The 106,064-nt window shown below is 42.9% G+C and carries 112 protein-coding genes and 5 tRNA genes; 86 read left to right on the top strand and 31 right to left on the bottom strand.

Features of this window, described 5'->3' with window-relative positions; genetic code table 11:
• Positions 1-166: 166 nt before the first annotated feature.
• Both ACK1U4_RS08530 and ACK1U4_RS08525 read right to left on the bottom strand, forming a co-directional pair.
• The gene (locus ACK1U4_RS08530; protein WP_419401008.1) at positions 167-394 is read right to left on the bottom strand and encodes a hypothetical protein; all 228 of its coding nucleotides are present in this window, start codon (positions 392-394) and stop codon (positions 167-169) included.
• Positions 395-485: 91 nt separating this feature from the next.
• Positions 486-2,492 carry a PhoX family protein gene (locus ACK1U4_RS08525; protein ID WP_419401009.1) on the bottom strand — a complete coding sequence of 669 codons (2,007 nt, stop codon included), beginning with the start codon at positions 2,490-2,492 and terminating at the stop codon, positions 486-488.
• A 304-nt stretch (positions 2,493-2,796) separates the two neighbouring features.
• Between ACK1U4_RS08525 and murG the strand changes: the two genes are divergently transcribed.
• The 9 genes from murG (at position 2,797) to lpxC (ending at position 12,211) form a co-directional block, all read left to right on the top strand.
• Complete coding sequence (murG, locus tag ACK1U4_RS08520; RefSeq protein ID WP_419401010.1) at positions 2,797-3,903, top strand: undecaprenyldiphospho-muramoylpentapeptide beta-N-acetylglucosaminyltransferase; 1,107 nt, start codon at positions 2,797-2,799, stop codon at positions 3,901-3,903.
• 149 nt (positions 3,904-4,052) lie between these two features.
• A complete protein-coding gene (gene murC / locus ACK1U4_RS08515) occupies positions 4,053-5,459 on the top strand; it encodes a UDP-N-acetylmuramate--L-alanine ligase (RefSeq protein WP_419401101.1) in 1,407 nt (468 codons plus the stop codon).
• 29 nt (positions 5,460-5,488) lie between these two features.
• Positions 5,489-5,734, top strand: coding sequence for a hypothetical protein (locus tag ACK1U4_RS08510; RefSeq protein WP_419401011.1), 246 nt, complete (start codon positions 5,489-5,491; stop codon positions 5,732-5,734).
• On the top strand, positions 5,731-6,132 hold the full coding sequence (locus tag ACK1U4_RS08505) for a type II toxin-antitoxin system VapC family toxin (RefSeq protein WP_419401012.1): 402 nt from the start codon (positions 5,731-5,733) through the stop codon (positions 6,130-6,132). Before ACK1U4_RS08510 ends, ACK1U4_RS08505 begins: the two co-directional genes overlap by 4 nt.
• A gap of 41 nt (positions 6,133-6,173) precedes the next feature.
• Positions 6,174-7,094, top strand: coding sequence for a D-alanine--D-alanine ligase (locus ACK1U4_RS08500; RefSeq protein WP_419401013.1), 921 nt, complete (start codon positions 6,174-6,176; stop codon positions 7,092-7,094).
• Positions 7,095-7,462: 368 nt separating this feature from the next.
• Positions 7,463-8,317, top strand: coding sequence for a cell division protein FtsQ/DivIB (locus ACK1U4_RS08495; RefSeq protein ID WP_419401014.1), 855 nt, complete (start codon positions 7,463-7,465; stop codon positions 8,315-8,317).
• Positions 8,318-8,444: 127 nt separating this feature from the next.
• Positions 8,445-9,725 carry a cell division protein FtsA gene (gene ftsA, locus ACK1U4_RS08490; protein ID WP_419401015.1) on the top strand — a complete coding sequence of 427 codons (1,281 nt, stop codon included), beginning with the start codon at positions 8,445-8,447 and terminating at the stop codon, positions 9,723-9,725.
• Between the two features lie 189 nt (positions 9,726-9,914).
• Entirely contained in the window at positions 9,915-11,132 is a 1,218-nt protein-coding gene (ftsZ, locus tag ACK1U4_RS08485; RefSeq protein WP_419401016.1) for a cell division protein FtsZ, read from the top strand.
• A 167-nt stretch (positions 11,133-11,299) separates the two neighbouring features.
• Positions 11,300-12,211: a UDP-3-O-acyl-N-acetylglucosamine deacetylase gene (lpxC, locus tag ACK1U4_RS08480; protein ID WP_419401017.1), complete on the top strand. Its 912-nt coding sequence runs from the start codon at positions 11,300-11,302 to the stop codon at positions 12,209-12,211.
• 354 nt (positions 12,212-12,565) lie between these two features.
• Here the strand turns inward: lpxC and ACK1U4_RS08475 are convergent, their stop codons facing one another.
• Positions 12,566-13,045, bottom strand: coding sequence for a DciA family protein (locus ACK1U4_RS08475; RefSeq protein ID WP_419401018.1), 480 nt, complete (start codon positions 13,043-13,045; stop codon positions 12,566-12,568).
• A gap of 282 nt (positions 13,046-13,327) precedes the next feature.
• On the opposite strand from ACK1U4_RS08475, the gene ACK1U4_RS08470 reads away from it, so the two are divergent.
• The 5 genes from ACK1U4_RS08470 to ACK1U4_RS08450 all read left to right on the top strand — a co-directional run bounded on the left by ACK1U4_RS08470 (position 13,328) and on the right by ACK1U4_RS08450 (position 18,715).
• Entirely contained in the window at positions 13,328-14,050 is a 723-nt protein-coding gene (locus ACK1U4_RS08470; RefSeq protein WP_419401019.1) for a M23 family metallopeptidase, read from the top strand.
• A gap of 202 nt (positions 14,051-14,252) precedes the next feature.
• Positions 14,253-15,836 carry a peptide chain release factor 3 gene (locus ACK1U4_RS08465; protein ID WP_419401020.1) on the top strand — a complete coding sequence of 528 codons (1,584 nt, stop codon included), beginning with the start codon at positions 14,253-14,255 and terminating at the stop codon, positions 15,834-15,836.
• Between the two features lie 20 nt (positions 15,837-15,856).
• Positions 15,857-16,816, top strand: coding sequence for an EF-P lysine aminoacylase EpmA (epmA, locus tag ACK1U4_RS08460; RefSeq protein ID WP_419401021.1), 960 nt, complete (start codon positions 15,857-15,859; stop codon positions 16,814-16,816).
• A gap of 55 nt (positions 16,817-16,871) precedes the next feature.
• Positions 16,872-17,729, top strand: a complete 858-nt coding sequence (locus tag ACK1U4_RS08455; RefSeq protein ID WP_419401022.1) for an NgoPII family restriction endonuclease — start codon at positions 16,872-16,874, stop codon at positions 17,727-17,729.
• The gene (locus ACK1U4_RS08450; RefSeq protein ID WP_419401023.1) at positions 17,726-18,715 is read left to right on the top strand and encodes a DNA cytosine methyltransferase; all 990 of its coding nucleotides are present in this window, start codon (positions 17,726-17,728) and stop codon (positions 18,713-18,715) included. The genes ACK1U4_RS08455 and ACK1U4_RS08450 overlap by 4 nt, the downstream gene beginning before the upstream one ends.
• A 3-nt stretch (positions 18,716-18,718) precedes the next feature.
• On the opposite strand, the gene ACK1U4_RS08445 is transcribed toward ACK1U4_RS08450, so the two are convergent.
• The 5 genes from ACK1U4_RS08445 to ACK1U4_RS08425 all read right to left on the bottom strand — a co-directional run bounded on the left by ACK1U4_RS08445 (position 18,719) and on the right by ACK1U4_RS08425 (position 22,738).
• On the bottom strand, positions 18,719-19,399 hold the full coding sequence (locus ACK1U4_RS08445; RefSeq protein WP_419401024.1) for a hypothetical protein: 681 nt from the start codon (positions 19,397-19,399) through the stop codon (positions 18,719-18,721).
• Positions 19,400-19,419: 20 nt separating this feature from the next.
• A complete protein-coding gene (locus ACK1U4_RS08440) occupies positions 19,420-19,869 on the bottom strand; it encodes a YaiI/YqxD family protein (RefSeq protein WP_419401102.1) in 450 nt (149 codons plus the stop codon).
• A gap of 11 nt (positions 19,870-19,880) precedes the next feature.
• Complete coding sequence (locus ACK1U4_RS08435) at positions 19,881-20,210, bottom strand: TIGR01244 family sulfur transferase (RefSeq protein ID WP_419401025.1); 330 nt, start codon at positions 20,208-20,210, stop codon at positions 19,881-19,883.
• A 166-nt stretch (positions 20,211-20,376) separates the two neighbouring features.
• Positions 20,377-22,191 carry a SulP family inorganic anion transporter gene (locus ACK1U4_RS08430; RefSeq protein WP_419401026.1) on the bottom strand — a complete coding sequence of 605 codons (1,815 nt, stop codon included), beginning with the start codon at positions 22,189-22,191 and terminating at the stop codon, positions 20,377-20,379.
• 172 nt (positions 22,192-22,363) lie between these two features.
• The gene (locus tag ACK1U4_RS08425) at positions 22,364-22,738 is read right to left on the bottom strand and encodes a metalloregulator ArsR/SmtB family transcription factor (RefSeq protein ID WP_419401027.1); all 375 of its coding nucleotides are present in this window, start codon (positions 22,736-22,738) and stop codon (positions 22,364-22,366) included.
• A 133-nt stretch (positions 22,739-22,871) separates the two neighbouring features.
• On the opposite strand from ACK1U4_RS08425, the gene ACK1U4_RS08420 reads away from it, so the two are divergent.
• The 19 genes from ACK1U4_RS08420 to rplA all read left to right on the top strand — a co-directional run bounded on the left by ACK1U4_RS08420 (position 22,872) and on the right by rplA (position 38,772).
• Positions 22,872-23,780: an MBL fold metallo-hydrolase gene (locus ACK1U4_RS08420; RefSeq protein ID WP_419401028.1), complete on the top strand. Its 909-nt coding sequence runs from the start codon at positions 22,872-22,874 to the stop codon at positions 23,778-23,780.
• 101 nt (positions 23,781-23,881) lie between these two features.
• A complete protein-coding gene (locus ACK1U4_RS08415; protein WP_419401029.1) occupies positions 23,882-24,175 on the top strand; it encodes a YgaP family membrane protein in 294 nt (97 codons plus the stop codon).
• Between the two features lie 214 nt (positions 24,176-24,389).
• Positions 24,390-25,079, top strand: a complete 690-nt coding sequence (locus tag ACK1U4_RS08410) for a phosphoribosylanthranilate isomerase (RefSeq protein ID WP_419401030.1) — start codon at positions 24,390-24,392, stop codon at positions 25,077-25,079.
• Positions 25,080-25,085: 6 nt separating this feature from the next.
• Positions 25,086-25,616 (top strand): HAD family hydrolase, encoded by a 531-nt coding sequence (locus tag ACK1U4_RS08405; protein WP_419401031.1) that lies wholly within the window; start codon positions 25,086-25,088, stop codon positions 25,614-25,616.
• Between the two features lie 38 nt (positions 25,617-25,654).
• Positions 25,655-25,969: a hypothetical protein gene (locus ACK1U4_RS08400; protein WP_419401032.1), complete on the top strand. Its 315-nt coding sequence runs from the start codon at positions 25,655-25,657 to the stop codon at positions 25,967-25,969.
• A 112-nt stretch (positions 25,970-26,081) separates the two neighbouring features.
• On the top strand, positions 26,082-26,831 hold the full coding sequence (locus ACK1U4_RS08395) for an SDR family NAD(P)-dependent oxidoreductase (protein ID WP_419401033.1): 750 nt from the start codon (positions 26,082-26,084) through the stop codon (positions 26,829-26,831).
• A 21-nt stretch (positions 26,832-26,852) separates the two neighbouring features.
• A complete protein-coding gene (locus tag ACK1U4_RS08390) occupies positions 26,853-27,410 on the top strand; it encodes an NADAR family protein (RefSeq protein WP_419401034.1) in 558 nt (185 codons plus the stop codon).
• 82 nt (positions 27,411-27,492) lie between these two features.
• Positions 27,493-28,719, top strand: a complete 1,227-nt coding sequence (trpB, locus tag ACK1U4_RS08385; protein ID WP_419401035.1) for a tryptophan synthase subunit beta — start codon at positions 27,493-27,495, stop codon at positions 28,717-28,719.
• Positions 28,720-28,721: 2 nt separating this feature from the next.
• On the top strand, positions 28,722-30,149 hold the full coding sequence (locus ACK1U4_RS08380) for a PIN-like domain-containing protein (protein WP_419401036.1): 1,428 nt from the start codon (positions 28,722-28,724) through the stop codon (positions 30,147-30,149).
• Between the two features lie 10 nt (positions 30,150-30,159).
• Entirely contained in the window at positions 30,160-30,975 is an 816-nt protein-coding gene (gene trpA, locus ACK1U4_RS08375) for a tryptophan synthase subunit alpha (RefSeq protein WP_419401037.1), read from the top strand.
• A gap of 166 nt (positions 30,976-31,141) precedes the next feature.
• Complete coding sequence (locus ACK1U4_RS08370; RefSeq protein WP_419401038.1) at positions 31,142-31,789, top strand: LysE family translocator; 648 nt, start codon at positions 31,142-31,144, stop codon at positions 31,787-31,789.
• A 160-nt stretch (positions 31,790-31,949) separates the two neighbouring features.
• Positions 31,950-32,864: an acetyl-CoA carboxylase, carboxyltransferase subunit beta gene (gene accD / locus ACK1U4_RS08365; RefSeq protein WP_419401039.1), complete on the top strand. Its 915-nt coding sequence runs from the start codon at positions 31,950-31,952 to the stop codon at positions 32,862-32,864.
• Positions 32,865-33,021: 157 nt separating this feature from the next.
• A complete protein-coding gene (gene folC / locus ACK1U4_RS08360; protein WP_419401040.1) occupies positions 33,022-34,344 on the top strand; it encodes a bifunctional tetrahydrofolate synthase/dihydrofolate synthase in 1,323 nt (440 codons plus the stop codon).
• 222 nt (positions 34,345-34,566) lie between these two features.
• Positions 34,567-35,895 (top strand): LysM peptidoglycan-binding domain-containing protein, encoded by a 1,329-nt coding sequence (locus ACK1U4_RS08355; protein WP_419401041.1) that lies wholly within the window; start codon positions 34,567-34,569, stop codon positions 35,893-35,895.
• 229 nt (positions 35,896-36,124) lie between these two features.
• Positions 36,125-36,200, top strand: a tRNA-Trp gene (locus ACK1U4_RS08350).
• 70 nt (positions 36,201-36,270) lie between these two features.
• Positions 36,271-36,738 (top strand): preprotein translocase subunit SecE, encoded by a 468-nt coding sequence (gene secE / locus ACK1U4_RS08345; protein ID WP_419401042.1) that lies wholly within the window; start codon positions 36,271-36,273, stop codon positions 36,736-36,738.
• Positions 36,739-36,926: 188 nt separating this feature from the next.
• Complete coding sequence (gene nusG / locus ACK1U4_RS08340) at positions 36,927-37,457, top strand: transcription termination/antitermination protein NusG (protein ID WP_419401043.1); 531 nt, start codon at positions 36,927-36,929, stop codon at positions 37,455-37,457.
• 184 nt (positions 37,458-37,641) lie between these two features.
• Positions 37,642-38,073 (top strand): 50S ribosomal protein L11, encoded by a 432-nt coding sequence (gene rplK, locus ACK1U4_RS08335; RefSeq protein ID WP_419401044.1) that lies wholly within the window; start codon positions 37,642-37,644, stop codon positions 38,071-38,073.
• The gene (rplA, locus tag ACK1U4_RS08330) at positions 38,074-38,772 is read left to right on the top strand and encodes a 50S ribosomal protein L1 (protein WP_419401045.1); all 699 of its coding nucleotides are present in this window, start codon (positions 38,074-38,076) and stop codon (positions 38,770-38,772) included.
• Between the two features lie 128 nt (positions 38,773-38,900).
• Here the strand turns inward: rplA and ACK1U4_RS08325 are convergent, their stop codons facing one another.
• Positions 38,901-39,029 (bottom strand): hypothetical protein, encoded by a 129-nt coding sequence (locus ACK1U4_RS08325; RefSeq protein ID WP_419401046.1) that lies wholly within the window; start codon positions 39,027-39,029, stop codon positions 38,901-38,903.
• A gap of 104 nt (positions 39,030-39,133) precedes the next feature.
• Here ACK1U4_RS08325 and rplJ point away from each other — a divergent pair, with 104 nt between their 5' ends.
• The 5 genes from rplJ to ACK1U4_RS08300 all read left to right on the top strand — a co-directional run bounded on the left by rplJ (position 39,134) and on the right by ACK1U4_RS08300 (position 49,621).
• Positions 39,134-39,634, top strand: a complete 501-nt coding sequence (gene rplJ, locus ACK1U4_RS08320) for a 50S ribosomal protein L10 (protein ID WP_419401047.1) — start codon at positions 39,134-39,136, stop codon at positions 39,632-39,634.
• Between the two features lie 63 nt (positions 39,635-39,697).
• On the top strand, positions 39,698-40,069 hold the full coding sequence (gene rplL / locus ACK1U4_RS08315; protein ID WP_419401048.1) for a 50S ribosomal protein L7/L12: 372 nt from the start codon (positions 39,698-39,700) through the stop codon (positions 40,067-40,069).
• Between the two features lie 403 nt (positions 40,070-40,472).
• Positions 40,473-44,591, top strand: a complete 4,119-nt coding sequence (gene rpoB, locus ACK1U4_RS08310; RefSeq protein ID WP_419401049.1) for a DNA-directed RNA polymerase subunit beta — start codon at positions 40,473-40,475, stop codon at positions 44,589-44,591.
• A gap of 200 nt (positions 44,592-44,791) precedes the next feature.
• Positions 44,792-49,015, top strand: coding sequence for a DNA-directed RNA polymerase subunit beta' (gene rpoC / locus ACK1U4_RS08305; RefSeq protein ID WP_419401050.1), 4,224 nt, complete (start codon positions 44,792-44,794; stop codon positions 49,013-49,015).
• A 72-nt stretch (positions 49,016-49,087) separates the two neighbouring features.
• Positions 49,088-49,621, top strand: a complete 534-nt coding sequence (locus ACK1U4_RS08300) for a DUF6586 family protein (RefSeq protein ID WP_419401051.1) — start codon at positions 49,088-49,090, stop codon at positions 49,619-49,621.
• 137 nt (positions 49,622-49,758) lie between these two features.
• Here ACK1U4_RS08300 and ACK1U4_RS08295 read toward each other — a convergent pair whose 3' ends face one another.
• Positions 49,759-52,518 carry a penicillin-binding protein 1A gene (locus ACK1U4_RS08295; RefSeq protein WP_419401052.1) on the bottom strand — a complete coding sequence of 920 codons (2,760 nt, stop codon included), beginning with the start codon at positions 52,516-52,518 and terminating at the stop codon, positions 49,759-49,761.
• Positions 52,519-52,718: 200 nt separating this feature from the next.
• Here ACK1U4_RS08295 and ACK1U4_RS08290 point away from each other — a divergent pair, with 200 nt between their 5' ends.
• From ACK1U4_RS08290 to ACK1U4_RS08245, 10 genes are all read left to right on the top strand, one after another.
• Positions 52,719-53,774, top strand: coding sequence for a pilus assembly protein PilM (locus ACK1U4_RS08290; RefSeq protein WP_419401053.1), 1,056 nt, complete (start codon positions 52,719-52,721; stop codon positions 53,772-53,774).
• Positions 53,774-54,460: a PilN domain-containing protein gene (locus ACK1U4_RS08285; protein WP_419401054.1), complete on the top strand. Its 687-nt coding sequence runs from the start codon at positions 53,774-53,776 to the stop codon at positions 54,458-54,460. The genes ACK1U4_RS08290 and ACK1U4_RS08285 overlap by 1 nt, the downstream gene beginning before the upstream one ends.
• A gap of 3 nt (positions 54,461-54,463) precedes the next feature.
• Positions 54,464-55,207 (top strand): type 4a pilus biogenesis protein PilO, encoded by a 744-nt coding sequence (locus tag ACK1U4_RS08280; RefSeq protein WP_419401055.1) that lies wholly within the window; start codon positions 54,464-54,466, stop codon positions 55,205-55,207.
• On the top strand, positions 55,194-55,724 hold the full coding sequence (locus ACK1U4_RS08275) for a pilus assembly protein PilP (RefSeq protein ID WP_419401056.1): 531 nt from the start codon (positions 55,194-55,196) through the stop codon (positions 55,722-55,724). Before ACK1U4_RS08280 ends, ACK1U4_RS08275 begins: the two co-directional genes overlap by 14 nt.
• 23 nt (positions 55,725-55,747) lie before the next feature.
• Positions 55,748-58,081 carry a type IV pilus secretin PilQ gene (pilQ, locus tag ACK1U4_RS08270; RefSeq protein WP_419401057.1) on the top strand — a complete coding sequence of 778 codons (2,334 nt, stop codon included), beginning with the start codon at positions 55,748-55,750 and terminating at the stop codon, positions 58,079-58,081.
• An 88-nt stretch (positions 58,082-58,169) separates the two neighbouring features.
• Positions 58,170-58,775 carry a shikimate kinase gene (locus ACK1U4_RS08265; protein ID WP_419401058.1) on the top strand — a complete coding sequence of 202 codons (606 nt, stop codon included), beginning with the start codon at positions 58,170-58,172 and terminating at the stop codon, positions 58,773-58,775.
• On the top strand, positions 58,763-59,842 hold the full coding sequence (gene aroB, locus ACK1U4_RS08260; protein ID WP_419401059.1) for a 3-dehydroquinate synthase: 1,080 nt from the start codon (positions 58,763-58,765) through the stop codon (positions 59,840-59,842). The genes ACK1U4_RS08265 and aroB overlap by 13 nt, the downstream gene beginning before the upstream one ends.
• 51 nt (positions 59,843-59,893) lie before the next feature.
• Positions 59,894-60,952: a hypothetical protein gene (locus ACK1U4_RS08255; RefSeq protein WP_419401060.1), complete on the top strand. Its 1,059-nt coding sequence runs from the start codon at positions 59,894-59,896 to the stop codon at positions 60,950-60,952.
• Positions 60,953-61,142: 190 nt separating this feature from the next.
• Positions 61,143-65,609 carry a glutamate synthase large subunit gene (gene gltB / locus ACK1U4_RS08250; protein ID WP_419401061.1) on the top strand — a complete coding sequence of 1,489 codons (4,467 nt, stop codon included), beginning with the start codon at positions 61,143-61,145 and terminating at the stop codon, positions 65,607-65,609.
• A gap of 92 nt (positions 65,610-65,701) precedes the next feature.
• Entirely contained in the window at positions 65,702-67,123 is a 1,422-nt protein-coding gene (locus tag ACK1U4_RS08245) for an FAD-dependent oxidoreductase (RefSeq protein ID WP_419401062.1), read from the top strand.
• 140 nt (positions 67,124-67,263) lie between these two features.
• Here ACK1U4_RS08245 and ACK1U4_RS08240 read toward each other — a convergent pair whose 3' ends face one another.
• Positions 67,264-68,403, bottom strand: a complete 1,140-nt coding sequence (locus ACK1U4_RS08240; protein WP_419401063.1) for a dienelactone hydrolase family protein — start codon at positions 68,401-68,403, stop codon at positions 67,264-67,266.
• A gap of 210 nt (positions 68,404-68,613) precedes the next feature.
• Here ACK1U4_RS08240 and ACK1U4_RS08235 point away from each other — a divergent pair, with 210 nt between their 5' ends.
• The gene (locus tag ACK1U4_RS08235; protein ID WP_419401064.1) at positions 68,614-70,050 is read left to right on the top strand and encodes a lipopolysaccharide biosynthesis protein; all 1,437 of its coding nucleotides are present in this window, start codon (positions 68,614-68,616) and stop codon (positions 70,048-70,050) included.
• 7 nt (positions 70,051-70,057) lie between these two features.
• Here ACK1U4_RS08235 and ACK1U4_RS08230 read toward each other — a convergent pair whose 3' ends face one another.
• Together ACK1U4_RS08230 and ACK1U4_RS08225 are read right to left on the bottom strand one after the other, a co-directional pair.
• On the bottom strand, positions 70,058-70,249 hold the full coding sequence (locus ACK1U4_RS08230) for a hypothetical protein (RefSeq protein WP_419401065.1): 192 nt from the start codon (positions 70,247-70,249) through the stop codon (positions 70,058-70,060).
• Positions 70,250-70,430: 181 nt separating this feature from the next.
• Positions 70,431-71,780, bottom strand: coding sequence for an MgtC/SapB family protein (locus tag ACK1U4_RS08225; protein WP_419401066.1), 1,350 nt, complete (start codon positions 71,778-71,780; stop codon positions 70,431-70,433).
• A 228-nt stretch (positions 71,781-72,008) separates the two neighbouring features.
• On the opposite strand from ACK1U4_RS08225, the gene nadA reads away from it, so the two are divergent.
• From nadA to ACK1U4_RS08205, 4 genes are all read left to right on the top strand, one after another.
• Complete coding sequence (gene nadA, locus ACK1U4_RS08220; RefSeq protein WP_419401103.1) at positions 72,009-73,097, top strand: quinolinate synthase NadA; 1,089 nt, start codon at positions 72,009-72,011, stop codon at positions 73,095-73,097.
• A 215-nt stretch (positions 73,098-73,312) separates the two neighbouring features.
• Positions 73,313-73,389, top strand: a tRNA-Pro gene (locus tag ACK1U4_RS08215).
• Positions 73,390-73,453: 64 nt separating this feature from the next.
• A tRNA-Arg gene (locus ACK1U4_RS08210) sits at positions 73,454-73,530 on the top strand.
• Between the two features lie 35 nt (positions 73,531-73,565).
• Positions 73,566-73,641 (top strand) — tRNA-His (locus tag ACK1U4_RS08205).
• A 535-nt stretch (positions 73,642-74,176) separates the two neighbouring features.
• Here the strand turns inward: ACK1U4_RS08205 and ACK1U4_RS08200 are convergent.
• The 18 genes from ACK1U4_RS08200 to gatC form a co-directional block, all read right to left on the bottom strand.
• Positions 74,177-74,680 carry a hypothetical protein gene (locus ACK1U4_RS08200; RefSeq protein WP_419401952.1) on the bottom strand — a complete coding sequence of 168 codons (504 nt, stop codon included), beginning with the start codon at positions 74,678-74,680 and terminating at the stop codon, positions 74,177-74,179.
• A gap of 491 nt (positions 74,681-75,171) precedes the next feature.
• On the bottom strand, positions 75,172-77,436 hold the full coding sequence (locus ACK1U4_RS08195) for a DUF3631 domain-containing protein (protein WP_419401953.1): 2,265 nt from the start codon (positions 77,434-77,436) through the stop codon (positions 75,172-75,174).
• A complete protein-coding gene (locus ACK1U4_RS08190; RefSeq protein WP_419401954.1) occupies positions 77,426-77,764 on the bottom strand; it encodes a hypothetical protein in 339 nt (112 codons plus the stop codon). Before ACK1U4_RS08190 ends, ACK1U4_RS08195 begins: the two co-directional genes overlap by 11 nt.
• Positions 77,761-77,898: a hypothetical protein gene (locus ACK1U4_RS08185; protein WP_419401955.1), complete on the bottom strand. Its 138-nt coding sequence runs from the start codon at positions 77,896-77,898 to the stop codon at positions 77,761-77,763. Before ACK1U4_RS08185 ends, ACK1U4_RS08190 begins: the two co-directional genes overlap by 4 nt.
• Positions 77,891-78,163, bottom strand: a complete 273-nt coding sequence (locus ACK1U4_RS08180; RefSeq protein ID WP_419401956.1) for a hypothetical protein — start codon at positions 78,161-78,163, stop codon at positions 77,891-77,893. Before ACK1U4_RS08180 ends, ACK1U4_RS08185 begins: the two co-directional genes overlap by 8 nt.
• Entirely contained in the window at positions 78,156-78,740 is a 585-nt protein-coding gene (locus ACK1U4_RS08175) for a hypothetical protein (RefSeq protein WP_419401957.1), read from the bottom strand. The genes ACK1U4_RS08180 and ACK1U4_RS08175 overlap by 8 nt, the downstream gene beginning before the upstream one ends.
• A complete protein-coding gene (locus tag ACK1U4_RS08170) occupies positions 78,740-78,994 on the bottom strand; it encodes a helix-turn-helix domain-containing protein (protein WP_419401958.1) in 255 nt (84 codons plus the stop codon). Before ACK1U4_RS08170 ends, ACK1U4_RS08175 begins: the two co-directional genes overlap by 1 nt.
• A 10-nt stretch (positions 78,995-79,004) precedes the next feature.
• Positions 79,005-79,217, bottom strand: a complete 213-nt coding sequence (locus tag ACK1U4_RS08165) for a helix-turn-helix transcriptional regulator (RefSeq protein WP_419401959.1) — start codon at positions 79,215-79,217, stop codon at positions 79,005-79,007.
• Between the two features lie 134 nt (positions 79,218-79,351).
• The gene (locus ACK1U4_RS08160) at positions 79,352-80,113 is read right to left on the bottom strand and encodes a hypothetical protein (protein ID WP_419401960.1); all 762 of its coding nucleotides are present in this window, start codon (positions 80,111-80,113) and stop codon (positions 79,352-79,354) included.
• A gap of 103 nt (positions 80,114-80,216) precedes the next feature.
• Positions 80,217-80,471, bottom strand: a complete 255-nt coding sequence (locus ACK1U4_RS08155; protein WP_419401961.1) for a hypothetical protein — start codon at positions 80,469-80,471, stop codon at positions 80,217-80,219.
• Entirely contained in the window at positions 80,464-80,826 is a 363-nt protein-coding gene (locus tag ACK1U4_RS08150) for a type II toxin-antitoxin system RelE/ParE family toxin (protein ID WP_419401962.1), read from the bottom strand. Before ACK1U4_RS08150 ends, ACK1U4_RS08155 begins: the two co-directional genes overlap by 8 nt.
• 226 nt (positions 80,827-81,052) lie before the next feature.
• A complete protein-coding gene (locus tag ACK1U4_RS08145) occupies positions 81,053-82,294 on the bottom strand; it encodes a tyrosine-type recombinase/integrase (RefSeq protein WP_419401963.1) in 1,242 nt (413 codons plus the stop codon).
• 160 nt (positions 82,295-82,454) lie between these two features.
• A tRNA-Pro gene (locus ACK1U4_RS08140) sits at positions 82,455-82,531 on the bottom strand.
• A gap of 74 nt (positions 82,532-82,605) precedes the next feature.
• The gene (gene gatB, locus ACK1U4_RS08135) at positions 82,606-84,108 is read right to left on the bottom strand and encodes an Asp-tRNA(Asn)/Glu-tRNA(Gln) amidotransferase subunit GatB (RefSeq protein WP_419401067.1); all 1,503 of its coding nucleotides are present in this window, start codon (positions 84,106-84,108) and stop codon (positions 82,606-82,608) included.
• A 37-nt stretch (positions 84,109-84,145) separates the two neighbouring features.
• Complete coding sequence (locus ACK1U4_RS08130; RefSeq protein WP_419401068.1) at positions 84,146-84,475, bottom strand: hypothetical protein; 330 nt, start codon at positions 84,473-84,475, stop codon at positions 84,146-84,148.
• Between the two features lie 76 nt (positions 84,476-84,551).
• On the bottom strand, positions 84,552-86,060 hold the full coding sequence (gatA, locus tag ACK1U4_RS08125; protein ID WP_419401069.1) for an Asp-tRNA(Asn)/Glu-tRNA(Gln) amidotransferase subunit GatA: 1,509 nt from the start codon (positions 86,058-86,060) through the stop codon (positions 84,552-84,554).
• A 93-nt stretch (positions 86,061-86,153) separates the two neighbouring features.
• Positions 86,154-86,507, bottom strand: a complete 354-nt coding sequence (locus ACK1U4_RS08120) for a hypothetical protein (RefSeq protein WP_419401070.1) — start codon at positions 86,505-86,507, stop codon at positions 86,154-86,156.
• A 53-nt stretch (positions 86,508-86,560) separates the two neighbouring features.
• Positions 86,561-86,863, bottom strand: a complete 303-nt coding sequence (gene gatC, locus ACK1U4_RS08115) for an Asp-tRNA(Asn)/Glu-tRNA(Gln) amidotransferase subunit GatC (protein WP_419401071.1) — start codon at positions 86,861-86,863, stop codon at positions 86,561-86,563.
• A 389-nt stretch (positions 86,864-87,252) separates the two neighbouring features.
• Here gatC and ACK1U4_RS08110 point away from each other — a divergent pair, with 389 nt between their 5' ends.
• From ACK1U4_RS08110 to rplQ, 33 genes are all read left to right on the top strand, one after another.
• Complete coding sequence (locus ACK1U4_RS08110; RefSeq protein WP_419401072.1) at positions 87,253-88,281, top strand: rod shape-determining protein; 1,029 nt, start codon at positions 87,253-87,255, stop codon at positions 88,279-88,281.
• Between the two features lie 70 nt (positions 88,282-88,351).
• Complete coding sequence (gene mreC / locus ACK1U4_RS08105) at positions 88,352-89,179, top strand: rod shape-determining protein MreC (RefSeq protein WP_419401073.1); 828 nt, start codon at positions 88,352-88,354, stop codon at positions 89,177-89,179.
• A 9-nt stretch (positions 89,180-89,188) separates the two neighbouring features.
• Entirely contained in the window at positions 89,189-89,668 is a 480-nt protein-coding gene (gene mreD / locus ACK1U4_RS08100; protein WP_419401074.1) for a rod shape-determining protein MreD, read from the top strand.
• Positions 89,669-89,898: 230 nt separating this feature from the next.
• Positions 89,899-90,519, top strand: coding sequence for a Maf family protein (locus ACK1U4_RS08095; RefSeq protein ID WP_419401075.1), 621 nt, complete (start codon positions 89,899-89,901; stop codon positions 90,517-90,519).
• A gap of 144 nt (positions 90,520-90,663) precedes the next feature.
• Positions 90,664-91,809 carry an acyltransferase family protein gene (locus tag ACK1U4_RS08090; protein ID WP_419401076.1) on the top strand — a complete coding sequence of 382 codons (1,146 nt, stop codon included), beginning with the start codon at positions 90,664-90,666 and terminating at the stop codon, positions 91,807-91,809.
• 310 nt (positions 91,810-92,119) lie between these two features.
• Positions 92,120-92,431 carry a 30S ribosomal protein S10 gene (gene rpsJ / locus ACK1U4_RS08085; protein WP_419401077.1) on the top strand — a complete coding sequence of 104 codons (312 nt, stop codon included), beginning with the start codon at positions 92,120-92,122 and terminating at the stop codon, positions 92,429-92,431.
• A 68-nt stretch (positions 92,432-92,499) separates the two neighbouring features.
• Positions 92,500-93,138: a 50S ribosomal protein L3 gene (gene rplC, locus ACK1U4_RS08080; protein WP_419401078.1), complete on the top strand. Its 639-nt coding sequence runs from the start codon at positions 92,500-92,502 to the stop codon at positions 93,136-93,138.
• Positions 93,139-93,152: 14 nt separating this feature from the next.
• On the top strand, positions 93,153-93,755 hold the full coding sequence (rplD, locus tag ACK1U4_RS08075; RefSeq protein WP_419401079.1) for a 50S ribosomal protein L4: 603 nt from the start codon (positions 93,153-93,155) through the stop codon (positions 93,753-93,755).
• The gene (gene rplW, locus ACK1U4_RS08070) at positions 93,752-94,090 is read left to right on the top strand and encodes a 50S ribosomal protein L23 (protein WP_419401080.1); all 339 of its coding nucleotides are present in this window, start codon (positions 93,752-93,754) and stop codon (positions 94,088-94,090) included. Before rplD ends, rplW begins: the two co-directional genes overlap by 4 nt.
• Positions 94,091-94,102: 12 nt before the next feature.
• The gene (rplB, locus tag ACK1U4_RS08065; RefSeq protein ID WP_419401081.1) at positions 94,103-94,933 is read left to right on the top strand and encodes a 50S ribosomal protein L2; all 831 of its coding nucleotides are present in this window, start codon (positions 94,103-94,105) and stop codon (positions 94,931-94,933) included.
• A gap of 11 nt (positions 94,934-94,944) precedes the next feature.
• Positions 94,945-95,220 (top strand): 30S ribosomal protein S19, encoded by a 276-nt coding sequence (gene rpsS / locus ACK1U4_RS08060; protein WP_419401082.1) that lies wholly within the window; start codon positions 94,945-94,947, stop codon positions 95,218-95,220.
• Between the two features lie 10 nt (positions 95,221-95,230).
• Positions 95,231-95,560 carry a 50S ribosomal protein L22 gene (gene rplV / locus ACK1U4_RS08055; protein WP_419401083.1) on the top strand — a complete coding sequence of 110 codons (330 nt, stop codon included), beginning with the start codon at positions 95,231-95,233 and terminating at the stop codon, positions 95,558-95,560.
• Positions 95,561-95,562: 2 nt separating this feature from the next.
• Positions 95,563-96,339, top strand: coding sequence for a 30S ribosomal protein S3 (gene rpsC / locus ACK1U4_RS08050; protein WP_419401084.1), 777 nt, complete (start codon positions 95,563-95,565; stop codon positions 96,337-96,339).
• Between the two features lie 3 nt (positions 96,340-96,342).
• Positions 96,343-96,756: a 50S ribosomal protein L16 gene (gene rplP, locus ACK1U4_RS08045; protein ID WP_419401085.1), complete on the top strand. Its 414-nt coding sequence runs from the start codon at positions 96,343-96,345 to the stop codon at positions 96,754-96,756.
• Positions 96,756-96,947, top strand: a complete 192-nt coding sequence (gene rpmC, locus ACK1U4_RS08040; protein ID WP_419401086.1) for a 50S ribosomal protein L29 — start codon at positions 96,756-96,758, stop codon at positions 96,945-96,947. Before rplP ends, rpmC begins: the two co-directional genes overlap by 1 nt.
• Before the next feature lie 2 nt (positions 96,948-96,949).
• Complete coding sequence (gene rpsQ / locus ACK1U4_RS08035; protein ID WP_419401087.1) at positions 96,950-97,222, top strand: 30S ribosomal protein S17; 273 nt, start codon at positions 96,950-96,952, stop codon at positions 97,220-97,222.
• 120 nt (positions 97,223-97,342) lie between these two features.
• Positions 97,343-97,711 carry a 50S ribosomal protein L14 gene (gene rplN, locus ACK1U4_RS08030; protein WP_019519207.1) on the top strand — a complete coding sequence of 123 codons (369 nt, stop codon included), beginning with the start codon at positions 97,343-97,345 and terminating at the stop codon, positions 97,709-97,711.
• Positions 97,712-97,718: 7 nt separating this feature from the next.
• Positions 97,719-98,036: a 50S ribosomal protein L24 gene (gene rplX / locus ACK1U4_RS08025; protein ID WP_419401088.1), complete on the top strand. Its 318-nt coding sequence runs from the start codon at positions 97,719-97,721 to the stop codon at positions 98,034-98,036.
• Positions 98,037-98,055: 19 nt separating this feature from the next.
• Positions 98,056-98,595: a 50S ribosomal protein L5 gene (rplE, locus tag ACK1U4_RS08020; RefSeq protein ID WP_419401089.1), complete on the top strand. Its 540-nt coding sequence runs from the start codon at positions 98,056-98,058 to the stop codon at positions 98,593-98,595.
• A 20-nt stretch (positions 98,596-98,615) separates the two neighbouring features.
• On the top strand, positions 98,616-98,921 hold the full coding sequence (gene rpsN / locus ACK1U4_RS08015; protein ID WP_419401090.1) for a 30S ribosomal protein S14: 306 nt from the start codon (positions 98,616-98,618) through the stop codon (positions 98,919-98,921).
• A gap of 11 nt (positions 98,922-98,932) precedes the next feature.
• On the top strand, positions 98,933-99,331 hold the full coding sequence (gene rpsH, locus ACK1U4_RS08010) for a 30S ribosomal protein S8 (RefSeq protein WP_419401091.1): 399 nt from the start codon (positions 98,933-98,935) through the stop codon (positions 99,329-99,331).
• A gap of 75 nt (positions 99,332-99,406) precedes the next feature.
• On the top strand, positions 99,407-99,940 hold the full coding sequence (gene rplF, locus ACK1U4_RS08005) for a 50S ribosomal protein L6 (protein WP_419401092.1): 534 nt from the start codon (positions 99,407-99,409) through the stop codon (positions 99,938-99,940).
• 15 nt (positions 99,941-99,955) lie between these two features.
• Positions 99,956-100,303: a 50S ribosomal protein L18 gene (gene rplR / locus ACK1U4_RS08000; protein ID WP_419401104.1), complete on the top strand. Its 348-nt coding sequence runs from the start codon at positions 99,956-99,958 to the stop codon at positions 100,301-100,303.
• A gap of 2 nt (positions 100,304-100,305) precedes the next feature.
• The gene (gene rpsE, locus ACK1U4_RS07995; protein WP_419401093.1) at positions 100,306-100,803 is read left to right on the top strand and encodes a 30S ribosomal protein S5; all 498 of its coding nucleotides are present in this window, start codon (positions 100,306-100,308) and stop codon (positions 100,801-100,803) included.
• Positions 100,804-100,821: 18 nt separating this feature from the next.
• On the top strand, positions 100,822-101,001 hold the full coding sequence (rpmD, locus tag ACK1U4_RS07990; RefSeq protein ID WP_419401094.1) for a 50S ribosomal protein L30: 180 nt from the start codon (positions 100,822-100,824) through the stop codon (positions 100,999-101,001).
• Positions 101,001-101,441, top strand: coding sequence for a 50S ribosomal protein L15 (gene rplO / locus ACK1U4_RS07985; protein ID WP_419401095.1), 441 nt, complete (start codon positions 101,001-101,003; stop codon positions 101,439-101,441). The genes rpmD and rplO overlap by 1 nt, the downstream gene beginning before the upstream one ends.
• 6 nt (positions 101,442-101,447) lie before the next feature.
• Entirely contained in the window at positions 101,448-102,785 is a 1,338-nt protein-coding gene (gene secY, locus ACK1U4_RS07980; RefSeq protein ID WP_419401096.1) for a preprotein translocase subunit SecY, read from the top strand.
• Between the two features lie 17 nt (positions 102,786-102,802).
• Positions 102,803-102,919, top strand: a complete 117-nt coding sequence (gene rpmJ, locus ACK1U4_RS07975) for a 50S ribosomal protein L36 (RefSeq protein ID WP_040403280.1) — start codon at positions 102,803-102,805, stop codon at positions 102,917-102,919.
• Positions 102,920-103,062: 143 nt separating this feature from the next.
• On the top strand, positions 103,063-103,419 hold the full coding sequence (gene rpsM, locus ACK1U4_RS07970) for a 30S ribosomal protein S13 (protein WP_419401097.1): 357 nt from the start codon (positions 103,063-103,065) through the stop codon (positions 103,417-103,419).
• Between the two features lie 20 nt (positions 103,420-103,439).
• A complete protein-coding gene (gene rpsK, locus ACK1U4_RS07965) occupies positions 103,440-103,829 on the top strand; it encodes a 30S ribosomal protein S11 (protein ID WP_019519194.1) in 390 nt (129 codons plus the stop codon).
• Between the two features lie 29 nt (positions 103,830-103,858).
• Entirely contained in the window at positions 103,859-104,500 is a 642-nt protein-coding gene (gene rpsD, locus ACK1U4_RS07960; RefSeq protein WP_419401098.1) for a 30S ribosomal protein S4, read from the top strand.
• Between the two features lie 28 nt (positions 104,501-104,528).
• Positions 104,529-105,536, top strand: coding sequence for a DNA-directed RNA polymerase subunit alpha (locus ACK1U4_RS07955; protein WP_419401099.1), 1,008 nt, complete (start codon positions 104,529-104,531; stop codon positions 105,534-105,536).
• Positions 105,537-105,556: 20 nt separating this feature from the next.
• On the top strand, positions 105,557-105,916 hold the full coding sequence (gene rplQ / locus ACK1U4_RS07950; RefSeq protein ID WP_419401100.1) for a 50S ribosomal protein L17: 360 nt from the start codon (positions 105,557-105,559) through the stop codon (positions 105,914-105,916).
• The last annotated feature ends 148 nt before the right edge of the window (positions 105,917-106,064 follow it).

The following is a 106,064-nucleotide window of genomic DNA, read 5'->3' as shown; positions in this document are numbered from 1 at the left end:
GATTTTCCGTGGGTTACGCTTCGCTAACCCACGCTACGAGAATTGAATCTTATACGATAATTCTGTTTCGGTACTTAAGATTAAGTTTTAAAAATTGATGATGTTTAGAACAGTCAAACCGTAGTACCTTTAGCAATACACATTTTAAAGAATGAGGCAGTTAATATCAATTACGGCTCTTTTTATGGTAAAAATACAATAAAATCAGCGTAATGATTAAAAACAACATGGCAAATATTGACCAAAACATTCCCCCTTCGGTAAGCACTTGTTCACCATCAAAATAACGCCCATTTTCATTAAACAAATCCCGATATTGCCAATATCTCACATAAAATACCCACCAAAAAAACAGTGAAATCACCCCATTTAACCCAATCCAAAATTTTAACATTTACATTTTCCATCATTGTTTTGATGATGATAACAAAAAAGCCCTCGTCATTCACGAGGGCTTTTTATTACATTTTATAATGGCTTAAAGATTAGGCTTTAAACGTCAAATAACCAACCGCAGCACTGAAGTTATTGTTGAAGTTTTGTTTGATAAGTGGAGCAACAGCTGTTTTCACCGCATCCACAAACTTCATATCACCGGGGTGTTGGAAGTTTGACATGATATAAGTAAAGCCATTGATTTCATCGACAGCGTGTAACCCTGTTGATTCCGCCCCTGCTGGGGTAGAGAGGATACGAGTCAAGGCTTTGGTATCGACATTGTACGCCCATAGGTAGTTATTGACATGATAGCCAGAGTCTTCGCCAATAAATAACGTGCGGAATTTTTCTGAGAATTTCAAATTATCTGGGCAAGAGATTTTTTCGATATTCGAGTAATTGCCAACCGCATCAACGGTTTTCATGTCGGCACTTAAATCTTCACCTGCCAAACCTTGTGGTACATACATACGAGTTGAAACCCACTCAGAATTGATGGCTTTACCATTGTGGTCGACTTGACCACCTTTTAGCTCGTGAGCATATACCGCACCTGATTTTAGCTGGGCAACTTGCACATCATACTCACCTTTGGTCATGGATTTTTCGATGCGTGACATGGCAGAGTAGGCGATTTTGTCTTTGATATTGACAGTTGTGCCTTCCATTTTGGTGAACGCCATCGAAGCCCCTTGTAAGGCGGCGTAACGGTGGGTTTCCAAGAAAGCAGCCGCTTGTTCCAATTTGTCTTTTGGCAATTTGCTATTGGTTGCCATTTTGACCCAGTTGGTTGTGCCATCTAAGCCGATTTTTTTGTAGCTTGGGTCTTTTGGGTCTTCGTATTTGACATCCATCAAGTCGGTTGGTTGAACCATGTTGGCAAGGGCTTCGATTTCGCCACTGCTAGCATGACCCAAGTGAATCCATTTAACACTAAATTGGCTGTCTTTGGCTGGCCCATCTTTTGGCGAAGTTTGGGTAACTTTGGCAACATACAAATTACCTGCCGATAGGTCAGCTTCTTTATCCGCCACAAACATAAATAATCCGCCATTGGTAAAATCATCACCCATCAAAGCGGTGCGTTTATCAGGCATGACTTGAATCAACTCATGTGAGATGCGACCCAAGCAGTAATGTTTTTTGGCAATCCCTGTACCGTCTGCATTAACGATAATTTCTGGTAAATGTCCATAATGGTAAGGATTGGCTTTGTTTTCGTCACCAAATAGGTTTTTGCTAAAGGCTTTAAAACCCGCATCTGACTTGGCTTTAAACGCATCTGGCTCGTATTCTTCTGATGATAAATGGGTGTTCCAAGGTGACAATGACGCCCCACAAGTAATCCACAAGCCATTGGCTTTTGAGGTATCAACATTATGGTATTTAACGACTTTTAATTCACCTGTTTGTGGGTTTTGGTCAAGGGTGACAACCGCAATCGGTGAAGGCAGTTTGCCGTACATATCGTTGCCACCTTGGTCTAGCGTGGTGTATTCAAACTGTACCACGGCAAACACGGTATTACCTTGAACGCCAGCAACTTTTGCCCCTTTCACTGTCAGCAATGATGAGCCGTCTGGACAATCTGAGAAAAATTGACGAGTTGAAGCCAATACCGAGCTATCCATAATTGGCTTATTATTGATATCAAAATAGCCCCCAGCGATAATCGTACCGCCTTTACCATCGCTGATTTTATCGCCTGTTTTGAAGAATGGCTGATAGGCTAATTTATACTCTTGATTTGTACCATCGGTGAAAGAGGCTTTCAATTTTGATGCAACGTGAACGGTCGCCATTTCAGCAGGATTGGCAAGCGTTGGGGCAGGCATACCCACGAATTCTACTGATTTGATGGTTTTGGCAGTATTATTTAAACCATTGCCATGATTGGTTGATGAGTCACCAATGGTCGAGCTATTGTTATCACTGCCACAACCAGTCAATAAGGTCGCCACTGAGCCTGTTGCAAGCGGTAGGGCAGGCACACCTGCCAAAAAACGAATAACATTACGGCGGTTCATAGATTTATTGAGGGTATTCTCTGACATAGCATTTCCTTAACATTGGGTAAGCATACTGTTGGTATGATAAAAATTTTGCTAAGGATAAAAGAAAAGTATGACAAGGCTTTGACGTTATTATGACATTTTTATGACAATCACTAGGATGGATACGGTAAAAAAGGGTGGTTTTCGACTCAATAAAGGGTATCAAAAATTTAGATAAAATAGTCGTAAGACTTTTATATTGTATGAAAAAATGCTATGATTTCGGCATTTTATAATTATTTTTATTTTACTAAAAATTGCAAAGCTGGCGGTTTTTAGACGCTAAAATAGCAAAGGTACTTGAATGAAGCAATCCCCCAACGTTTTAATCATGGCGGCAGGTACAGGTGGACACGTTTTTCCTGCCATGGCAGTAGCCCACGAACTAGAGCGACAAGGGGCAGTGGTACACTGGCTTGGTACATTGACAGGCATGGAAAACGACCTATTGGCGGACACCGACTTTATGTATCATGCCATCAATATGCAAGGTCTGCGAGGCAATGGCATCAAGCGTCTATTACAAATGCCCAGTACCTTACTTAAAGCCACCTTAGCTTGTATCAAAATTATCCAAACCAACCAAATCGACATTATCGTAGGATTTGGTGGCTATGTCACCGCACCGGGCGGATTGGCTGCTAAATTTTGCAAAAAACCCATCGTACTCCACGAACAAAACGCCATTGCAGGCATGAGCAATCGCTACCTTGCTAAACTGGCAAGCAAAGTCATGCAAGCATTTCCCGACACCTTTACCGATTTACCCAAAGACAAAGTCATCACCGTGGGCAACCCAGTGCGTGAGGCGATTGTCAATGTCGCACCGCCCAATCAACGTTTTAATCCCAACGATGACAGTCCCCTTAAATTATTGATTATTGGTGGTTCACTTGGGGCTCAAGCCTTGAATAACAACATTGCCCCAACCCTTAAAGTATTAGAGCAAAAGCCCAATGCCAAGCCGTGGCAGGTGCGTCATCAATGTGGCAAAAATAACCTTGCTGATACCCAAGCCGTGTACGACCAAGCGGACTTGCAACGCACACCCTATGAAATTTTGCCATTTGTCAGCGACATGGCACAAGCCTACGCATGGGCAGATGTTATTGTGTGTCGTGCAGGGGCGTTGACCGTCACTGAAGTCGCCAATGTTGGCTTACCTGCGATATTTGTACCCTTGCCGAGTGCCGTTGATGACCACCAAACCGCCAATGCACGCTGGCTGTCGGATAAAGGGGCAGGGTTTTTATTACCCCAATCCGAGCTAACCGCTGACCGCTTGGCAACGCTATTGGCAGGGCTAGACCGCCAGCAAATTTTGGCAATGGCAAACAAAGGGCGAGAACTTGCCAATCCCACTGCCACTGAACAAGCCTCACAGATTATTTTGGCACAATTATCTGCCTAATCTGTCAATATCTTATTGTTAATTCATTGATAAAATTGAGAAAAATCATGCCAACCCAAGCTACCAATTCAGCGACTGACACCACAAAAACTACCAAAGCCACCAAACCAAGCAAAAGATTATCAAAACGCTTGATTGAAATCCCCGAAATGAGACGGATTAACCATGTGCATTTTGTCGGTATTGGTGGGGCAGGGATGTGTGGGATTGCGGAGGTGATTCACAATCAAGGCTATAGCGTCAGCGGTTCGGATATCAAAGCCAGCCCAGTCACCGAGCGATTGGTTGAGATGGGCGTGCAGGTGTTTATTGGGCATGATTCCAAAAATATCAGCGAAGCGGATGTGATTGTGGTGTCATCAGCGATTGATAAAACCAACCCAGAAATTCAAGCTGCCTTGTCAGGACGTATTCCTGTGGTACGCCGTGCCGATATGTTGGGCGAATTGATGCGTTATCGTCACGGCATTGCGGTGGCAGGGGCTCATGGTAAAACCACCACCACCAGTCTGTTGACCACCATTTTGACCGAAGCCAAGCTTGACCCGACCTATGTGATTGGCGGTAAACTCAATGCCTCGGGTAAAAATGCCTCATTGGGTGAGAGCCGTTATTTGATTGCCGAAGCCGATGAATCGGATGCGTCTTTCTTATCGTTGCGTCCGATGGCGTGTATCGTTACCAACATCGACCAAGACCACATGGAAACTTATGAAAACAGCTTTGATAAGCTAAAACAGGCGTATATTCAGTTTTTACAAAATATGCCCTTCTATGGTCTAGCAGTGGTATGCGGTGATGATAAAGAATTGTACAGCATGATTGATAATATCGGTCGCCCTGTGTTGACTTACGGTCTAGAAAAGCACAACGATGTGCAAGCCGTGGATGTGGTTGCCGATGGTACACGCACGCATTTTACCGTGCTAAGAAAAGACAAAGACCCGCTGAAAATTACCCTCAATATTCCGGGGATTCACAATGTATATAATGCGTTGGGTGCAATCACCATGGCTACTGATGAGGGCGTGAGTGATGAGGCGATTTGCCGTGCGGTCGAGAAATTCGCAGGCGTGGGCAGACGTTTTGAAAACAATGGCAATTACCCAGTGGCTGACGGCAGTGGTGATGTGTTGTTGATTGATGATTATGGACATCACCCCACCGAAGTGGCGATGACCATCAAAGCCGCTCGCCAAAGCTACCCAGACCGCCGTTTAGCGATGATTTTCCAACCGCACCGTTTTAGCCGTACTCGTGATTGCTTTGATGACTTTGTTAATGTCTTATCGCAAGTGGATGTGTTGATGTTACTCGATGTGTATAGTGCAGGTGAAGCCCCAGTTCAAGGGGCAGATAGCCGAGCTTTGGCACGCAGTATTCGCAATCGTGGGCAGATTGACCCAATTATGCTAGACTTGAGCGATATGCCCCAGTTGACCCAAACATTGTCGCAAGTATTAAAAGGCAATGATTTGCTGATTACCCAAGGGGCAGGCAATGTTGGTCAGTTATGTTTGGATTTGGCAAAAAATAAATTGTTTTTTAATCAATGAGTTAGAAAAAATCTTTCAAGGAACAGTGTATGCAAGTAACGTCATTACAGCCAACGCATACCGTCAATGAGGCGGTAGCTTATATACAAGCAATGCCAACAACTTTACGCCAAGAAGTTTTTGATTTTATTGATTTTATGCGACTAAAACAGGTGCGACATATTGAAGCTGAACCCCCTTTGCCCAAACGTGAATTTGGGCAATATCAAGGCAAAGGTAGCTTTGAGATGGCGGATGATTCTGAAATGACGGAAGAAGAATTGATTAATCTATGAATCGCTATGTTATTGATACGCATATCTTTTTATGGTTGATTTTTGACCCAAAAAAGGTCAGTCGAAATAATTTAACAATTTTAGAAAATCCTAAAAATGACGTTTTTTTGTGTAGTTCATCATTATGGGAAATTTCGATTAAGTTTGGTTTGAATAAACTTAAACTAAATGGGTTGTTACCAAGTGAATTACCTAATTTGATGAAAAATATGGCAATTCAACCATTAGATGTTTCGCATTTAGTTATGGCAACCTTATTCCAGTTGCCGAGCGTTGATAAACATAAAGACCCATTTGACCGTTTGATGATTTGGCAATGTATTCAAGCGGATTATGTGTTATTGTCACAAGATGGTAAGTTTGATGCCTATCAAGCATTTGGTCTGAAGTTGATTTAGTCAAATAAACATTGAATAAAGTTAAACAAGTGTGGTAAAAAATGAATGACATTGATGTAAAGCAATTTGGTAAAGTCGCCGTTGTGTGTGGCGGTTGGAGTACCGAGCGAGAAGTATCCCTAAATAGCGGTAAAGCCGTGCTTAACGCTCTATTATCGAAAGGCGTTGACGCACACCACTTTGACCCAAAGCAACAAGACATTGACGAACTTCGCCAATACGATCGTATTTTTAATGTGCTACACGGCACGTTTGGCGAAGATGGCAGTTTGCAAGGCGTATTGGACGGTTTTGACATCCCTTACACAGGCTGTGGCGTACTAGCCTCTGCGATTGCGATGGATAAATTCCGTAACCGTTTGATTTGGCAAGCCTTAGGATTGCCAAATGTACCATATGTGGTATTGCATGATGATAGCGATTTTACCCAAGTCGAGCAGGATTTTGGTTTACCATTGTTTGTCAAACCTGCTGCCGAAGGTAGTAGCGTGGGCGTGGTGATGATTGAAAGTGAGGGTGAGCTTGCAAAAGTGTACCCAACGCTCAAGCAATATCATGGTGAGATTTTGGCAGAAAAAGCCATCACAGGCGGTGAATACGCCTGTTCAATTTTGGGTAATGAGGCGTTGCCAAGTATTCGCATTATTCCGAATGCCAAATTTTATGATTACGAAGCCAAATACAACCGCAATGATACCGTTTATCAATGCCCATCGGATTTGACACCTGAGCAAGAAGCCCAAATGCAAGAGCTTGCCAAAAAAGCCTTTAGTGCGATTGGGGGTAAAGGCTGGTCACGGGTGGATTTCTTAAAATCGGAAGACGGCACACTATATTTGCTAGAGCTTAACACCGTTCCGGGCATGACTGACCATAGCCTTGTACCGATGGCAGCAAAAGCAAAAGGCATTGACTTTGCGACCTTGTGTGTGCGGATTTTGCAACAAACACTCAAAGATTAAGGGTGTTTATCGTTATTTGACATAGCAAGTAGAATAGAAAGTAAATTTGTAGGGGCGTATTGCATACGCCCTTTTATAAAAGTCTTTCCCCACATCAAATTGACGATAAATCCAATCAAACACATAACTTTTTACAATAATCAGACGAATTACGACTGGATGGATAGTAATTAGTTACTTATTAATCAGTGTTATTTGTTATCATATACCCCCTTTGTCATGGATTATCTGTTACTACCTCATTAGTAGTAGAAAGTCGCTAGTTTTCCCATCTTTATATATAGTGCGTACAGAGATTGGACGAATGATGAGTAAATAAGGGTGGGAATGGATATTGAGGCGGTGATACAATCCCTATGGAGCTACCAGTGACAGATACCCTCGTGTTAAGCAGTGAAGCATCTGCTGACAACCACAACCCTAAATCGCCATATCGACTATTGGTGTGTGTGGCGAGTTTATTGTTGTTGGGGTTGGTTGTGGGTATTGGTCAAATGGTGGCACATTTACCCAATGCCAATATCCAAATTAACCATCAAGGGCTAAATAGCCACGAATATCAGCAGTTACATCAAGTATTGGGGCAAAAAGCCGATCGAAATTGGTTGCAGGCAGATTTACAACCGTATTTACAGCGTTTACAACGCATCGGCTGGGTCAGTCAAGTGGATATTCGCCGTGACTGGCAACAAGGTCTATTGGTAAATGTTATCCCTAGACAGCCTGTGGCAAAATTTGGTAGTGAAAAGTTGGTCGATGCCAATGGGGTGGTATTTGAGCCTGCCAATACTGATGAGTTACAAGCCCATTATTGGATGCAGTTGCAAGGTGAGAGCCACAATGCGGTGGTGATGATGCAACAAGTCAAGCAAGTGGGTAACTGGTTTGAACCATTGGGGCTAAAGATTGATGAAGTTATCGTGACACCCCGTATGGCATGGTTTTTTCGCTTTAACAATGGTCTTCGGGTATTGGTCGATAATGACAATACATCCGAAAAGCTTTATCGTTTGAGCGTGATGCTACAAAATCAACTCAAACCCCAATTACCCAAAATTCAAACCGTAGATTTACGTTATAAAAACGGTATGGCAATCACATGGCGGACAGCGATTAGTGATGGTATCAACTCCCCATCTACGAATATGATTGGTACATCAAGGGTAACCACTAACATTGATAAAACCAAGCCAGTGAACCAAGCAACTGCCCAAGCTCAGTGACGGTGGTATAAGTTAGACCGATCTCCTAATTCATGTTAGGGGAATGGTTTTTTTGTATGTTTAATAATATCTTTATACTATCGAGTTAGTGTCTAGATGAGATGAGTTTTGTAAATAATAATTTAACATGAAGAAACCTGAACACATTGTCGTAATCCACTTAACTGCCACTGCCGTGCATACGGTCATTGGACAGGTGCATGATGCCCAAGATATTCGTATCGTGGGCATTGCATCTGCCAAAAACTATGATTTTGCTCAAGGTGTGATTCGTCATCGTGACCGTCTAAAAGGGGCGATTCGACAATCCATGCAGGAAGCTGAAGACATGGCGAATTGCCGTATTAACAGCGTATGGTTAAGCTTTTCTACCCCAGAATTGCAAAGTGTCAATAGTGGTGGTGAGGTCAATATCACCAATGAGTCCGTACAAGCCAAAGATATCGTTTCTGCCTTGACCGATGCCAAAGCCAAGCATATTCCAGATGATATGTATCTAATGCACTATGCCCAGCAAGGGATTGGTTTGGATGATAGCAAGGACATGATTGATGATGCCATTGGTATGAAAGCCAATCAACTGATTGTGTTATATCATTTGATGATGATGCCTGTGCGTAGTCGTCAAAACTTACAACAGTTGTTGCAAGAATGTGATGTCAGCATTGACCAAATGTTGTTTGATGCAGTATCGTCTGCTGAATATGGTCTATTACCCGAAGAACGCTATCATGGCGTGTGTTTGATTGATATTGGCTCATCAACCACCAGCGTCTGTGTATACCGAGAAGATAAACTCATTTATACTCGTTGCTTCCCAGAAGGCGGTCATCACGCCACACTGGATATTTCCATGCTTATGGATGTGACGGTGGCTGAAGCTGAAAGCATGAAAAAATCCCAAGCCAGCATTGATAGACATGGGATTGATGCCAGCCAATTTTTTAGCATTCGCCGTTCTCAATATAACGATGAAAAAACCATCAATATGCAAGAGCTACTCGAAGTGATAGAGGCTCGTTACCTCAGTATTTTACAAAATGTTAAAAATGATTTGGACAAACTGGAATTAAGTCAATTTTTACAACAAGGCTATGTACTAACAGGTGGTGGGGCAGAAATGCGTGGCTTAGTACCACTTGCCAAAAAATTCCTTGCTAATAAAGTGCACAAAGCCACGTTGCATCCAGCAATCACTGCCTATAGCCAGTATGGGGATGATGAAAAACTCAAAGATATCGCAAGCCTAATCGGACAACGTAAATACCAAACTGCATTTGGCACATTATTATATAGTCAAAGTGATGCCTTTCATCATAGTGAGAAAAGCTCACCAGATGCGTTGGAACAAACCCCTATGAAAGAACGTCTACAACAGATGAATAAGTTCTTCAAAAAATTTTTCTAAACACCAAAAATTTTTGGTAGAGATAGTCATTTTTGTTGAGTAAGCATGTTATTATAGCGATAAATTGGCAGTATCAACGTCAGCTAACCACGTTTTACGCCATCATAGAAATCAAAATGATACCTGTTATATCGTTTATTATAAATAACTTACTTTAAATTAGGTTTAACCAATCGGAGAATGTTGGAGATGGAAGCAAAGTTTAGTATCGTCCATGAGCAAAGTGATACGTTTGCAGATTCAGCGCGTCTAAGTGTCATTGGCGTAGGCGGTGGTGGTGGTAATGCCGTTGAAACCATGGTACAAAATGGTGTTAAAGGTATAAATTTTGTCTGTGCTAATACCGATAAACAAGCACTTGAGCGTTTATCAGCGGCTAACAAAATCCAATTAGGCGTTAAAAACAATAACCGTGGACTTGGAGCAGGGGCGAACCCAGAAGTCGGGCGTGAAGCGGCGGAAAGTGATGAAGAACAAATTCGCCAATTATTAGAAAACTCGGATATGGTGTTTATTACCGCAGGAATGGGTGGTGGTACAGGTACTGGGGCTGCCCCAGTTATCGCTCGTCTAGCCAAAGAAATGGGCGTATTGACCGTGGCGGTCGTGACCATGCCATTTACCTTTGAAGGTGGTAAACGCAATAAAGTGGCCAAAGAAGGTATCGAGCAATTATCAAATTTTGTGGATTCAATCATCACCATTCCCAATGATAAGCTGATGACTGTGTATGGCAAAATCTCGATGAAAGATGCGTTTAAAAAAGCCGATGAAGTGTTATTACAAGCAGTGCAAGGCATCTCAAATATGATTCGTGAAGATGGTTTTATCAATATCGACTTTAACGATATCCGTACTGCCATGATGTCACGTGGTCATGCGATGATGGGTATCGGTAAAGCCAGTGGTGAAGACCGTGCTGAAATCGCCGCAGAAAAAGCCATTAAAAGTCCGTTGCTTGATAATCTATTACTTAAAAATGCCAAAGGTCTATTGGTAAATGTGGTTGCCAGCTCAGACTTTAATTTTGATGAGCAGGAACGCATTACCCAACGAGTGCAAAGCTTGGTTGATATTGACGAAGCCAATATTTTCTATGGTATCGTCTTCGATGAAGACATGGGCGATGAAATCCAAGTGACCGTGGTGGCGACTGGTCTGACCCTTGATAACAGTGCTAAGACACAGCAACGCAACTTTCCTGATGCGACCAGTAACAGCCGTGTCGAAACAGGCACGCACGAGCCAGCTTTAGCACGCCTTGAAGTACCTGTTGCACCCATGCTAAGTTCACCAACGCCTGTGAGCCAACCCACTCAAGTCCCAAATCCTGTGAATAAGCCAAACCAACCGCAACGCACAGGCAATAGCATTCAAGATTATTTATTGCGTCAACAAAAGAAATAATCCAATCATACATTTGACAAACCTGTTATCAAGCACTTTGGTAACAGGTTTTTTATTTTTTAAAAGTCAGCGTTCCAAAAACAACGCTATATCATCCTTAGGGATAATGCTAAAATACCCAAACTTGTAACAAGTTATGTCAAACATTGAGCAATCAAGGATTTATTATGTCGCTTGCGGAGAATTTACCCATGCCCATCCAACAACAAACCATCAGTCAACCCATTGAATTACAGGGCATTGGTCTGCATAGTGGTCAAATGGTAACGTTGCAGTTTTTGCCTGCCGAAGTGGATACAGGGGTGGTGTTTTTGCGTCAAGATTTGGCAGATGCTGAGCCGATTCCTGCCTATTTTACCAATGTCACAGATACGGTAATGTCGTCTAATTTGACCAACGCATTGGGGCAACGTATTGGTACGGTAGAGCATTTATTGAGTGCGGTGAGTGCGTTGGGTATTGATAATCTCATCATCCAAGTGTCAGCGTCAGAAATCCCCATCATGGACGGCAGTGCCTCGGTGTTTATCAAAACCTTACAGCAAGCTGGGATTACCACACAAGGTGTTGCCAAAAAATTTATCAAAATCTTACGCCCTGTCGAAGTGCGACATGAAGATAAAATTGCTCGTTTTACCCCTTATGAAGGTTTTAGTTTGGATTTTGAAATCGCCTTCGAGCATCCAGCATTTCAGCCACCGTATGATAAATATCATGTGGATTTGACCCCTGCTAATTTTATTGAGCAGATTGCCCAAGCTCGTACTTTTGGGTTTTTGAAGGACATTGATTACCTAAAAAGCCAAAATTTGGCATTAGGTGGCAGTATGGATAACGCCATTGTTTTGGATGATACCCAAGTGCTAAATCCAACAGGGTTGCGTTTTGCTGATGAATTTGTCCGTCATAAGATACTCGATGCGGTGGGGGATTTGTATTTGGCAGGGCATCAAATTTTGGGTGCATTTTATGGCTACAAATCAGGACATGCTTTGAATAATCAATTACTAAGGGCGGTATTTGCTAGTCCAGATAATTATAAAGTTGTAACAAATTATGAAAATGTAATTCAAAAATAACGCCTTTTTAATTAGAAATACTAAATTTATTATTGTTTTTATTTAAAATATAGGGCTTTTAGGGGATACAGTGAGCAACATTAGCTGATGATAAAAAATTGTTTCCCTAACGTATTTGAGTATAACTTACGCTTAAAACGATTGATTTTTCAATAAAAGATATCTTTTTACTATGTTGGGAGTGAGGTATATACCTTACATCCACATAAAAAGATATCTTTTTTGTTTTGGTAACTAAAGTGTTTGTTTTTTGAGCGTTTTTAACTTGGCTTTGCATATCTTGACAGCGATAGGGCTTAATGAATAAACAAAGCAACATTTTTTACATAAAATTACAATGTAAATATGACACTTTTAAGTTTTTATTAATTTTTGTAAGGTGGATTTTAGAGGCTCATTGTCCGTGACAAGCTCAATAAGGTGTGCTATATTTTGCTTCGTAACGTCACTGAGTTCACGAGATGTTACATTATTAACGTTTTGATTACATTGTAAATTTGGGCTTTTTGCCTTTTCTAACACCACCACCTTAAAACGCAATTGTGTGAGATAGGCAAAGGTATTATCAAATTGTTGAAGCTGTTGTAATAGCTCTTGACGCTGATAATTCAGATGGTTGGCGATGGTATGACTATCGGTGCTAAGGGTGAGGTTGGTGTTGTCGTGGTTGATGACCATTAAAGTCGTCAGCACCGATTCAGGTAAACTGGATTGCCATGCTTGCTGAACCAGCGTGGTCAAATGTTGCAATGTATTCAAGGTTTGTTGATAAGGTAATCGGTAGTTCGCCATTTTTTCGCTATAACTAGCAAGATGATTGTTGGGTTTTTGCATGGTGATAGAGCCGTTTTGTGAATGGTGATAAGAATTTTTAATCGCAGATTGCGTGTTCTAGTGTAAGTGATTTGTCGCTTAAAATACAATCGTTTAGACCAGTGACTGATGTGAGTGCCTAATATAGTCATTTAAATTAGCAATAAGACAGATTTTGTAGGGGCGTATTGCATACGCCCAACATCTCACAATATTATTTCTGATTTAATTCACTATATAAGAGGCATTAACAAAGACGGTGCGGATATCGCATTTGACTTGGTCTGACCAAAGGATAACTGAATGAAACTAGCCTTAACCCTATTACCCCTAGTCACTTTGATGAGTGTTGTATCGGTTCAAACTCAAGCAGCTAACCCAGTTAATAGCAATAAAATCATTACTTTGTCAAATGCCGACATGGATGATGAAGATGATACTTATGTATCTTCTCAAGGCGATATCAATGAAGCCATCCAAAAATTAAGCCAGCAAGCTCAACAAAAAGAAGACCGTTTAGCGTCTTTGGCTCAAAAACTTTCAACGCAATCTAGCGTGACAATTATCAATAATGCCTCTTTAAATGGTTATTCAAATTATAGCAATAATCCCGGTAATGGCATGTTGTCAGTACGCCCAATCACCTCATCAGCACGTATGAGTTCTGGTTTTGGCTATCGTGTCCACCCAGTGACAGGCAAAACCCAATTCCATAAAGGGATGGACTTTGCTGCCCCAGTTGGTACGCCGATTTATGCCACAGGTAATGGCGTGGTGACTTTCTCTGGTTGGGGTAATGGCTATGGTCGTTATATTGAAATTGATCATGGTAATGGTGTAGTAACTCGTTATGCCCATAATTCAGCTAACTATGTGAATGTGGGGGATACTGTCAGTGCAAATCAACGTATTGGAGCAGTAGGTAGCACAGGTCGTTCAACTGGGCCTCATTTACATTATGAAGTCCGTCAACGTGGTCAAGCGGTGAATCCACAAACCTATTTGGCATTAGCACCAGCACGTTAATATTGTGAATATAGTGATGTAATCTAAAAACAGACAAGTTTTGTAAGGGCGTAGTTGATACGCCCTTTTTTTATTGGTCATGGTTTTTATTGGGTCACGGATTGATGGCTTTGTCAAACCGTTTGACAATGGCTCTATAGCCTTTTACCCCTTAAAGCCTTATAATAATCGCCATTTTTATGATTGAATATAAAGACCGATTATGACCCAACTTCAGACCGAAATCAACAAACGCCGTACCTTTGCTATCATCTCGCATCCCGATGCAGGTAAGACCACCATGACTGAAAAACTGCTACTGTGGGGACAAGCCATTCAGCGAGCAGGGGAAGTCAAATCTCGCAAAACTGACAAACACGCCACCTCCGACTGGATGAGCATGGAGCAAGAGCGTGGTATTTCGATTACCACCTCGGTCATGCAGTTTCCGTATGCCGACAACATGGTGAATCTACTCGACACCCCTGGTCATGCCGACTTTTCGGAAGATACTTATCGTACCTTGACCGCTGTCGATAGTGCCTTGATGGTGATTGATGGGGCAAAAGGGGTGGAAGAACGTACCATCAAGCTAATGGAAGTGTGCCGTATGCGTGACACGCCCATTATTTCGTTTGTCAATAAACTTGACCGTGAAATCCGTGACCCATTATCGCTGTTAGACGAAATCGAAAACGTGTTAAAAATCAGATGTGTACCGATGGCATGGCCGATTGGCATGGGGCAGGATTTTGTTGGTGTGTATAATTTGGTCGATAAAAAAACCTATTTTTATCAAAAAGGTCATGGCACAGAGTTGATTGAAATCGAAAGCCGTGATGGCTATGACTATCCAGATGTGCGAGCGAAAATCGGTGAAATTGCCTTCCGTGAGTTTCAAGAATCCTTGGAACTTGCCGAAATGGCTCACGAGGATTGGGACACGGACGAGTTTTTGGCAGGGCGACAAACGCCTGTGCTATTCGGTACGGCTCTTGGTAACTTTGGCGTAAATATGGTGCTAGACGTACTGACCCAATACGCCCCACCGCCCAAAGACCACCATGCGGTTGAGCGTGATGTCAAAGCCGATGAAGAAAAGTTTAGCGGTTTTGTGTTCAAAATCCAAGCCAATATGGACCCGAAACACCGTGACCGCATTGCCTTTATGCGAGTTTGCTCAGGCAAATACGAAAAAGGCATGAAAATGAACCATGTGCGGATTGGCAAAGAAGTGCGAATTTCGGACGCTTTGACCTTTTTGGCGGGCGACCGTGAGGCATTGGAAGAGGCGTATGCAGGCGATATCATCGGCTTACACAATCATGGTACGATCCAAATTGGCGATAGCTTTACCGAGGGTGAAAAACTCAACTTCACAGGCATTCCGCACTTTGCCCCAGAGTTATTCCGCCGTGTGGTGCTAAAAGACCCACTCAAATCCAAGCAACTGCAAAAAGGCTTGCAACAGCTTTCCGAAGAAGGTGCGACACAGGTGTTTATGCCCCAAATCAACAATGATTTGATTCTAGGAGCGGTGGGTGTACTACAGTTTGAAGTGGTGGCTCATCGTCTGCTTGAGGAATATAAGGTGCAGTGTACCTTTGAGCCTGTGAGCATTGCCACGGTGCGTTGGGTGCATTGTGATGATAAGCTGACGTTTGAGAAGTTTAAGAAAAAAGCCCATGACCAGTTGTCGGTGGATGGTGGTGGGTATTTGACGTACCTTGCCCCAAGCCGTGTCAATCTAAAGTTGATGGAAGAACGTTATCCAGAAATTACCTTTAGTGCGACTAGAGAACATTAAAAGGGATATTGATTGATTTTATGACATACCAACCCACCGCCACATTAGAAACCGCCCAACACCGAGCCAAGATGTACGCCACGATTCGCCAATTTTTTGCCAAACGTGACGTACTCGAAGTCCAAACCCCCATCATGTCGCAAGCAGGCAATACCGACATATTTTTACAGTCGGTATCCGCCAACGTCACCATCAATGACCGCCCAAAAACCTACTACCTACACACCTCGCCAGAGTTCGCCATGAAACGCCTATTGGCGGATTGGCAAGTGCCGATGTATCAGATTTGCTCCGTGTTCCGTGACAACGAAATCGGCAGTCGCCATAATGTCGAATTTACCATGCTCGAATGGTATCGCCCCAACTTTACCCTTGACGACTTGGCAAAAGAAACCAACGAACTGATATCAGCCGTGCTGGGTTATCCTGTGATTTTTGACCATTATCGCTATGTCGATGCCTTTATGGATTATGTCAAAATCCATCCGTTTGATGCTACTTGCGACACCCTGCAAGCAGTGGCAAAAGACAATGGTATTCACATGGATTTGGGCGATGACCACCAAGGCTGGCTGGATGTGCTATTTAGCCATTTGGTTGAGCCGAATTTGGGGCAGAATTTGCCGACCTTGATTTATGATTATCCTGTGGCGACTGCCTCGCTTGCCAAGACGGTGACGGATAAAGACGGTAACTTGGTGGCAAGACGTTTTGAGTTATATATCAATGGGTTAGAGATTGCCAATGCTTATGATGAATTGGCGGACGGACAGGCATTGCGAGTGCGGTTTGACCAAGATAATCTTGAGCGGAAAAAACGGGGTTTGCCTGTGATGCCGATTGATGAGCATTTGCTTGAGGCGTGTGATGTGTTACCCAGTTGTAGTGGGATTGCGGTAGGGCTTGATAGGCTGTTGATGATAGCGACAGGGACGAAAGCTATCGAAGAGGTGATAAATTTTCCGATTCAAAAAGCCTAATGTTTCGCTAAAGAATTTGCTAAAATAGCGGTTTTTTACTGCATTTAGGTTTTTTATGTCAAACAATCTTATCAATGCTTTGATAAATTTATTGCAAAATCCCATCACCGATTTGCAAGCCAATTATGTCAATCGCAATCGTGCCAATAGCATGGGTGATGCGTTAGAGCGGTATGTGCAGGATTTGTTTATCAATGGTTTTGACATGACCGAAAGCCAACGTTTACAAGCCGTTAGTGAGCATTTTTCCTACCTTGGTAATGCCAGTAATCCGCCTGACATGATGCTAAAAGGCGGTGATGCGATTGAAGTCAAAAAAATCGAAAGTCGCAATGCTGATTTAGCCCTTAATTCAAGCTATCCCAAGGCGGTTTTGACCGTCAGCCATCCCATGCTAACCACCCATTGTCGTACTGCCGAAGACTGGCAACAAAAAGATATGCTATATGTTGTGGGCGTGGTCAATAAAAATAAACTTGAATCGTTAGCCTTGGTGTATGGTGTGGACTATGCGGCCGATGATGAGGTTTATCAAGCCATCAAAAATCGTATCAAAATGGGTGTTGAAACCATTGAGGGTGTCGAGTTTACCGAAACCAAAGAGTTGGGTAAAATCAAAAAAGTCGACCCTTTAGGTATCACGGATTTGCGTGTGCGTGGTATGTGGCATATTCAAAGCCCCTTCAAAGTATTTGATTATGTCTATCAACGTGACTTTAGCCATGCGTTGAATATTATGGTCATTATCAATGATGAAAAATGGCAAACCTTTACCAATCGCCAACAACTCATTGATGTTATTGCAACCACAGCGAATGCGACTTTAACCGATATTGATATCAAAAATCCCAATAATCCTGCACAATTAAAACCTGCGAAACTGATTAGCTTTTTTTTGCGAGGTGAGGTATGACTCAGCCACGCATAATTAGCCTATTTGCAGGAGCAGGGGGGATGGATTTAGGCTTTCGTCAAGCTGGATTTGATATCGCCATTGCCAATGAATATGATAAAAAAATTTGGGCGACCTACGAATATAATCATGCCAATCCTTTGCTAAAAGGGGATATCCGCCAATTTTCTGCGGATGATTTTCCTGCGTGTGATGGGATTATCGGCGGGCCGCCGTGCCAAAGTTGGAGCGAAGCAGGGGCATTACGAGGGATTGAAGATGAGCGAGGGCAATTATTTTTTGATTATATTCGGATTTTAAAAGCCAAACAGCCCAAGTTTTTTGTAGCAGAAAATGTATCAGGTATGCTTGCCAAACGCCATAGTAGTGCGGTGCAGAATATTGTGCAACTATTTGAAGAGGCAGGCTATCATGTGTTTATCAAATTGCTTGATGCTTATGATTATGGAGTTGCCCAAAATCGTAAACGGGTGTTTTATGTGGGCTTTCGCCATGATTTAAATATTACGGAATTTGAATTTCCTGCACCGATAGCGGATGAGCAGAAAATTCATTTACAAGATGTGATTGCGGATTTACAAGATTCTGCCATACCTGCCCAAGATAGTAATAAAACCAATGCCAAAGATTGCATAATTCCTAACCATGAGTATTTTGTTGGGGGGTATTCGCCCATCTACATGAGCCGTAATCGTTTGCGGTCGTGGGATGAGCCATCTTTTACCATTCAAGCCAGTGGGCGACAAGCCCCACAACATCCCCAAGCCCCAAAAATGCAAAATATTGGCGTTAATCAGTTTGCATTTGTGGGGGATGCAAGCCAGTATCGCAGGCTGTCAGTGCGTGAATGTGCAAGGATTCAAGGATTTCCAGATGACTTCAAATTCATTTATGACAATGTCAATGATGGGTATAAAATGATAGGCAATGCTGTACCTGTTGGATTGGCGAAGGTGATTGCAGAGCAAATTTTAAATTATTTGTAAAACTTAATCCAATAACTGCTGAATCCACTGCTCAAACAACCCTTGATGTTGACTCCCCATCAGAAAGGCGGTGGGTCTGTCTTCATCCACACTCACCACCATCGCCACGCCAAAATCTTCTCCATCAAGCGTTGGGGCATGAAAATAACGCTCATGCGGTCGGTGTAATTCATCAATTTCTGTGGTTAGATTTACTAATTTATCCGCCAAATCATGCGGAATGGTATCCCCTGCAAAATCATACACTTGGGCATGGTGAGCCAAACCACCATTCACCCCATTGATAATCGCTTGAGCCAATAAAAATGCACTTAACGGCAACTCTTTAAACCAATGCACTTCACTTGGCTCAATCGCATCAAAGTTTCGGCTCATCATCACCATTGGGTCATGTTGTGACAAATCTTTCAACGCAATGCCCCAAACCCCGTCATCATCGCACGTTTTGCCAATCACCACATAATCATCCAGCTTTTCAAACGGCAATTCCACAAAATGATGGTAATGGGTATTAAAATCCCCATTGCCGAGTTCATGCAAATAATGATACAACATGGGCGGTAACTGAATACCAAGCTCGCTTTCGTGTTGCTCAATCACCTCACGGCTTATCCCCAATGTGGTCGATGCGTTGGCGATGTCAAGCGTGTATAACTGTTTGATGGCGTGAATCGGATTAAGCATAGTATTTCCAAAAAATAAAATTAACGAATCCAAGCATTTAAAATATTGGCAAATTGTTGTTTGTCTTTGTCGCTATAGGGGGCTTGTCCGCCCATCTGCTGTGGCTCTAGCACGCCTGTACTTCGCATGGTGTCCATAAAGTCACGCATATTGAGTTTTTGCTTGATATTGTCTTTGTCATAGACAAAGCCACGAGCGGTGACGACTTTTGCCCCTTTTTCGATACAGTCATTGGCAAGCGGAATATCGGAAGTCACCACCACATCACCACTAACACAGTTTTCGGCAATGTAGTCATCGGCTTTGTCAAAACCACCTTCAACGACAATCATTTGTAATATTGGCAGGCGTGGTAGGGCAATCGCACGATTGGCGACAAATATCGTAGGCGTTTGGGTGCGTTCGGCGGTTTTGACGATAAGCTGTTTTGCGACATTAGGAATTGCGTCTGCGTCTATCCACAGGGTGATTTTTGGCATGATTAATCCAATAAGTCTAATTGTTCTGCGTGATGAAATAAAATATTACAGCGATTACCTGTACGGCAGAACATAAACACAGGTTTTTCCGCATTGTTAAATATATCAGCAAAGTCTTGGCAGTCCTTTTTGCTAATGCTACTGGCAACTACAGGTTGAAAGTGATAAGGCATTCCCAATTCTTTGGCGACTTTTTCGATATCAGCGTTTAATGGTTGATTGGGTTCTTCGTGGTCTGGGCGGTTATTTATGATGGTTTTAAAGCCTTGTTGTTTGATAAGGGCGATATGTTCTGGCGAAATTTGGGCTGAAAATACGGTGTTGTTGGGCATTTTATTATCCTTAATTAATAAGATTTAAAAAGTCAGCATTGGACTATTTTAGCATAGACTGACTTTTTTTGATTTTCAAAATTCGCCCAAATTCATTCCGGTGTGGAATTATCTTGATAATTCATTTTTTTGATGTTGGTATTTTTAACAGGTGTCCAGTGAACGACTAGCATTTTTCTAAAGCCCTCACGGCTTGTTGCGTACTTAAAAACACTTTCCCACGCAAACTTTTAATCACATCCGTTTGCTCAATCATATCCATCACAGGACCTTTCACCTCAGAATAATGAAGCGTGATACCTTGTTGATTTAGCTCATCATTTAACATCACCAACATCTCTTGGGCGGTCAAATCAATATGATTCACCGCCGACAACATCAACACCAAATCACGACAACTCGGATGCGTCAGCAAACTTTGCGTGATAAAGCCATGCACCGATTCGGCATTGCCATAAAACAAACTTTCATCAATCCGAATAATCAACACCGTATCTTGCTCGATGACCGAATGGCGATTGATATTGCGAAAATGCCCCGTATCACCCACTTGCCCCACAATCGCAATATGCGGATGGCTCGATTGCCAAATCAACCCTGCAAACGACACCATAATCCCAAGAACCAAGCCGATATTTAGCCCAAACACCAACACCCCAACCAACGCCACCAAAAACGCAATCCCATCCAAACGGTCACTGGCAAAGGCTTGCTTGAGCGTATCAAGGTCAATCATACCCAAAATCGCCACCATGATATTCGCCCCTAACATCGCATAGGGCAGGGGAGCGAGCAGTGGACTAAACAACATCAACGCCACCACCATCACCACCACCGCCACGATACTGGCAAGCGGAGTTTTTGCCCCTGCATCGACATTCACCGCCGTGCGAGAAAATCCCCCCACCACCGCAAAACTTTGGAAAAACGCCCCCACCATATTGGCAAGCCCCAAGCCTTTAAGCTCTTGATTAGAATCAAAAGGTTGTTTGAGTTTGCGAGCATAGCTACGAGCCACAGAATCACTCGACACAAACGCCACCAACGCCATCAATGCAGACGCAGGCAACAGGTCAATCAGTTGGGTCAATGACGTGGGTAAAAACGGCAACACAAAATGCGGTAAGCCTTGCGGAATCTGCTGAATAGTGCGAATGCCCTGTTGCTCAAAATCAAACACCACACTAAACAAAATCGCCCCCACCATCACCAATAATGGCAATAGCTTGATAAACATCGAGATTTTGTGGTCATATTGAGCGGTAGGCGATGGTGAAACTTGCGATAGGGGTACGGTTTGGGTATGATTTTTTAGTCTGATTTTTAGACCCTTTTTTAACCAATTTGCCAAATAATAACGATTGATAAATAAAATGCCGAAGATAGTCACGGCTAGCAATAAGGTTGGTAAATGCAGTTGGTGGAAATGGCTGATAAAAGACGATAAATTGTGAAAAATGCTATTGCCTGTGATGGGGATGCCTGTCAAATATTTGATTTGGCTGATAAAAATAAGGATGGATGCCCCACTGATAAAACCTGCGGTCACGCCACGACTGATAAACTGCGTCACCCAACCCAAACGAAACACACTGGCAAGCCACAACATCGCCCCTGTCAGCAACGCCAACAATGCCGACATGGTGGCATATTGCTCTGGGCTAAGGTCATGGTAAGGGGCTAATACTTGGGCGGTCATAATGGCGGTAATCGCCACAGGACCGACCGCATTCACTGCACTTGAGCCGACCCATGCATACACAAGGACTGGCACAATCGCACTGTACAAGCCGTACACAGGCGGTAAACCAGACAGCATGGCGTAGCCCAAACTTTGCGGAATTACCAAAATACCGACAATCAGACCTGCCAATATGTCTTGGCTAAAATTGGCTTTTTGGTAGGTTCGCCACCAATGTGGTAAGCGAAAAATGGACGTAAGCCATGACAATAATTGGGGGAGGGATAAGGGCTTGGGCATGGGGATTTAATTGACCTCTTTCCATACCCCCTCTAAATCCCCTACATAGGGGGAGAACTGCCCCCTCCCCTGCTAAGTGGGTGAGAAGCACTGCTTCGCAAGGGGGTGGGGTTAAATGATGGTTTTTAGTTTAATTTTAACAGTTTATAAAGAAGTCGAATAACATACCCTTTTAACATTGACAAAAACGTTCATACAGCACATTTAGCACCGCCAACGCATCGTCACTTGCCACCGAATAATAAATTTGCTTACCATCACGGCGAGTATTGACCAAGCCATCTTTACGCAAAATACCCAACTGCTGTGATAAACTGGGCTGACCTAAACCGACCATTTTTTCGAGTTCGCTCACGCAATACTCACCTTGCGTCAACTGGCACAACAACATCAAGCGGTCAGGGTGTGACAGCGATTTGAGTAATTGGCTGGCTTGACCTGCTGAGGCTTGCATTTGCGATAACATGGTGGTATCCATGTTGGTAGGCATCACGGATGCAGTGGGAATCGCCATTTCGGCAGTGGGGCTTTCGATTGTCAAACTCATACATAGTTCCTTCATTGTCAGAGCAATATTATAACCAAAAATAAAATGTTTGAATAGATAAATATTATATTGAATTATATAATGTTAAAATATATAATCACTCGCAACAACTGTATTTTGATAAGGTCACTTTATGAATATCCACTCTTTTTTAGACCCAGATACCGAAACTTACACCCATGTGGCAGTCGATGAAAGTGCTGAACAAAATCTTGCCAAAAATCCATCTCAAAATATCAGCAAAAAATGTGCTATCATCGACCCTGTGCTTGACTACGACCCCAAAGCAGGCAAAACCAGTACCCAAGCGATTGACAAGGTCATTGATTTTATCCAAAGCCAAAATCTGACTGTTGAGTACATTATCGAAACCCACGCCCATGCCGACCACTTGTCCTCCGCTCCGTATGTCAAAGCCAAATTGGGCGGTCAAATCGTCATCGGTAAAGCGATTAGCCAAGTGCAACAGACCTTTAAACAAATTTTTAATCTTGATGAAGATTTTGCCACCGATGCCAGTCAGTTTGACCTATTGACTGAAGAGGGGACGACCCTACAACTTGGCAATATCACCATCACAGCGATGCACGTTGCAGGGCATACCCCAGCCGATATGGCGTATGTGTTTGATGATGGGGAAAAACAAGCCGTGTTTGTTGGCGATACCATTTTTGCCCCAGATGTGGGGACGGCTCGCTGTGATTTTCCCAATGGCAGTGCCGAGGATTTGTACGATTCGATTCAACGTCTGCTTGCGTTGCCAGATGACACCTTGCTGTACTTGTGTCACGACTATCCGCCAGCAGGGGGCAGACCGCACACCCCAACGGCTTGTGTCAGCGACCAAAAATTGAGCAATATCCATGTCAAAAATGGGACAAGCAAAGCCGAATTTGTGCGAATGCGTAACGAACGAGATAAAACCCTTGCCATGCCACGCTTGATTTTGCCATCGGTGCAAGTCAACATCAATGCAGGGCAACTGCCCACCGCAGAAAGCAATGGCGTGCAATACCTTAAAATACCACTGAATGTGTTGTAATAAAACCTTAACACTTGCCCTATGAAAAAGCCATAGATAGTCCACGGTGTTGGGTTTATAATGATTTGATTAACCCATTTATTAACAACGAGGAATAAACCATGACAAAAAATATGAGTACCCTTGAGCGTATCGCTCGCATTGGCGTAGGCTGTGCCATCGTGCGTATGGGCAAAAAGAACCAATCAGCATTGGCAAAAATCGGCTATGTACCCATGTTGACAGGTGTGGCAGGCTACTGTCCGATGAAATCGGCGATTTTTGGTGACAAATACGACCGCAACACCGCCAAATCTGACGACAGCAAATGTCAAAAAGATGGTCAAAAATCTTGCTGTGGCTTTGGTAAAAAATGCAAAAAGTCTGACGAGCAACAAGACGCTCAAACGGCATAATTTTTGATGATTTTTGAAAAAGGCGTTTTGAATAAACGCCTTTTTTTATGTCTGTTTTTTGTTGGGTTTATCGTTATAATGCAACTGATACCATTCCCAATAAAATTGCCAGTAGGGGCGTATTGAATACGCCCAAATTGATATCTTGCACTAAAGGGCGTAAGCATTACGCCCCTACATGGAATTGGTATTAAATTCAACTACCCAAACCAAGATGACCACTTCAATGACACCGAATAATCCAACTCCAAATCCTATTAGCGTCAAATTCTGCGGATTTACCAACGCTGACCAACTCAAAACCGCCATTGACTTAGGCGTGAATGCCGTGGGTTTTGTGCTATATGACCAAAGCCCAAGAGCCGTTACCGTTGAACAGGCGAATGAGCTTGCCAAAACTGTTCCGCCATTTGTCACGATTGTGGCGTTGGTGGTGAATATGCCAGAGCAGGATTTGGTGTATTTGTCGCATCATATGCCATTTGATGTGATACAGTTTCATGGCGATGAATCGGCTCATTTGTGTCATTTGATGGCGGATAGGGTCAATAAGCGTTGGATAAAAGCCTTGCGTGTGACGGACGAAGACACCGAGCAGAGTTTGCTTGCCCAAATCCAAGAGCTGAAAGACTTTGGGGCGTGTGGCGTGTTGTTGGATGCTTATCATCCCGATAAATTTGGTGGAACAGGTGAGCGGTTTGATTGGGGGAAAATTCCAAAGGATTCACCATTGCCGATTATTTTGGCAGGGGGGTTGACGGCGGACAATGTGGGCGAGGCGATTGTGAGTTTGGCGAAAGAGGGTAGGCAGATTGTGGGTGTGGATGTGAGTGGCGGTATCGAGTCAGCAAAAGGTGTTAAAAGTGTGGAGAAAATGCAGAAATTTTTAGCAAATGTTAAGTAGTGGCTTATGAAAAAACTCATCATTCTCGACTTAGATGAAACGCTGATTCATGCAAGCCATGACATCATCCATAACGATTATGATTTTATCGTGGGTGATTATTTTGTCTATCAAAGACCGTGTTTGACAGAGTTTCTAGCGTTTTGTTTTGCCCATGCGGATGTAGCGGTATGGACATCATCGGGCAGTTGGTACGCTGATATTGTCACCCAAATGATTTTTACAGATGAACAACGTCAAGCGTTACGGTTTATTTTTTCACGAGAAAAATGTGTGCAACGCATGGATTTTTATCGCTATGAAAATGTGTATATCAAAGATTTGAAAAAACTTAAAAAACGCTATTCACTTGAACAGATGATTATGATTGATAATAGCCCCGAAAAACTGGCTCGTAACTATGGGAATTTGGTGCGAGTTGCGGATTTTACTGGGCAAAAAGATGATACTGAGTTATTGAATTTAATGCGTTATTTACCGAATTTGTTAAATGAGCCAAGTGTAAGAACGATTGAAAAGCGTAATTGGCGTTTATAAATAGTTAAGAAAAATTAATTGATTTAAAGGAAGTGGCTATGAGTTTGCAGGAAAATTTGATAAAGCTTGAAAGCATAAATAATGATACATCCTCAAAAATTATTGATGAAGTATATGATAGTTTATTTAAAGAAATAGCCCATGACCATAGCGGTATCTATTACGATGATAAAATTTGGGTATTGGATGATTTGATTAAAATATATGATGAATCCGAACCAAATAGTAAAAGAGCGAAGTTGATTTTTGCCTTGCTAAATAATATTGCCTATTTTAATCCACAATCAGGCTCACAGGAAACACATCAACATACGCTAGAAAAACTTCATAATTTTCTTGATGAGGAAAATTGATAACACATCGTTTGGAAAATTTAGAAATAAATTGCAAATTTAGCAAAAGTATTTATACTAATGTACTAGAATAATAGTACAAAATAAATAACCCATTAAATAAGGACAATCCATGAACATTTTAATCACAGGCGTAACATCAGGTTTTGGCAAACAAATCGCTATCGACTTTATCAACAAAGGTCACACCGTCATCAGTACGGGCAGACGAGCCGACAAACTGGACGACTTAAAAACCCAACTGGGCGAAAATTTTATCCCCCTTGCCTTTGACATTGCCGACTTGACCGCTACCCAAACCGCCTTACAATCGCTACCAAGCGACCTATTGCAACACATTGACGTACTGGTGAATAACGCAGGATTAGCCCTCGGACTAGAAACCGCCGACAAAGCCGACATCAGCGACTGGCAACAGATGATTAACACCAACACGCTGGGTTTGGTCAATATCACCCACGCCATTTTGCCGTCAATGGTCGCCAACAATGACGGCTATATCATCAATATCAGCTCAATCGCAGGTAATTATCCGTATCTAGGCGGTAATGTGTATGGGGCAACTAAGGCATTTGTGACCCAATTTAGCCTCAATTTGCGAGCGGATTTGCTTGGTAAAATGGTGCGAGTGACCAATATCGAACCAGGCTTATGCGGTGGCACGGAGTTTAGCAATGTGCGGTTTCATGGCGATGATGCCAAAGCCCAAAAGGTGTATGAAAATGTGCAGTTTGTCACGCCACAGGATATTGCCAATATGGTGATGTGGCTGGTCGAACAGCCCAAACACGTTAATATCAATCGTATTGAAGTGATGCCAACGGCTCAGACTTTTGCAGGTTTAACGGTTTTTAAAGGCTAACGAATAAATAGGATTTAAATTATGCAAATATATGATATTGATTGGGTTGTTAGTCAATTTCGAGCCAAAAACAAACTCAAATATCTATACTTTTGGGGGCATACGCCACGAGCGGACGGGCAGGTGAGTAATGCCTGTTTTAGCCAATGGTATGATTCGCCCTTTGTCGTTGATGATGTGCGATACCCAACGGCTGAACATTATATGATGGCTCAAAAAGCGTTGTTATTCGGTGATAAAGCGATGTTTGAGGCAATTATTAGCCCTAAAAATCGTCATCCAAAAAAAGCCAAAGAGTTGGGGCGAAAAGTTGCCAATTTTGATGAAAAAGTGTGGAATGCACAGCGTTTTGACATTGTGGTGAATGGCAATGTTGCCAAGTTTAGCCAACATGAAGATTTGAAAACGTTTTTGCTAAATACAGGTAATCGTGTGTTGGTGGAGGCTAGTCCATTTGATAAAATTTGGGGCGTTGGGCTTGCCAAAGATGATGAAAAAATTGCTAATCCGTTAAATTGGAATGGCTTAAATTTACTGGGTTTTGCCTTGATGGTGGTTAGAGATAAGTTAAATAGCTGATAAACCAAAAATTTATTACATTTTTTAAGTAAGTTTACCATGCCAAAATTATCATGTTTTGATTATTAAAATAGGAACAACCATGAACTTTACCAACCCAAACAACATCAGCGACTTTAACCAATACCCAGACGACAGCGGACACTTCGGCATTCATGGCGGACGCTTCGTGTCTGAGACCTTGATGACCGCCCTTGAAGAGCTCGAGCGTATCTACAACACCGCCAAAGCCGACCCTGCTTTTTGGGAAGAATTTCAACAAGACTTGGTCAATTATGTCGGCAGACCGACTCCATTATACTTTGCCAAACGTCTGACCGAAGATGCAGGCGGTGCAAAAATTTTCCTAAAACGAGAAGACCTTAACCACACAGGGGCTCACAAGGTCAATAACACCATTGGTCAAGCCTTACTCGCCAAAATGGTCGGCAAAAAACGTATCATCGCCGAAACTGGGGCAGGGCAACACGGCGTAGCGACAGCCACCATTGCGGCACGATTGGGGCTAGAATGCGTGGTATATATGGGGGCGGACGATGTCGAACGCCAAGCCATGAACGTGTATCGGATGCGGTTACTTGGGGCGACCGTGATTCCTGTTACCTCTGGCACACGCACGCTTAAAGATGCCATGAACGAAGCCATGCGTGACTGGGTGACCAATGTGGATAGCACTTATTATGTCATCGGCACGGTGGCAGGGCCTCATCCGTATCCGATGTTGGTGCGAGATTTCCAAGCCATTATCGGCAAAGAAGCCAAACAGCAACACCTCGAGAAAACAGGCAAATTACCTGATGCCCTAGTCGCCTGTGTCGGTGGCGGTAGCAATGCGATTGGCTTGTTCCATGACTTCTTAAATGATAGCGATGTCAAAATGTATGGTGTCGAAGCAGGCGGTGATGGGGTCGAAACTGGCAACCACGCCGCTCCATTGAATGCAGGGCGAGTGGGTGTGTTGCACGGCAATCGCACGTATCTGATGGCGGATGATGATGGACAGATTTTAGGAACGCATTCGATTTCGGCAGGGCTTGACTATCCTGGCGTAGGGCCTGAGCATAGCTTCCTAAAAGATGTGGAGCGTGTACAGTATGTGGCGATTACCGATGAAGAGGCGATGCACGGCTTTCGAGAATGCACCCAAAAAGAGGGCATTATCCCAGCGTTGGAGAGTTCGCACGCCATTGCCTATGCGTTAAAACTTGCCAAAACCATGCGACCCGACCAAACGATTATTGTCAATTTGTCAGGACGGGGTGATAAAGATTTGCATACCGTGATGAAACGTGATGGGATTGAGGTTTGATTATGAAGGATATGTTTAAAGGTTATTATCGACCAACTGACGATGAATTCAAAAAAATGTGGGATGAGGGAGTATTTGTATTTGATACAAATGTGCTTTTAAACTTGTATAGATATAAAAAGGAAACGAGAGATGCAGTCTTAGAGATTCTATATAAGATTAATGATAAAGTTTGGATTCCTTATCAAGTAGCACTTGAGTTTCACAGGAATAGGTTAAGTGTCATCTCAGAGCAAAATAAGGTTTTGAATGATTTTAAGAGTTCAATTAGAGTCTCTATAGACGATATTGAGAAGAAATATAAAGCATTACAGCTTGATAAACGTCATTCAGATATTCAAGCAGAACCTATTTTAGAACAATTTCAAAATTTATCTAACAAAGTTTTGGAAGAATTGAATAAGATTAAAGAAAAAAGTTTATCAAACTCTTTAAATGAAGATGAAACATTAAATAAAGTATTAGAACTATTCAAAAACAAAGTTGGTAAAAAGCCTGAAAATCAAAAATGGCTTAATGATGTTTTTAAGGATGGTGAAGAAAGGGCGAAAAATAATATTCCACCAAGTTTTAAAGACATAAACAACGTGAAGTCAAATAATAAAGATGATTATAGATATGATGGTCTATTTTATAGGGCAGGATTTGGTGACTTAATTTTATGGAAGCAATTAATTGAATATGCTGAAGAAAAAAACGAAAAACATATAATTTTAATCACTGATGATACTAAAGATGATTGGATGCTTTCTGTCAGTGGAAAAGTTATTTCTGCGAGACCAGAATTAGTAGCAGAAATTTGCCATGAAAGCGATGTTGAAAATTTTTATATTTATAACACTGAATCGTTTTTAGAAAATGCTAGAAAAATGCTTAACACTTCTTTATCTGAAGAAATAATTAAAGATGTAGGCAAAGTGAATCATACTATGAGTAGTCGGCTGAAGATAAACTCAAGATTTAGTGAAAAAGAAATGGAATTACAGCTCTTTACATGGTTGGAAGAAGAATATTTTATTGTAAATTTCTTAAAATTCAGCGATTTTGGTTTCGATTTTAGTGCACATACAGTAAATGATGATAAGACATTGATATCATATAGATATATAGATTTTAATAGAATTGATAAACAGGTAATTGAATATTTTGTGAATTCTATCGAGAAGCATTTTAGTACAGTAACTGCTGATTTGGAATCTAAAGATGTAAAATATCATGTAATTATTGTATTGCCAATGAAAGACATTTTGATAAATTCCATGAGTGATATTCGGGAAAGGTTAAGAAGTGTGATTGAAGAGGTATTAGATAGTAGGTTTATTTATACTGATAGAAACATGAATGTTACTTTTACTATTGGCTATATTGATATTATAGAATCTAATGTTTTTACACCTTTGTACAATAAAAGATACGTTATTAATTCTTGAGATATATACTATGACCCGAATTGAAACCACTTTTGCCACATTAAAACAGCAAAACAAAAAAGCCCTTATCCCATACATTATGGCAGGTGACCCAAACCCAACCGTCACCGTTGAACTCATGCAAGACCTAGTCAAACACGGTGCAGACATCATCGAAGTCGGCTTGCCATTTTCCGACCCAATGGCAGACGGTCAAACTATTTCATTGGCTGGCGAGCGAGCCTTAGCAGGTGGCACAAGCACACGCCAAGCGATTGAAATGGTCAAAGAATTCCGCAAAACCAACACCACCACGCCTGTGCTGTTTATGGGTTATCTCAACCCAGTTGAAATCATCGGCTATGACAACTTCCTAAAACTCTGCCAAGATGCAGGGGCGGACGGCTTACTAATGGTCGATTTACCACCCCAAGAAGCAGGCGAGTTTACCCAAGACCTAAAAAATCATGGCATGAACGAAATCTTTTTGCTTGCCCCAACGACCTTACCACAACGCCGTGAGCAAGTGCTAAAACATGGCGGTGGTTTTATTTATTATGTATCGGTGAAAGGCGTGACAGGCTCAAACACGCTTGATACTGATGAAGTCGGCAAGCAAGTGCAAGCGATTAAAGACAGCACTGATTTGCCTATTTGTGTGGGCTTTGGCATTCGTGATGGGGCATCTGCCAAAGCCGTTGCCAAGTTTGCGGATGGCGTGATTGTTGGTAGTGAGCTAGTCAAGCACTTTGCCGATGTGGGCGATGATAGTGCCAAAATCGCCACCGCAAAAGCCAATATTTTGGCAAAAATGGATGAATTACGACAAGCCATTGATAATTTATGATTTTTTATTTGTTTAAATGAGAGATTACATAGGTTTTGTAGGGGCGTATTGCATACGCCCAAGATATCAAAAGGTTATTTCTGATTTAATGCTATAAATTTCAAAATCAAAGGGTATGTTTTACGCACCATTTAACCTTGTTTTTAAAGCCCATAAGGAACGCAGGATGATAAATACTCCCCTAATCATCGCTTATATTTCAGCGATTATTTTATTTTTAGGCACACCGGGTCCTGTTACTGTGATGGTAGCGAATACCAGTACCAAATATGGCTTTAAGGCAGGTATCAAAACGGTCGCAGGGACAAATACCGCTTCGCTGTTGCTGATAGCCTTATCAATGGCGGTGATTCAAGGGCTATTTGCGATTAGCGAACAGGCGTTGCTATGGCTGACGTTGTTTGGCTCGTTGTATGTGTTGTATTTTGCGATTGGTATTTTAAAAGATAGGGTGGAAATCAATTTAAATAAGCAAACCAATAGTCCGTCAGTCGATAAAAAATTCTTTAAAGATGGTTTTTTGGTCGGTATTTCCAATCCCAAAGATGTGTTATTTTTTATTGCATTTTTCCCGATGTTTTTTGGCGTGGCGGAAGATAAACTGTTGGCGATGGGGATTTTGGTGAGTATTTGGGTGGTGTTGGATTATGGGATTTTGTCGGTGTATTCGTTGCTGTTTTCTAAAGTGACAAACAATAAAATTGCCAATGTTATTAATAAGTTGTCAGGGGCTGTGTTGGCGTGTGTGGCTGTGTATGCCACGGTGATGACGGCGATTAAACTGCAACTGGGTTCAAAGTTATTGGTGAAATAACGAATAGTTGGATGTAGAAAAATGCAAATCGTTTACCTTGTCATTTTCCAATCAACATAACTTTCCTCATGGCAATTTATCAAAAAATCAGTTAGCATAGACAGATAACTTTTGAGTCTATGCTTGTACACTGAATTTAGCGAATTAAAAAGGACTTCCCATGACCGCCCAAACCGCAACCGATGCCCCTGTCACAATGGGTCAACAACTATCAGAAACATGGCTACACCGCCCATTACCAACTATTCAGCCACGCCCAAAACAAAATTTATCAGCGGTCGAAACTGAACCGTCAACTCGTTGTCCCAATTGCAATGCTTTGACCACCAATACCGCCTTGAGTTTTAACCAATTTATTTGCCCCCATTGCGATGAACACATGGCGATGACCGCACGTAAACGCCTAAATTGGTTTTTTGATGAAATCCAAGACGAACTGGGGCAACAATACCAAGCAGGTAATCCCCTCGGCTTTGTCGATAGCAAAGCCTACCCAGACCGCATGGCAGAAGCCCAAGCCAAAACAGGCGAAACCGAAGCCTTGATTGCCATGACAGGCAAGCTCAAAAACCTCGATGTGGTGGCGTGTGCCTTTGACTTTCAGTTTATGGGTGGCTCGATGGGGTCAGTGGTGGGCGACCGTTTTGTATTGGCAGGCGAAAAAGCCCTTGCCGAGCAGAAGCCATTGGTATGTTTTGCGTCCAGCGGTGGGGCGAGAATGCAAGAGGGCTTACTGTCCCTTATGCAGATGGCTCGCACAGCAACTGTGATTGAGCGATTGCGTTTGGCAGGGATTCCGTATATCGTGGTATTGACCAACCCTGTATATGGTGGCGTGACTGCCAGCCTTGCCATGCTAGGTGATGTCCACCTTGCCGAGCCAAAAGCCATGATTGGTTTTGCAGGTAAGCGTGTGATTGAGCAGACCGTGCGTGAGGTGTTGGATGAGCCGTTTCAACGAGCTGAGTTTTTGGCAGAACATGGTGTGGTTGACCAAGTGGTACACCGTCATCAACTGAGAGATACTATTGCTAGAATGTTAGAAAAACTGACTTACTATAGTCGTGTCAACTAAAAGTAAGATGGCTCTGTAGGGGCGTATTGTATATGCCCAAATTTTCAAAATGTTGTTTTTGATTTAAGTTATTATACAAATCCTAAGATGTTTTGATGGTAAAAAAAAGCGTATAATCTTAATACGCTTTTTTTATTGAAAATTGGTTACTATAAAAATGCAAAAAATTTCCACTGTTGACAGCACTTTAACCGACTGGCTTAACTATATGCAGGGTATTCACGTTTCTGCCATTGATATGGGCTTAGAGCGAGTCATCCCTGTCTTTGAGAAATTGGGTATTGGAAAAACCGATGCCTATGTTTTCACTGTTGCAGGCACAAACGGCAAAGGCTCGACCACCGCCACCATCGCCCAAATTTGCCAAACCGCAGGCTACAAAACCGCCCTATACCAGTCACCGCATTTATTGGTATTTAATGAACGTGTGAAAATCAATGGCGAGATGGTCGATGACCAAACCCTTATCAATGCCTTTGCCCAAGTCGAACAAGCACGCCTTGATTGTGGTTTGACCTTATCATTTTTTGAAATGACCACCTTATCCGCCTTTTTGATTTTTAGTCAAAGTGATTGTGACGTATGGGTACTCGAAATTGGGCTAGGGGGCAGGCTAGATGTTGTCAACGTCATTGAGCCGAATTTAGCCGTGATTACCAATGTGGGCATTGACCATGTCGATTGGTTAGGCGATACCCGTGAAAAAATCGGGGTGGAAAAAGCAGGGATTTTGCGTGATGGCATTACCCTTGTGTATGGTGAAAGCGATATGCCAAACACCATACCGCCATTGATTGCACAGCACCAAGCCAAATTAATTCACTATGCCAAAGATTTTGCTTATCAAGAATTTGCTTACCAAGAAAATCTCGATAACTGGCAATACAGCAATTCTGCTGTTACGTTGTCGTTGCCAAAGCCCAATTTATCTATCCACAATACCGCCACAGCGATTACCGCTTTACTTGCCAGTGGTTTGAATATTACCCAATCGCATATCGCCCAAGCAATGCCAAACATTCGACTGGCAGGACGCTTTGATACACGCTACCTTGCCGAGCGTCAATGGGTGTTTGATGTTGCGCACAATGAACATGGGATTGATTTTTTATTGGGTCAATTTTTGCCATTTTGGAAAAACTACCAAGATACCCATCCGACTGCAAAACTGCATTTGGTTTTTTCGATGTTAGCGGATAAAGATATCGAAAAAGTTTTGTCAAAACTCCAAACCTTGCCAATTGACACAGTACATAGTGGGGTTATCGACCATTTTCGAGCCACTGCCAAAGCTCAACTTGCTACCGCATTAAATCCACACTTTCAAACTGTTTATTTGGTGGATACCTTGGCACAAGCCACCCAATCCGCACTTGAGCATAGCCAAATTGATGACATGATTTTGGTTTGTGGCTCATTTCATACCATTGGTGAGGTATTACACACATTAGAAAACCAGCCATATTTTGCCCAAAAATAGGAAAAACCCAATGAAAACGTTTATTATTTTGTCAATATCAGTTAATATAAAATAACTAACAATTTCTAGCATTAACAAAGGCATTAATCACAGCGTTGGGTCAGCGTGATGTTTCAATCCACGTGTGCAACGTGAATTGCAAACAAATTGGAAAGGGTTACGCCCCTCCCAATAGTATTGTATTTCCCTAAAGGGAAGGGTTTCAACCAGTAAGAGGATTTGATGAAATTTTCAAAACAAGCAATTTTAGGTAGTTCTGTATTTTTGGGTGGTAGCGTTCTGCTATATGCTACCGTTCATCAAGTGATGAATGCCAACCCCAATCCCTCATCGGACGCAGAAACCAGTCTTGTCGCTTCAAACCCTACCGCCTCAGTTGTGGGTACTAACCCATTGACAGCGGATATGCAAACCGAAAAAAACATTCTTGCCGAAAAACAAAAACTACGTGAACAACGGGTTGAAGCCCAAGAACAAGCAGCTCAACAATACCTAACCGAACAACAACGTATTGAAGCAGAAGCGTTGGCACGCAGTCGTGCCGAAAATCAACTGTATACGACCAAACCAGCCAGTACAGTCACAGCCAATAATACCTCAGTCACGGCAATTACTACCCCAGTCGTTACCCCACGCCCAACGGCAATCAATACTATCAATAGCCAAACACCGCAAGCAGTAGCTCAACCAGCCACCCCTGTTACCCAAGCTCCTTCGCCAAAACCAATACCGACCACCGTGGCTGTGACACCAAGACCACAACCTACTGTACCAGCAACAGTTAAACCAATTGAACAAACCCCCACCAAACCTGTGGTAAAAACAACCGCCACAAACCCTTCTTCTTATCAAGTTAAAGCAGGGGAGGGCTTAATTGGCTTATCTCGCCGTTATAATGTCCCTGTAGAAGCGTTGGCAATGGCAAATGGGCTATCTACCAATAGCACACTTCATGTGGGACAAAACCTTGTCATCCCAAATGCAAAGCAAGCCCAATCACTACAACAATTAGCACACCAACGTGAGCAACAACAAGCCCAACAACGTCAAGCTGAAATCAACCGTAAAAAACAAGAAGCGGTACAAAAAGAACAGCAACGCCAACAAGAAATCGCTCGTAAAAAACAAGAAGCCATATTACTAGCCCAACAGCAAGAGCAACAACGCCAAGCCGAAATTAATCGCAAAAAACAAGAAGCCTTGGCAAAACAACAAGCCCAAGCCCTTGAAGCCAAACGTAAACAAGACGAAAAACAAGCCTACAAACTTGCTCAAGACAAACTCAAACAAGCTCGTCAAACCGTCAAAGAAACCGATGCCAAAGGCACATTTGGCGTACAAATCGCCCTTGCCACTGACCAAAAGAAAGCCGATGAAATTGCCAAAAAACTGCAATCCGCTGGCTATCGTGTCAAAACCAGTCAAACCAGCCGAGGCGTACGAGTGGTAGTTGGGCCTGAAAACGGCAAAGTGGCGGCCTTAGCCCTTAAAGACAAAATTAACAGCGACCCACGAGTACCTGTGGAAAATGGTTGGGTGTTATATTGGTAATCGCTAATAAGTACCAAAACAAAATTCTCTTATAATCTTCAATCTTGTAACGTGGGTTAGCGAAGCGTAACCCATGGAACATTCGATGATAATTTAGGGACGTAAGGCATTCGCCCAACTTTTTGCAAGGTGTATTTTGCGGTAAATGGACGATTAAAACCGATAAAAATTGTATTCAACACTTGCAATCATCAAAAAAATAGCTATAATACCAACTCCCAGCAAGTAAAGGCGATTGGCTCAATTGGTAGAGCATCGGTCTCCAAAACCGAGGGTTGTAGGTTCGAGTCCTACATCGCCTGCCATATATAAATATACTAAAAGTTGCTCCTTAAGCAATTAAATATCTTCACTGAATAGTAACAGGACAACCCTATGAAAAATATGCTAGAAAAGAAACTAGCAGAATTGCATGGTGACAGGGTGTCTGGTGACAATCCACTGATTCACGAACCTTCAACAATCGAAGTTGCCAAACGCCGTGACCCAAAAGACATGATACTTTGGGTTGTGGCTATTGTATTATTAATTGGGGCAACCTTGGTTAACCACTATCTGCCTGCCTATTGGCAACCTGCCAGTAACGTTTGGACGAGAATAGCGGTGATTGCTGTTATGATTATCATGGCAATCTTAGCTTTAGCCATGACCAACCAAGGCAGTGCCTTCAAGACATTATTGCTAGATTCTCGAGTAGAGTTACGCCGTGTCACATGGCCTTCCAAACAAGAAACCACCCAATACACATGGCAAGTCGCAGTGGTCACAGGTATTTTAGCACTGATTGTTTGGCTATTAGATACCATTTTTACCCAAGTCATTCATTACATGGTTGGTAGCTAATTTTAAGGTTATCTATATCAATCTTTCAAACCCATATAGTCTGTGTTTTATAACCCACCTATGTGGGTTTTTATTTGTAAATTTACTAACAAAACTATACTCTCAGCCAAAGATTTGTTAGCATGACTTATAATCGTACCTTGAGCGTTGTCGTTTAGACAAGCTTATATTAAAAGAGGAAGCTTCCCATGCGTTGGTATATCGTACAAGCCTTTTCAGGCTTTGAAAAACAAGTGCAACGTTCCTTAATTGAGCGTATCAATCGCAGTGAGTATCAAGAATCGTTCGGTCAAGTCCTAGTACCAACCGAAGAAGTGATTGAAATGCGTGATGGTAAAAAACGCAAATCTGAACGTAAATTCTTCCCTGGGTATGTGCTGATTGAAATGGACATGAATGACAATACATGGCACTTGGTCAAAGACTGCCCTCGTGTGATGGGCTTTATCGGTGGTACACCAGAAAACCCAGCTCCCATCACCCCAAAAGAAGCGGATACCATCCTTAATCGCCTCAATACCAATGAAAACAAACCCCGCCCTAAAACCTTATTTGAACCGGGTGAAGAAGTGTTGGTCATTGATGGGCCATTTACTGAATTTAAAGGCTTGGTCGAAAAAGTGGATTACGAAAAATCACGCTTACAATTGACCGTTAACGTGTTTAATCGCCCAACGCCTGTTGAACTTGAGTTCAAACAAGTCGAAAAAAGTCAATAAATACCCTCATTATCAACCACTGAATTTTTGTAAATTAAGTGAAACTTCACTTTACCTTTGACAAAAAAACGGTATAATAATGGGCTTTTAAAAACCGTCTATAAGAACCAAAACTTCTTATGGCTTATATTCACATATGGGGAGCTAACATTCATTAGCGTTATTACCCACATAGGAGTCTATCATGGCTAAAAAGATTGATGGTTACATCAAACTACAAGTGCCAGCTGGTAAAGCAAATCCATCACCACCAATTGGTCCAGCATTGGGTCAAAAAGGTGTGAACATCATGGCATTCTGTAAAGAGTTCAATGCTGCCTCTGCAAGCATGGAACCTGGTCTGCCAGTACCAGTAGAAATCACCGTTTATAATGATAAATCATTTACTTTTATCATGAAATCACCACCTGCTGCTTTCTTAATTCGTAAAGCTGCAGGGGCAGCCAAAGGTTCTGGTGTGCCAAACAAAACTAAAGTCGGTAAAGTAAACCGTGAACAGTTAGAAGAAATCGCCAAAACTAAAAATGCAGAACTAACCGCTGCTGACCTAGACGCTGCGATTCGTACCCTTGCAGGTACAGCTCGTTCAATGGGCGTTGACGTGGAGGGCGTGTAAATGGCTAAATTAACAAAACGTCAAAAAGCAATCGCTGATAGCTTTGATGCAAACAAATTATACACCCTTGAAGAAGCGGTTGGTATTTTAAACCAATTACCACCTGCAAAATTCAAAGAGTCTATCGACATCGCTATCAACCTAGGTGTTGACCCACGTAAATCTGACCAAGTCGTTCGTGGTGCTACTAACCTACCATCAGGTACTGGTAAAACCAAACGTGTTGCCGTATTTGCTCAAGGTGCTGCTGCTGATGCTGCTAAAGAAGCAGGTGCAGATATCGTTGGTTTTGAAGACCTAGCCGAAAGCATCAAAGCGGGTAACATGGACTTTGACGTGGTTATCGCTTCACCAGATGCGATGCGTGTCGTTGGTCAATTAGGTACAATCCTAGGTCCACGTGGCTTAATGCCAAACCCAAAAGTTGGCACAGTTACACCAAACGTTGCTGAAGCGGTCAAAAACACCAAAGCAGGTCAGGCAACTTACCGTGTTGACAAAGCAGGTATTATTCATACCACGATTGGTCAAGTTGGTTTCACTGCTGACCAAATCGCTCAAAATGCTAACGCATTGATTGCCGATTTGAAAAAAGCCAAACCAGCGACCTCAAAAGGCATCTACATCAAGAAAATCACCTTGTCTAGCACCATGGGACCTGGCCTAACACTTGATCCAGTACCTTACCGTTTAGCATAAGTCATATAGTATTATAGTTGTTTAAATTAGCAATAAGATAGGTTTTGTAGGGGCGTATTGTATACGCCCAACACATCTTAGTATTATTCCTAATTAACGCTAATATCTTGATTATCAAATTTTAAATATTAGTTCAGCACACGGGTTGTGCTGTCTAAGACCGTAGGTTCTAAATCTTGCTCATCAAGCAATATTTGGTTTAATTGCTTTGTCAGCCTACGCAGACGGAAAGTAAAGAAATTTACACCGTATGGCATGGTAATTAAGCTTGCCTTTATCCATTAGATAAAAGTAAGCACTTAATTATTTAAACTAAATTTATTAATAATGATTTTATTATTAATAATATGGAGACAACCCAATGGCATTAAATCTTCAAGACAAACAAACGATTGTTGCTGAAGTAAGTGAATCTGCCAAAGGTGCCCTTTCTGCTGTTGTTGCGGACGCACGTGGTGTGACCGTTGGCAAAATGACCCAGCTACGTAAAGAAGCTCGTGCAGCGGGTGTTGAAATGCGTATCGTGCGTAATACTCTATTACGCCGTGCCTTAGAAGACACCAACTACGCCGTGTTAAATGACGTATTTGTAGGTCCTACGTTGATTGCTTTCTCAGCTGAACATCCTGGTGCTGCTGCCCGTTTGTTCAAAGAGTTTGCAAAAACGAACGACAAGTTTGAAATTAAAGGTGCTGCCTTTGATGGTGAGTTTATCCCAGCTAAAGATATCGACCGTTTAGCAACCTTACCAACTTATGATGAAGCGATTGCACGCTTGATGGGTACGATGAAAGAAGCCGCTGCTGGCAAATTGGCTCGTACTTTGGCTGCACTTCGTGACCAAATGCAAGAAGCTGCTTAATCTGCTGATTAATCCACTTTTTGTATTGAAACAACCTTATTCACTTATTTAGGAATTATTATCATGGCATTAACTAACCAAGAAATCCTTGATGCAATCGCAGAAAAATCAGTAATGGAAATCGTAGAACTTATCACTATGATGGAAGAAAAATTTGGCGTATCAGCTGCTGCTTTGGCTGCTGCTCCTGCCGCTACTGGTGATGCACCTGCTGCTGAAGAAAAAGACGACTTCACCGTTATGTTGACTGGTGCTGGCGACAAGAAAGTAGCTGTTATTAAAGCTGTTCGTGAAATCACTGGCTTAGGCTTGAAAGAAGCTAAAGACCTAGTTGAAGGTGCTCCACAGCCAATCAAAGAAGGTGCAAACAAAGTTGAAGCCGAAGAATTGAAGAAAAAACTAGAAGAAGCTGGTGCAACTGTAGAATTGAAATAATTCTAAGATGTCACTTACTACTTCGTAGTAGCAAAAAAGCCTTTCTTGCTAGTTGCAAGAGAGGCTTTTTTATTATATAATAATAATCTTGACTTTGCGTGTCACCCAACAGCTGACGTTGACACACATACAAAGGACACGTTCGCTCCATGCTAGTAGTAACGCAGTTATTAATTGATTAAGCTAAATCAGCTAAATGTCTTACCGATGTTTGGCTTTTTGTCGTTTTTATCGCTCGAAATATTGGCTTCACCTCGGTGGTGTCGCCCACGCTCATTTAAGAGATTAAAATTCCATCACTGGTTCATACAATTTGGTTAAGGTAGGGTAGATGACTACTGAGTCAATGCGGTGAATGAGTGTTTGGGTTGGCATTAACGCTTTGAATGTTTAAGGACTTTTAATGGCATACTCATATACTGAAAAAAAACGCATTCGTAAAAGTTTTGCAAAATTGCCTACCGTCATGGATGTGCCTTATTTGTTGGCAATCCAAGTCGATTCGTATGAGCAATTTTTACAGGAACATAAAAAGCCGAAAGGTCGAGAAAACATTGGCTTGCAAGCAGCCTTTACCTCAATTTTCCCAATTGAGAGCCATTCTGGTAATGCTGAATTGCAATTTGTTGAATATTATTTGGGTGAGCCTGAGTTTGATGTGCGTGAGTGTATCTTACGTGGTTCGACTTTTGCCGCACCATTGCGTGTCAAAATCCGTCTTGTGATTAAAGACAAAGATGCCAAAGATAAAGATTCAAAAGCTGCCATTAAAGACATTCGTGAACAAAGTGTTTATATGGGGGAAATCCCATTGATGACTGAGAATGGTACATTCGTCATCAACGGTACAGAGCGTGTGATTGTGTCACAGTTGCACCGTTCTCCGGGTGTGTTTTTCGACCATGATAAAGGTAAGTCACACTCAAGTGGTAAAGTGCTGTATAACGCACGTATTATCCCTTACCGTGGTTCGTGGTTAGACTTTGAATTTGATGCCAAAGATTTGGTATTTGCTCGTATTGACCGCCGCCGTAAATTATTGGCAACGGTGATTCTACACGCCATCGGTATGACCAATCAAGAGATTTTGGATGCGTTTTACCAAAAAACTCGTGTCTATAAAGGGGCCGAACAGTTTGAAATCGAACTGATTGCTGACCGTTTACGTGGTGAGATGGCTCAGTTTGAAATTGTGTCACCTGATGGTGAAGTGATTGTTGAGCAAGGTAAACGTATTAATGCCCGTGCGATTCGTAAAATTGAACAAATTGGCATGACCAAATTAGCCGTACCTGATGAGTATCTGTATGAGCGTATTTTGGGGCAAGATATTGTGGTGGATGACGAAGTCATCGCACGTGCTAACCAACTCATTGACCATGAAACCTTGGTCAAAATCAGCAACAGTGGCGTGGCTGAGTTTGATGTGTTGTTTACCAATGATATCGACCACGGCTCGTACATTGCGGATACGTTGCGTGCCGATACTGCCTTGAGCCGTGAAGAAGCCTTGATTGAGATTTACAAGGTGATGCGTCCAGGTGAGCCACCAACCCTTGATACTGCCGAAAAGCTATTTGAATCAATGTTCTTTAATGCTGACCGTTATGACTTGTCAAACGTGGGTCGCATGAAGTTCAATCGCCGTTTGGGTCGTGTCTATGAGCCGACCAATGACCCAGAAGTGCAACGTGAACGCAGTGTCTTGACCAATGACGATATCATTGAGGTGTTAAAAACCTTGATTGAAATCCGTGATGGTCGTGGTGAAGTGGATGATATTGACCACTTGGGTAATCGCCGTGTACGTTCAGTTGGTGAGATGACCGAAAACCAATTCCGTGTTGGTCTGGTGCGTGTTGAGCGTGCAGTGAAAGAACGCCTAAATAATGCAGAATCAGATAACTTGTCACCACAAGATTTGATTAACTCAAAACCTGTGGCAGCCGCCATTAAAGAATTCTTTGGTTCATCACAACTTTCACAGTTCATGGATCAAAATAACCCATTGTCAGAAATTACCCATAAACGCCGTGTTTCTGCTCTAGGTCCAGGTGGTTTGACACGTGAACGTGCAGGCTTTGAGGTACGTGACGTACACCAAACCCATTATGGTCGTGTGTGTCCGATTGAAACCCCTGAGGGTCCAAACATTGGTTTGATTAACTCATTGGCGGTATATGCTAAGACTAACGAATTTGGCTTTTTAGAAACCCCATATCGTAAAGTCGTGGATGGCAAAGTCACTGATGAAATCGAATATCTATCAGCGATTGAAGAAGTCGGTACGGTCATTGCTCAAGCAGATTCACCTGTCGATAGCACAGGTAATTTGACTGAAGATTATGTATCGGTACGTAGTTATGGCGACTTCGTGCGTATGCCACCTGAAAAAGTGACCCATATGGACGTATCACCACGTCAGGTGGTATCCGTGGCAGCCAGCTTGATTCCATTCTTGGAACATGACGATGCCAACCGTGCCTTGATGGGTTCAAACATGCAACGTCAAGCTGTGCCAACGCTTCGCTCAGACAAGCCATTGGTCGGTACAGGTATGGAGCGTCACGTTGCCCATGACTCTGGCGTGTGTGTGATTGCCAAGCGTGGCGGTGTGATTATGGATGTTGATGCCAGCCGTATTGTCGTGAAAGTCAATGAAGCTGAAATGCAGGCAGGTGAAGCAGGTATTGATATTTATAACCTCATCAAATACACCCGCTCTAACCAAAACACCTGTATTAACCAACGTATCATTGTCAACCAAGGTGATGTGATTGCTCATGGCGATATCCTTGCCGATGGTCCTTCAACCGACTTAGGTGAACTGGCTCTTGGTCAAAATATGCGTGTGGCATTCGTGCCTTGGAATGGTTATAACTTCGAGGACTCGATTTTATTATCTGAGCGTGTGGTTAAAGAAGACCGTTTTACCACCATTCACATTCAAGAATTGACCTGTGTGGCTCGTGATACCAAACTCGGTACAGAAGAAATCACAGGCGATATTCCAAATGTGGGTGAAGCTGCCCTTGCCAACCTTGACGAAGCAGGGATTGTGTATATCGGTGCAGAAGTCCAAGGTGGCGATATTCTAGTCGGTAAAGTCACACCAAAAGGTGAAACCCAACTGACCCCAGAAGAAAAGCTATTGCGTGCGATTTTTGGTGAAAAAGCGGCGGATGTTAAAGATACCTCATTGCGTGTACCATCAAGCACCAAAGGTACGGTTATTGACGTGCAAGTGTTTACACGTGATGGCGTTGAAAAAGATAGCCGTGCGATTGCCATCGAAAAAGCCCAGCTTGATAGCTACCGTAAAGACTTAAAAGAAGAGCTACGTATTTTCGAAAATGCGGCACGTGGACGCATCATTACCTTGTTAACAGGTCAAACGGTTAGTGGTGGTGCAGGGCTAAAATCAGGCACAGTATTGGCTGAAGACAATCTGATGGATATGTCGCTCGAAACCTTGTTGGATATCCAACCAACTCAAGAAGATATTGCAGAGCGTTTGACGCAAATCGCTGATTTCTTGACTGATAAACAACAAGAAATTGATGAAAAATTCACTGAGAAAAAACGCAAATTGACCGCAGGCGATGATTTGACGCATGGCGTACAAAAAATTGTTAAAGTCTATCTTGCGGTCAAACGCCGTATCCAACCAGGGGACAAAATGGCGGGTCGTCATGGTAATAAGGGTGTGGTTTCACGCATTATGCCAATCGAAGATATGCCATATGATGAAAACGGTAACCCTGTTGACATCGTACTAAATCCGCTGGGTGTACCTTCTCGTATGAATGTGGGTCAGATTTTGGAAACCCACTTGGGTGGTGCAGCACGTGGCTTGGGTATCAAGATTGATAACATGCTAAAACAACAGGCTGCTGTTGCTGAATTGCGTGAGTTCTTGGATAAAATCTATAACCAAATTGGTGGTGAGCAAGTGGATTTGGCAAGCATGACCGATGATGAAATTATTGCCATGTCAAAAAATCTACGTGCAGGTGTGCCAATGGGTACAGCCGTATTTGACGGTGCAAAAGAAACCCAAATCAAAGGCTTGCTTGAGCTTGCGGATATGCCAACCACAGGTCAACAAATCTTGTTTGACGGACGTACAGGTCAACAGTTTGACCGTGCAGTGACCGTTGGTTATATGTATATGCTCAAACTGAACCACTTGGTTGATGACAAAATGCACGCCCGTTCGACTGGTTCTTACTCATTAGTCACCCAACAGCCATTGGGTGGTAAAGCTCAGTTTGGTGGACAGCGTTTCGGTGAGATGGAGGTATGGGCATTAGAAGCTTATGGTGCTGCCTACACACTACAAGAAATGCTAACTGTTAAATCGGACGATGTTGAAGGTCGTACACGTATGTACAAAAACATCGTGGATGGTGAGCAAAACATGGCACCGGGTATGCCTGAGTCGTTCAATGTATTGACCAAAGAAATCAAATCGTTGGGTATTAACATTGAACTCAAAGACTATAGCAAGAATAAAAGTTAATCAATAGATGGTTAACTGACATACAAGGGGTAGTTGATTTAAACTATCACCTTGTATTCGCTGTATTTAGCAATACCTTTATAATCGCTTTAAAAAATACCAAAATCAACTAAAGTCTGCTCGGTTGTCATGCGTCTATAGGGCGTAGCCTTTTAGGGTGTCAACGATGACCTTGCCAGCGAATCCGATGGAGAAGCAGTTTGAAAGACTTACTCGATATTATGAAAAGCCCTGTCGATTCTAACACTCAAGAATTTGACAGCATTCAAATTTCTTTAGCCTCGCCAGATACCATCAAATCATGGTCACACGGTGAAGTTAAAAAGCCTGAAACCATCAACTACCGTACCTTTAAACCTGAGCGTGATGGCTTGTTTTGTGCCAAAATCTTCGGGCCAGTCAAAGACTACGAATGCCTATGTGGTAAATACAAACGCCGTAAATTCCAAGGTGTGATTTGTGAAAAATGTGGCGTAGAAGTCACCGCAGCCAAAGTTCGCCGTGACCGTATGGGACATATCGAGCTTGCCAGTCCTGTTGCTCATATTTGGTTCTTAAAATCACTGCCTAGCCGTATCGGTCTATTATTGGATATGACGCTTCGTGATATTGAGCGTGTGTTGTATTTTGAAAGCTATGTCGTCACTGACCCAGGAATGACTAGCCTTGAAAAATATCAGTTGCTTGACGATGAAGATTATTTCAAAGCCCTTGAAGAATTTGGTGATGAATTCACTGCCAAAATGGGTGCAGAAGCCGTTCAAGACTTGCTAAAAGATATTGACGTGGATTTGGAAATTGACCAATTGCGTGAAGAAATTCCCAATACAGGTTCAGAAACCAAACTCAAAAAAATGTCAAAACGCTTGAAACTGCTTGAATCATTCCGTGATTCAAACAACAAGCCAGAATGGATGGTAATGACCATCTTGCCTGTATTGCCACCTGATTTGCGTCCATTAGTCCCACTGGAAGGTGGTCGTTTTGCCACGTCTGATTTGAATGACCTCTATCGCCGTGTGATTAACCGAAATAACCGTCTAAAACGTTTATTAGAGTTAAATGCTCCTGACATCATTGTGCGTAACGAAAAACGTATGTTGCAAGAGTCAGTTGATGCGTTATTGGATAATGGTCGCCGTGGACGTGCCATCACTGGCTCGAACAAACGCCCACTCAAATCATTGGCAGACATGATTAAAGGTAAACAAGGTCGTTTCCGCCAAAACTTATTGGGTAAACGTGTGGATTACTCTGGACGTTCGGTCATTACCGTTGGTCCATACCTACGCTTGCATCAATGTGGTTTGCCAAAGAAAATGGCATTGGAGTTGTTCAAGCCATTTACTTATGCCAAATTGCTCCAAAATGGTATCGCCACCACCATCAAAGCTGCCAAGAAAATGGTTGAGCGTGAAGAGCCAGCCGTTTGGGATATGCTTGCCAGTGTGATTCGTGAACACCCAGTGCTACTTAACCGTGCACCAACCCTTCACCGTCTTGGTTTACAAGCGTTTGAGCCTGTATTGATTGAAGGTAAAGCGATTCAGTTACACCCATTGGTGTGTAGTGCGTTCAACGCCGACTTTGACGGTGACCAAATGGCGGTACACGTGCCATTGACCCTTGAAGCCCAGCTTGAAGCCCGTGCCTTGATGATGTCTACCAACAACATCTTGTCACCTGCCAACGGTGAGCCAATCATTACCCCATCACAAGACGTTGTCTTGGGTCTATACTATATCAGCCGTGGTAAAGTCAATGCCAAAGGTGAAGGTATGACCTTTGCCAATGTTGAAGAAGTTTATCGTGCGTTGGGTACACGTGATTTGAGCGTCAATGCCAAAATTACCGTGCGTGTGACCGAAACGACTTATGATGAAGCAGGCAATGCTAGCAAACAAAAACGTAAAGTCGAAACAGTCGCAGGTCGTTGTTTGATTTGGAACATCACGCCAAAAGGTATGAGTTTTGATGAAGTCAACAAAGAGATGACCAAAAAGAACATCGCTAAGTTGATTAATGCGTGTTACCGTACAATGGGCGTGAAGCATAGCGTTATGTTCGCTGACCAATTAATGTACCTAGGTTTTGCTCAAGCGACCTTATCAGGTGTGTCAATTGGTATGGAAGACATGGTTATTCCACCAACCAAAAACAAAATCATCGAATCAGCCGATGCCGAAGTACGTGAGATTGAAAGCCAGTTTGAACAAGGTTTTGTGACCGCAGGTGAACGCTATAATAAAGTGATTGATATTTGGTCACGTACCAACGAACAAATCGCTAAAGCCATGATGGATAACCTATCCCAAGATACCGTTATCAATAGCAAAGGCGAAGAGGAAAAAGAAAAATCCTTTAACTCGATTTATATCATGTCAGACTCAGGGGCGAGGGGTAGTGCCGCTCAGATTCGTCAGTTGGCAGGTATGCGTGGCTTGATGGCAAAACCAGACGGCTCGATTATCGAAACCCCAATTAAAGCCAACTTCCGTGAAGGTTTGAGCGTCTTACAATACTTTATCTCGACCCACGGGGCTCGTAAAGGTTTGGCGGATACTGCATTAAAAACCGCAAACTCGGGTTATTTGACTCGCCGTTTGGTTGATGTGGCTCAAGATTTGGTCATTACCCAACAAGATTGTGGTACAGACAAAGGCATTTTGATGAAACCACACATTGAGGGTGGCGAAATCATCGAGCAGTTGGCTGACCGTGTATTGGGTCGTGTGACTGCCAAAGATGTCATTTCAAACAAAACAGGCGAAGTAGCGATTCCAGTCGGTACATTACTTGATGAACATTGGGTTAAAGAGCTAGATGAACACGGTGTTGATGAAGTGTGGGTACGCTCTGTCATTACCTGTGATGTGCCTTATGGTGTGTGTGCTAAGTGTTACGGTCGTGACCTTGCTCGTGGTCATCGTGTGAATATCGGTGAGTCAGTGGGTGTGATGGCGGCTCAATCAATCGGTGAACCGGGGACACAGCTGACCATGCGTACCTTCCACGTGGGTGGTGCGGCAAATGCGGCAGCCGTGGAAAACAGCATTCAGGTCAATAAAGGCGGTACTGTTCGCTTCCAAAACTTGAAATCAGTAAGCCATGCCGATGGTCACTTGGTCGTTGTTTCTCGTTCTGCTGAAATTGGTGTGACCGATGAGCTAGGACGTGAGCGTGAGCATTATAAAGTACCTTACGGCTCATCAGTTATGGTGACTGATGGTGCAGAAGTGACCGCAGGTCAAGTCATTGCCAAATGGGATCCGCATACCCACCCAATTATCACTGAGGTGTCTGGTAAAGCCCGTTTCAATGACATCACTGATGGCATCACGGCAACCATGAAAATTGACGAAGCCACAGGGATGAGTTCTTACGAAATTTTGGCAACCAAAGACCGCCCAACCAGTGGTAAAGACCTCCGCCCAGCGATTATCTTAGATACCGCTGAAGGTAAAGAAGTGGTGTATTTCTTACCACAACAAACCATCTTGCGTGTGCGTGAGGGCGATGAAGTGACCACAGGTTCGATTTTGGGTCGTGTGCCACAAGAATCGTCAGGTACTAAAGATATTACAGGGGGTCTACCTCGTGTGGCTGACTTGTTTGAAGCTCGCCGTCCAAAAGACCATGCCATCATGGCAGAGATGAGTGGTACAGTCAGTTTTGGTAAAGAAACCAAAGGTAAAAACCGCTTTATCATCACCAATGATGATGGTGATATCCATGAAGAGTTGATTCCAAAATGGCGACAAATCAACGTGTTTGAGGGTGAGCGTGTGGAACGTGGCGAAGTCATTGCTGACGGCCCAGCCAACCCGCATGATATCTTACGCCTAAAAGGTGAAACCGAATTGGCGAATTATATCGTCAACGAAGTGCAAGATGTTTATCGCCTACAAGGGGTAAAAATCAACGACAAACACATTGAAGTTATTATTCGTCAAATGCTTCGTAAAGTCGAAATCACTGAGGGTGGCGACTCTAGCTACTTCAAAGGCGACCAAGCGGAATATGCGGATATCGTAGCACTTAACAAAAAATTGGACAGCGAAAACAAATTCCCTGTGAAGTTTGAACGTTTATTGCTCGGTATTACCAAAGCTTCATTGGCAACTGAAAGCTTTATTTCAGCGGCTTCGTTCCAAGAAACCACTCGTGTATTGACTGCTGCTGCCGTCACAGGTAAGATTGATGACTTACGTGGTCTGAAAGAAAACGTGGTCGTGGGTCGTCTTGTCCCATCAGGTACAGGTTTGGCATATCATACTCAACGTCAAGAAACGGCTACCACGGTTGCCCCTGTCGCTGAAGACAGCCTTGATGCCTTGGATAGTCTATTTACCGAAAGCTCAGAAGTTGCACCGATGAGTTTTGAAGACCAATTTGCCGAAGAGTTTAATCAAGAGGCAAAATAATCGTGAATTAATAAAAGAGGTCGGTCAAAGTATCGGCCTTTTTTATGGCTGTTATTTTTAAGGAATTATATTATGGCAAATCGAGTTGCACGTTATCACGCTGACCGCACCAACCAAAAATTGTATTTTGTGCGAGTGTATTGCCAATTGGCTGAACAAACCCAAGACCCACAACTGGTGCAAGCCCATATTGAATCAGCTGTGATGCACTTGCATGGCGGTTATTTGGCACTGTTACAAGAAATTGCTCGCTATTATCAACTCAATCAAACCCAACCAAGCTTAGACAGCATTGCTCATGCTTTAGAGGCTCGTACCCAAATATCGCCAGAGGTGTTGCGTTTGACCAAGTTATTACAAACGGATTTTTTGGGGGAAATTGAGCGAGCATGGCAACAGGTGCTATATAAACCCACGCCCAAAGATGACGTATTAACTGATAGTACGGCTGATAGCTTACGCTTGCCAGTTGTGGATGTCATGGCAACAGGGGTTATGCCAACCAGTTCGCATGGTTCGACAATCTCCACTGACTTGCTTCGTCAATGGCGACAGGATTTATTGGCGGTGATTGAGGCGTTACGTGCAGGTATGGTGGAGTTTTAATGATAGCTAGGACTTACGCATTTTCATAATGTGTAGGTTGGATTGAGTGTGCGAAACCCAACATTATCAATCATGTAAGTTGGGTCTTATACTTCAAATCAACTTACAAATGATATTTTTTGTAAGTCCCATATACCTTATTTGCTGGTTGAGTTGTTCGCTGGGTTAGTCAACGGACGATTATTTTGTAATTGAGCGGTATTGTCAAAAGTAGCATTCACGGTTGAGGCGACTTCTACTGGGCGTTTTTGAGCGACTGCTTGTGGTGGCTTATCGTCTTCTTTGATTTCATTGCCTTTGCTATCCACTCGGCGACTGCCTTTGTCAGTCAATTCAATGGTTTCCTGCTCTTTCTTTTTTGATTTTGCACGGTTATTGACCGATACCCATTCCACAGGTTTGCCTTTAAGCATTTTTGAGGTAAAGTCCATCCAAACAGGTAGGGCAGCCACACCACCAAATTCTTTTTTACCCAAACCAATCGGTTGGTCAAAGCCAATCCATACCGCAGTTGCCATAGTTGGGTGAATGCCTGCAAACCATGCGTCTTTGGCATCATTGGTTGTCCCTGTTTTACCGCCGACATCTGAGCGTCCCATGGCTTTGGCTTTGGTTGCAGTGCCTCGTTGGATGACATCACGTAAGATATTTGCCATTTGGAAGGCAGAGCTTGAGGCGATGATGCGAGGGGCTTGCTGGGCGGTCACATATTGTATAGGTGTGGGTTTAAGCTTATCTGTTTCTGGGCCTGCATCATAAATTTTGGCTTGCAAGGCTTGTTGTTTACTGGCTTTTAGGGCTTCAAGCTCGGCTTGGATTTGTTGGTCTTCGGTTAATTCTGTGGCTTTATCTTGCTTACTATCTTTGGTTTTATCTTTGTTTTTTTCTTTATCTTTATTATCTAATGGATTTTCATCTAATAAATCGACAGGTTGTTCAGTATCTTGTTTATCATTGAGTCGTAAGTCTGGGTTCGCCAATAATTTTTGGGTGTGTTGATAGGCTTTAATGTTGGCTTCGTTGGTGCGTTTAAGTTCACTATTAAAGCAGATAGCACACGCCTGTTGGGGGTTGGCTTGGTAGATTAGTTTATTTGAGTAGTCAAAAATTTGTTCAATGAAGTAAGGTTGAATACGATGCCCACCATTGGCAAAGGTAGCATAAGCGGTTGCCATCTGAATCGGTGTGGCTTCACCTGAACCGAGTGCCAAGGATAGGGTGGTGGGCATACGGTCTTTTTCTAGCCCAAATTGATTGAGCATTTCTCGTGTATCTGAGATACCTGCTGAACGTAGGACACGAATAGATACCAAGTTGCGTGATAAGTACAATCCTTTGCGTAGCGGTATCATACCGAGGTTACCACCTCCTGAGTTTTTCGGTTCCCAAGAACCGACTTTTAGCGGACCGTCAGAAACTAAGGTGTCTGGGCTAAAGCCTTTTTCAAGGGCGGTGGTATACACCAAGGGTTTAATCGTAGAACCCGGCTGGCGATAGCCTTGTAATGCACGGTTAAACTTACTTTTATAAAAGTCAAAGCCACCAACCGCTGTCAATAATGCCCCCGTATCTGGATTCACAGATACCAATGAGCCTTCAACTGCAGGAATCTGTACTAGATTCCAACTGGTCTTATCCTCATTACTGCTGACATACACAATATCATGGGGGTTAACGATATTGTTAGAGATATAAGCTGAGTTGGGATTGCGATAGCGAAGCGTTGCCCAACGCATCGCTGACCAAGGCACTTTAATCGCAGTGCCATCTTGCATGACTGCATCAAAGCCATTACCTGCATATACTTTGGTGACTTCAACAGGATAAAAGCCATTGAGAACAGGGAAATTGGCAAGTTTAACAGGTTTTTCTTTATCTTTGGTATTCCCCATGCCACCACGCCATCCATGACGGCGGTCGTAAGCAAATAGTCCCCGTTTTAGGGCATTTTCGGCAATTTTCTGGGTTTCACTGTTAATGGTCAAACGAATCCGCCAACCAGAATCGACTACGCTTTCACCGTATTGCTGTACCATCGCAAAGCGAGTCATTTCTGCCAAATAAGGAAAATTCATATCCAACTTGGCTTGGTATAAATGTAAACCAATCGGTGCAACCACTGCCTCATCATGCTGGGCTTGGGTAATTGCCCCATTTTTTAGCATTTGTCCGATAATCCAATTACGGCGTTCTAAGGCACGTTCAGGATTTGCCACAGGGTTGTATTTGGAAGGGGCTTTGGGTAACCCTGCAATCATTGCCATTTCAGCAATTGTCAACTTATCTAAGGATTTGCTATAATATTGTTTAGCGGCTGCTCTGATGCCATACGCCCCTTCACCCAAATAAATTTTATTGACATATAAGGTGAAAATATCGTTTTTACTGAGTTTTTCTTCGATTTTTCGAGCCAAAAATAACTCAGTTAATTTACGATTGAGGGTGCGTTCAGATGATAAAAAATAATTTTTGGCAACTTGCTGAGTAATGGTCGAACCACCTGTTTGCCCTTCATCATCGCTCACCGCTTCGGTCAAGGCACGCCCAATACCTTTGACACTAATGCCACTGTGCTGAAAAAAAGAGGAATCTTCTGCTGCCAAAAACGCATTCACCATATTTTTTGGTATTTGTTCATAGGCGACAGGCAGTGACATGGTATTGCCATATTGACCGATGAGTTTATTATCTTGGGTATAAATCTGTAGCGGCATTGCCAGTTTGGCTTGTTTTAATTCGTCCAAACTGGGTAGGCTTGGACCAATATACATTGCCATGCCATAAAAACCAATGGGAAACGCCAATAATAAGACAAAGAATAGTGCAATCAATGCCATACAAAGATTTAATAATAGGCGTAACCAAGTAAAAGAAGAGACAGGGGTTGAGGTGGACATAAAATCATCAGCTCAAGAAAAATAAAGTCACATTATAGCGAAAATTCATATTTTACTGTAAAAAATTCTTACCCTTTATCGCTTTTTTTAGAAACGCACCGATTAGGTGGACAAAAAAGGTTGAATAAGTTTGCTTTCTCAAGTATCGTATCATTAAAATAATTTCCGTTACCGACATTAGAATAATAAGGAACATTCTTGTGAGGTTATTTACAAAAAACAACAAGCAACTACTTGGTGTCGATATTACCTCTACCGCCGTTAAGATGGTAGAAATCACAAGGCAACAAGGGCTATTTCACCTAAAAAGCTATGGTATTGAACCATTGGCTCGTGGATTGGTCGCCGACAAAAACATTGTCGACATTGAAGCCGTCAGTGATGCTATCTCCAAGCTTAGTCGATCTCAAAGCTTTTCGACAAAAACTGCCGCCACCGCTGTTTCAGGTGCGTCAGTTATTAGTAAAGTGATTGAGATGGATACCAATATGTCTGATACTGAGCGAGAAGCCAGAATTCGCTTAGATGCTGACCAATATATCCCTTATCCATTGGATGAAGTGAACTTGGATTTTGAGGTATTGGGGAACTCACCCAGTAGCGAGGGGCAATCTCGTGTGCTACTTGTGGCTTCTCGTTCAGAAAACGTTGATCAACGTGTTGATGTCTTGGCAATGGGCGGGCTTGAAGCAAAAGTCATTGATGTTGAATCGTATGCCATTGAGCGAGCTTTTCAATTGATCGTTGATAGCCTACCAGGTCAACCGCAAAATGTCGCACTGATTGATATTGGGCATAGCCAAACCACGCTATATATTGCCAAAGACGGTGAGTTTGTATACAGCCGTGAGCAATTATTTGGTGGCTCACAGCTGACCGAAAATATTCAAAATCGCTACGGTCTAACTTACGAAGAAGCCATGCTTAACAAGCGTAATATGACCTTGCCAGATGACTATCAATCTGATGTCCTTATGCCATTTTTGGATTCGATTGTCCAACAAATTACACGCTCGTTACAATTTTATTTTTCATCCAGTCAAAGCCATCAAGTAGATTATATTTTATTGTCTGGTGGTAGTGCGAGTATCCCCGGTTTAGCCAGTATGGTTGAACAAAAACTGGGTAGTCGTACCAGTATCGCTAATCCTTTCTCCAATATGACAATTAATAACAATATCAAGACCGATGCACTCATCATGGATGCACCCAGCCTGATGGCAGCCTGTGGTCTAGCATTGAGGAGTTTTGACTAATGGCAAGAATTAACTTATTGCCTTGGCGGAAAGAAGTCCGTGAACGTAAAAACCGTGAGTTTATAACACTGGTTGTGGCGGTGCTTTTACTATCTTTATTAGGTGCGTTTGCTGCGTGGAGTTATTATAACAACACCCTTGAAAGCCAACGCCTTGCCAATGAGCGTATCAAAGAAGAAAATACCCAACTCGATAAAGCCCTTACCGAAATTGAATCACTCGAACAGCAACGTGATGACATTATTGCTCGCATGAAAGTAATTCAAGACTTGCAGGGGCGTAGACCAATTCCTGTGCGTGTTTGGGATGATATTGCTAGAGTGATTCCTGCTCAAATGTACCTTACCAATATGAAACGTGAAGGTGAAAAAATTACCTTTACTGGTAAAGCGGATAATCCCAACGTGATTGCGACTTTTATGCGAAGTTTAGATGGTTCAGTATGGTTAGAAAACTCAGCGGTTGTGAGCATCCAACAAACAGCAATGCCTACTCCTAATACTACTACTACCGCTACGAATAATAAACCTGAGGATGTAACAGCGACTTACCCTGAAAATAATTATGTTACTTTTGAGGTAACTACCATGATTAAACCTGCTGAGGTTGCGAGTAAGACCGCCAAAACCAAGGTTGCCAGCCAGACCGCACCTGCTTCAGCCACTGCTAGTGCGACTAAGGAGTAACTCATGGTTAAACTGACAAAATCCAATAAAAAAAGCTTATTTGCCAAAAAAGAAAAAACTGTCAAACCAAAAAAACAGTTTAACTTTCAAGAATTTGCTGATAGTTTTAAATCCCTTGACCAAAATAATTATGGTAGCTGGCCCATTCCTGTCAAAATCACCGTGCTGTTATTTATGATTGGTTTGATTGCTTTGTTGACATGGTTTTTACCAATTAGCTCAAAACGAGATGAAATTGCCTCTGCAGAAGCAGAAGAGCAAACCTTACTTGACCAATACCGTACCAAAGAATCCAAAGCTCGACACCTTAAAGAATACCAACAACAAGTGCTAAAAATGCAATCTGACTTTAAGGAGTTGTTAAATCAACTACCTAAAGAAACCCGTATTTCAGATTTGGTCGATGGTATTAATATGGTGGGTGTAGGTAGTAGTATTACATTTAAAGATATCAAAGTTGAGCCTGAAGTTTCCCAAGAATTCTTTATCGAACAACCGATTCGCATTGAAGCAGATGGTGACTACCATCAATTTGGGGCATTTTTGAGTGGTTTAGCAAAGCTACCTCGTATTATTACGTTACATGATTTTGAAGTCAATAACCCTCAAACGGGCTTAGATAAACTACCTGAAACAAAGCTTATCTTAAATGTTAAAACCTATCGTTCAAAAGAGTTGACTGAAGATGACCTAAAAAAAGGGCAGAAACCAGCCGAAAAGGCAGGAGCGAATGATGCTAAAAAATAATTATAAAATCGTCCCATGGCTGATAGCTGGTTTATTTCTCACTGCCTGTGCTGACCGTGTGGGACTCGCAGAACAAAAAATGCAACAAATTCGTAGTGAGCCAGCACAACCTGTTAAACCGCCACCTGAACCAGAGCGAGTAGAAGAGTTCACTTACAGTGCATCTCAGTTGAGAAGTCCTTTTATGCCACCAAGCCTTATGCTTCAAGCATCACAGGCGGAACAGGTAGAAGGCGTTCGACCTGATGTGACACGTATTAAAGAACCATTAGAACAGTTTGAATTGAATGAATTGACCTATAAAGGTAGTGTGGCTTCGCAATCAGGTGAACTATATGGATTGGTTCAACGTCCAGATGGTAGTATCGCCAGTGTAAAAGTTGGTAACTATATGGGCAAAAATGATGGGCGAATTGCTGAAATCACCCCAACACAAATTAATTTAATAGAAATCGTCCCTGACAGCAGAGTAGGCTATGTTGAAAAACCTGCCTCAATTGTTGCCGCAGCGAGTTAAGAACAAGTATTAAGGATGCCTTTATGAACATCATTGCCTATCCATTGCGTACCTCTATATCCCAACTTGCAATTGCGGTAAGTGCCATTACGTTGAGTAGCACAGCAATAGCAGCTGATACCATCAGTACCATGAGCGTGGCTCAACCATCGAATCAAGTGACTGAATTAAACGTGGATTTTTTAGGGACAGCGATACAACCAACCGCCTATCAACTGACTAGTCCCAATCGCTTGGTATTGGATTTTCCTAATGCCACCCACCAGTTGCCTGCCCGCATCCAAAGCTTTAATACAGGCAGTATTAAGCAAGTGACCAGTTTGACCAGTGATAATTTAACACGGTTGATTGTTGAGTTAAATGCGGATGCGAGTTTTAGTACACGAGTGGTGGATAAACGACTGGTTGTTGCCATACAACCGACCAATACCGCCAATACTGTGGTGCATACACCCAGTGCGATTGCACCTGTGGTTACCACACCGACTGTCACACCCATTGTTGTGGAAGCACCGACACCAACTGTCGTAGCTCCCCTACCTGTTGTCATTGACACCCCAGCACCTGTCGAAACCGTCAGCAAAAAAGCCAATCGTAAAGAAGCTAAAGCGACTGATGATACCATGGTGGTAAAAGTTAATCCGTTATTAAATCCTGCGGTAGCTGTGACTCAGCAATACAGCTACGATGGATTGGCTTCGATTAACTTTAATAATAGTGGTAATGGCGGGGGGAATGTTGCGATTACCCTAGCCAATGAAAGCATTCCTGTTGATGTACAACGCACAGGCGATGAATTGGTCATTCGTATGTCAGGGGCGACCGTTCCCAGCCGTTTGCTAAAACAGATGAATGTTGGTAGTGGACTGGTCAAGGATATCGTCACTAATAATCAAGGGCGGAATGGGGTGATTCGTATTGCCATGAGTGGTGATTATGAATATAAAGCCTATCAAACAGGCAGTCAACTCAATATCAATATTGAGCCACCACGTAAGCTTAGAGAGCCTACCTTGGAAGAGCGTACCTATTCAGGTGCACCCCTATCGCTAGAGTTCCAAGATGTGAGTGTACGTACAATTCTTGAGGTACTGGGTCAACACACCAATACCAATATTGTCGCTAGTGATAGCGTGTCAGGTAATATCACCTTACGTTTAATTAACGTGCCTTGGGATCAAGCCTTAGATATTATTTTAAAGAGTAAAGGCTTGGATAAACGGGTGAATGGCAATGTGATGTGGGTTGCTCCAGCGGCAGAATTACAAAAGCAAGAAGCCGATGAACTAAAAGCTTTGTCTGATAAAAAAGAATTAGCCCCATTACGTACTGAATTTATCCGACTTAATTATGCCAAAGCAGGCACCGTACGCACACTGATTGAAGCAGGGCGTTCACGTAATGATGAGCGAGGTAGCTCAGGTTCATTATTAACCAGTCGTGGTACGGTTACCATTGATGAGCGTACCAATACCTTGATTGTGCAAGATACCTCAGAAACCATTGCCAATATGCGTGATTTAATCAGTAAAATTGACATTCCTGTCAAACAAGTAATGATTGAAGCTCGTATTGTTAGTGCAACGGATACCTTTAGTAAAGAGCTTGGGGTGAAATGGGGGGTTTTATCGCAAGGGTTGGCGAGTAACCGTGATTTATTGGTTGGTGGCTCAGATCAAACCATTTGGGATCTTAAAAAATATAGTATGTCGAGTACAACTATCAATGGTCAAAGTGTTTCTTATCCTACCTACACCATTACTCGTCCTGATAATTTGAATGTTAACTTAGGGGCTTCAAGTGCTGCAGGTCGTATTGCATTTGGATTGTTAAGCATCTCTGATATGTTATTGGATCTTGAGTTGTCTGCGATGCAAGCCGACAATAAAGGTGAAGTGATTTCTAGCCCTAAAGTGTTAACAGCAGATAAGCAAACCGCTAAAATTGCCTCGGGCACACAAATTCCTTATCAAGAGGCTTCTTCTAGTGGTGCGAGTACCACAAGTTTTATTGAAGCGGCTTTAAGTTTGGAAGTAACTCCCAATATTACACCTGAAGGACGTATTGGGATGGACCTTAAAATCGAAAATGGTGCTCCAACTTTAGTCAATGGTGCTACAGCGGTAAGTAAAGATTCAATTACCACTAATGTGGTGGTGGACGATGGTCAAACAGTTGTTTTAGGTGGCGTATTCAAAAACACCTTAGGTGACACTGTGACCAAAGTACCATTCTTAGGGGATATTCCTTACATTGACCGCTTCTTTAAACGTACGGCTAAGACCAATAATAAACAAGAGTTGTTGATTTTTGTCACGCCAAAATTAATTAATGATGGTATCAGCCGAGTTAATTAACTAAAAAAGCCTTTTGGCAAGTCCTAGCGATTTACCACAAACCATCGTATAATATCCAAGATATTTTATGATGATTTGTGGTTTTTTTATGGATGGGAATCGACAGTATCCACTAATTACGCTAATTGGACCAATGGGTGCAGGCAAGACCACCATTGGTAAACTACTTGCCCAGTATTTAGGTTATCAGTTTTATGACAGTGACCATGAGGTAGAGGCAAGCACAGGGGCAAGTATTGGCTGGATCTTTGATAAAGAAGGTGAGCAAGGTTTTCGTCTACGTGAAAGCCGTGCCATTGATTATTTGACCCAAAAAAACCATGTGGTACTGGCAACAGGTGGGGGGGCGGTGGTCACACCAATTAATCAACAGTACCTAAAACGGGGTATTGTGGTGTATTTGCGAGCGGAAGTGGCAGTACAGTATGAACGGACTTGCCGTGATAAAAACCGTCCCTTACTTAAAACTGAAAACCCCAAACAGCGTTTGGCAGAATTATTTGCCGTGCGTGACCCTATTTATCAACAATTAGCAGATATTGTGGTGACGACTGGACATAGTTCGCCTAAAAAAATGGTGGAAAGCATTTTGCATCAATTAGATAGCTACACCCAAACGCATGAGTTATCACCCTATTATAAATGTGAGAATAAGCATACTGAGCATAAGGATATTGGGCTATGCAGTCTTTGATGGTACAAACACGGTCACATGATTATCCTATTTTTATTGGGCAGAATCTATTGCAAGGCTTTGATTTTCTGCCCTATATTGCAGGACAGCAAATTTTGGTCGTGACCAATGATACTGTTGCACCATTGTATTTAGCCACTTTGTTGGCACAGTTGCCCACGGATAAGCAAGTGGCGACTTGTATTTTATCAGATGGTGAGCAGTATAAAACCCAAGATAGCATTAATAATATTTATGATGCTCTGATGCAAGCCCATTTTAACCGTGATTGTACCTTGATAGCGTTGGGTGGTGGGGTGATTGGTGATATGGTGGGGTTTGCGGCCGCCACCTTTATGCGTGGGGTGGATTTTATTCAAATTCCGACCACCTTGCTTTCTCAAGTGGATTCCAGTGTGGGCGGTAAGACAGGTATCAATCACCCCTTGGGCAAAAATATGATTGGGGCGTTTTGGCAACCTAAGTTGGTATTGGCAGATATGTCGACTTTAACCTCGTTGCCTGCTAGAGAGTTGTCGGCAGGGCTTGCTGAGGTTATTAAGTATGCCTTAATTGGTGATGTGGTATTTTTGGCGTGGCTTGAGCAACATATGACGGCGTTGGTCAATTTGGATTTGGATTTATTGGCTCAAGCAGTGTTAACTTGCTGTCAACACAAAGCAAAGATTGTCGCAGAAGATGAGTTTGAACAAGATAAACGAGCATTGCTCAATTTTGGTCATACCTTTGGTCATGTAATCGAAACCCATGAAGGCTATGGCACGTGGTTACATGGTGAAGCGGTAGCAGTTGGTATGGTACAAGCCATGCAATTATCGCAATTAATGGGTTGGCTAGACACGGATGATGTTCAGCGAGCGGTGAATTTGATTGCTCAAGCGAATTTACCAATCACGCCACCTGTGATTGACAGCGATACTGTGATGCGGTTGATGAGCCATGATAAAAAAGTCAAAGCGGGTCAAATTCGCTTGATTTTACTAAAACAGTTGGGTGAGGCGGTGGTGACAGCAGATTATAATCCACAAGCCTTAGCTCAGGTCATACAGCCAGTGGTTGTCAGCTAATATTTGGCTCATCCAAGTAATTGATTTTTATAAAAAGGTTAAGGTTAAACTATGCTAACTACTTTATCGACAGCATATCGTTCATGGGCGTTTCGAGTGACGATTTGGCTGATTCTGGCTGCGATTGCGGCAGGTTTGACTTTTATGGTATGGGTAGCATCAGCAATCAAACCGACACCCAGTAGTGCTAAAAAAAGTGCAGACAATGGGTTGGTGGTTGACCCTTTGGTATTATTAACCAACCATAATCCTGATGAAACGCATAGCATGGTAAAACCCATCAAGTTTGATGCGGTGATTCGAGATATGCGGAATTATCCCAAAGAGTTTAAAGACAGTCGTTTTGTCAAAGCCAATGTCGGTAAATGGACAGTACAAGTGATGAATGTCGCAGAGCATGAGGTCATCACCGATTATCTTAATAGCCGTACCCATGACCGAGATAAGTTTAATTATTTTCGTATCGTGGATGAAAATAATCAAAAACGTTTTGTGTTGACTTATGGCACGTTTGGTTCGCCACAAGAAGCGATTGGTACGAGCAAAACCCTTGATTTTGGTTTGCCAAATAATATTCAAACCTTCCCTGAAGAATTTAAACTGTATGTCAGTCAAATGGATGAGTATGAAATTACCCCACCATTACAAGATGTGACAAACAATGCCCCACGTGAAGTCAAACTTCAAAGCACGCCTAAGCTATTGCCTGCTCCAAAAGCCAAACCATCCGAAGCCACTAAATCCAAACCTGATAATCCACCAGCACCTGCCAAGACGAGTATTGAAAAATCTGATAGCCCAAATGATACCCTGTCAATTCAAGAAGGAAGAATTCTGCCCGAAAGAAATAATAATGGGCAAGATACGTCTAATACTCGGTCAGAACCTAAAGTAATCAATAAAGATAGGCTACATGATTCGGTATCAGAAGATAAGTCCAAAGAAGTGACACCTAAAGAATCAAAACCTAAAGAATCAAAACCTAAAGAGACAAAACCCAAAGAGCAGATGCACAGAAATACAGAGGAGAATGTTGCTCCTAAACCTAAGCCTGTTCCTAAAGAATCCACGACTCATAACAATAATGACAACGAAAGCTCTGACCAATAACAAAGGAGAATAAAACAGTAGATTTTTCACCCCCAATTCGCTAATATAGCCGAGGGTATTATTTTGTATCGTGATAGTATATATAGATAACCAAATATAAGGTTGTCTATACCATTTCGTTATTAATTTCTCTGCTTGCCTCATTTATTACCCATCTTTTCTTGCCACTTGCTTGTTAAGGGAAACAATCATGTCTAATCAGTATTCCAATCAGCATAATCTTTACCAACCCAATGAATTTAAAGACAATTGTGGTTTTGGTTTGATTGCTCATACGCATGGCGAAGCCAGCCATGATTTGGTACAAACGGCGATTCATAGCCTAAGTTGTATGACGCACCGTGGTGGGGTGGCAGCGGATGGCAAGACAGGGGATGGTTGTGGTCTATTGATTGCCATGCCAAAGGACTTTTTTCAAAAAGTGGCGATTGATAATGGCTTTGCATTAGCCCCAACATTTGCAGTGGGAACGGTGTTTGTCAATTTGGATAAAGCCCAAGCCGACCATAGCCAACAGGTTTTGGATGCTGAATTAAATGCCCAAGGCTTGAACGTGGCGGGCTGGCGTGATGTGCCTGTGGATTTATCCATCGTAGGCGACATTGCACGAGAGTCGCTACCTGCCTTTAAGCAAATTTTGGTCAACTGTCCAGATGGTATGGATGAAGCCACTTTTAACCGTAAATTATTTGTCGCTCGCAAAAAAGCTGAATTACAGCTTACCGATGACCCGCTATTTTATGTCACCTCCTTAACGTCACAAGTGGTGATTTATAAAGGTTTGGTGATGCCTGCCGATTTACCTGCGTTTTTCTTGGATTTGCAAGATGAGCGTTTGATGTCGCATATCGTGGTTTTCCATCAGCGTTTTTCGACCAATACCTTACCTCGTTGGCCATTAGCCCAACCGTTCCGCTACCTTGCTCACAATGGCGAATTGAATACCATTGACGGTAACCGTGACTGGGCAGTGGCTCGCACACCAAAATTCGTCACCGATTTAATCCCAGAATTGCAAGAACTGCATCCTTTGGTCAACCGTACAGGTTCGGATTCATCCAGCCTTGATAATATGCTGGAAGTATTGGTATCTGGCGGTATGGACTTGTTCCGTGCGTTGTCGATTCTAGTGCCACCTGCTTGGCAAAATGTCGATACCATGGACATGGATTTGCGAGCGTTTTATGAGTTTTATTCTCAGCATATGGAAGCGTGGGACGGTCCAGCAGGTTTGGTGATTCAAGACGGTCGCTATGCGGTGTGTATGCTTGACCGCAACGGCTTGCGTCCGTCACGTTGGGTCACTACCAAAAACGGTTATATCACGGTCGCTTCAGAAGTTGGTACTTGGGATTATCAACCTGAAGATGTCATTGCTAAAGGTCGTGTTGGGCCGGGGCAAATGCTGGTGATTGACACCGAAACTGGCAACATCATGGACACCAAAGCCATTGGTCGCTTGCTGAAAAAAGCCCATCCTTATCGTTTATGGCTTCGTGAAAATGCCGTGCGTCTGCGGAATGATGAAAAGCTAGAAGAAGAAGCGTTTGCCGAGCGAGTTACTGATGACACTTTGCTAACCTATCAAAAAATGTTCCATATCACCAACGAAGAGCGTACCGAAATTTTACGTCCTTCTGCGGAAAATGGACAAGAAGCAGTTGGCTCGATGGGTGATGACACGCCGATGGCGGTGCTATCTCGTCAAATCCGCCATGTTGCTGATTTCTTCCGTCAACAGTTTGCTCAAGTCACCAACCCACCGATTGACCCATTGCGTGAAGCGATTGTGATGTCACTCGAAACCTGCTTGGGGGCTGAGAAAAATATTTTTGAGCCAACCGCTGACCATGCCAATCGTATTGTGTTGTCATCGCCGATTTTATCCGCCAGTAAAATGAAACAACTCAAACAAATCAATAAAGCGGGCTTTGAGCTTGCCGAAATTGATTTGAACTATGCGTCAGATATGCCACTTGAGCAAGCGATTCGTGCGATTTGTCAGCAAGCCGAAGCCTTGGTACGTGAGGGTAAGGTGTTGTTGCTATTGACTGACCGCCATATTGAGCAAGGTAAATTGCCTGCCAATGCGGTGATGGCGACAGGGGCGGTGCATCATCATTTGATTAATGTCGGCTTGCGTGCCGATGCCAATATTTTGGTCGAAACTGGTGTGGTGCGTGACTCGCATCATGCAGCCGTGTTGCTCGGTTTTGGGGCGACAGCGATTTATCCATACCTTGCCTACAATGTGATTGCCGATTTAATTGATAAAGGCGAATTGTTAGGCGACCCATTATACGCTCAAGAAAATTTCCGCAAAAGCTTGGATAAAGGTTTGTTAAAAATCTTATCAAAAATGGGGATTTCGACCGTATCATCTTATCGTGGGGCTCAACTGTTTGAAGCGGTGGGTTTGTCAGATGAAGTGGTTGAATTATGCTTTACAGGCGTGGAAAGCCGTATTCAAGGGGCAACTTTTGAAGATTTGGCGATTGACCAGCAAGTATTGGCAAACAATGCCTTTAGCAAACGTGTGCCACTTGACCAAGGCGGTCTGCTTAAGTTTGTGTTTAACAAAGAATATCACGCCTTTAACCCAGATGTGATTCAAGCTTTACATAAAGCGGTACGCACTGGCGACTACAGTAATTACCAAACTTATGCTGATATCGTCAACTCTCGTCCTGTGGCGACCTTGCGTGATTTGTTACAACTAAATACCGACAATCCTATCAGTGTCGATGATGTTGAAAGTATTGATAATATCCTAAAACGCTTTGACTCGGCAGGGATGTCATTGGGGGCGTTATCGCCAGAGGCTCACGAAGCCATTGCCATTGCTATGAACACCATTGGCGGTCGCTCAAACTCTGGTGAGGGCGGTGAAGACCCAGTGCGTTATGGCTCGGTGCGAAATTCTAAAATCAAACAAGTCGCTTCTGGACGCTTTGGGGTCACACCTGCGTATTTGCGTTCGGCAGAAGTCATGCAAATCAAAATTGCTCAAGGGGCAAAACCTGGTGAGGGCGGTCAGTTACCGGGTGGTAAGGTCAATAGTCTGATTGCTCGTTTACGCTATTCTGTGCCAGGGGTGACCTTGATTTCGCCACCACCGCACCATGATATTTATTCGATTGAAGATTTGGCACAGTTGATTTTTGACCTAAAACAAGTCAATCCAGATGCCTTGGTATCAGTCAAATTGGTATCTCGCCCTGGTGTGGGTACGATTGCGACTGGGGTTGCCAAAGCCTATGCGGATTTGATTACCATTTCTGGCTATGATGGTGGTACGGCCGCTTCGCCTTTATCATCGATTCATTATGCAGGTTCGCCTTGGGAATTGGGTTTATCAGAAGCTCATCAGTCACTGCGTGTCAATGGCTTGCGTCATAAAGTCCGTGTACAAACCGATGGTGGTTTAAAAACAGGCTTGGATGTGGTTAAAGCAGCGATTTTGGGTGCAGAAAGTTTTGGTTTTGGTACAACACCGATGATTGCCGTGGGTTGTAAATACTTGCGTATTTGTCACCTGAATAACTGTCCAACAGGGGTGGCGACACAAAAATCGGAATTGCGTGATGAGCATTTTATTGGCGAAGCCGAAATGCTGATTAATTTCTTTAAATTTGTCGCTCAAGAAACTCGTGAATGGCTTGCTAAATTGGGCGTACGCTCAATGGAAGAATTGGTCGGTCGTACCGATTTACTCAGTATTTTGGACGGCAATACCAGTAAACAGCAACACCTTGATTTATCACCCTTATTATTTACCCATAGCAAAGCGGATGGTTCGCCACAGACTTGCCAAGTTGCCAAAAACGAACCGTTTGACAAAGGGCTACTTGCCGAAGCGATGGTGTCAGATATGATGCCAACCATTCGTGCAGGCAGTGGCGGTGACTTTAGCTATCGTATTGGTAACTGTGACCGCTCGATTGGGGCGAGAATCTCTGGTGAAATTGCCCAAATTTATGGTAATGTCGGCATGAGTGGCTCACCAATTAATCTACATTTGACAGGGACAGCAGGGCAAAGCCTTGGCGTGTGGAATGCAGGGGGCTTGAATATTGAGCTTGAGGGCGATGCCAATGACTATGTGGGTAAAGGCATGGCAGGTGGTGAGATTGTGATTTATCCACCAAAAGGTTCGACTTTTGCTAGCCAACAAACGGCGATTATCGGTAATACTTGTTTGTATGGGGCGACAGGCGGACGCTTGTTTGCCGCAGGGACGGCAGGTGAACGCTTTGGCGTGCGTAACTCAGGCTGTCATGCCGTGGTCGAAGGAACAGGTGACCATTGCTGTGAGTATATGACAGGCGGTATCGTCACGGTATTGGGCAAAACAGGGTTAAACTTTGGGGCAGGCATGACAGGCGGTTTTGCTTATGTGCTTGATTTGGATGGTGATTTCTTTGACCGTTGTAACCATGAGTTGATTGATATGCACCGCATCTCGAATGAACAAACCGAGAACCATCGCATTAACTTGATGTCAATTATCAAAGAACACGTTGCCAAAACAGGTAGCCAGTGGGGACAAACCCTACTCAATGACTTTGAGCATTATGTGCGTAAGTTCTATTTGGTCAAGCCAAAGGCTGCCAATATCGCTTCATTGCTCAAAACCACAATGGCAGACCCGCAATAAGTATGCGTTCAGTCCGTTTACGGCAGGTCGGTTAGGTGTCAAACGCACCTAACCTCTCACTTAGACAATTTTTAGTTAGCGGAAAATTTGACATGGCAAAACGCTTAAATAACGACTTCCAATTTCTTGACGTGCCTCGCACCGACCCTAGCAAAAAAGACATCGACACACGCAAACATGAATTTGTCGAGATTTATTACCCTTTTGAAGCCGACACCGTCACTGACCAAGCCCACCGTTGCCTTGCGTGTGGCAATCCCTACTGTGAATGGAAATGCCCTGTGCATAACTACATTCCTAACTGGCTAAAATTGGCGACTGAAGGCAGAATTTTTCAAGCCGCCGAACTGTGCCATCAAACCAATACCTTACCAGAAGTCTGCGGTCGTGTCTGTCCGCAAGACCGCCTGTGTGAAGGGGCGTGTACCCTTAATGACGGTTTTGGGGCAGTGACTATTGGTAATGTCGAAAAATACATCACCGACACCGCCTTTGCGTTGGGTTGGCGACCTGATATGAGTGGCGTGACTTGGACGGATAAAAAAGTCGCTGTCATCGGTGCAGGCCCTGCAGGTCTTGGCTGTGCGGATATTTTGGCTCGCAACGGCGTAAAACCTGTGGTGTTTGACAAACGTCCAGAAATTGGTGGATTGCTGACCTTTGGTATTCCAGAATTTAAAATGGAAAAAGATGTCATGCGTCGTCGCCGTGAAGTGTTTGAAGGCATGGGTGTTGAATTCCGCCTTAATACCGAGATTGGTAAAGACATTACCATTGATGAGATTTTAGCCGAATACGATGCGGTGTTTATGGGTATGGGGACTTATACCTATATGCGAGGCGGTTATGCAGGTGAAGAACTGGAAGGCGTGTATGATGCCCTTGATTTCTTGATTGCCAATGTCAATCGCTGTCAAGGGTGGGAAAAAGATGCCAGTGATTACATTGATATGGCAGGCAAGCGAGTGGTCGTACTCGGTGGTGGTGATACCGCCATGGACTGTAACCGCACCAGTATCCGTCAAGGGGCGACTTCAGTGACTTGTGCCTATCGCCGTGATGAAGAAAATATGCCCGGTTCACGCCGTGAGGTGCGTAATGCCCGTGAAGAAGGGGTTCAATTCCTGTTTAACCGTCAACCAATTGAAATCATGGGCTTAAATGGTAAAGTCACAGGCGTGAAAGTCATTACCACGCAACTGGGTAAACCAGACAATCGTGGTCGCCAAAGCCCAGAGCCAGTGCCAAATTCAGAAGAAATGCTACCTGCCGATGCGGTAATTATGGCGTTTGGTTTCCGTACCAGTCCTGCAGATTGGTTTACTGCCCAAGGCATTGAGATGGACAATAGCGGTCGAGTGATTGCTCCAGAACAGCAAACCTATAAATTCCAAACCAAAAACCCAAAAATCTTCGCAGGTGGTGATATGGTGCGTGGTTCTGACCTTGTGGTGACAGCCATTTGGGAAGGGCGTGAAGCTGCCAAAGGTATTTTGGATTATTTGGATGTTTGATAAAAAATGATGTAAAAAAAGAGCGTATTGGATACGCTCTTTTTTTATGATTTTCAGCTTGTAGGGGCTTATTGCATAAGCCCAATCGCTAAAACTTTAAACAGGGCGTAAGCATTACGCCCCTACGATTTGCTTATTGCTTAATTGGCGATTAACGTACGGCGTAAAAATGCGTCCAGTTCTGCTTTGGCTTGTGCATTGGTCACAGGATTGCCCCCTTGATGCACGCCTGCGGTTTCCCCATTGACCCCATTTGGCACATCAAGGCGGACTTTCACAGGGTCATTACTGTCAAAGCCGTGATAGCTATTGGGATAGATTTTTAACTCAAATGGCTCACCTGCTAATTGGCGTTGGCTAAGTAATTGTTCGCAATCTTTAGCAGGTGTCCAGTCATCATCCGCCCCAATTTGAATCAATAATGGGGCTTTGCCCAATGACGCATTTTTGGAAGCGATACTGGCACAGCCGGGGTAAAATACGGCGGTTGACGCAAAGTTGGGCTGGGTTGGGTCAGTGGCTTTGGCTTGTTGCAGTCGCACTCGTAAACTGGTGGTTGCCCCATTTGACCAACCGACCAAACCAACATGGCTCATGTCAATATACGGCTGTGAGGCAAGCCATTTTAACGCCCCTGTGGCATCGCCTGCACGCTCACTGGTGGTCAGTTGGCGAGTGTCATAAGTCGTTTGACAAACATTGGTCAAATTGCGTAGGGTAAAACTGTCTGGTAGTAACACGCCAAATCCCTGTTGCTGAAATTGAGCCACATACTCTCGGTAGCGTTGAGAGAGTTTTTGCGGTTGGGTGGTGCTACTTGACCATAATCCGCCACAGCCGTGCAACGCAACCACTACCGCTTTTGGTTTGCCGTCATAAACAGGTGGATACCACACAGCATTGATGGCTTCCCCAGTTTGGCTGTTGTTAAACTGAACCGTTTGGGGTGTGCTAGGGCTAGAGGGTGTCGATGGCGTAGTTGGTGTAGTTGGCGTAGTTGGTGCTGATGGTGTGGTCGATGAGGGTGACGAGGCTGGGGCAGGGCTAGGGTTAGGCTGATTTGGTGTTGGGGTAGGAGTAGGAGCGACAGTGGAAGCAGGGCTAGGTTGATTGGGTGTTGGGGTGGGTGGTACGCTAGAAGCAGGCGTAGGTTTGTTTGGCGTTGGGGAATTAGAGGATTTGGCGTTATTCGATGAACCACTGCTACAGCCGACTAAGGCTAACGTAGAAACAAGGAGTGAGCTGATGAATAATGGGTGACTAGGGTTGAGGTTTTTCATTTTATTAGCCCTTGTTTTGTTATTTGATTGATTTTTATGGGTATTTGACAAAGATAAAACGTCATTTGTTGATTATACCACGATTGAATAGGGTTGTTCCATTTGGCAATTCAAAACAAACATATCATATTGACAAGCTTTGCTTTAAAATAGGCAAAATTTTTTCATCTTAACTTTTATTTATACCTGTCATCGGTCATAGGCAATATTGTGAATATCAAGCGATTATTGGGCGAAACCATCATCTACGGCATTGGGGCGATTTTGCCTCGTGTTATCACTTTTTTACTCAATCCCTTATATATCCACTACATTGACAAAGAAGCCTTTGCCGTCTTTACAAGTTTGTATGCGTGGATTGCCTTTATCAATATCGTGCTGACCTTTGGCTTTGAAACCGCATTTTTCCGTTTTGCTTCGGACAAAGAAGAAGTTGTCGGTGGTGAAAAAACTGTGTTCAGTACCAGTTTTTGGTTTATCACTGGGATGGCAGGGGTGTTTTTATTGGCGATTTTGGCGTTTAGTCAGCCATTGTCGCAAGTCCTTGATTATGCCAAACACCCTGAGTTTTTGCGTTGGTTTGCGTGGATTGCGTTTTTTGATGCCGTGTGTACCTTGCCGTTTGCGTGGCTTCGTTACCATAATCAGCCTGTCAAATATTCGGTGATTCGAGTGACTTCGATTGTTATTCAGACCGTGTTGGTGATTGCCCTGTTCCGTTTTATCCCAATCGAATCTGCCAAAAGTTTTGGTTTAACCGAACAAGTGTCGTATCCGTTTTTTGCCAATTTGGTCGCCAGTATCGCCACCTTTATCATGTTATTGCCGATTGTCAAACAGGTGAAATTTAGCTTTGATAAAGCGTTATTTGGTAAAATGATTCGCTATTCGTACCCTGTGATGCTCGCAGGTTTGGCGTTTATGGTGAATGAAAATTTTGACAAAATCATTCAATATTATATGATTGATAAAGCCGACGCAGGGGCGTATGGCGGTTGTTATAAATTGGCGGTATTGATGACCTTGTTTGTCACGGCATACCGCATGGGGATTGAGCCGTTTTTGTTTAAACAAATGAAAAATGCCGATGCCAAAAACACCTATGCCATGATGACTGAGTATTTTACCCTGTTTGCTTCGGTGGTGGCGTTGGGGATTATTGCCAATATGGGTTGGCTAAAACGCCTGTTTATCACCGATGAGAGCTATTGGACGGCGATTAATATCGTGCCGATTATCGTGATTGCGAATTTGTGTTTTGGGATTTATTATAACTTATCAACGTGGTATAAAGTCACCGACCGCACAGGGATTGGCTCGGCAATTTCGTGGGTGGGGGCAGGCTTGACCATTCTTTTACACATGCTATTTTTGCAAAAATATGGCTTTATGGTGTCGGCTTGGGTGACGCTGTTCGTGTATGCCTTGATGATGGTGGTGTCGTATGGCTTGGGGCAACACTTTTATCCGATTCCGTATAAAACCAAAAAAATCTTGGGATTTTTGGCATTGTTAAGCGTGTGTAGTGTGGTGATTGTTACGGTATTTAATCATCAATTTTGGTGGTCGAATTTATTGTTAATCGGCTATATCGGCGTGGTTGGGTATAGTGAACGCAATTTGATAACGAAACTTGTTAAACGGTAAACTTGCGTTAAAAATCATCCAATTTTTCTGAATTTACCACCCCAAAAGCGTCTGCTTGCGATAATAATTGAGCAAGGCGTTCGGGATTGATCACTTGACGAATGGATTCATCAGATAAATCTCCATCATTATTCACTGTTTCCAAATTTTGAACGGTGTTGGATGTTGATTCATCGAGCAAAAGATTGGGTATATTCATCAAAATTACCTTATGGGAATTACAAATTTTTATAGAATGTAGGTTGGGTTGAGCGTGCGAAACCCAACATTATCAATAAATTACGTTGGGTCTCATACTTCGACCCAACCTACACATGATAGTTTTTTGTAAGCCCTAGCTTAATCAAAAAAAATTACCAATAAACAGAAATTGATAGAAATTACCCCCACACCATCAATGCAACCAAAATCCCATTAAACACCAAAGTCTGTACCCACAGTCCTGCCATAAAATAACGGGCATATTGCCAACCGCCTGTGAGTACCGCATTCACCGATTTAGCAATGCTATGCACCGTCATCCCAAGCAAGAATGATATCATCAACGCATTGCTAAACGATAGCAGAGGCGAGCCTTGCACAAACACTGCCGCCATCGCCGCATGAATCTCAAAGATACTCGCCAGTAACGTCCCTGCCATCAGCCCTGTATCACCCAATAATTGCCCCAAGCCATAAATCATCACTTGAATCAGCGTCAATGCCACCGCCACTAGCCCTGCCTCTTTTAGGCTAAACATACGGTTATTTTTGTCATTCACCATTGGTGTGGTTGCAGTTTGGGCATTATCAGCCGTCAGTTCAGTTACGTTAGGTGAGGCGGTTGGGGTAGGGGGATGGTTGATATTTTTGGGTGATTTTAACAGCCACAAGCCCCAAACTGCCCCCACGATACTGCCGACAATCACAGGTAAAATCACCACTTTTAGCCAAGCCATATTTGTCCCACTGGCAATGATGATAAATTGAATTAAGGTCGCTACGCACGAAATCAACGCACCGCCTGCATTGACTTTGGGTGAAGCCATACCTGTCCGCACCTGTAACCCAAGACTGGCAACCGTGGCGGTACTCGATACGAAACCAGAGGCAAGGCTACTTAGCGACATCGCATGACGCAATGACAACAAGCGTTTGGCAAGGTGAGCCACCGCCTGCACCGCCAAAATCAAAATTAATAACCGTACCGTGACATAGGGATTTAGCACCGTTCCCCAGTAGGGTTTGTTTGGCATCAAGGGCAACGCCACCAACGCCAATGCCAATAACATCGTACCATCACGCATTTCTGCCTCGGTAAGCCAACGACTGGCGAAGTTATCGAGTGAGCTTTTGGATAACAAAAACCCAGTCACAATCACCGCACTACTGGTCGCCACCAAAGGTTGCCATACGCACAATGCCCCAATCAAAAAACTCATCACCAATGCCACTTCTGAGGTGATACCGGGGCTTTCATGGGTGTTTTTAGATTGCGATACCAACGCCACCCCACTGGCAAACATCAGCCCTACAATGCCTGTGGCAACGCCAAACAAAAAACTCATTGCCCCCATCAAACTCATCAATACATAGGTGCGAAAACCTGCAAAAGACGGCTTACCACGAGCCGTATTATGGCGTTCACGCTCAATCCCAATCAACATACCACAGCCCACCGCCGTAGCAAAAATGGTGATGATTTGTTGATAAGGATACGTTGGTAAATCAGCTATCCAAGAGGTTGCCATGATGGAAGTGCCTTATTTTCAGATAAAAAATTTAAAAATTCATAAAATTGTCATAAAATGTTGTGTATTTTATATTTGAATATAGCACTTTTCACAAAAAAATTCTGCATAAAACCGCAATTTTGCCAAAAAGCCTCATAATATCTGCTATAGTTAGCCTAAAATCCGCCAAATTTAAATAATCAAAAGGACTTCGCCAACATGACTAGCCAATCCGCCAATGCCCCCATGAAAGAACAGCTGATAGACGTTTCTGCCAAACAAATCGTCAAAGAACATCTTGATAAACTCGGCATTCCCCAAGACATCCAAATTGATGACGCAGAATTTGAAGTTAAAAAACAGCGTATTAGCGAGCTATTAAAACAACATAACGCCACCTTAATTGCCCATTATTATACCGACCCAAACATTCAAGCCATTGCCGAAGCCACAGGCGGTATCGTGTCGGATAGCTTGGAAATGGCACGCTTTGGGCGAGATAGCACCGCAGATGTGCTGATAGTTGCAGGGGTCAAATTTATGGGCGAATCTGCCAAAATCCTCAGCCCACAAAAAACCGTGCTAATGCCAACCCTCGAAGCCACTTGTTCACTGGACTTGGGCTGTCCGATTGAAGATTTTAGTGCATTTTGCGACCAACATCCTGACCGCACCGTGGTGGTATATGCCAATACCTCGGCAGCGGTGAAAGCTCGTGCTGATTGGGTCGTGACTTCCAGCATTGCCGTTGAACTTATCGACCACTTGGACAGTGAGGGCGAAAAAATCATTTGGGCCCCTGACCAACATCTTGGACGTTATATCCAAAGCAAAGTGGGAGCAGATATGCTGTTGTGGGACGGCTCATGTATCGTACATGAAGAATTTCGCAGTCGTAGCCTTGCTACCATGAAAGAAATGTACCCAGAGGCAGGTATTTTGGTACATCCAGAATCACCGATTGAAATGACCGAAATCGCTGATGCGGTGGGGAGTACCAGTCAGCTAATCAAAGCCGCTCAGACCTTACCACATAAAATGTTTATCGTGGCGACTGACCGTGGTATTTTTTATAAAATGCAACAAGCCGCCCCAGATAAAGTGCTAATTGAAGCCCCAACACGAGGGGAGGGGGCGACCTGTCGCTCATGTGCTCATTGCCCTTGGATGGCGATGAATGACCTCGACCAAATCATCAACGCTCTCGAAAGTATCGGCACACCAACCGCCCAAACTCACGAAATCTTGGTCGATGCGGATTTGATTGAAAAAGCCAAAATCCCACTGGATAGAATGTTAGCATTTGGGGCAAGCCTAAAAGCCAAACAGTCATAGACCGCTGTTGCACCATAACAAAGTAGCGTGGGTTAGCATAGCGTTACCCACGTTATATTTTATTAAAAACTCAGCGGTTAAAAACTAGGCAAAATAAAACCGATAAAGAAAAATCACAAAAAATGAAAAAAACCGTTGACAGAGATACACGCTTGCTATATTATACGCACCACTTAGCGAAGAGTTAAAGAACTCACTAAAAGGTAAGTAAATGTCGGGGCGTAGCTCAGCTTGGTAGAGCACCTGCTTTGGGAGCAGGGGGTCGTAGGTTCGAATCCTGTCGCCCCGACCACTCTTTGTGATTGGTAGTTATCAATTACTACAAAGAGCAAAGAGCCGAACAGGCTTTTTTTTATGCGCCTGTAGCTCAGTTGGATAGAGCATCTGCCTTCTAAGCAGGTGGTCACAGGTTCGAATCCTGTCAGGCGCGCCATATTGCGTGTTTGTGTCACAATATAATTTACTATGGCGGATGTAGCTCAGTTGGTAGAGCCCCGGGTTGTGATCTCGGTTGTCGTGGGTTCGAGCCCCATCATTCGCCCCAATATATAAAGCTCTAATGAATTAAACAAAAAACCTCTGAAATCTCCAGAGGTTTTTTTGTTTTGGTTATATCTATTTGAATATAAAGCCAGGTCATTAAAAAAATAAGTAATTTTTTACCACACTTGTACCAATTAACATAGGGAGCAAGGCGTTTTCTTTACTCCTTGCAATATGGCGTACATTTTAATACAAATATCGAACCACAATATACGCTAAGGAATTTGACTGAACCGCAATGAACGGCTAGATGGCTGAAACCCATATAAAAAGGGCGTTCGTGAACTATAACGAACGCCCTTAATATGTTGTTTGGTCGGAGTGGCGTAAACCAAACTACACGCTACAACCATTGATACTAAAGGGTTTTAAGATTTCAACAAAAAAATATACCGTAAAATATACCGTGATTTTCAAAAGTCACCCCTATTTTTTGACGTTTTTTAATCATTTTTGGCTTTGGAATATTTTTTGTAACTGATAATGTTTTTTGGGGTTGGCAAGGCGAAAAATACCACTGTCCAATTTTTACGGCTTTATTCTTGTAAGTGTTTGGGTGGGGTAATGCCCAACTGCCTGTAACTTGCCCCACAGATTTTATTTACCAAACTATCATGCTGATGGGTGAGTTTAAAATAGGTTTTGTGGTGCATACCTTTGGGGCGGTTGCCGTGTCCGTTTGCTATGCCTGCTTGCCACCCTAGGCGGTGGCGTATCTTTTCCACCTTTACAAATAGCTTGTCCAATGGTTGCATTAACTGGGTGGTATAGTTCGCTCCAATGCAATGCCTGCACACAAATAGCCCTGCACAATACAACACGCCCACACGCTTACCACAATGAGGGCAAATAAACCAATATTGATATCCGCCATAATTACACGCTGTTTTTGTCAAACTGATATTGTAATGGTATGCCTTATCCCTAAAACGATAATCTAGGGTTAGGCTTGTGGCGTTTGGTTGCAAGCGGTCTTTATAATCAGCAACGCTGATTTTTGGATATTGGCTTAAATGTGGTGTGGTGGCTAGTTTTCCCATATCTAAATCACTAGGCAAATTTAACAATAGTTTACCATGAAATATGCCTTTAGCCTATGACTGGCAAGGGCTACAGTGGATTTTATAAAATGGTTATTTTGTTGAAGTAACTAGGGCGTTTTTGGTGGTTTTTAAGCTGTGTTTGGGTCAAAAAGTAAGGTTTTTTAGTATTTTTTGGTTGTTTTTGAGGTAAAAATACTGCTTTTTACTACATTTTTGGCTAAAAAATGAGGTTTTAACCTATTTTCGGATTCCATAAAAAGGGCATAGCCTAAACCATGCCCCAATCATCGCCACGCCTGCCAATTTAACCACTACTTTATTATTTTCTCTCAAGTGGGGGGTGTTTAAGCGGAACAATGGAACAACTTAGTAAAATCAAGGGTTTTCGGTTGTTTTTATACGGAACACGATTAAATAATGTTCCGTATAAAAATCGGCTGTAAGCCTTGCTATTACTGGTTTGTTCCATTGTTCCGTATAAAATAGGGTTACTGGGGCAAATATCTATTAAAAGCGTCTGAAAAATCCTTTTTGTAGTATCCCATTAAGGTTTTATCATCAAAACGGATTTTTATAGACTTAATCCCAAAATCCTTTAATCGTTTGGCAAGTTGCCTATCGCTCATTGGCTTACCATGATTATAGGTTTCCCATATCATGGGTTCATGCTCCCCAAACTCATCACCCAATCCCCCTGTAAGTCCTGCCAATAAATCTTTACTGGAAATACGCTCAAGGCTATGGCGTTCAAATAGGGTCTTAATATCCATGAGTAACTGCTCATTTAGGCTAGGCTCTGTGGGTTCGTTTCCTGTGATAGTTAGGCAAGCCACTGTTACACGCTCTAGCCAATCACCGCCTAAAACGTGGGCGATTTGAAACAATATTTCCCATGTATCATATTCACGGTTATAAATGCTTTGCGGTAGGGTTGGCTTTGCGGTGCATACCTGTTGGCTATGGTCATTAGCCCATCTTGCCAACTTCGATTTAATAGCTTCGGTTACTGAAATGGGTAAATCTCGCAACCGTTTGATATCCTCGGTTGGTAATGCCCTGCGAAGTGTGAGCGATATTGACCTGTCTGTGATGGTGCTAGGCAATTTACCGATACCACTTATCACCTTTGCCCCAAAAACATTAAAAGGCGTTGGCTCTAGGTTCTCACCAACACAACGGATAATATACGGATTGTCACGGCTAAAACCTGCATTGATAACACCCCTTAAATCCTCATTATCTTTGATAAAACTGTCCGCTTCATCAATGATAAAAGTAGGGTTGAATTTATCCACGGTGCGAAATAAAGAGGCTGACGAAATACCACTAGCAAACAATGCTCTTTTGCTCATACGCCCTATGAGTTTGGCTAATTGTGTTTTTCCGCACCTTTTCTCTGGTGCATTTATCCACGCAATGGGGGCGATATAGGCTACCTCAATGCACCATGTAAAGAATATCCATAGTGTGGCTGTTACTGCTATGGAATCCTCACAGGCGATATGTGCTTTCACCAGTGAATAAATTTCATCGGCTAAGGCGTTGCCGTTGACTGCTTCGGTGTGTGGCTCGGTATCGTCCACAACTTTAGCTTGGGTTTCATTATCAATTTTTTTGCGTTCTGCGTTGACCGCTTTGTCTAACCCTGTGGGGGTAATGCCAATCTGTTTTGCCTTTTCTTTTCGTTGTAATTGGTAGGCGGTTTCGTCCAGTGTGGCAAGTTGTGCAATGACGGTATAAGCGTCCGTAATGTCGATTTGGTAGGGTTTAAAACCCTTATTATCCATCGCCCATTTAATCAGCGTTCTAAGTGTTATGGGCGTATCTTTGGGCAAGCTGTCAAACGTCTGCCACTTCTCGGCTAATTCGTCATACCCTGCATAATTATGGGCGGTGTCACTCCAACTATCCCACAAGTTTAACCCCTCGCTATCGCCTCTAAATTCATGGTGAAGTATCATTCCCATTTTTAGCCATGTGTCATAATCCGCATTATCCGTGACATATTGCAAATAGTGCTTAATCTCTGCCACTGATAACCCTAACGGTTCATCTTTGGTAAAGTCCCAATCATCTGATACAATGTCATTGTGTTTGCTGTCCGTTGTCTTTTGGCTTGTCTGCCTGTCATAGGTGGGCAAGCTGTCAATAAACGCCCCAATCTCTGCCAATGTGTAACGCTGTATCGCCTCGCCCTCCCTTGGATAGACAATCCTTGTCATAACTGGCTCGCCTTTCGTGTGATAAAACCCTGCCAATCGCATTACCCTAGGCAAGTCCTTTAATAGGTCGATTTTATCCATTGGTAACAGGTGGCTATAGTGATGGATTAGCTTTTCCTGCCACTGGCTAAATTTATCCAATGGTATCCCATCAGCGAACCAATAGGCGTGATGTTTGCCTGTTGAGCTTTCCACAATCATACTGGGCGTTAATGCTTCACTGTGGAATAAATCTAGGCTTAACAGGTCATCAGTGCGTTGCCCTCGCTCGTTGTCAAAATCCAAAAACAGCCCACGCACCGCCGTTATGTTTTCCTCCTTTCTGCCCTTGCCATCAGTTTTGTTTACTGTCACAAACACGCCTGCCCCTTGCTCATTTGCTTTGGTTAATTGGGTGGCGTGTTGCTCAAGCGTTCCGTGATAATGCTTTGTTACTTTGCCTTTGATGGTGCAAAAGGTAAACGCCCCACCATTGGGGGCTAGGGCGTTTAGGTGGCGTGTGGCTTGCTCTAAGTTTGGTTTATTGTTCATTGGTTAAATCCCCCTCGGTAAATACTTGAAAGCCCAAAATACCAGTATCAAACTTCGCCCCACGCTGTAAAAATTGTGGTAGCAAATGGTTGTGTAACATTTGGCTGGCGTGTTTATTGTCAAAACGGTAGGGCATATAAACCCCATTAATGGCAATGCCATAAACAGGGCGGTAAAACTCTGCACCAATCATAAAGCCGTCTTTTAAATCGGCTTTGGTGCATGACTGTGTTACCCACTGGGGAAAGTTTTTAAACTTTGCTTTGCTCCGTTTGGGGTATTCCTTGTTAAGGGCTTTCGTTAGCATAATGACTGGTTTATTTTTCATTTGAAAATCCCCCTGCCATTGGCGATAGCGTTGCGTTGGTTGCGTTTATCGGTGTGGGGGGTGGTGTAATGCCACTTTGGAAAATAAAGGGCTGTACGCCCCTTATTTTTGCCACGTTGAGGGCGGTTACTCATGGCTTACCCCCTGCATTGTTTTGGTTAAATCAGCATGGGCTACCGCTAAGATTTCGCCCCATGTGCAAAGGGTTTCAATAGATAGACTAGCAAGGGCTTTGGCTGGCGTGTTGTCATCACCAAAACGGATAAGGTTCAGTGCTTTGGTTACATCGTCAATGGCACAATTAACCCCCTCGATTTCATCGAGTAATTGGCAAAGGTCAATTTCATTTAGCGTAACGGTGTGAGGTTTTTTGATAGGGGTGTGAGTTGATTTAGGCATGGTAATGCCCTCCTATTGTTTTTTGAGTAGTTACCACGCTATGAAAAATCATAGGGTGGTGGGGTTCACTCTCGGTAACAATAGTAACCGCCCTGCATATTGGCTTACGCTTATTTTGCAATGTCACCCCACCATAACTGATTGCCATTGATGGCATGATATGATGGTTTACCCCTAAGAATGGGGGTAGGTGGGTTGTGTCTTTGGCATTGGTCGCTTGAGAGGCTTGCAATGATTTAGGCACAAAAAAAGCCAATGGGTAACGGCTGGCTTGTCCGCTATTGTTTTTTGAGAGGTCTGTATTATCCCCCATATCCGTAAAAATATGCAAGTTTTTATTATCTAAGTTATTTAATAAACTGTTGTTCGTTGTGGGAATTCCCACAACGGAAAGAAGTTTGTTTTTTGCGTGTAGTGGTTGGCAATGGATAACCAATAGCAACACGCCTGCCAACATGGTAACGGTGATAAGTGTGTGGATAATCTCGCATAGCATAGCCATACCCTTGCCATGCTCACCATTTGCCACCTGTGAGCGTTTAGGCTGTGGGGTGGTGTCTTTGTATAAGTCTGTCATTATTGCCCCTCCTTTTGAATGTAGCTAGGCTCTAGCCAATACTCTTTTACACGCTTACCATTGGCTAGTTTGATAAATTGGCTTTGAATTGGTACGCCATTTCTGCGTAAATCCCCTAACCGCTGTGAGCAAGCAAAACATTGGTAATGCTCTAATGCGGTGATGGTGGTTAGCTTTTTACCAGTCATAAGGTGAGCAAGTAACTGGCGTTTGTGGGTGGTCGTATCATTGGGGCTAGGGGTGTTTGCTGTCATGCTCTGCCCCTTATGCTGTTTGGCTGTCTAGGTTGTCAAGCCATGCCAACACTTCGGCATTACGCCAAACGGTGGTATTCTCGCCTAGCTTTATGGGCTGTGGGAATTTGCCTTGCTTTACCAGTTTGTAAAGTGTGGTTTTGCCAATCGGTACAAGCTGTAAAATCTGCTTGGCACGGCTTACGCCTTGAGGGGGTAGGGTGATAGGTTGGTTTTGGGTCATGCTGATAACTCCATAGCGTGTTAATAAAAAACCGCTTAATGCTATGCGGTTCGCTTGGGGTTATCTTAGGTGGTGGGGTAGTGGTAGGTCATTGCAAACTGCCAAAAGCAATTTGCAATTTGCAAAAGGTGGGGCTAACTGATTTTGTTAGCTTGTGCAAAAATTCCGTTAATGGTGCGTTCGCCTAAGTTTCTAATTTTCATGCTTTCTATGTGTTTTGCTAACATGGTTTGTGTAGGCTTTTTAGGTGCGTTTTCATTGTCTTTATCTTGGAAAAACTGCCCTGTTAATTGTGGGTCTAGTAATAGTGTTTTCATAGCATTTACAAGATGGTAAACACTTTCTTTTGGTTCGTCATCGGCTGGCGTGGTTTTGGGTTCGGTAAGGTCATCAAACATATTAATGGTTTTTATGTAGTCCATTATCCTAGACTTACTGAATAAAATGTCATCTGTGGTAACTTCATAAAAATAATCATTTGGTGGGGTGTAAGTATCCAAAAGGTTGACATTTTCAGCATTAAAATAACCAATGGGGCATAATTGGTAAATGTCTTCGTACACCTCTCCTGTCCGTGGGTCGTATTCTTTGCCATAGTTTACTGGGGCGGTGCGTTTGGGATTTCTTACCACTGATAGCAATAACTCGTTATATAGCAAAATCGTGCTTTTTTGTGGGTTGTTTATAGGTTGCTTGTGAGCGTTTTCCCCCAAACTGGGGGGAACGTTGTTAAAATCAAAATCTATTTGCGTGGTTTTTGATACGCCCCCCACAAACTCAAAATAGGGGGTGAACTGTCCACTTCTGCAATAATCGGCTAGTTTATGCCTTGTCCATGTTTTCTGTAATCCCTCACTTAGTAATTTTAATGTGTCCTCAATGGTTATGCTTTCCACAATCTCGCACCAATACGCACCAATCAAAAGAGGGTGCAAGGCGTTGGCTATTCGGTGCGAAGTATAGCCGTTCGGTTAATTACTCCTAGCCTTGCAAAAGTGGTTACGCCATAGCGTGATTTAAAATAGCCTCGTCCAATAAGTGATTTACCTGTGTTGGCAAGTCTTGCCCCTGTTGGCGGTTTTTATTCAACCATGCCAAAATATTGCTAGGCAAAGTAATCGTTACCTCTTGGCTTTCCCCATCAGCAATAGGGCTAATTTCTTGCTCAAGTTGTCTAACTTTGGCTTGTATCTTTGCCTTACGGTCATTGGGTAGGGCGTTATAAAGGTCATCAAAATTGGTAAATTTACTCATGGTCTTTATTCTCCGCTAAGTAGTCTTTATAAACTGTTTCGGCTATGGGTATCATCTTGTCATAAAAGCGTTTATCGCCTGTCTTATCGCCACCACACAATAAAACTGCATTTCGCTTAGGGTCAAACACAAAAAATGCTCGGTACGGTCTGCCCTCATGCTGTATGCGTAACTCTTTCAAATTGGTTAGTTTACTGCCGTGTATCGTATCGGCTTTCGGTCTGCCCAACTGGTAACCATATTGCTGTAGAATAATGATATTCGCCTGTATGGTGTCCTGCTCGTCTTCCGTCAAACTGTTATACCACTCCATAAAATACTGGGTTAAAACTACTTTGTGTTTTGGCTCATTCATCACGCATAGCCCTCTGTATCGCCACTAGGTCACCTTTAAAACTTTCAAGGCGTTTGCCTTTCACGGTAAAATGTCATTAAAAATGTCAGTATATTTTTTATAAATATCAAATACTTGTGTGATATTTTATTAAATTCATGTCAGTAATTATAGCACAAAACGCACCGCTATAAACCGTAATGAACCAATGTAAACTCCTGCCGTTCCAGTTCCTTATCATGGTCGCTTACTCATTTATAGCTTTGATTGCTTTGCTACTGGCAAAATGAATTAAATTATCTATCTTGCCTGCCTTAGCGTCATCAATCATGTTCGCCCATTCGTTCATCATCTTGACCCTATAAAGCAAATGCTCTGCCCCATTGTATGCCTTGCTGATTTTGTTTTCCTTGTCGTGGGCTAGTTGCAATTCGATAGCTTCATGCAGGTATTGGCGTTCGTGTAGGGTGGTACTGGCAAGCCCACGGAAGCCGTGACCAGTCATCAAGCCACGATAGCCCATCTTATCTAAAGCATTGGTAAAAACATTCTCACTGTATGGCTGTTGGCGTGACGAATTATAAAAAACGTAAGTATCGGATAAACCTAACTCACGGATTTGTTCCAGTATTGCCAACACTTGAGGGGCAAGCGGTACAATGTGAGGGCGGTTCATTTTCATGCGTTCGGAGGGTATTCGCCATAATTTGGCTTGCCAGTCTATTTCATCCCACTGCATAAAGCGTAATTCATTGGTACGCACAAAGGTATAAGCCAAAAGGTAAAAGCCCAGTTTGGTGAGTAAATCGCCCTTGTAGCTGTCAATGGTGTTTAGCAGTTTGGGCAACTGGTGAAAGGTAATCCGTGCAAAACTCTGTTGTTTGCGTGGGGCTAATGCCTCGCTTAGTTTGTAGGTAGGATTTGACGTGACAATACCTAACCGCATGGCATAGGTAAAAACTTGCCCAATCTGTCCAATGGCTCGCCTTGCCATATCGCCTGCCCCTCGGTTCTCGATACGGTGGGCGATGTCCAGTATCTCAAGTGGGTTAATGGTGGTAATGTCCTTGCCACCGATAAATGGCTTTATATCACGCTCATATAGGCTATAGTCACGGCTGAAAGTTCCTGCCTTGATACTGTCCTTTCGTTTGCCATGCCATTGCTCGGCTAAATTGGAAAACTGGTTTATACCGTCACGAATTGCGGTATATTTTTTCTTTTCCGCTTTGGGGTCTATACCGTTGGCTATCATGTCTTTTATTTGGTTGTTGCGTTCTCTTGCCTGTTGAAGTGTCATTGTAGGGTATTTGCCAATGGTAAGGCTTTCACGTTTACCGCCAAACGTATAATCGCTTACCCATACCTTGTTACCAGTATGGCGAACCCACAAGCGTAGGTTATCGCCATCGCTGTACTTATCGGGGCGTGATGGTGTGCATTTATCGGTTGGTTTTAGCTTTCTGATTTGGGTATCGGTTAGGGGCATGACGGTATATTTCCAACGGTATAAAAATATACCGTAAAATATACCGTAATTATTCGTGAATTTAAAGGAATTTGACTGAACCGCAATGAACGGCTAGATGGCTGAAACCCATATAAAAAGGGCGTTCGTGAACTATAACGAACGCCCTTAATATGTTGTTTGGTCGGAGTGGCGGGATTCGAACTCGCGACCCCTTGCACCCCATGCAAGTGCGCTACCAAGCTGCGCTACACCCCGAATAGGCTTGCTATTATATACAATTTTAGATTTTTTGCAACGTGTACGAGCTGTTAATTTATGGGTTTTTATTTTTACCCAATCAACGACTTTAACAATTCATTGACTTGAGCAGGATTCGCTTTACCTTTACTGGCCTTCATCACTTGTCCGACTAGACCATTAAAGGCTTTTTCTTTCCCAGACTTATACTCATCAACCATCACTTGATTGTTTGCCAAGACTTCTTCCACAATAGCTTTAATCGCCCCTGTATCGGTTTCTTGCTTCAAGCCTTTATCAGCAATGATTTTATCGACAGCATCATCACCATCACCACCTTCACCCGCAAACAGGGCAGTAAAGGCTTGCTTGGCAAGTTTGCCCGATAGCGTATTGTCTTTGATACGTTCGATGAGTTTGGCAAATTGCCCTACGCTAATCGGTGATTGCTCAATGGTTTTTTCATCTTTGTTTAACGCACCAAGTAAGTCACCCATCACCCAGTTGGCGGTCATTTTTGCACTATCTTTACCCACTTTTTCGACCACATTTTCAAAGTAATCCGCTAACGAACGACTGGCAGTCAAAATACGGCTATCGTATTCTGATAAGCCCAAATCCGCTTGAAAACGCTCACGGCGAGCGACTGGCAATTCTGGCAATTTGGCTTTAATCGCCTCAAAATCCGCTTCATCAATATGCACAGGCAATAGGTCAGGGTCTGGGAAGTAGCGGTAATCGTTGGCTTCTTCCTTAGTACGCATGGCACGGGTGGTATTGGTGCTAGGGTCGTATAGGCGAGTGGCTTGTTGGACTTTGCCACCGTCTTCGATAAGGTCGATTTGACGTTCGATTTCGGCATTGATTGCCATTTCGATAAAGCGGAATGAGTTGATATTTTTTAGCTCATTGCGAGTGCCAAACGGCTCATTTGGCTTACGCACCGATACGTTACAGTCGGCACGGAATGAGCCTTCCGCCATAATCGCATCAGAGATGCCAAGCCAAGTGACAAGCTGATGAATCGCTTTGACATAGGCGACCGCCTCACTGGCAGACCGCATATCAGGCTCAGACACGATTTCGATAAGGGGCGTACCTGCACGGTTTAAGTCCACGCCTGTCATCTGTGGCACGGCATCATGCACAGATTTACCTGCATCTTCTTCTAGGTGAGCCCGTGTGATACCGATACGTTTGGCGTATTCGTTTTTTTCGCCTTCATTGACCACGATGTCAATATAGCCTTGTCCGACAATCGGATGAGCCATTTGGCTGATTTGGTAGCCTTTTGGCAAGTCTGGGTAAAAGTAGTTTTTGCGGTCAAAGGCGTTCATCATACCGATTTCAGCATTCACACCCAAGCCGAACATGACGGCTTTTTCGACCACTTCTTTGTTTAGCACAGGTAATACACCAGGCATCGCCAAGTCTAAGATATTGGCTTGGGTGTTCGGCTCTTGCCCGAATAGGGTCGAGGCTGGCGAGAAGATTTTGGTGTTGGTGTTGAGTTGGCAGTGGATTTCAATACCGATTACCACTTCGTAGCCATCAACGAGTAATTCCTTGCGGATTGGGGCGTTAGTTTCGCTCATTTTTGTTCCTACTTTAAAATTTAATCATTTGTAAAACTTAAGGTTTGTAATTTTTGGGGAAAATTTCGCTCTCTTCAAATTCTGTTAATTCAATTTTGTCAAAATCGTCAGGAATTTTGATATCAGGTAACATCCCTATTCGTGAAGGACGATTAGCCTTTAAAGCACTTTTATTAGTAATTTTCTCACGAATACGTTTCATCACTATGTGATAATCTTCGCCTTTAAATCCGTTTTTCTCAATTTCATGCAACCGCTCATCAAGTAGCTTTTTATGCCAATCGGGAATTTCAGCGGTTTCTAAATTCGAGTCAATTACTTTATTTTGCATTAAAAACAACCTGTCATCTTTGCGAGAAGAACGCATTGATAAACACACTATTCATAAACTGTAATACTTTGACAGCCTTTATTCATTACGTTGAATAATGATTAATATTGTCTTATTGATTCGCAATCGGCGACAACTGCTGATGCCAATTGGTCGCTTGCTGATACGCATCTACCGTTTGCAATAAGGTATCTTCCGCCCATGCTTTACCAATCAACTGCAAGCCCACAGGCAAGCCTAAACCTTGGGCGTCAAAGCCAATAGGGTGGCTGATGGCTGGCAATCCTGCCAAGTTCACCCCAATGGTATAAACATCGCCCATATAAATCTCCGCAGGGCTCAGTGACGCACCGATTTTGTAAGCAGTCGTTGGGGCGGTTGGCGTGGCGATGACATCACACTGCGACAAGGCTTTATTAAAATCATCACGAATCAAACGGCGAACTTTTTGGGCTTTGACATAATAGGCATCAAAATAACCTGCTGATAGGGCATACGTCCCCATCAAAATACGGCGTTGCACTTCTGCCCCAAAGCCTTCTGAACGTGAGCGAGTGTAAAGGTCTTGCAAGTCTTTAGGGTTTTCACAGCGATAGCCATAACGCACACCATCAAAGCGTGACAAGTTTGATGATGCTTCGGCAGGGGCAAGCAGATAATAAGTCGCAAGGGTAATTTCAGGGGATGTCAAATTGACATCGACAATGGTCGCACCCAGGTCTTCGTATTGTTTAAGCGATTGCTTAATCACCACATCGACTTCGCTGTTTAAGCCTTTGCCAAAATATTCAGTTGGAAGACCGATTTTTAACCCTGCTAAAGGTTTGTCGCCCCCAGATTGAGAGGGGGACTGGCGTTTAGACTGCAAATCTGCCACCCAATTTGGTACGTCTTTATTGGCAGAGGTTGAGTCTTTTTGGTCAAATCCTGCCAATACTTCTAGCAAATAGGCACAGTCTTCCGCGGTTTTACCAAACGTCCCTGCTTGGTCGAAACTTGACGCATACGCCACCATGCCAAAGCGTGACACACGTCCATAGGTCGGCTTGATGCCTGTCAAGCCACAAAAAGAAGCAGGTTGACGGATTGAACCCCCTGTGTCCGAACCTGTAGCAAATGGGGCAAGTCCCCCTGCTACCGCTGAGGCACTACCGCCTGATGAGCCACCTGGTACACGGTCTAGCTCCCAAGGGTTATGCACCGCCCCGAAATATGAGCTTTCGTTGTCCGAACCCATCGCAAATTCATCCATAGAGGTCTTGCCGAGCATGACCAATCCTGCGTCATTGCAATGTTCGACAATGGTAGCGTTGTATGGCGACACGAAGTTGGCAAGCATTTTTGAGCCACAGGTGGTGAGTACGCCTTGGGTGTTAAAAATGTCTTTTTGTGCCATCGGGATACCAGTTAGCGGATGTGCATTGCCACTGGCAAGACGTTCATCGGCTTGTTTAGCAGAAGCTAAGGCAAGCTCTGGGGTGACGGTGATAAAGCTGTTCAAGTCTTTATCGTGTTTGGCAATGCGGTCAAGGAAGTGTTGGGTGAGTTCAACACTGCTGAATTGTTTGCTGTGTAAGCCGTCTGATAGGGCTTTAATGGATAATTGGTGAAATTGGGTCATGGTGTTCTCTTTTTATACGTTAAAACTGGATATTGTCTTGGTTTCGTGGGGTACGTTTTACGCACCTTTTTAAATTAAATCTTTGGTTAAAAACTAAAAGGTAATATAAATATCATCACTAAAAAATTCATACACATGAACTAAACTTTCTCTAGGCTGATAAGACACCCATTCTGTGACAAGAATAAGAGAATTATCGCTTATGTTGTAAACACCAACGCTACCTTCTGTTAGATAAGTACAAAATTTATCAATCAAAACATTATCTTCCAATATTTTAGAGCAGTTATTGATAAATAACGTAAAGTTCACATATTTATCATTCGCCTCATCAAAAAAATCGCAATAAATTTGCAGATTATTGTTATCTTGTTTGCAATTTAGAATGGTGCAGTCCATTAAAATATTGAAGTTTTTGGATTGTATAGAAAGTGGCTTGTGATTCATCGTATTAACCTTGCAGTGTGTAAAACACACCCTACGAAAAATTTTCTACAAAATCACTCAATCACTTGTGGCACGAGGAATAGTCCATCAGCAACGCTTGGGGCGATTGACTGATTTAGCTCACGATTGACCGTGATACCATTGCCATCGACCACATCTTCACGCAGACGTTGGGTCATATCATGCACATTGGTCAGCGGTGCAACGCCATCGGTATTCACATCCGCCAAAATATCCATCATCGCCAAAATTTTACTCAAATCTTTGGCATAACTATCTGCTTGCTCGGCATTCACCGCAAGGCGAGAAAGGCTTGCCACATTCATAATATCATCGGTTGAAATTGATTGGCTCATCAAAAATCCTTACATAAATTATTTTTGTCAAAAAACTTATCAATTCAGTGATAATAGGCAAAGATACCTATTAAAATTCTGCTGAATCTTTAAGTAATCTTACAGAATTGTTTCTTTCATAATTTGTCACAAAAAAATCAAATATCATGGCTTAATCTGATTAAATGACTATATTTTGCGATATTTTAACGTTATAATCTAGCACTATTCAATTTTATCGTAAAAATGTTGCAATATTTCACCTTGCTGGATTTATCTTGATTGGCTAATTTTGCTAAAAAACTTTACAAAAGGTCAAATCTTGCCTAAAAATCTTGCGTGAGCAACGTCACGAAAACTATAATATCTATCTTTTGCACCGTATTTTGTCTTTCACTGGAAAATGATACATGAGCCTGTTTGGATTTTTATCAAGTAATATTGCCATCGACCTCGGCACTGCCAACACCTTGATTTTTACACCTGGTAAAGGGGTTGTGCTAAATGAACCTACCGTAGTTGCCTTGCGTAGCAACCGCACCCAAAACCCAACGGTGGCGGCGGTTGGCTTAGATGCCAAACAAATGCTAGGACGCACTCCAGATAATATCACCGCAATTCGCCCACTCAAAGATGGCGTAATTGCCGACTTTGAAGTTACCCAAAAAATGCTCAAGCACTTTATCAATAAAGTCAAAGCCAAGCGTTTTTTAGCCAATCCTAACGTCATTGTTTGCGTTCCTTGTAAATCAACTTTAGTCGAACGCCGTGCGATTCGTGAAGCGGTCGAGTCGGCTGGGGCAAATAAAGCCATGTTGCTAGAAGAGCCAATGGCAGCGGCGATTGGTGCAGGGTTGCCTGTGCATGATGCCAGTGGTTCAATGGTGGTAGATATCGGTGGTGGTACGACTGAAATTGCGGTCATCGCCTTATCTGGCTGTGTGTATTCTGATTCGATTCGTATCGGTGGCGATGTGTTTGATGAAGCGATTATCACCCATGTTCGCCGTACCCACGGTTGTGTGATTGGTGAAACTACTGCAGAACGTATCAAAACCGAAGTCGGCTGTGCCATTGATGAAGGCAAACCACTTGAAGTCGAAGTACGTGGACGTAGCATGGCAGAAGGTGTGCCAAAAAGCTTTACCGTCACTTCAACCGAAATCCAAAAAGCCTTGAGCGACCCATTGGCAGGCATTATTACAGGTGTAAAAGCCGCCCTAGAACAAACGCCACCAGAGCTATCAGCCGATATCGCAGAGCGTGGCATTGTCTTGACAGGTGGTGGTGCATTATTGCGTAATCTTGATACGCTGATTTCTCGTGAAACAGGGTTGCCTGTCACCGTTGCGGAAGATCCATTGACTTGTGTCAGCCGTGGTGGTGGTAAAGCATTAGAATTTATCAATAATAAAGCATTAAACATGATTTTTGTTTAATTGACTTAACCTGTTCTGCTCAATACCGCTACTCTTAGCGGTATTGTCGTTATCTGTGGAAGTATGATTTATGTCCTTAACTATCTTTACTCAGCAACCGCTTGCGATGCGAAAAACAGCGATTGTGGCATTTATTGCTGTGGTGTTTATGCTGTTGGATAGTAAAAATCCCACATGGTTTCAGCCATTGCGTAATGTTAGCCATGCTTCCATGCAACCCATTTACCAAATGTCGGCTTACCCCAGTTTTTTTGGTCATTGGGTCGATGGTTCAACCACCAGTAAAGAAGCCCTTCGCCGAGAAAATATCCAACTCAAGACCGCTTTGGCTCATGCTAATGCCCAGTTGCAACAGCAAGATTATTTGATTGCTGAAAATTCACGCTTGCAAGGGATATTATCCGCCACACGCATTGATCAGTTTAATCTTGTGTTATCACAAGTCATTGGTACGGATAGCAATCCGTTACGCCAAATGGTCGTGATTAATAAAGGGGCAAAAGATGGTGTCAAAATCGGTCAAACGGTACTGGACGAAAAAGGCATTTTGGGGCAGGTCATCAATGTCTATGATGATACTTGTCGAGTGTTGTTGATTAGTGATGACCAACAATCCGTGGCAGTGACCATCAAACGCACTGGGCAAAAAGCCATCGTTACAGGTAAGGGTAATCCACAATATTTATCGCTAGATTATATCTTTAAGGCATCGGATGTACGAATTGGTGATGAGCTGATTTCATCAGGGTTAGGTGGTCGGATTCCTGCAGGATTCCCTGTTGGGCGTGTCGCCAAAGTCGAATCCGAGCAAGCAGGGGGCTATGCCAAAATCATGGTCACGCCATCTGCGAACTTTGTGAACACCTCGTATGTGCTATTACTGCAACAAAAGAGTTAAGCCAATCCTATGCCTGTGTCAAAAATCACCAAATCTCATTTTTATACCATGATGGTCATCAGCTTTTTGGTTGCATCAGTGTTAAGCGTGTATCCGCTTTCCCCCAGTTGGGTGGTGTTTCGCCCCATGTGGCTGGTGATGGTGCTGATTTTTTGGTTGATTTTTCAGCCGACCTTATTGGGTGTGGTCGTGGCATTTTTTGTCGGATTAGTGGCGGATTTTTTGACCGATAGCCGATTGGGACAGCAAGCCTTATGTGCGGTGGTCATGGCATTTTTTATCAAATTTGTCAGTGGTTATTTACGTCAACTTTCTTCAACTTCGGTATGGATATTGGCAGGTTTTTGCTTGTTACTTTACCAAAGCTGTTTGATTTTCTTGCATTTATTTACCCAGTCGGTATTTGCTCCCCAATTATGGTGGTCAGTGGTGGTGAGTGTGTTTATTTGGCCTTTGTTAGTGGCAGTATTAGCAAAATATACCCATTAACTTTTTTGGTAGTGTATCAAAAGTAAGTTTTGACAATCGTAAGGTGCGTCATACGCACCTACATTTTTATTGTTTAAAACTTACCGATTTTATAGAGAATTTAATCAGAAATAAGACTTGAAAATTTTGGGCGTATACAATACGCCCCTACCAAACTGTTTTATTTCTAAGTTAAACGACTATACATTACCAACTTTCTATATCTTTAAAAGATTATTGCCTAAAATCCTATGTTTAACGATTTATCCATTATCCTTGCTTCGACTTCCCCACGCCGTCACGAATTACTTAATCAAGTGGGCATTGCTCATCAACGCCTTGCGGTCGAGATTGACGAAACCCAAGCCAATGGCGAATCACCCACCGACTATATTGCTCGCATGGTGCAACAAAAAGCCGAATCCGCATTAAGCCTTATCCCTCAAATTGACCAGCCGACATTCGTGATTACCGCCGATACCATTGGCGTATTGGCGACAGGCGAAGTGCTACAAAAACCTGCCAATTTTGCCGAAGCGGTGCGTATGTGGCAGGCGATGAGTGATACCACCCATCAAGTATGGACAGCCGTGCAAGTCAGTCGACTGCGATGGCAAGGGCAACAGTTTGAAATCGACCATGCGACCCAAGCCTTGGTCAAAACCGAAGTGCAATTTGTGGCACTATCTGAGTCGATGATGACCGATTATTGGCAAACAGGTGAGCCACACGATAAAGCAGGAGGCTATGCCATTCAAGGGCTGGGCGGTGCATGGGTCAAAGCCATCAATGGCAGTTATAGCAATGTGGTGGGCTTGCCGTTGGTCGAAACCATTGATTTGTTAAAACAACTGAAAGCCAGTGAGCTATAGCCATAGAAATTATTTTTTGGTACGGAAACCGCTCGCCCTGAGCCTGTCGAAGGGTCGGTTTCCGTTATGGTTCGACAAGCTCACCACGAACGGAAACGTGCCAATTTTAAATTTCTATCACTATAACCGTTGATTGAGAGTTTTGTGCCACCTTCTATCTACTTGCCATTCATTTATATCATCACGCTTGTGGGCTTTTGTATCATCGCCCCACGACTGCCATTTATCCCAAAACTTGACCCACAAGTCGTGGCTCGCCAATCACCGATTGATGGGCTACGAGGGATTTTAGCGACTGCGGTGTTTGCCTTTCATTTTTATATCAATTACGGTTTTGGGCAAACAGGGCGGTGGGTATCGCCCAGTCAGTTGTTTTTGCTCAATATGGGGGCAGTGCCTGTGTCATTATTTTTTATGATTACAGGATTTTTGTTTTTTAATAAACTCAAAAACCTCAATACCGATTGGCAATCACTATATTTTGGACGAATTAAAAGAATTTACCCATTATTCGTATTTTTAGCATTATTATCTGTTGTCATTATTGGGGGTCAAAATCACTTTCAGCTTGACCTTGAATCACTGATACGCTGGCTAATGCCGTGGCTATGGTTTGATGTTCAGCCGTTTAAGCCATTTTTTGCCAAACCCCTAATTGTGGGGGCGGTGTGGACTTTGGCATACGAATGGGCGTTTTATTCAGCATTGCCGTTAATAGCGATGTTATTCCATAAAAAATTTAGCTTAACTATCAAACAGATAGCCTTTATTGCGATAACGGCAAGTTTGGCATTTTATTTATTTCGCCATACCATCACTCAGTTATATTGGCTATTTGCAGGGGCAGTGGTGGCGATACATTTTGCTGATACGTTTCGCCATTTATTGCAACAATATCGCCAATGGTTGAACGTTATTTTACCCATAGCAGTGTTAGCGATTATGGTGTTTACCAAGCCTTATTCGCCTTTGCAAATGGGGGTATTGGCGGTGCTGTTTGGTTTTATTGCCAATGGTTATAGCTTTTTTGGTGGCTTGTATCAGCGAGGGTTGTTGTTTTTGGGAGAGGTTAGTTATAGTGTTTATTTATTGCATGGTGTGGTGATTTATGGCATTTTTTATGGGTTAAAGGTGTTTGATTTTGCACAGCCTGTGATGATGTATGTTTGGCTGTTTATACCTACTTTTATATTGGTGGTGATTGTGGCGTATTTTGGGCATCAGTTTATAGAAATGCCATTTTATAAAAACAGCAAAAAACGGTTGCAATCTGTTCAAAACCCTGTATAATACAGCCCACTTAACTTATTGCAGGGTGGCGAAGATGATTCGTCAAATCTTTTAAAAAGATAAAGCCCTTTAATACAGTCGCTCCATCGTTTGCGACACGAAGATATAAAATACAGTTTCACCAACTGTTGATTACTTGCAGACTTTTTATTAAAAGTTGCCAAATCAATAGTGCAAGTGGAACTGGCGTTTTTTTATTTTCAAAAAAAGCAACCAGCAGTTCTAAGTTAGGTGCTAACTCAATAACAGCTTAACACCCAACGCAAGAACTTAACCCATATCTATAACCCATATTTAGGAGCTTACTGGCATGGCTAACCAGAAAATCCGTATCAGACTTAAATCTTTTGACCATCGTCTGATTGACCAATCGGCTCAAGAGATTGTCGATACCGCCAAACGTACAGGTGCCCAAGTTCGTGGTCCAGTACCGCTACCAACTCGCATTGAACGCTTCAATATCTTGACTTCACCTCACGTGAACAAAGATGCCCGTGACCAATACGAAATTCGTACTTACAAACGTATGGTAGATATCGTTCAGCCAACTGACAAAACAGTCGATGCACTGATGAAGTTGGACTTAGCGGCGGGTGTTGATGTACAAATCGCATTAGGCTAACCCCATAGGTTCAATCCTTAGGAATCAGACCTAACTTGAATAATAGTAAACATTAAGAGGTTAACAACATGGCGATCGGTTTAGTCGGAAAAAAATGCGGCATGACTCGTATCTTCACCGAAGCAGGTGTTTCTATCCCTGTGACCGTTGTTGAAGTTACTGCCAACCGTATCTCACAAATCAAAACACAAGACACAGATGGCTACCAAGCTATCCAAGTCACCACTGGTACACGTCGTGATTCACGTGTAACATCTGCCCAAAAAGGTCACTTTGCTAAAGCAGGCGTGGCAGCAGGTCGTGGTACTTGGGAATTTCGTGTCGAAGAAAGCGAACTTGAAGGTCGTGAAGCAGGTAATGAGCTTTTAGCCGATGTATTTACCGTAGGTCAAATCGTTGACGTAACAGGTACTAGCAAAGGTAAAGGCTTCCAAGGTGGTATCAAACGTCACAACTTCCGTTCACAAGACTGGACTCATGGTAACTCAGTATCTCACCGTGTTGTGGGTTCTACAGGTCAAAACCAAACTCCAGGTCGTGTATTTAAAGGCAAAAAAATGCCAGGTCAAATGGGTAACAAACGTGTGACCGTACAAGGACTAGAAGTGATTTCAGTTGATGCTGAAAAAGGTATCCTAGTAATCAAGGGTGCAATTCCTGGTGCCAACGGTGGCGACGTTATCGTACGTCCATCAGTTAAAGCTTAATCAAGGGGATTAACGTGAATCTAAATACAGTAACAGGTTCGGCGGTTGAGCTATCAGACGTAGCATTTGGTCGTGAATTCAATGAAGCCCTCGTTCACCAAGTCGTTACCGCCTACTTAGCAGGTGGTCGTCAAGGTAGCCGTGCTCAAAAAACTCGTGGTGAAGTATCTGGCGGTGGTAAAAAGCCATGGCGTCAAAAAGGTACTGGCCGCGCACGTGCTGGCTCAATCCGTAGCCCAATTTGGGTTGGTGGTGGTCGTGCATTTGCAGCCAAACCACAAGACTGGTCACAAAAAGTGAACCGCAAAATGTACCGTGGTGCAATGCAATGTATCCTTGCCGAATTAATTCGTCAAGACCGCCTTGTATTGGTAGAAGACATCACCGTGTCTGCACCAAAAACTAAAGAGTTAATTGCTAAACTTAAAGATTTGAATGCACCAAAAGCATTAATCGTAACTGCTGAAGTTGATGAAAATCTTTATCTAGCCGCTCGCAATATTCCTTATGTCAGCGTGGTAGGTAGTCGTGAAGTCGACCCAGTAAGCCTTATCGCATTTGACAAGGTCATCATGTCTGTCGCAGCCGCCAAAGAAATTGAGGGAGTGTTAGCATGAATAACGCAAGACTATATCAGGTACTAAAAGCACCTGTATTCTCAGAAAAATCTCAAATCTTAGGCGACACATTGGGTGTTCAAGTATTCAAAGTTGACACCAATGCGACCAAACTTGAGATTAAAAAAGCCGTAGAATTAATGTTTGATGGTGTTGAAGTAGTTAAAGTTAACACCTTGAATGTTAAAGGTAAGACAAAGCGATTTGGTCGCACGGTAGGTCGTCGTCAAGACTACAAAAAAGCCTATGTGACCTTAAAAGCTGGTCAAGATGTTGCTGCACTAGATGCAGTTAATGCAGACGTAGCAGAAACACCTGCTGCCGTTAACGAATAAGGATAACTTACAATGCCTATCGTAAAAGCAAAACCGACATCACCAGGTCGCCGATTTGTCGAAAAAGTGGTGCATCCACACCTTTATAAAGGTCGTCCTCATGCAGCATTAGTCGAGTCAAAAGGCAAAACTGGTGGTCGTAACAACAACGGTCGTATTACCACTCGTCACATCGGTGGTGGTCATAAACAACATTACCGTTTAGTTGACTTCAAACGTAACAAAGACAACATCCCAGCCATCGTAGAGCGTATCGAGTACGATCCAAACCGTACCGCACACATCGCTCTATTGAAATATGCTGACGGTGAACGCCGTTACATCATCGCACCAAAAAAATTGCAACAAGGCGACACTGTACTATCAGGTGAAACAGCACCGATTCGTCCAGGTAACTGTATGCCATTACGTAGTATCCCAGTTGGTACAGTGATTCACAATATCGAACTAAAAATCGGTAAAGGTGCTCAAATCGCTCGTTCAGCAGGTGCTGCCGTGCAACTACTAGGTCGTGACGGTATTTATGCTATCGTACGTTTACGTTCTGGTGAAACCCGCCGTATCCACGTCAACTGTCGTGCGGTTATTGGTGAAGTTTCAAACACAGAAAACAACCTAAAATCATTGGGTAAAGCAGGTGCTAATCGTTGGCGTGGCGTTCGTCCGACCGTTCGTGGTACAGCGATGAACCCAGTTGACCACCCACACGGTGGTGGTGAAGGTCGTAACTTCGGTAAACACCCAACCAGCCCATGGGGTCAAAAGGCTAAAGGTCTTAAAACACGTTCTAACAAACGTACTGACCACATGATTATCCGCCGTCGTCGTGTCAACAAGAAATAAGGAATAATTTCATGCCTCGTTCATTGAAAAAAGGTCCATTCATCGACGCACACTTATTTGCCAAAGTTGAAACTGCGTTAGAAACTAACTCACGCAAACCAATCAAAACTTGGTCACGTCGCTCAATGATTTTGCCACAAATGGTCGGCTTAACCATCTCTGTTCATAACGGTCGTACTCACGTACCTGTTATCGTTAACGAACAAATGGTAGGTCATAAACTTGGTGAATTTGCTCCAACCCGTACCTATCGTGGTCATGGCGTTGACAAGAAAGCTAAAAAATAAGGTGCGAACTATGGAAGTAACTGCAAAATTACGCGGTGCCGCCATTTCGGCACAAAAAGTACGCTTGGTCGCTGACGAAATTCGTGGCAAAAACATCGAGCGTGCATTAGACATCTTAACCTTTAGCAACAAAAAAGCTGCTAAATTGGTTAAAAAATGTTTAGAATCAGCGATTGCAAATGCTGAACACAACAACGGTTTAGATATTGACACCTTGCGTGTTTCTACCATTTACGTTGATGAAGGCATCACGCTAAAACGTATTCTACCACGTGCGAAAGGACGTGCAGACCGTATTAGCAAACGTACTTGCCACATCACAGTCAAGGTAGGAGAATAACAATGGGACAAAAAGTTCATCCAATCGGTATCCGTCTTGGCGTGATTCGTAAAGCAAACGCTAACTGGTATGCAGATCCAAAAAAATATTCTGAATACTTAATCAACGATTTACAAGTGCGTAAATTTATTGAAAACAAGCTAAACAAACGTGACACAGGCAAAGAAAAAGCTGTAAACGCCATGATTAGCAACATCAATATTGAACGTTCTAGTGGTACAGCCAAAATCACCATCTCAACTGCTCGCCCTGGTATCATTATCGGTAAAAGCGGTGCGGATATTGAGTCTTTACAAAAAGAACTCACCAAATTGATGGGCGTACCTGCACAAGTCAGCATTGAAGAAATCACCCAACCAGACCTAGACGCACGTCTAGTCGCTGAAGGAATTGCTTCACAACTTGAGCGTCGTGTAATGTTCCGCCGTGCCATGAAACGTGCCGTACAAAACAGCATGAAAGCAGGTGCACAAGGCATTAAAGTTGAACTATCAGGTCGTCTTGGCGGTGCAGAAATTGCTCGCTCAGAATGGTATCGTGAAGGTCGTGTACCACTACATACCTTGCGTGCAGACATTGACTACTCAAACGTCCGTGCTGAAACCACCTATGGTACAATCGGCGTAAAAGTATGGATTTTCCGTGGTGAAATTCTTGACGGTATGAACCGCATTTATAATCCTGTAAAAGAAGACAAAAAACCACAAGCACCACAAAAACGTCGTGCCTCACGCAGTGACCGTCCACGTGGTGAACGTCCAGCTAAAGACAGAGGTTAAGATATGTTACAACCAAAACGTACCAAGTTTCGTAAAGTACAAAAAGGACGTAATACGGGTCTAGCACACCGTGGTAGTAGCGTATCTTTTGGTACTATCGGACTTAAATCAATCGAGCGTGGTCGTATGACAGCTCGTCAAATCGAAGCAGCACGTCGTACCATTTCTCGTCGTATTAAACGTGGTGGTAAAATCTGGATTCGTGTATTCCCAGACAAACCAATTACCGAAAAACCACTAGAAGTTCGTATGGGTAAAGGTAAAGGTCCAGTTGAGTATTGGGTCTGTGAAATCAAACCAGGCAAAATGCTATACGAAATCGAAGGGGTTTCTGACGAGCTTGCAACAGAAGCATTCACGTTGGCCGCGGCAAAATTGCCATTCAAAACTGCCATTGTTAAACGGACGATAATGTAATGAAAATCAGTGAATTACGAGATAAATCAATCGAAGAGCTGACCCAATTACTAGATGAAAAGCAACTTGAAGCCTTTCGTCTTCGTATGGCAAAAGCCACAGGTCAGCTAGGTAACACCCATGAGATTAAAGGCAACCGTCGCACGATTGCCCAAATCAAAACCTTACTAACTCAAAAACAAGAGGGTTAATCATGAGTGAACAAAATGTAAGCCAAGACATTGGTACTGTTACTGGCAAAGTTGTCAGTGACAAAATGGACAAAACCATCACAGTTTTAGTAGAACGCCGTATTCGCCATCCAAAATATGGCAAAATGATTCGCCGTTCAACCAAACTTCATGCCCATGATGAAAACAACACCTGTGGCATGGGTGATGTAGTTCGTATCAAAGAAAGCCGTCCACTATCAAAAACCAAATCATGGGTCTTGGTGGATATCGTAGAAAAAGCAGTTAATATCTAATTAACCAAACCTAATTAGTTTTTAATAATTGCAAAACAAGTCAAATACTGCTACAATATGCCACCTTAAAAATGGCTTATTGTGGCAAAGACTTGTTTTGCCAATTTATGGAGTAACGCGATGATTCAGACTGAAACAATGCTGGAAGTTGCAGACAACAGTGGTGCAAAACGAGTACAATGTATCAAAGTACTAGGCGGCTCGCATCGTCGTTATGCATCAGTAGGCGACATCATTAAAGTGACCGTGAAAGAAGCAATTCCTCGTGGTCGTGTCAAAAAAGGTGATGTAATGAATGCGGTAGTCGTACGCACCAAATTCGGCGTGCGTCGTCCTGACGGTTCAGTACTACGTTTTGATGATAATGCAGCTGTGTTGTTAAACAACAATAAAGCACCAATTGCAACACGTATCTTTGGACCAGTAACCCGCGAACTACGTGGCGAACAATTCATGAAGATTGTTTCACTAGCCCCAGAAGTATTGTGAGGAAAACATGGCAAAATTACGTAAAGGCGACCAAGTAATCGTCCTAGCTGGCAAAGACAAAGGCAAGCAAGGCACTATCTTGGCAGTAAAAGATGACCGTGTAAAAGTCGAAGGCATCAATATTGTTAAAAAACACCAAAAGCCTAATCAAATGACAGGCAAAGAAGGTGGCATTATTGAGCAAGAAGCATTTTTACATATTTCAAACGTTGCGATTTTTAACGCAGCAACCCAAAAGGCAGATCGTATTTCTTACCAAGTGAACGCAGAAGGCAAAAAACAACGTGTCTATCGTTCATCAGGTGAAGTTGTGGCGACTGCATAACCATCTAAGGGTATTGGTAATGGCAAGACTTAAAACAGTATATAACGAAGAGCTTAAGCAAAAACTTCAGCAAGAGCTTGGTTTACAAAACGTGATGGAAATCCCAAAAATCACCAAAATCACCCTAAATATGGGTGTTGGTGGGGCGGCTCAAGACAAAAAAATTCTTGAAGGTGCAGTAGCGGACATGACAGCGATTGCAGGTCAAAAACCCGTCATCACAAAAGCACGCAAATCAGTAGCAGGCTTTAAAATCCGTGAAGAATGGCCAATTGGCTGTAAAGTCACCCTTCGTGGTGAGCAAATGTACGAATTCTTGGATCGTTTGATCTCTATCTCAATTCCTCGTATTCGTGACTTCCGTGGTTTTTCTGACAAAGCGTTTGATGGTCGTGGCAACTATTCTTTGGGTATCAAAGAACAAATCGTTTTCCCAGAAGTTGATTTTGACAAAATTGACCGCATCCGTGGTTTAGACATTACCATTACTACTACCGCTAAAACTGACGAACAAGGTCGTGCATTGCTTAAAGCATTCGGCTTTCCCTTCAAAGGTTAATCAGCAAGGATAATAGCAATATGGCAAAGAAAAGTATGATTAATCGCGAATTAAAACGCGAAGCGACTGTTGCTAAATATGCCGAAAAGCGAGCCAAGCTAAAAGCAATTATGAGCGACATCAATGCAACTGACGAAGAGCGTCTTGACGCAATGCTTGCCCTACAAGCATTGCCACGTAACGCTTCACCAGTTCGCTTACGTAACCGTTGTGCCTTAACAGGTCGTCCACATGGTTACTTCCGTAAATTTGGTCTTTCACGTAATATGATTCGTGAAAAAGTAATGCAAGGCGATGTGCCTGGCGTTCACAAAGCAAGCTGGTAAGGAGATATCATATGAGTATGCAAGATACCGTTGCTGATATGTTAACTCGTATCCGTAATGCACAAATGGCTAACAAAGCCTCAGTTACTATGCCAAACTCAAAACTACGTAAATCAATTGCCGATTTATTGGTAAACGAAGGCTATGTAGCCACTGCAACAACTGAAGAAGTTGCGACTGGTAAAACTGAATTGACCATCGAATTAAAATATTTTGAAGGCAAACCTGTCATCGAAATGTTAAAACGCTATAGCCGTCCAGGTTTGCGTCAATACCGTGGTAAAGATGAACTACCAAGCATTCAACAAGGCTTAGGTGTTGCAATCATCTCTACTAATAAAGGCATCATGAGTGATCGTGAAGCTCGTAAACAAGGCTTGGGTGGCGAAGTTATCGCTTTCGTTGCATAAGTCTTTTTGAAGAAGGGCAGGCATAGATTGATCATGCCTGTTCGTTTTTTATTAACTTTTATAGGAATTACCCGTATGTCTCGTGTGGCTAAAGCCCCAGTAACCTTGCCAAATGGCACAAGCGTTACTTTGAACGGTCAGCAGGTTGAAGTTAAAGGTAGCAAAGGTACACTTACGCTACGCCTGCATGATTTGGTCGAGCTAAAACAGGAAGATAACACTGTTACTCTTTCACCAAAATCTGATACCAAAGATGGTTGGATGCACACAGGTACTGTTCGTGCCATCCTTAACAACATGGTAAAAGGTGTTTCTGAAGGCTTTGAACGTCGTCTACAATTGATTGGTGTTGGTTATAAAGCCGCTGTCGCTGGTAATAAGGTTAACTTGAACTTGGGTTATTCACACCCAATCGAATACACCTTACCAGAAGGCGTAACTGCTGAAACCCCAACAGCGACCGAAATTATCCTAAAATCAACGGATAAACAAAAACTAGGTCAAGCAGCTGCCAATATTCGTGGCTATCGCCCACCTGAGCCTTACAAAGGCAAAGGCGTTCGTTATAGCGATGAGCATGTCGCTCGTAAAGAAGCTAAGAAAAAATAAAGGTGAAATGATATGTTGGATAAAAAAGCTGCTCGCTTACGCCGAGCGAAAAAAACCCGCTTTCATATTCGTGGTTTAGGTGTCAACCGTTTGTTGGTTAACCGTACCAATAGCCACATCTATGCACAAGTTATTTCACCTACTGGTGGTGAAGTATTGGCTCAAGCTTCAACCCTTGATGCAACCTTACGTGCAGGGCAAACTAGCAACATTGATGCAGCAACTGCTGTTGGTAAATTAATCGCAGAACGTGCAAAAGCTGCTGGCATTAGCAAAGTCGCATTTGACCGTAGTGGTTTTAAATATCATGGTCGTGTAAAAGCCTTGGCTGAAGCCGCTCGTGAAAATGGATTGGAGTTCTAATCATGGCAAAAGTTGAACAAACAGACGGTTTGGTAGAACGCCTAGTCACCGTAGGTCGTGTTTCTAAAGTAGTTAAAGGTGGTCGTATTTTTTCTTTTACTGCCTTAACAGTTGTTGGTGATGGCAATGGTCGTGTTGGCTTTGGTCGTGGTAAAGCTCGTGAAGTGCCTGCTGCTATCCAAAAAGCCCTTGAAGCCGCTAAACGTAATATGATTACTGTTGAATTAGACGGTACAACACTACAACACCCAATTACCGCTCGTCATGGTGCAAGCCGTGTATATATGCAACCTGCCTCAGAAGGTACAGGTGTTATTGCAGGTGGTGCAATGCGTGCAGTGCTTGAAGTAGCAGGCGTTAAAGATGTATTAACAAAATGCTATGGTTCAACCAACAATGCAAACGTTGTACGTGCGACTTTTAATGGTCTAAAAGAAATGGCTACGCCTGAACATGTAGCTGCCAAACGTGGCAAGACTGTTGAAGAAATTTTGGGCTAAGAGATAAGGTGAGTTATCATGAAAACAATGAAAGTTACTCAAATTAAATCGTCTGCCCACCGTTTAGCAAGTCATAAGGCTTGTTTAAAAGGCTTAGGGTTACGTCGAATTGGTCATACTGTTGAAGTTGAAGATACCCCTTCGACCCGTGGTATGGTAAACCGCGTTAACTATATGGTTAAAGTGGAGGAAGTATAATGGGTCTACGTCTAAATGAATTAAGCCCTGCTGAAGGCTCAAGAAAAACCAAACACCGTCGTGGACGTGGTATTGGTTCTGGCATCGGTAAAACGGGTGGTCGTGGTGTGAAAGGTCAAACTTCACGCACAGGTTCTGGTATTCGCTCAGGCTTTGAAGGCGGTCAAATGCCTTTATATCGCCGTTTACCAAAATTTGGCTTTACCAGTAAATTAGCCATGGTAACTGCAGAAGTGCGTTTATCAGAGTTAAATAAAGTAGAAGGTGATGTAGTTAGCGTTGAAACTTTAAAAGCCGCTAATATTATTCGCCACGATATGCAACGTGTGCGTATCATTCTTTCTGGTGAAGTTACCAAAGCATATACCTTTAAAGGTGTAAAAGTGACCAAAGGTGCTAAAACAGCGATTGAAACCGCTGGCGGTACCGTTGAGGAGTAATCCTACATGACAAAGCATTCAACATCAATGAACCCATTGGCGTTTATCAGAAAATATGATGAACTTTTCAATCGTTTATTATTTTTGTTGGGTGCTTTAATTGTTTATCGTTTTGGTTCGCACGTACCGATTCCAGGTATGAACCCTGATAGCTTGGCTAACTTTTTTAAAACCAATGAAAATACCATTCTAGGACTATTTAATATGTTCTCGGGTGGTGCATTGGAACGTATGTCAGTCATGGCTTTAGGGATTATGCCTTATATCTCTGCATCAATTATTGTGCAAATGATGTCGGCAGTCATTCCTTCTTTAGAAGCATTAAAAAAAGAAGGACAGGCAGGTCAGCGTCAAATAAATAAATATACCCGTCAACTTACCTTATTATTGGCACTGGTGCAATCTGTGGGTATGTGTACAGGCTTGATAAGTCAAAAATTGACTTTAGCAACAGGCTTGGCATTTTATATCCCTGCTGTTACCTCGTTGGTAGCAGGTTCGATGTTTTTGATGTGGTTAGGTGAGCAAATTACCGAACGTGGTATTGGTAACGGTATTTCCATGCTAATTTTAGCAGGGATTGTTGCAACGTTTCCAAGTGTAGTCACACAATCCATAAATGCAGTGCAACAAGGACAGATGAACATGATAGCATTGTTTATCTTTGTATTGTTAGCCTTAGCGGTTGTGGCAGGAATTGTCTTTATTGAACGAGCTCAACGCCGTATTCCTGTAAACTATGCCCAAAAACAACAACAAGGGCGTAAGATTTATGCCCAACAACAATCACATTTACCATTAAAAATTAATATGGCAGGGGTTATTCCTGCAATTTTTGCCAGTTCATTGTTGTTATTTCCTGCCAGTTTAGGGCAATGGGTTGGTCAATCTGCCAATCCTAATATGTTCCAAAGTTTTATGCAAAACTTTGCATTATTATTGTCCCCTGGTACACCGTTATATTTGTTTATTTTTGGTGCATTAATTATTTTCTTTTGTTATTTTTATACGGCTTTGGTATTTAGTCCAAAAGAAGTAGCAGAAAACTTGAAAAAGAGTGGAGCATATATTCCCGGTATTCGCCCAGGGCAACAGACCCAGCGTTATTTGGATCATGTCTTAAACCGCTTAACCTTCATTGGTGCGGTCTATATGACAGTTATCTGCTTAATGCCAATGATTTTGCAAAACGCATTTGGTATTCCATTTCATTTAGGTGGTACGTCAGTATTGATTACAGTCGTGGTGATTATGGACTTTATCGCACAAATTAAGGCCCATTTGATGACCCATCAATACCATGATTATAGTTTAGTGCAATCCAACTTGGTTAAACAATCCTAACAATTAAGGAGCTTATGATGAAAGTTCAAGCATCAGTAAAAAGAATTTGTGGTAGCTGTAAAATTGTACGCCGCAAAGGTGTTGTACGTGTGATTTGCAGTGCAGAACCACGTCACAAACAACGTCAAGGCTAATTTAGGTCTTGCAAAAAAGTAGCGGATAAGGTATCATCCGCTACTTGTCGTTATTTTGAAACTTTTGTAGATAACCAAAGCTTCAAAATATCACGTCAACGCAGGTGCAATAGCACCTTGTTTTTAAATTTGGAGAAATGTCAATGGCTCGTATTGCCGGTGTAAACATTCCGGATAACAAACATGCTGTGATTTCATTGACTTATATTTTTGGTATTGGTCGTACTACTGCTGCTAAAATCTTAGAAGCCGTAAACATCGCACCAACGACTAAAATTAGTCAATTAGATGATACACAGCTTGATGCTATCCGTTCTCAAGTTGCAGAATATGCGACGGAAGGTGACTTGCGTCGTGAAATCTCAATGAACATTAAACGCTTGGTTGACTTAGGTTGCTATCGTGGCTTACGTCATCGTCGTGGTTTGCCTGTTAACGGACAACGTACTAAAACGAATGCCCGTACTCGTAAAGGCCCACGTAAAGCAATTAAAAAATAATTAACTTAGGAAGCTAAAAGATGGCAAAAGACACTCGCAGTCGCAAAAAAGTGACTCGTCGCTCAGTATCAGAGGGCGTAGCTCATATCCATGCGTCTTTTAATAACACCATTGTTACCATTACCGATCGTCAAGGTAATGCTTTGGCTTGGGCCACCGCAGGTGGACAAGGCTTCCGTGGTTCACGTAAATCAACACCATTCGCTGCTCAGGTAGCGGCTGAAGTAGCTGGTAAAGCTGCTCAAGAATATGGTGTCAAGAATGTTGATGTCTTGGTTAAAGGTCCAGGACCTGGTCGTGAGTCTGCGGTAAGAGCATTAGGTGCATTGGGTTATAAAATCAACAGCATTAGCGATGTAACCCCGATTCCTCATAACGGAACTCGTCCACCCAAAAAACGTCGTGTTTAATATGCAACGTTGCGAATAAGGAGACTTATATGGCCCGTTATCTAGGTCCAAAACTAAAACTTTCTCGTCGTGAAGGTACTGATTTACAATTAAAATCAGGTGTAAAAGCGTACGAAGAAAAAACCAAAAAAGCTGATCGTGCCCCTGGTCAACATGGTAACCCACGTAGCAAAACATCAGAATACTCATTGCAGTTACGTGAAAAACAAAAAGTTAAGCGTATTTATGGTGTGTTAGAGCGTCAATTCTCAAACTACTATAAAGAAGCTGCCCGTATGAAAGGTGCAACAGGTGAAAACCTACTTCAAATGTTAGAACGCCGTTTGGATAATGTTGTTTATCGCATGGGTTTTGGTGCGACACGTGCTGAAGCACGTCAACTTGTAAGTCACCGTGCAATTTTGGTGAAAAAAGCAGGTCGTGACGAATTCGTTCGTGTGAATATCCCATCAATTCAATTGCAAGATGGTGACGTGATTGCTGTACACGAAAAATCAAAAGAACAATTGCGTATCAAAAACGCCATTGAACTTGCGAGCCAACGTGGTACACCTGCATGGTTAGAAGTTGACCATAGCAAATTGCAAGGTACATTCAAACAAGCACCTGAGCGTGCTGAATTACCAGCAGAAATCAACGAACACTTGATTGTTGAGTTGTACTCTAAATAATTAATTTTATAAAAAGTCGAGGTGACATATGATGCTAAATGCTACAGAGTTTCTTACACCGAATGCCATTCACGTGGACACGGTTAATGAAACGCATGCCAAAGTCACGCTCGAACCGTTAGAGCGGGGTTTTGGGCATACTCTAGGGAATGCCCTTCGCCGTATTCTATTATCTTCATTACCTGGTGCTGCTGTCGTTGAAGCAGAAATCGAAGGTGTTGATCATGAGTATTCCACGCTAGAGGGATTGCAAGAAGATGTATTAGACTTGCTACTCAACCTTAAAGACTTGGCAATTCAAGTTCATGACCAAAATGAAGTATTCTTGACCCTTGACAAACAAGGTCCGGGAACTGTATTGGCTTCAGATATTGAGCTACCCCATAATGTTGAAATTATCAACCCTGATTTAGTTATTGGCACATTGAGTGACCGTGGGCATCTAAAAATGCGTTTACGTGTTGCAATGGGTCGTGGTTATGAGCCTGCAAATGCTCGTAAAGAATCAGGTGAAAATAAGACAATTGGGCGTTTAAAGCTTGATGCCAGTTATAGTCCTATTATTCGTGTCGCTTATCAAGTCGAAAATGCTCGTGTTGAGCAACGTACTGACTTAGACCGTTTGGTAATTGAGCTTGAAACCAATGGCACGATTGACCCTGAAGAAGCAATTCGTAAAGCAGCAACTATTTTACAGCAACAAATTGCCGTATTTGTAGATTTAGAAGCTGAAGAAATGCCAGAGCCTGTTAAGGAAAAAGAAGAAGTTGACCCTGTGCTGTTACGCCCAGTGGATGACTTGGAATTAACGGTTCGCTCAGCAAATTGCTTGAAAGCGGAAAATATCTATTACATTGGCGATTTGGTACAACGCACCGAAACTGAGTTGTTAAAAACCCCAAATCTAGGTAAGAAATCATTAACTGAAATCAAAGATGTACTAGCGTCTAAAGACTTAGAGCTAGGTATGCGTCTTGAAAATTGGCCACCTGCTGATTTGCGTGTTGATGACCGTTTTTCTTACCGTAGCCGTTAACATTTAAAGGAAGTTTGACCATGCGACATCGTAATAGTGGCGTGAAACTGGGTCGTACCAGCAGCCATCGTAAGGCAATGTTCCAAAATATGACGAACTCATTATTTGAACATGAACTTATCAAAACCACTTTGCCAAAGGCGAAAGAATTACGCCGTGTAGCAGAGCCATTAATCACATTAGCAAAAGAAGATTCTGTTGCTAATCGCCGTTTAGCATTTAGCCGTTTGCGTAGCAAAGCGGTTGTTGGTAAACTATTCACTACATTAGGTCCACGCTATAAAACTCGCCAAGGCGGTTATTTGCGTATCATCAAATGTGGTTACCGTGATGGTGATGCTGCTCCAATGGCATACGTTGAATTAGTTGACCGTGACTAATTTTATTGACTGTGCTATTTAGGCAGTAAATTGACCCCATAGGCTTGCTTATGGGGTTTTTTATTTTAATCACTGAAGTTACGCACTTCAATAAAAACAAGGTATTATAAAAAAAAGCAAGTCACTAAGAGCCGACAAATGAATAGAG

This window comes from Moraxella sp. TY6, from assembly GCF_048551375.1.
Classification (GTDB): domain Bacteria; phylum Pseudomonadota; class Gammaproteobacteria; order Pseudomonadales; family Moraxellaceae; genus Faucicola.
The sequence above is the reverse complement of the archived record's forward strand: the minus strand, read 5'-3'. Positions and strand labels throughout refer to the sequence as shown.

Coding starts and splice junctions, on each gene's coding strand:
- ACK1U4_RS08405 (WP_419401031.1), top strand. CDS start 25,086: ATGAAAAAACTCATCATTCTCGACTTAGATGAAACGCTGATTCATGCA.
- rpsC (WP_419401084.1), top strand. CDS start 95,563: ATGGGACAAAAAGTTCATCCAATCGGTATCCGTCTTGGCGTGATTCGT.
- ACK1U4_RS08230 (WP_419401065.1), bottom strand. CDS start 70,249: ATGAATATACCCAATCTTTTGCTCGATGAATCAACATCCAACACCGTT.
- ACK1U4_RS08390 (WP_419401034.1), top strand. CDS start 26,853: ATGCAAATATATGATATTGATTGGGTTGTTAGTCAATTTCGAGCCAAA.
- murG (WP_419401010.1), top strand. CDS start 2,797: ATGAAGCAATCCCCCAACGTTTTAATCATGGCGGCAGGTACAGGTGGA.
- ACK1U4_RS08445 (WP_419401024.1), bottom strand. CDS start 19,399: ATGCTTAATCCGATTCACGCCATCAAACAGTTATACACGCTTGACATC.
- ACK1U4_RS08265 (WP_419401058.1), top strand. CDS start 58,170: ATGGATGGGAATCGACAGTATCCACTAATTACGCTAATTGGACCAATG.
- rpoB (WP_419401049.1), top strand. CDS start 40,473: ATGGCATACTCATATACTGAAAAAAAACGCATTCGTAAAAGTTTTGCA.
- gltB (WP_419401061.1), top strand. CDS start 61,143: ATGTCTAATCAGTATTCCAATCAGCATAATCTTTACCAACCCAATGAA.
- rplB (WP_419401081.1), top strand. CDS start 94,103: ATGCCTATCGTAAAAGCAAAACCGACATCACCAGGTCGCCGATTTGTC.
- rpsQ (WP_419401087.1), top strand. CDS start 96,950: ATGAGTGAACAAAATGTAAGCCAAGACATTGGTACTGTTACTGGCAAA.
- ACK1U4_RS08150 (WP_419401962.1), bottom strand. CDS start 80,826: ATGAATGAGCCAAAACACAAAGTAGTTTTAACCCAGTATTTTATGGAG.
- ACK1U4_RS08175 (WP_419401957.1), bottom strand. CDS start 78,740: ATGACAGACTTATACAAAGACACCACCCCACAGCCTAAACGCTCACAG.
- rpsS (WP_419401082.1), top strand. CDS start 94,945: ATGCCTCGTTCATTGAAAAAAGGTCCATTCATCGACGCACACTTATTT.
- rplQ (WP_419401100.1), top strand. CDS start 105,557: ATGCGACATCGTAATAGTGGCGTGAAACTGGGTCGTACCAGCAGCCAT.
- rplE (WP_419401089.1), top strand. CDS start 98,056: ATGGCAAGACTTAAAACAGTATATAACGAAGAGCTTAAGCAAAAACTT.
- rplX (WP_419401088.1), top strand. CDS start 97,719: ATGGCAAAATTACGTAAAGGCGACCAAGTAATCGTCCTAGCTGGCAAA.
- rplK (WP_419401044.1), top strand. CDS start 37,642: ATGGCTAAAAAGATTGATGGTTACATCAAACTACAAGTGCCAGCTGGT.
- mreC (WP_419401073.1), top strand. CDS start 88,352: ATGTCCTTAACTATCTTTACTCAGCAACCGCTTGCGATGCGAAAAACA.
- ACK1U4_RS08095 (WP_419401075.1), top strand. CDS start 89,899: ATGTTTAACGATTTATCCATTATCCTTGCTTCGACTTCCCCACGCCGT.
- ACK1U4_RS08505 (WP_419401012.1), top strand. CDS start 5,731: ATGAATCGCTATGTTATTGATACGCATATCTTTTTATGGTTGATTTTT.
- ACK1U4_RS08120 (WP_419401070.1), bottom strand. CDS start 86,507: ATGAATCACAAGCCACTTTCTATACAATCCAAAAACTTCAATATTTTA.
- ACK1U4_RS08450 (WP_419401023.1), top strand. CDS start 17,726: ATGACTCAGCCACGCATAATTAGCCTATTTGCAGGAGCAGGGGGGATG.
- ACK1U4_RS07955 (WP_419401099.1), top strand. CDS start 104,529: ATGATGCTAAATGCTACAGAGTTTCTTACACCGAATGCCATTCACGTG.
- gatC (WP_419401071.1), bottom strand. CDS start 86,863: ATGAGCCAATCAATTTCAACCGATGATATTATGAATGTGGCAAGCCTT.
- trpA (WP_419401037.1), top strand. CDS start 30,160: ATGACCCGAATTGAAACCACTTTTGCCACATTAAAACAGCAAAACAAA.
- rpsH (WP_419401091.1), top strand. CDS start 98,933: ATGAGTATGCAAGATACCGTTGCTGATATGTTAACTCGTATCCGTAAT.
- ACK1U4_RS08255 (WP_419401060.1), top strand. CDS start 59,894: ATGCTAACTACTTTATCGACAGCATATCGTTCATGGGCGTTTCGAGTG.
- ACK1U4_RS08395 (WP_419401033.1), top strand. CDS start 26,082: ATGAACATTTTAATCACAGGCGTAACATCAGGTTTTGGCAAACAAATC.
- ACK1U4_RS08325 (WP_419401046.1), bottom strand. CDS start 39,029: ATGCCATACGGTGTAAATTTCTTTACTTTCCGTCTGCGTAGGCTGACA.
- rpsK (WP_019519194.1), top strand. CDS start 103,440: ATGGCAAAAGACACTCGCAGTCGCAAAAAAGTGACTCGTCGCTCAGTA.
- ACK1U4_RS08380 (WP_419401036.1), top strand. CDS start 28,722: ATGAAGGATATGTTTAAAGGTTATTATCGACCAACTGACGATGAATTC.
- ACK1U4_RS08400 (WP_419401032.1), top strand. CDS start 25,655: ATGAGTTTGCAGGAAAATTTGATAAAGCTTGAAAGCATAAATAATGAT.
- ACK1U4_RS08110 (WP_419401072.1), top strand. CDS start 87,253: ATGAGCCTGTTTGGATTTTTATCAAGTAATATTGCCATCGACCTCGGC.
- gatA (WP_419401069.1), bottom strand. CDS start 86,060: ATGACCCAATTTCACCAATTATCCATTAAAGCCCTATCAGACGGCTTA.
- ACK1U4_RS08435 (WP_419401025.1), bottom strand. CDS start 20,210: ATGCCCAACAACACCGTATTTTCAGCCCAAATTTCGCCAGAACATATC.
- trpB (WP_419401035.1), top strand. CDS start 27,493: ATGAACTTTACCAACCCAAACAACATCAGCGACTTTAACCAATACCCA.
- rpsN (WP_419401090.1), top strand. CDS start 98,616: ATGGCAAAGAAAAGTATGATTAATCGCGAATTAAAACGCGAAGCGACT.
- ACK1U4_RS08185 (WP_419401955.1), bottom strand. CDS start 77,898: ATGAGTAACCGCCCTCAACGTGGCAAAAATAAGGGGCGTACAGCCCTT.
- rplV (WP_419401083.1), top strand. CDS start 95,231: ATGGAAGTAACTGCAAAATTACGCGGTGCCGCCATTTCGGCACAAAAA.
- rpsD (WP_419401098.1), top strand. CDS start 103,859: ATGGCCCGTTATCTAGGTCCAAAACTAAAACTTTCTCGTCGTGAAGGT.
- ACK1U4_RS08200 (WP_419401952.1), bottom strand. CDS start 74,680: ATGGGAAAACTAGCCACCACACCACATTTAAGCCAATATCCAAAAATC.
- rplL (WP_419401048.1), top strand. CDS start 39,698: ATGGCATTAACTAACCAAGAAATCCTTGATGCAATCGCAGAAAAATCA.
- ftsA (WP_419401015.1), top strand. CDS start 8,445: ATGAAGAAACCTGAACACATTGTCGTAATCCACTTAACTGCCACTGCC.
- ACK1U4_RS08280 (WP_419401055.1), top strand. CDS start 54,464: ATGGTTAAACTGACAAAATCCAATAAAAAAAGCTTATTTGCCAAAAAA.
- ACK1U4_RS08370 (WP_419401038.1), top strand. CDS start 31,142: ATGATAAATACTCCCCTAATCATCGCTTATATTTCAGCGATTATTTTA.
- ACK1U4_RS08155 (WP_419401961.1), bottom strand. CDS start 80,471: ATGAGTAAATTTACCAATTTTGATGACCTTTATAACGCCCTACCCAAT.
- ACK1U4_RS08240 (WP_419401063.1), bottom strand. CDS start 68,403: ATGAAAAACCTCAACCCTAGTCACCCATTATTCATCAGCTCACTCCTT.
- ftsZ (WP_419401016.1), top strand. CDS start 9,915: ATGGAAGCAAAGTTTAGTATCGTCCATGAGCAAAGTGATACGTTTGCA.
- aroB (WP_419401059.1), top strand. CDS start 58,763: ATGCAGTCTTTGATGGTACAAACACGGTCACATGATTATCCTATTTTT.
- ACK1U4_RS08470 (WP_419401019.1), top strand. CDS start 13,328: ATGAAACTAGCCTTAACCCTATTACCCCTAGTCACTTTGATGAGTGTT.
- folC (WP_419401040.1), top strand. CDS start 33,022: ATGCAAAAAATTTCCACTGTTGACAGCACTTTAACCGACTGGCTTAAC.
- ACK1U4_RS08455 (WP_419401022.1), top strand. CDS start 16,872: ATGTCAAACAATCTTATCAATGCTTTGATAAATTTATTGCAAAATCCC.
- secE (WP_419401042.1), top strand. CDS start 36,271: ATGAAAAATATGCTAGAAAAGAAACTAGCAGAATTGCATGGTGACAGG.
- rpsM (WP_419401097.1), top strand. CDS start 103,063: ATGGCTCGTATTGCCGGTGTAAACATTCCGGATAACAAACATGCTGTG.
- ACK1U4_RS08410 (WP_419401030.1), top strand. CDS start 24,390: ATGACCACTTCAATGACACCGAATAATCCAACTCCAAATCCTATTAGC.
- nadA (WP_419401103.1), top strand. CDS start 72,009: ATGAAAGAACAGCTGATAGACGTTTCTGCCAAACAAATCGTCAAAGAA.
- secY (WP_419401096.1), top strand. CDS start 101,448: ATGACAAAGCATTCAACATCAATGAACCCATTGGCGTTTATCAGAAAA.
- ACK1U4_RS08245 (WP_419401062.1), top strand. CDS start 65,702: ATGGCAAAACGCTTAAATAACGACTTCCAATTTCTTGACGTGCCTCGC.
- ACK1U4_RS08465 (WP_419401020.1), top strand. CDS start 14,253: ATGACCCAACTTCAGACCGAAATCAACAAACGCCGTACCTTTGCTATC.
- ACK1U4_RS08420 (WP_419401028.1), top strand. CDS start 22,872: ATGAATATCCACTCTTTTTTAGACCCAGATACCGAAACTTACACCCAT.
- ACK1U4_RS08130 (WP_419401068.1), bottom strand. CDS start 84,475: ATGCGTTCTTCTCGCAAAGATGACAGGTTGTTTTTAATGCAAAATAAA.
- ACK1U4_RS08500 (WP_419401013.1), top strand. CDS start 6,174: ATGAATGACATTGATGTAAAGCAATTTGGTAAAGTCGCCGTTGTGTGT.
- rplP (WP_419401085.1), top strand. CDS start 96,343: ATGTTACAACCAAAACGTACCAAGTTTCGTAAAGTACAAAAAGGACGT.
- rplF (WP_419401092.1), top strand. CDS start 99,407: ATGTCTCGTGTGGCTAAAGCCCCAGTAACCTTGCCAAATGGCACAAGC.
- nusG (WP_419401043.1), top strand. CDS start 36,927: ATGCGTTGGTATATCGTACAAGCCTTTTCAGGCTTTGAAAAACAAGTG.
- mreD (WP_419401074.1), top strand. CDS start 89,189: ATGCCTGTGTCAAAAATCACCAAATCTCATTTTTATACCATGATGGTC.
- rpmD (WP_419401094.1), top strand. CDS start 100,822: ATGAAAACAATGAAAGTTACTCAAATTAAATCGTCTGCCCACCGTTTA.
- rplO (WP_419401095.1), top strand. CDS start 101,001: ATGGGTCTACGTCTAAATGAATTAAGCCCTGCTGAAGGCTCAAGAAAA.
- ACK1U4_RS08415 (WP_419401029.1), top strand. CDS start 23,882: ATGACAAAAAATATGAGTACCCTTGAGCGTATCGCTCGCATTGGCGTA.
- pilQ (WP_419401057.1), top strand. CDS start 55,748: ATGAACATCATTGCCTATCCATTGCGTACCTCTATATCCCAACTTGCA.
- ACK1U4_RS08275 (WP_419401056.1), top strand. CDS start 55,194: ATGCTAAAAAATAATTATAAAATCGTCCCATGGCTGATAGCTGGTTTA.
- rplC (WP_419401078.1), top strand. CDS start 92,500: ATGGCGATCGGTTTAGTCGGAAAAAAATGCGGCATGACTCGTATCTTC.
- ACK1U4_RS08190 (WP_419401954.1), bottom strand. CDS start 77,764: ATGAAAAATAAACCAGTCATTATGCTAACGAAAGCCCTTAACAAGGAA.
- ACK1U4_RS08295 (WP_419401052.1), bottom strand. CDS start 52,518: ATGTCCACCTCAACCCCTGTCTCTTCTTTTACTTGGTTACGCCTATTA.
- rpsE (WP_419401093.1), top strand. CDS start 100,306: ATGGCAAAAGTTGAACAAACAGACGGTTTGGTAGAACGCCTAGTCACC.
- ACK1U4_RS08170 (WP_419401958.1), bottom strand. CDS start 78,994: ATGACAGCAAACACCCCTAGCCCCAATGATACGACCACCCACAAACGC.
- ACK1U4_RS08530 (WP_419401008.1), bottom strand. CDS start 394: ATGTTAAAATTTTGGATTGGGTTAAATGGGGTGATTTCACTGTTTTTT.
- ACK1U4_RS08180 (WP_419401956.1), bottom strand. CDS start 78,163: ATGCCTAAATCAACTCACACCCCTATCAAAAAACCTCACACCGTTACG.
- rplJ (WP_419401047.1), top strand. CDS start 39,134: ATGGCATTAAATCTTCAAGACAAACAAACGATTGTTGCTGAAGTAAGT.
- ACK1U4_RS08195 (WP_419401953.1), bottom strand. CDS start 77,436: ATGAACAATAAACCAAACTTAGAGCAAGCCACACGCCACCTAAACGCC.
- accD (WP_419401039.1), top strand. CDS start 31,950: ATGACCGCCCAAACCGCAACCGATGCCCCTGTCACAATGGGTCAACAA.
- rplN (WP_019519207.1), top strand. CDS start 97,343: ATGATTCAGACTGAAACAATGCTGGAAGTTGCAGACAACAGTGGTGCA.
- ACK1U4_RS08165 (WP_419401959.1), bottom strand. CDS start 79,217: ATGACCCAAAACCAACCTATCACCCTACCCCCTCAAGGCGTAAGCCGT.
- lpxC (WP_419401017.1), top strand. CDS start 11,300: ATGTCGCTTGCGGAGAATTTACCCATGCCCATCCAACAACAAACCATC.
- ACK1U4_RS08425 (WP_419401027.1), bottom strand. CDS start 22,738: ATGAGTTTGACAATCGAAAGCCCCACTGCCGAAATGGCGATTCCCACT.
- ACK1U4_RS08355 (WP_419401041.1), top strand. CDS start 34,567: ATGAAATTTTCAAAACAAGCAATTTTAGGTAGTTCTGTATTTTTGGGT.
- ACK1U4_RS08475 (WP_419401018.1), bottom strand. CDS start 13,045: ATGCAAAAACCCAACAATCATCTTGCTAGTTATAGCGAAAAAATGGCG.
- murC (WP_419401101.1), top strand. CDS start 4,053: ATGAGACGGATTAACCATGTGCATTTTGTCGGTATTGGTGGGGCAGGG.
- rplW (WP_419401080.1), top strand. CDS start 93,752: ATGAATAACGCAAGACTATATCAGGTACTAAAAGCACCTGTATTCTCA.
- rpmC (WP_419401086.1), top strand. CDS start 96,756: ATGAAAATCAGTGAATTACGAGATAAATCAATCGAAGAGCTGACCCAA.
- ACK1U4_RS08225 (WP_419401066.1), bottom strand. CDS start 71,780: ATGGCAACCTCTTGGATAGCTGATTTACCAACGTATCCTTATCAACAA.
- epmA (WP_419401021.1), top strand. CDS start 15,857: ATGACATACCAACCCACCGCCACATTAGAAACCGCCCAACACCGAGCC.
- rpmJ (WP_040403280.1), top strand. CDS start 102,803: ATGAAAGTTCAAGCATCAGTAAAAAGAATTTGTGGTAGCTGTAAAATT.
- ACK1U4_RS08285 (WP_419401054.1), top strand. CDS start 53,774: ATGGCAAGAATTAACTTATTGCCTTGGCGGAAAGAAGTCCGTGAACGT.
- ACK1U4_RS08510 (WP_419401011.1), top strand. CDS start 5,489: ATGCAAGTAACGTCATTACAGCCAACGCATACCGTCAATGAGGCGGTA.
- ACK1U4_RS08145 (WP_419401963.1), bottom strand. CDS start 82,294: ATGCCCCTAACCGATACCCAAATCAGAAAGCTAAAACCAACCGATAAA.
- gatB (WP_419401067.1), bottom strand. CDS start 84,108: ATGAGCGAAACTAACGCCCCAATCCGCAAGGAATTACTCGTTGATGGC.
- ACK1U4_RS08525 (WP_419401009.1), bottom strand. CDS start 2,492: ATGTCAGAGAATACCCTCAATAAATCTATGAACCGCCGTAATGTTATT.
- rplA (WP_419401045.1), top strand. CDS start 38,074: ATGGCTAAATTAACAAAACGTCAAAAAGCAATCGCTGATAGCTTTGAT.
- ACK1U4_RS08430 (WP_419401026.1), bottom strand. CDS start 22,191: ATGCCCAAGCCCTTATCCCTCCCCCAATTATTGTCATGGCTTACGTCC.
- ACK1U4_RS08300 (WP_419401051.1), top strand. CDS start 49,088: ATGGCAAATCGAGTTGCACGTTATCACGCTGACCGCACCAACCAAAAA.
- rpsJ (WP_419401077.1), top strand. CDS start 92,120: ATGGCTAACCAGAAAATCCGTATCAGACTTAAATCTTTTGACCATCGT.